We start from the raw sequence: 115,343 nt of genomic DNA, 5'->3' as shown, positions 1-115,343 counted from the left end.
TGCGCCACCGCTGTGATGTTCCTCTCCGAGCATCTGGCCATCCCGGGCTATGGCACCATGCTGCCCTTCATCATGATGCTCGGCGTCATCATGATTGCGGCGCCGGGAGCCCCCGGTGGCGGCGTCATGTCGGCGCTCGGCCTGCTCACCTCCATGCTCGGCTTCGGAGAGGCCTCCATCGCCCTGATGATCGCCCTCTACCTGGCCCAGGACAGCTTCGGCACCGCCTGCAACGTCACAGGTGACGGCGTCATCGCCCTCTGGGCCGACCGCTTCGCCCAAGTCGGGGAAACCACGCGTTCCCCCGAGCGCGACGCGGCCTGATCGCACACGCCATAAAAAAACGGGAGCCACTGGCTCCCGTTTTTGTTGATGACTGCCTGTGAAGGAAGGTTCAACCTCGGCGGCGGATAACCCCCTCCTGCGCTGTGCTCGCCACCAGCACGCCGTCGCGGGTGAAGAACTGACCGCGTACCAGACCACGGCCGCCGCTGGCGCTCGGGCTGTCCACCACATAGAGCAGCCAGTCATCCAGCCGGAACTCCCGGTGGAACCACATGGAGTGATCTATGGTCGCTACCTGCATGTCCGGCTCCCAGTAGGAGACCCCGTGGGGCTGCAGGGCGGTCAACAGGAAGTTGAAATCAGAGGCATAGGCCAGCAGGTAGTTGTGCACCCGCTGGTCATCCGGTATCTGCCCATTGGCCTTGAACCAGACGTGACGCAGGGGCGCCTCTATCGCCGGACGGATGGGGTCAACCAGGGTCACCGGGCGGATTTCGATGGGCTGCTCGCAGAGGATCTTGTCGCGCAGGGTGGCCGGGATCAGCTGCTCGTAGGGACGCACCAGCTCCAGCTCGCTCTTGAGCAGTTCAGGCGGGGTGATCCCCACCGGCATTTGGGCCTGATGTTCGAAGCCGCTGGCCTCCACCTGAAACGAGGCATTGAGGTAGAAGATGGGCTTGCCGCCCTGAATGGCCTTGACCCGGCGGGTGGAGACTGTCTGACCGTCGCGGATATTCTCTACGTCATAAACGATGGGACGAGTCACATCCCCGGGGCGCAGGAAGTAGGAGTGGAAGCTGTGGACCTGGCGATCGGCGGCCACCGTCTGCTTGGCGGCTGACAAGGCCTGCCCCATTACCTGTCCGCCAAACACGGCCCGCAGACCGAGATCCTGGCTCTGGCCCCGAAACAGGCCCTCCTCTATTTTCTCCAGCGCCAGCAGTGCCAGCAGCTCATCCAGTACCTTGCTCATTCTTATCTCCTGTATTCAGTGCGGGAAAGGCTAACAAGCCCGCCCCGCCAGGGCAACCTTGCTGACGCCCATTCTCCCGCAGCCACCCTTTTCCGACCTCCTCCTTCAAAAGGGGGAGGAGAATCGCCACAAACAAAAAGCCCGCACCAGATGGTGCGGGCTTTTGCCTGGCCCGGGCCGACCACGTCATGCCACAGGCATAGGCTTACTTGCTGCCGGTGCCGGAGTTGCGGGTCGAGGCTTGCGGCTTGCGGCGGGCAGTGGTGCTGCGAGCGCGCGGCTCCTTGCCCTGCATATCCTTGTGGCGCTTGACGGCACGACGGATCTGGGCGGCCTGCTTGTGGCGGGTGCTCTTGCCATCCTGCTGCAGGTCGACCTTGGACTCGGTCTCGTTGGGCAGGTTGACCAGGCCGCGCAGGTAGTTCACCTCGGGCAGTTTGAGCTCCTGCCAGCCACCGCGGGGGATGCCGCGATCCAGGGTGACGTCACCGTAGCGGATGCGCATCAGGCGGCTCACCTGCACTTCCTGGGATTCCCACAGGCGGCGCACTTCACGGTTGCGACCCTCGGTCAGGGTGACGTTGAACCACTGGTTCAGCCCTTCACCGCCGGCCGGCTTGATCTTGTTGAACCTGGCCATGCCGTCTTCCAGCTGCACGCCCTTGCGCAGGCGCTGCAGCATGGCTTCGGTGATCTCGCCAAAGACGCGCACCGCGTATTCCCGCTCCACTTCGTGGCTCGGGTGCATCAGCCGGTTGGCCAGCTCGCCGTCGGTGGTGAACAGCAACAGACCTGAGGTGTTGACGTCGAGGCGGCCGACCGCAATCCAGCGGGCCCCGTCCATCTTGGGCAGACGATCAAACACGGTGGGACGACCTTCCGGATCGTGACGGGTACACATCTCCCCTTCGGGCTTGTGATACGCCAGCACGCGGCAGATCTGCTCCTCGGCCGCACGGGTCTTGACCTGGTGACCATCCACCCGGATCACGGCGTTCACTTCGACGCGATCCCCCAGCATGGCGACCTTGCCATCCACGCTGACCCGACCTGCGGTGATCAGGGCCTCCATCTCACGACGGGAGCCTTGACCCGCGCGGGCCAATACTTTTTGCAGTTTTTCACTCATCGGGTTTACCTGATTGTTGATCGCTGCCCGCTGACATAGCGGACAACATTGACTCCTGTGACGCGCCCTCTGGGCATCGCCACCACGTTAATGCGCAAGACGGCCTGCCGCTTATTGACCGTCGCTCCCCTCGCCCAGCATGGCCGGCAAGGGGGAGTGCAGTTCGGGATGCAGCTCGGGAAGCTGCTCCAGACTCTGCAGATTGAAATAGTCCAGAAATTCTCGGGTGGTGGCGAGCAGCTCGGGGCGACCCACCACCTCCTTGTGACCTATGCTGCGCACCCAGCCGCGCTCTTTCAGGGTATTCACTATCTGGCTCGATACCGCCACCCCGCGGATGGCTTCTATCTCGGCCCGGGTGATGGGCTGACGATAGGCAATCAGGGTCAGCGTCTCCAACACGGCACGGGAATATCGGGGCGCCCGTTCGCTCCACAGACGCGACAGCTCCTCGGCATACTCCTGGCGGGCCTGGAAGCGCCAGCCGGAGGCAACCTCCTTGAGCTCAACTCCGCGCTCGCTGTAATCCTGCCTGAGCTCCGCCAGCAGCAACTGCACATAGCGGCTGGTCACCGGATAATCGGCCAGTACGCTGCTTTTCAGCTCGCTGACATTGAGCGGACGACCGGCCACAAACAGCGCCGCCTCGATCAGGGTTTTTAATCGTTCAGCAGGCAGCGCCATCACGCATCCCTCCCTGAATCAGGGTCTTGAATCGTTCAGTGGGCAGCGCCACGGTTGCCCTCCCCGTCCGGACTGCCCGGGGCGAACAGCCACTCAGTGTACCTGCTCATGCTCCCCCCCTTCCCCCTGGCTCGCCAGGGCAAAATGGATCGGCCCCAAGGGCTCGGCCTGCAGGATCCAGATAAGCTGCTCCTTGCACAGCTCCAGCAGGGCCAGGAAGGTCACCAGCACCCCCATGCGTCCCTCTTCGGCCCGCAGCACCTGCTCAAGGCGCAGGGTCTGGCCTAGGGAGAGCATGGCGAGGATCTCCGCCATCCGCACCCGGGTCGGGATCTGCTCGCGGCGGATCTGGTGATGTTCAAAATGAGTCGCGCGTTTTACCATACTTTGCATGTAAAGGGCGAGCTCAACCAGCGAAACATCGGGGGTCAGCGGCTTCAAGGCACCAAAATCCGGTGGCAGGGCGGTGGCGATGAAGATCTCCCGCTCCAGCCTCGGCAAGGCGTTGACCCGCTCCGCGCCCAGCTTGTAGCGCTCGTACTCCTGCAGCCGGCGGATCAGGGTGACGCGAGGGTCTTCTCCCTCCTCCTCGTCTTCCAGCTCCGGGGCCTTGGGGAGCAGCAGGCGGGATTTTATCTCCGCGAGCCAGGCCGCCATCAGCAGGTATTCCGCCGCCAGCTCCAGATTGAGCCCCTGCATCAGCTCCACGTACTCCATGTACTGGGCGGTGATCTGCAGGATAGGCAGGTTCAGGATGTCGAGCTGCTGACGCCGGATGAGGTAGAGCAGCAGATCCAGCGGCCCCTCGAAGGTGTCGAGGAACACCTCGAGCGCATCGGGCGGAATAAACAGATCCTGGGGCAGCTCATGGTAGGGCTGCCCCAGCACTTTTGCGATGGGCGAGGGGGCCATAGGCGGGGGAAGCAGGCCCTCCCCCGTCGCACCCGGCGCGATCATCGCCTCGGGTACGGGCTCGGCAGTATCACTCAAACGGCGTCGGATCCCCGGCACCGCGACGGCGCAGCACGGGCTCGTCGTCGGAGAAGTCCACCACAGTGGTGGGCTGCTCACCCAGATAGCCGCCGTTGACCACCAGATCCAGCTGCTTGCCGAGCTTGTCGGCGATCTCTTCGGGGTCGAACTCCGCCATCTCGGAGCCCGGCAGGATCAGGGTGGTGGAGAGCAGCGGCTCACCCAGGGCCTCCAGCAGGGCCAGCGCTATGTTGTTGGCGGGCACCCGGATGCCGATGGTCTTCTTCTTCTCGTTCATGAGGCGGCGCGGCACCTCCTTGGTGGCCTTGAAGATGAAGGTGTAGGGGCCTGGGGTGTTGTTCTTCACCAGCCGGAAGGCGGTGTTGTCCACCTTGGCGTAGGTGGAGATCTCGGATAGATCCCGGCACACCAGGGTGAAGTCGTGGTTCGGATCGATGCGGCGGATGCGGCAGATGCGCTCCAGCGCGTCCTTATTGCCCATCTGGCAGCCCAGGGCATAGCCGGAGTCGGTGGGATAGACGATGACGCCGCCGTTTTGCAGTATCTGCACCGCCTGACCGATGAGGCGAACCTGGGGATTGTCCGGATGTACGTAAAAATGCTGACTCATATGCTCTTCTCGCGATAGGGGCACACCGGGTGCCCGCTTCATGGTCACGGGCCGCCTGGCCCATGACACTACCTTAACCTGTTTGGCACAGACTCGCCCGTACCAAAGACGCGATCCGACCGGATCGGCCTCCTCCTGTCAGCGGCTGGCCAACAGGCTGGCATGCTGCTCCTGGCTGAGCCCGAAGTGATCGGGGTGGCCGAGCCAGAGTGGCATGCCCTCCTTGGGCAGCCACAGATGGCGGCCCAGCTCGGTCCAGTTGGAGGGGAAATGAAAATCCGATCCCACCGAGATGTAGAGATCGTGATCCTTGGCCCACTGGCCGAGATTGGCCCGCTCCTGGGGGCTCTGCTGGGGCAGGGAGACCTCCATGGCATCGCCACCGGCCGCCTTGAAGGCGACCAGCAGCCGCTTGATCCACTTGGCGGTGAGGCTGTAGCGGCTGGGGTGGGCCAGCACCGCCAGCCCGCCCGCGGCGTGAATGGCGGTGATGGCCTCGCCCATCTCGGGCCACTCGGCGGGCACATAACCCTTGTTGCCCCGGCTCAGGTACTTCTTGAATACCTTTTGCATGTTGTCGGCCACCCCGCGCGCCACCAGCACCCGGGCAAAATGGGCCCGGGTCACGGCGGCGTCACCGGCGAGCTGCTTGGCCTCTTCATAGGTGCCCGGGATCTGGCACTTCTCCAGACGGCGCCCTATTTCCAGGGCGCGCGCCTCCCGGCGGGCCCGCTGACCGGCCAGGAAGGCGACCAGCTGCGGATTTTTTTCATCCACCCCGAGCGCCACTATGTGGATCTCGTGGTGCTCCCAACCGGTGGAGATCTCGACCCCGCTCACCAGTCGCAGCGGCAACTGCTCGGCTTTGATCGTTGCACGGACTTCATCAAGCCCGTCAAGGGTGTCGTGGTCAGTGACCGCTAACACTTCCACCCCTTTCTCGGCGGCGCGGCGCACCAGATCGGCGGGGCTCAGCACGCCATCCGAGGCCGTGGTATGACAGTGAAGATCGAATCTCATCGGCTTGTTTCGCTCTCATCAGGGGGCCTGCTTGGGAAAAAGAAGGCAAAAAAGCGACTTGACTTGGCCGCGGCTTTATCGTTTTCTGTAGGCACTTCATTGCAAACATCTTTTTACAGGACTCTATCATGCAAACGACTTCCATCCTGACCATCTGGTGGTGGCACACTCCCTGACATGCGGGCGTGTGGTCGTTGCTGTACCTGTAATCTGACAGCAAATTAAGAACCCAAAGAAAAAGCCCGCTGACCCCAGCGGGCTTTTTTATTATCCGGCAAATGGACCTGTGATGAAACCGACAATTCAGACAAGTGCACTGACATGGCGATGGCGAACTCGCTGACGTGACGAAAACCCAATCCCAATTCGAGAGAAACGCCATGACCATCGGTTACACACAACACATGCAAGGGAAGGCATTATGACAGGCAACAAGACCCGGTTACCCCTGGGCGAATTCGATACCATCAGGCTCAATGCCCCTTATGTGACAGATCCCCTGGCGCTCTACACCCAGCTCTGCCAGCACAACCCCAACAACCTGCTGCTGGAATCGGTGGAGATAGACTCCAAGGCCGGCACCCAGAGCCTGCTGCTGGTGGATGCCTGCCTGCGCATCGAATGCCGTGGCCGCACGGTGCGGGTCCGTGCCCTCACCCGCAACGGCGTCCAGTTGCAGCGCCTGCTCGAGCAGCGCCTACCCGCCGTCATCACCCAGACCCGGGTGGCGGACGAGCTGCAGCTCGACTTCCCGGCCTCCGACCGCACCCTTGACGAAGACAGCCGCCTCAAGGGCAGCAGCGTGCTGGACGTGCTGCGCACCCTGCAACAAGAGCTGCAGTGCCAGCAGGGTAAAGAGGCCCTCTTCATGGGAGGCAGCTTCGCCTACGATCTCATCGCCTCCTTTGAGGATCTTCCCGAGGTGCCGGAAGGGAGCAACGACTGCCCCGACTACTGCTTCTATGTGGCCGAGACCCTGATCACCATAGATCACATCAAGCAGAGCACGGCGCTGCTGGCCTGCCTCTTTGGCGGCGAGCAGGATGAGAGCCAGCTCGATGAGCGTTACGCACAGCTGACTGCGCGCCTCGAGGCCTTCAAACAGGCCTGCCAACAGCCGCAACCGGTGGCGCAAGGTGCCAAGCCCCTCACCGGCAATCTCCATATCGACAAGAGCGACAAGCAGTTCTGCGCCGAAGTGGAGAAGCTCAAGGGCTTTATCCGCCGCGGCGACATCTTCCAGGTGGTGCCGTCCCGCAGCTTCTCCCTGCCCTGCCCCGACCCGCTGGCCGCCTATCGCCGCCTCAAGCAGACCAACCCCAGCCCCTACATGTTCTATGTGCAGGATGAGGGCTTCACCCTGTTTGGCGCCTCCCCGGAGAGCGCGGTCAAGTTCTGTGCCGCCAGCCGCCAGGTGGAGATGTACCCCATCGCCGGTACCCGCCGCCGCGGCCTCAACCCCGATGGCAGCATCAATCTGGATCTGGACGGTCGCATCGAGCTCGAACTGCGCCAGGACGAGAAAGAGGTGGCCGAGCACCTGATGCTGGTGGATCTGGGTCGCAACGACATCGCACGCATCTCCGAGCCCGGCACCCGCTACGTGAAGGATCTGCTGAAAGTGGATCGCTACAGCCACGTGATGCACCTGGTCTCCCGGGTGGTGGGCCGCCTTCGCTCGGATCTTGATGCCCTGCACGCCTATCAGGCCTGCATGAACATGGGCACCCTGACCGGCGCCCCCAAGCTGCGGGCCAGCGAGCTTATCCGCATGGTGGAAGGCAAGCGCCGCGGCAGCTACGGCGGTGCCGTGGGCTACCTCAACGGCGCGGGGGAGATGGACACCTGCATCGTCATCCGCTCCGCCTTCGTGAAAGCGGGTCTGGCCCATGTCCAGGCCGGTGCCGGCGTGGTCTATGACTCCAAGCCCCAGGCCGAAGCTGACGAGACCCGTGCCAAGGCGGCCGCCGTGCTGGCCGCCATCGCCGCCAGCCATGGCACCTCCCTGCAAGCCCTGAGCGCCCAGCAGGAGCAACATAAGGACGTGAGCCATGACTAACATCTTCCTGCTCGATAACTTCGACTCCTTTACCTACAGCGCCCCGGCCGATCAGTTCCGCACTTCGAAGGAGCAGTCCCATGACTAATATCTTCCTGCTCGATAACTTCGATTCGTTCACCTACAACCTGGTAGACCAGTTCCGCACCCTGGGCTACCCGGTGCGCATCTACCGCAACAGCCTGCCGGCGACCCGCATCATGCAGGAGATAGAAACCTGTGACGGCGATGCTGTGCTGGTGCTCTCCCCGGGACCGGGCGCCCCCCATGAGGCCGGTTGCCTCATCGATCTCATCAAGCTGGCCCGCGGCCGGGTGCCCATCCTCGGCATCTGCCTCGGTCATCAGGCCCTGTGCGAAGCCTACGGCGGCACAGTCGGAGCGGCCGGAGAGATAGTCCACGGCAAGCGCTCGCTGATTGAGCACAACGGCCACGGCGCCTTCGCGGGGCTGCAAAGCCCCTTGCCGGTGGCCCGCTACCACTCCCTGGTGGCGACCTATGTACCCGAAGAGCTGCAGGTGATTGCCCACTATCAGGGCATGCCCATGGCCATAGAGCAACGGGACGAGCGGGTGCTGGGATTCCAGTTCCACCCGGAATCCATCATGACCTCGGAAGGGGCCCGCCTGCTGACCCAGGCCCTCGCCCACATCACCCGTCCAGAAAGCCACGTGCGGTAAGGAGACCCCATGCATCATCATCTCAACACCCTCTATCAGGGGCAGTCTCTCACCCGCGACGCCGCCCGCGATGCCTTCGGTCAGGTGGTCCGTGGCGAAGTGGATCCCATCGTCCTCGCAAGTCTCTTGACCGCCCTCAAGATCAAGGGGGAGACCCCGGAGGAGATCGCCGGCGCAGCCGAGGCCCTCTTGGCCGAAGCGCGCGACTTCCCGCGTCCGGACTATGCGTTCTGCGACATCGTCGGCACAGGTGGCGATGGCCTCAACACCATCAACGTCTCCACCACCTCGGCCCTGGTCGCCGCCGCCTGCGGCCTCAAGGTGGCCAAGCACGGCAACCGCTCGGTCTCGAGCAAGTCGGGTTCCAGCGATCTGCTGGACAAGATGGGGATCAAGCTCGACATGAGCCCGGCGCAGGCCCGCCGCTGTCTGGACCAGCTCGGCATCTGCTTCCTGTTCGCCCCCCAGTACCACGCCGGGGTGCGCCACGCCATGCCGGTGCGCCAGGCCTTGAAAACCAGGACGCTATTCAACGTCTTGGGGCCGCTTATCAACCCCGCCCGCCCCAGCTATCAGCTGATGGGGGTCTATGCCCCCGAGCTGGTGCGTCCCATCGCAGAAACCCTGCTGGCACTGGGGCTGAAAACCGGTATGGTGGTACACGGCGCCGGGCTGGACGAAGTGGCCATTCACGGACCGACCCAAGTGGCCGAGATCCGTGACGGCGAAATTCGCGAGTACCTGCTCACCCCGGCAGACTTTGGCCTCGAGACCTATCCGGTCAGCGCCATTCAAGGGGGGGAGCCGGAAGAGAACCGCGCCATCACGGACGCCATACTGGCGGGTGAAGGCACAGCGGCCCACAACGCCGCCATCGCCGCCAATGTAGCGCCGCTCTTGGTGATGGCGGGCAAGGCCCCGGACTTCAAGCAGGCGGCCGCGCAGGTGCTGGCCAAGCTTGCAAGCGGTGAAACCCGCCTGCTCGCCCAGGCACTCGCCACCCTGAGCCATCAGGAGGCATGATGTCAGTCACTACTCACGGCAGCCAACAAGGCAGTACCACTCTTAGCAAGGATATCGAGATGCTCGACCCCCTCTCCTCCCCCGATGCCTTCCTGAATCGGGCTTCCATCAACCAGACCATTCTCGGCAAAATCGTGGCCGCCAAGCAGGAGTGGGTCGCGGCCCGCAAGCTGGCCCAGCCCCTGGCGAGCTTCCAGGGCACCCTGGTGCCAAGCGATCGTGACTTCGAGGGAGAGCTGCGTGCAGGCTCCACCCGCTTCATTTTGGAGTGCAAGAAGGCCTCCCCCTCCAAGGGGCTGATACGCGATGACTTCAGCCCCGAGGCCATCGCCGACATCTATGGCAACTACGCCACCGCCATCTCTGTGCTGACCGACGAGCAGTTCTTCCAGGGGGATTTCGCCTTCCTGCCCAGGGTGCGCGCCCGGGTCAAGCAGCCTGTGCTGTGCAAGGACTTCATGATTGACCCCTATCAGGTCTATCTGGCCCGCCACTATCAGGCGGACGCCATCTTGCTGATGCTCTCGGTGCTCACCGACGAGGGCTATCGCGCCCTGTTCAAGGTTGCCAAGGAGCTGGGCCTCGGGGTGCTGACCGAGGTGAGCAATGCAGAGGAGCGGGATCGCGCCCTGGCCCTCGGCGCCCCCGTGATTGGCATCAACAACCGGGATCTGCGGGATCTCAGCGTGGATCTCGCCCGCACCAAGCAGCTGGCTGCCGAGATCCCCGCCGATCGGGTAGTCATCAGCGAGTCCGGCATCAACCACCGCGCCCAGGTGGCGGATCTGCGCGCCCATGCCAAGGGCTTCCTGGTGGGATCCTCCCTGATGAGCGAGCCGGATCTGGAGGCGGCGGTACGCAAGCTTGTGCTGGGTCAGAACAAGGTGTGCGGCCTCACCCGCCCAGAAGATGCCGCCTCCGCCCATCAGGCGGGGGCCCTGTTCGGTGGCCTGATTTTTGTCGCGAAGAGCCCGCGCTATGTGGACATTCCCGCCGCCCGCGCCGTCATGGCCGGGGCGCCACTCTCTTACGTCGGAGTGTTTCGCAATGCCCAGCCCCAGACCATAGCCCTGACGGTCGAGGCCCTCGGGCTCGCCGCGGTGCAACTGCACGGGGATGAAGACGCCGCCTATATCCAGACCCTGCGGGCCCTGCTGCCCGAGGGTTGCGAGATCTGGAAGGCGGTGGGTGTCACGAGCGGCGAGCCGCTGCCCGCCCTCGACTTCCCGGCGGATCGTCTGCTGCTGGATACAAAAGTCGGCAGCCAGAGCGGCGGCACCGGTCAGGCGTTCGACTGGACCATACTGGCGGGCCTGGATAAATCTCGCCTGATGCTGGCGGGGGGGCTCAATCCCGACAACGCCCTGCAGGCCGCCCAGGTGGGTTGCCTCGGCCTTGATTTCAACTCCGGGGTGGAGAGTGCCCCGGGCCAGAAGGATGCGCACAAGATAGCGGCGGCCTTTGGCGCCCTGCGCCAACTGTAAGAGTGCCCTGCGCGCCCTCTGAACATGCACCAAATTAATGAACTGCATTTGCCTATAAGCACAAGGAATAATCTATGACTCTGCTCAACCCGTTTTTCGGTGAATTTGGTGGTATGTACGTACCCCAGATCCTGATCCCCGCCCTGCTCCAGCTGGAGAAGGCCTTCGTCGATGCCAAGGATGACCCGGCCTTCGTGGCCGAATTTCAGGAGCTGCTCACCGAGTATGCCGGTCGCCCGACCCCCCTCACCCTGACCCGCAATCTGACCAAGGGCACCAAGACCCGGCTTTACCTCAAGCGTGAAGATCTGCTGCACGGCGGCGCCCACAAGACCAACCAGGTGCTGGGTCAGGCCCTGCTCGCCAAGCGCATGGGCAAGAGCGAGATCATCGCCGAGACCGGCGCCGGTCAGCACGGCGTCGCCACTGCCCTGGCCTGCGCTCTGCTCGGCCTCAAGTGCCGGGTCTACATGGGTGCCAAGGATTGCGAGCGCCAGAAGCCGAACGTGTTTCGCATGAAGTTGATGGGGGCCACAGTGATACCTGTGCATTCGGGCTCATCCACCCTGAAAGATGCCTGCAACGAGGCGCTGCGCGACTGGGCTGCCAACTACGACAGCGCCCACTACCTGCTCGGCACCGCCGCCGGCCCTCACCCCTTCCCCACCATAGTGCGGGAGTTCCAGAAGATGATCGGCGAGGAGGCCAAGGCCCAGTGCTTCGAAAAAGAAGAGCGCTTGCCCGACGCCGTGATCGCCTGCGTCGGCGGCGGCTCCAACGCCATCGGCATGTTTGCCGACTTCATTGACAACAAGGAAGTGCGCCTTATCGGGGTCGAACCCGGTGGTCACGGCATAGAGAGCGGCGAGCACGGTGCCCCCCTGGGCCACGGCAGCAAGGGGGTCTTCTTTGGCATGCACTCCTACCTGATGCAGGACAACCAGGGTCAGATTCAGGAGTCCTACTCCGTCTCGGCGGGGCTCGACTTCCCCTCCGTCGGCCCGCAGCATGCCCACCTGGCCGCCATCGGCCGCGCCGAGTATGTCTCCATCACCGACAAGGAGGCGCTGGACGCCTTCCAGGAGCTGGCCAAATCCGAGGGGATTATCCCTGCGCTGGAGTCCTCCCACGCCCTGGCCCATGCCCTCAAGATGGCGCGCAGCGAACCCGAGAAAGAGCAGGTGCTGATCGTCAACCTCTCCGGCCGTGGCGACAAAGACATCTTCACCGTCGCCGACATTTTTGAGAAAGAAGGAACCCTGTCATGAATCGCTACGCACAACTCTTCTCCCGTCTGGATGCCGTCAATCAGGGCGCCTTTGTGCCGTTCGTGATGCTGGGTGACCCCACCCCCGAATTGTCCCTGGCCATCGTCGATGCCCTGGTCGAAGGGGGCGCCGATGCGCTCGAATTGGGCATCCCCTTCTCCGATCCGGTGGCGGACGGCCCCACCATTCAGGGCGCGGCCCTGCGTGCCTTTGCCAGCCACACCACCCCGGACGACTGCTTCACCCTGCTCGGCCGTATCCGCGCCAAGTACCCGCAGCTGCCCATTGGCCTGCTGGTGTACGCGAATCTCGTTTATGTGCGCCATATCGACGGCTTCTACGAGAAGTGCCAGCAGGCAGGGGTGGACTCGGTGCTGGTGGCCGACGTGCCGGTGCAGATGTGCGCCCCCTACAAGGCGGCGGCCGACAAGTTCGGCATCGACAGCATCTTTATCGCCCCGCCCAACGGTGACACCGAGACTCTGAAAGCCGTGGCCGAGCTCGGCAGCGGTTACACCTACCTGGTGAGCCGCGCCGGCGTGACCGGCGCCGAGACCAAGGCCGGCATGCCGGTGGATGGTCTCATCAACACCTTGCGCGAGTTCAATGCTCCCCCCGCCCTGCTCGGCTTTGGCATCAGCGAACCGGCCCAGGTACGTGAAGCCATCAAGGCCGGCGCCGCCGGTGCCATCTCGGGCTCCGCCGTGGTGAAGATCATCGAGACCCACCACAAGAACCCGGAGCATATGCTCACTCGTCTGAAGGAGTTTGTGGAAGGGATGAAGGCGGCGACCAATAAGTAGGGGCAGGTATAGGGTCAGATGCCGTTGACCCTGATCAGCCAGCCAGCATAAAGGGAGCCCACTTGGGCTCCCTTTTGTTATCCGGCGTCAGCGGTTGGCTTCTCTGTAGGTTTGATTAGCGAAGCGTAATCAGACGTTCGCGACGTTGATGTGATGGCGCGGCTTCGCCACGCAGTGGCACACCGTAGGGTGCAATAAGCGCAGCGCATTGCACCGCAAGAAATCGTCTGTTCCACGACGACAGACTCTCGCCGGATTCCCGAGCCAGCGGTTAGCCCCTTGATGCGGCTACGCCGCATGGGATGCGAGGACTCCGTCCTCGATGGGGTTTCGCCCGCCCTTCGGGCCTGGGCGAGTGACTTTTCTTTGCGTGGCCAAAGAAAAGTCACCAAAAGAAAGACCACCCCGCCAAGCCGCCCGCCTTCGGCGGATTCCCTCATCTCGCTCTCTGGGTCGGACGGAACGCCGCAGATGGTACATCCCTGTACCAACTGCGGCTGCGCCGTCATCCCTGACGGCGCCCCTGACCCATTGAGCTCGACTCGGCGCCTTGGAGGGGGAGCAAGACAAGACAGTGCCAGCCCCTAGCTCCCGCCTAACCGCAAATATGCCCCCTCTCCCCCTGGGAGAGGGCTGGGGTGAGGGGAATTCCCACTATTCTGCTCACCCAACAGCCAACTAGAACGACAGTTGCTCACTAATTGATTGAACCAGCTCAGATTTCTATCAACCAGCCCTTCCCATGCCTCGATCAGAGCCCTTAAGATAGCCAAACGACAATCCATTTCTCGGGAAAACATCATGGAAGCGATTGTTGGCATAGCGCAGGGGACAGGCAGCAAACTGGGAGCTGAAACTCAGGGGCGGTAGCGTTCCTGACATTAAATATTCGAGCCTCTAAAATAACTAAATAACCGTTCCGAAATGTAGATCACTTATCCGGGAAAGAAGGGAACTCGGCGTCGTTTGTGCGATCTGATTAATCGCCAAACCAATCAAACGACAAACGAGCCGAGCCCGAAATGATACTAACACTCCCCGACCATGATGAGCGACGCCGGATCATCAACAAGATGCACCGGACCAAAGATAAAGATCTCTGCCGGAGGCTCAACGCCATCTTGCTCCTTGCTGACGGGCACAGTGTCTCGGCTGTTTCTCGGCTCACTGCCGCCGCCCGGTCATCGATCAATCGCTGGGTGAACTGGTACACCTTGTACGGTCTGGAGGGGCTTGAAAGCGAGCCTCGGGGGCGCAAGCCGGTGCTGCCATTTGCTCACATCTCGGGTCTATTACACCTGTTGATCCAGTTGTCTCCACAGGAGCTCGGATATCAGCGCTCTCGTTGGAGTACCGAACTGATGGCGCTTGAACTCAAACGGAGTTGGCGCCTGACATTGCATGCTTCAACAATACGGCGATGGCTGCCCAGGCTAGGGATTGTCTGGCGCCGGGCCGCGCCCACTTTGCACATCCGCGATCCCCATAAAGAGCGGAAAATGGCCGCCATCAATGAGGCCTTGGGACGCTGCAGTGCGGACCATCCCGTGTTCTATGAAGATGAGGTGGATATCCACCTCAATCCCAAGCTGGGGGCGGACTGGATGATGCGAGGGAAGCAGAAGAAAGTGGCAACTCCGGGCCAGAATCGCAAACATTACCTCGCTGGCGCCCTGCATGCCGGAACAGGTAACGTGACCTATGTGGCGAGCGATAGCAAAGACACGGACTTGTTCTTGTCACTGCTCCAGACACTAAAGCGAACTTATCGGCGCGCCAAGAGCATCACGCTGATCCTGGATAACTACATCATCCACAAGAGCAAAAAAGCACAGCGATGGCTGGCAAGAAATCCGAAGTTCATCGTGCTTTTTCAGCCGGTGTATTCGCCATGGGTGAACCAGATTGAGCGGCTGTGGCATGCCCTCCATGAAACGATCACCCGGAACCACCAATGCCGCACATTGGGTGAGTTATTACGTCGCGTGTTCTACTTCCTGGATCATGCCGCCCCGTTCCCCGGTAATGGACATGGGCTTATGCAACTGGAGCGAAATTAGGATCAGCTATTTAGGCCTGTGAATATCACACAATCTCATAAAGTTTTCATCATAATTATTCTAAAACCATCTAAATTGCAGAAACCGAATATTTACACCATCCCTAACCATCTGTCATATTAAAGTTGTGATTATATTCATGGTCACTAATTAAAGCACTACTATATGCCACACTTCTTCGGATTAAGTATATGAAAGTTGATATTGAACAAGTTAGAGTAGGGACTATGCTTCCTGGAGCCAATCCCATCAACGACAATGGAAATATAAACGTAACATTCAAAGCTCATGTAAAAACTCACAAAGAAGTGATAGTTGCATATGTTAAATTAATCCCAGATAGAGAAATTTACATTGAGTGTGTTTGTGCAATTATTGGCAGAGCCCTTGGATTACCAATTCCTTCACCATTAATCGTAAGGGTAGACCATAATACATTGAATAGCATTCCACTAGGAGAATATAAATTAGCTTTTGGTTCTGAAGACTCCGTTTACCCTAGCTTGAAAAGGAGAGGGATCAACGATGAATTGATTCATAAACTTTCAGAATTCAAAAAAACACTTGATGTCGGTGTTTTTGACGAATGGATAGCGAATCCAGATAGACATGGTGGAAATATATTATTCGACGGCTCTAGTGATTTCTTTTTTATAGATCATGGGCTATCTATCCCAAAGGGATGCAAATCAAACCACATCTCTGAAAATAACATAATAATAGATAGTTTTTACAGACCAAAAAGTGAGTTTGAAAAATATAAAATTAACCGAGATGCGCAGTCTACTGTAACCCCACAATATTCAAAAATACCATTCACTATAATCTCTGAAAAAACTTATGGCACTTCATATTTAAGTGATGAGGACGTTGTCGCTGTGATAAATTTCCTTGAAGAAAGATCTTGTATGCTTAATACTCTTTTAGAACAAAGGTTATGCTTACAACAACAGGGACTAGCACTATGAGTGTTCTTGATAGTATATTTCCTGAGCTTCCCACCTATAAGGGCGTATGGCATGCTATCTATCTGGAGCCGATTGTAGGCTCTGGCGAGCGAGTAACTGTCGCAGTTGTAGCTATTGGTGCTGCGTCTGAATTCAACGTAATACAAGCGATCCGTAGCGAATTGCTTGATTGCCTATATGGTGCACAGTCAAAAAATATCAAGAATATGATTGATTGGCTTATATCCTCAGCCAAAAAACATATTATTGATAACGGTGAATTAATTGGTTGGAATGCACCATTTGAAGGTGTTGTATGTGGGGATGCGGTTAGTGCGTCAGATGATGATCTGAACGGAATTCTCAGACAGGCAATAAGACTCTCAGCAAGCTTAAGCACATTATCGCTAGAGGCAGATAGAGACAATGAGGATGGCCAAGCGAAAAAATATTCTTCACGATGGGCTACCGATATAGCTGAACAGCTTAGAATTATCAATCCAGACCTAACCGCATTTCTTAAAAGAAAAATTAAGATTGGTGATAGTGGAATATATACTACATTTGGATTTTCCAATGACATATATGCATCCAACTTTGCACTGCTAGTTCCAACAAATATATCTTCATCGCTGAATTTTGTGAAAGCAAAACTTCTTGATCTAGAGACATTTCAAAAATCTCAGATTCTTATAAAACCACAACAATTCGAGATAATTATTGGTCGACCCTCTTTTACAGACCCAACTATTCCAAAAAAATCAATCGAAAATATAAAAAGCAACTTGGAATTAGTGCAAGAGGTCGCTGAACGAGAGAATATTTCAGTTTTTAGCACTGATAGTGCAGTGAAAGCCGCTGAGCACATTCACAAATCGGCAGCATGAATATGATAAACCACCGAAACTATGGGGCCCCTATTTTCCTTCCCCCCCAAGATCCGTCTCGGTACTGACTGTTGCATGAAAGAAATCAGCCAAAAAACAAAACGATTGGCCATTCTCTGCACTTTCCTGTTTCTGATCAGACTCGGATTTCGCGCCTTTGGCTATGACCAGCTTTATCACAATCCGAATGATCCCTACGGCATATCGGATTTGATTGAAGGAGTGTTAGCCCTCATTTATCTGGTGAGCCTGGGTCTTTGCATAGTGCATGCGTTGCGGATATTGCTACGGCACTGGGATCAAGGTGCCTTGGGGGCCTCAGTCCTGCTCGCCCTCTGCGCCGTGCAGTGGCACAGTTATGACTATCTTCACCACCTGGCCGCCAGTCTCAGCATCCACTAAAGCAACAAACCAGCAACAAACCAGGACGCCCATCTATCTGAGCAAGACGCTGTATAGCCAGCACACAAAAAGGTGGGTGTTCCTGTTTTACTCCCCCACTCGGTGAAGTAAACATGAAGTTCAATGCGGCTCTGCAAGCGAGCCCCTCCCTGCCCCTCGGCCATCCCCCAGACCATCCCTCACCAAGTTTTCCGCCCTAAAAAGTGAACCTCTCTACACTTTTCTATTGCAACCAGCACCAAGACCATAAAAAGTGCACCATCGTACACTTTTGGTTGCTGTTTGCTCTTACCATGGGTTAAGGTGTAACAACCTACACTTTTTTCCGTGATCATGATGGCTGACGCATCGTTGCAAACCGGCCCGAAAGAACTGGATCCCGCCTCGCTGGGGCTGGCGATCCGCGAGAGACGCAAGGCAGCCAGGATGACCCAGGAGGTGACGGCCTCACTGTGCGGCATCTCCAAGAAGACCCTGATCAAGATTGAAAAAGGGGGGGATGTCTACCTCTCGACCCTGTTGCAGGTGATGAAGGCGCTGGGGCTGAGGTTGCAACTGGTGCAGGAAGCGGGCTCACAGGTAACGAGCTGCAACAGCCAACCCGAGGTCGGTGATGATGAGTGGTTCTGAGCACCATCGGCTGGAACTTCGGCTGGGTAATCAGCTGATCGGCCATCTCGAGTATGACTCCAGCCGGGATGCGTTTCAGCTCGGCTATACACCTGAGTGGCAAGCGCGTGGATTCCCGCTTTCACCACCGCTGGCGCTGAATAGCTCGGCCAGCAGCACCCAGATCCGGGCGTATCTCGGCAACTTGCTGCCTGAAAATCGCGGGATGGACCATCTGATTGAGGCGCTCTCCGTTTCGCGCAGCAATCTCTTTGCCCTGATCCACGGCATCGGCCGCGATGTCTCAGGGGCTGTCACCTTTACCCTGCCCGCAGAGCCCGACGTCCCCACCCATTTTCGCCCCATCACCCCGGAAGAGCTGTTGCTGCGCCTCGATCAGCCCGAGATCTGGCCGCTGGAAGTCTGGGATGGCCGCCCCCGACTCTCGGTTGCAGGTGTGCAGGCCAAGCTCAACCTGCTGCGACTCGAGGGGGCGCTGGGATTTGGCGAGGGCGAACTCTGTTCCACCCACCTCCTCAAGTTCGAGCACCATCCTCATCTGGTGATCAATGAATTTGTGACCATGCGGCTGGCCGCACTGCTGGGCATGCCGGTGGCACAGGTCGAACTGCACAGGGTCGGCCAAGGCGATAAGTCCCACCGAGGTTTGCTGGTGGAACGGTTTGATCGGCGCCTCGATGAAGATGGCTTGAGGGTACGCCGTCGCCATATGATCGATGCCTGTCAGGGACTGGGGTTTCCCGTCGCCCGAAAATATGAACGCAACTTCGGTGACGGGCGGGACGTGGCCCATATTCGGGAAGGGGTGAGCCTGCCACGGCTGTTCAGTCTCAGTGCCCTCTGTGTCAATCCGGCGCAGGCCAGACTGGACATGCTGCAATGGCTGCTCTTCAACCTCTGCGTCAACAATCACGATGCCCACGGCAAGAACTACAGCTTCTTCGTATCAAAAGCCGGGCTGATGCCCACCCCCTGGTACGATCTGGTCAATGTGGGGCTTTACCCCGAGTTCAACCAGCATCTGGCCATGGCCATAGGCGACGAGTTTGCTCCCGAGGCGGTCAACGCATGGCAGTTGCTGGAGATGGCCGAAGCATGTGATTTGCCCAAACGCCTGTTGCAGCAAACCCTGCACAAGATAGCCAGCGACATACTGCATCATCTTGATGCCGCCATCGCCATGGTTGAGACAGACAATCCCGCCGAGCTGGCTTATCTGGCAGGCTACCGAGACGACGTTGAGCGCCGTTGCCACCATTTTCAGGCGCAGGCAGCGCTGTTGCCCGAGCTGCAACTGTAGCCGGACCTTGTCCACCCGCATGGGACGCAACCCAGCCTTGAGCCCATGGCGGGCATTGCCTACAATGACCCACTTTTTATCAAACTCAGGTCTATAAAATAAGCGACAACAAACCTGCACTGCCCGACCGTCTGGCGGCCAACCCGCGCAGCCCGCACCACGTGGCAGAGTGCTTCGAGCACGAGATCGGCATTCGCCTCAACGGCAAGGAGCGCACCAATGTCGAGGAGTACTGCATCAGCGAAGGTTGGGTGAAGATCCCCTCCCCCAAGGCCAAGGATCGCTACGGCAACCCCATGCTGATCACCGTCAAGGGCACCGTCGAGGCCTTCTACGCCTAAGTCGCCCTGACTGCGACGCCTCGATGATCAGGGGCGCGACCCTGTTATTCCAGAACACCGGCCGAGCGCCGGTGTTCTGCTTTTTAGGGCTGGCCCTGCTCGCGGGTGGCTTCCCTTCGCTCCCTTTGTTCCCTTCCCTTCCTCCCTTTCCTTCATTTCTCTCCCTTCCGCCAGGGCCGTGAGCTGGATGGCCTGCGACCTTTCCGCCTAGGCCAGGGCCGCGCTCTTATCACCTAACACTGCGGGTGTCGCCACGCTATCGCCGCTCATGGCGAGGAGCGTGGCTTGCCGGCCTGCCAGCGTTGCAGTGCGGCGCCGGCCAGCACCAGCAGAGTGCCGAGCAGATCACTCGCGGCCAGCCGTCCGGCCAGGGCATCGAGCAGTGCGCCCCCCGCCAGCTGGCCCGTGACGATGAGCAGGGCGCAGGCCAGGGCACCGACCCGGCCTATGGCCCAGCTGCTGATGGCGACGAACAGCCCCCCCAGCACGCCGCCGAGCAGCAGCCAGGGATCGAGCCCGGCGAGCCGCTCCCAGGGCGCGCCCTTGAGGATGAGCAGGGCGCCGAGCAGCCCAAAGCCGAGCAGGTGGTTGGCAAGGGAGGCCGTCATGGCGCCCCGGGCGCTGGCGAGGCGGCCATTGAGGGTGCGCGACAGGCTCACCGCCACGCCGTTAAGCAGTCCCAGCAGGATCAATGTGGTCATGGTGTATCTCATAATGCAGCACGATGAGCAGGGCGCCGGCCATCACCAGCAAGGCGGCGAGCAGTCCCAGCAGGATCAGAAGGGTCATGGTGTGTCTCCTAGCCGAGTACGATGAGCAAAGCGCCGGCCATCACCAGCAAGGCGGCGAGCAGTCCCAGCAGGATCAAGAGGGTCATGGTGTGTCTCCTAGCCAAGTACGATGAGCAGGGCGCCGGTCATCACCCGCAAGGCGGCGAGCGCGTCCTTCCCCGAGGGGCGGCGGCGGGCCAGCCCGAACCAGCCTCTGGCGTCGCACAGGGCGCCAAACAGCAGCTGGCCGAGCAGCAGCAGGGCCAGGGTGCCCGCCATGCCGAGGGGCGAGTTGAGGCAGAGGGCCGCCAGCACCACGGTGAGCGCCCCCGGCAGGCCGCCGAGCCAGGCCCAGGGCGGGGCCGCCTCCGGCGTCGGAGATCGGGGGGCGAGACACCACAGGAGCGCGGCCACCAGGGTGCCGACCCCGTGGGCCAGCCAGCTCCCGAGCCAGGGGTCGGTGGCGCGGGCCAGGGCGCCGTTCTGGGCGATCATCAGCGCCAGCAGCAGGCCGGCGGCGAAGGCGGCCAGGGCACCTATGGTCTGGCCAAGTGTCTGGCCGAGGGCGAGGCGTCCGGGGCGGCGGTCAATAAGCGGGGGGATCATGGGGTCACTCCTTGGTTGAACAGAGGAGCAGGGTAAATTGTTTTCGATATGGGGATAATCTACCCTTATAGAACAACATTGTTTCCATTATGAGAACAACATGAACCAGGATGCCTTCGCCCTGCTCCCCGCCTTCGTCGCCGTGGTGGAGGCGGGCACTTTCTCCGGCGCCGCCCGCCAGCTCGGCCTCAGCAAGTCGGTGCTGAGCAAGAAGGTGAGCCAGCTCGAGCAAACCCTCGGTTGCCAGCTTATCTACCGCACCACCCGCTCCCTCGCCCTGACCGAGGCGGGGGAGCGCTACTTCGAGACGGTGCGCCATGCGGTGCGCCTGGCAAGCGAGGGGGAAGATGCCATCGGCGCCCTGCAATCGGCGCCACGCGGCCTGCTGCGGGTGACGGTGCCCATGGTCTATGGTCGGCGCCACATAGCTCCCCTTATCCCCGAATTTCTCGCCCTCTACCCCGAGCTGCAGTTGCAGCTGGAGATGAGCGACGCCCTACAGGATCTGGTGGCCGAGGGGTTCGACGTGGCGGTGCGCATCGGCGAGCTGGAAGATTCGAGCCTGGTCGCCCGCCGCCTCGCCCCCTGTCACAGCACATTGTGCGCCGCCCCCGCCTACCTGGCGCGGGCTGGCACGCCCCGCACCCCGGCGGATCTCGAGCGCCACAACTGCCTCTTCTACTCCCTGTTTCGCGGCGGCACCCAGTGGCGGCTGCAAGGCCCCAAGGGGGAGGTGGCCATCACCCCGCGGGGCAACTTCGAGGTCAACAACAGCGACGCCATCCACACGGCGCTGCTGGCGGGGCTCGGCATAGGCAACATGCCGGACTTGATCGTGGAGCGGGATCTCGCCACCGGTCGGTTGGTGCCCCTGCTGCCAGACCACGCCCTGCCCGAGCACGGCATCTGGTGCCTCTATCCGAAGCGCCGTCACCTGCCCGCCAAGGTGGAGGCCTGGCTGGGGTTTCTCCACGAGCGTCTGGGTCTGCGCTAGGAGGTGACCGGGATAACCGAAGCGGTTCACGTTTTTTTCATCGGGAAAGGAGTAGAGTAGGCAATTACCAAGCGCCTGTTTTAATTGAAAAAGGCTCCAGGGGAGCATGCCATGGCATAGCGCCCCTCCCCCTAGGTGGAACGCCATGATGAAGAAAACTGCGATTGCCCTGACCCTGGCCAGCCTGCTGGCGCTGCCGGTGGTCACCGCCTCCGATGCCTGGGCCGCCCCGGTGCGCTCCCTGCAAAAGGAGCAAAATTACGACCAGTACATCAGCAAACGCCAGGTGGTGGATCAGCTGCTGGCGGATGCCGCCCGCATCTTCCACTCCCCCGCCCGGGTCTCAGATGCCGGTTTCACCGCCAAGATGCCGAGCAACATGGAGCAGGTCACCGAGCTCCTGCTGCAGGCCCATCAGCTCGAGCCCTACCGCACCGACCTGCTCATCTCGGCGGCCAACGCCCAGATCTACAACGGCAACGTGGACAGAGCCATCGCCCTGTTCGAGCAGGCCCTCAGCACGGCGCCGGACGATCTGGATCTCAACACCTATCTGGCCACCTGGCAGCGCTTCAAGGGCAACCAGGCCAAATCCGATGGCTACGTCAAGCGGGTCGGCGAGCTCAATGCCGGTCGGGCCGCCGATCTGCAGCGGCTGTTCGATACCGTCGACCGGGTGGTTGCCACCCCCCTCAAGGAGCGCCAGGGGCGCGGCGAGAAGAAGGGGCGACAGGCCATCGTCACCCTGGGCTATGCCCTCAACCCAGATGGCTCCATGCACGAGATCCTGCTGGGGCGCCTCGAGACCACCCGCGCCCTGGCCCAGGCCAACCCGGCGGCCCTCATCATCCTCACCGGCGGCGTGCCCCAGAACCGCCAGACCGAGGGCAAGCTGATGGCGGACTGGCTGGCGAAGAAGGGCATAGACAGATCCCGCATCATCGAGGAGAACTACGCCACCAGCACGGTGGAGAACGCCCTCTACAGCGGCTATGCCCTCGCCCGCCACGAGATTGAGTACGCCACCCTGGTGAGCTCGGCGAGCCACGTGCGCCGGGGCCAGACCCTGCTGGAAATCGCCTGCTGGCAGAGCGGCCCGGCCAATATCCGCATCGACAGCGTCGCCTACCCGGACAAGCCCCTCTCGGCCCTCGCCAAGGCGAGCCCGGAGGAGCTGCTCGGCATCTACCGCGACGCCCTGCGCACCTATGGCCTCTGGAGTTACCGCTCGGCCCCCCTGCTGGAGCGCTGATCCCCTCCCCGACCCAGCAAAAAGCCCGCCGAATGGCGGGCTTTTTCATCATCTGACGGGCCTGGGCGTCGCTGGCGTGCCTCAGCTCTTGAGCTCCAGCCACAATGGTGAAGCCCTCAAAGACCAGTCGGGCTTTTGGCTCTGGCGGCCCCTCAGCCCTTGAGCTCCAGCACTGTGGTGAAGCCCCCGAAGATCATCCGGGCGCCATCGAAGGGCATGGTCTGGTGCATGGGGCTGGCCGGATCCATCCTGGGATCCTGCATCATCTTGGTCATGGCCTCATCCCGTACCGCCTTGCTCGGCCACTCCACCCAGGAGAAGACCACGCTTTCGTCCTCCTTGGCCGCCACCGCGCGGTAAAAGTCGGTCTGCTTGCCGTGGGGCACGTCATCCCCCCAACATTCCAGCACCCGGGTGGCCCCATATTCGAGAAAGATGGGGTCAAACAGCCCCGCATGATCGATCAGAGCCTGCTTGTTGACCGTGGGCACGGCGATCACGAATCCGTCCACATATGACATGAGCCTTTCCTCCTGTGATTGAGGATCTCAGCATAGCAGCCGCGCCCCTGGCTGCCCTCAGAGGGACACCAGCCGCTCCAGATCGCTGCGGGTCAGGCGCTTGCTGTCCACCTTCACGTAGAGGGAGTGCTCCTCAGGCACCAGCAGCACGTCGCTCACCCCGTCACAGGCGCGGATCTTCTGCTCCAGGGCCGGACTCGCGGCCACCCCTTCCGGCAGCACTATGCGCAGGCTGCTGACGTAGGGAGGCTCGGCCATGGTGAGGCTGACGCCAAACCAGAGCAGAGCCAGGACGGCGCAGCCGCCAAACACCAGGGGGCCGCCCCCCAGACTGTAGAGCAGGCCGCCGAGACTGCCGCCGATGGCAACCCCGAGGAACTGACTGGTGGAGTAGACCCCCATGGCGGTGCCCTTGTAGCCCGGCGGGGACTCCTTGCTGATGAGAGACGGCAGCAGCGCCTCCATCACGTTGAAGCCGATGAAGAAGAGCTGCAACCCGGCGAGCAGACCCCACAGCTGCTGGCCGCTCTGCCAGAGCACCAGCTCGGCGGCCAGCATCACCACCACGCACCCGATGAAGACCCGCTTCATCCGGCGGTGCTTCTCGGCATAGATGATGAAGGGCACCACGCTCACGAAGGCGATCAGCATGGTGACCAGATAGGCCTGCCACTGGCTGTCACGGGGCAGGCCCGCACGTTCCAGCAGGGGCGGCAGGGCCACGAAGCTCGACATCAGCAGGGTGTGGACGCAGAGGATGCCGAGGTTGAGTTTGAGCAGGCGAGGGTTGGTGAGCACGGTACGAAAGCTGCCTCGCACCATGGCGGACTCGCGATTTTGCAGGTGGGCCGCCGGGGTCGGCACCACCCAGAGCACCATGGCGATGGCGGCCAGGGCCAGCAGGGCGATGAGCCAGAAGAGGCCGGACAAGCCCAGGGCATGGGTGATGAGGGGGCCGGTCACCATGGCGATGGCGAAGGTGATGCCAAAGCTCACCCCGATGAAGGCCATGGCCTTGGTGCGATTCTGCTCCCGGGTGAGATCCGACAGGAGCGCCATGACGGCGGCGGAGATGGCGCCGCTCCCTTGCAGGGCGCGCCCGACGATGACCCCCCAGATGGCGTCGCTCAGGGCGGCGATGACGCTGCCAAGGGCAAACATCAGCAGGCCGCCGACGATGAGGGGCTTGCGCCCCACTTTGTCGGAGAGCAGGCCGAAGGGGATCTGGAACAGGGCCTGGGTCATGCCGTAGATGCCGATGGCAAGCCCGATGAGCGCCTCGGAGGCGCCCGCCAGGGACATGCCGTAGGTGGTCAGCACCGGCAGCACCATAAACATGCCGAGCATGCGCAGCGAGAAGACGGAGCCGAGCGCCCAGGTCGCGCGTCGCTCGCCCCTCGTCATGGTGAAATCATTCATGAGGGCCTCGATGAGTCAAAAAGAAGAGAGAAAGAAAGGGGTGACAGGCGCACGGCCACCCCCGAAAAATCGGTGATGCCCCTCGCAGGGCGGCGCCCATAATAGCAGAGCCGGGAAGATTCCCGGCTCTGGATTTCATGCATTTCAGGGGTGCAGTTCACACTATCAGGGCAGCATGCTCACCAGCACCGGCGCTGCGTCCGGCTGGAAGTCCACCGACATCATCACGCTCAGGCAGGTGAAGATGATGACGACGATGGAGAACATGTCAGCTCCAGCGTCAGGGCAGCATGCTCACCAATACAGGCGCTGCGTCCGGCTGGAAGTCCACCGACATCATCACGCTCAGGCAAGTAATGGTGACGATGGAGAACATGAACAGCTTGCGCGCCCAGAGGGAGTCGTCCACCGCCGCCTTGTAGCCCGACAGCGCCATCCCCAGCCACCAGACGCTCACCGCGGTGGCCACCACCAGATACTTGTAACCGGCGTAGCCGCCGAGGAACAGCATCAGGGTCGGCACCATGAACGCCAGGATGTAGAGGGTGATGTGGAGCTTGGCCACCGGGATCCCCTTCACCACCGGCAGCACCGGGATGTTGGCGGCCTGGTAGTCCTTGAAGCGGAAGATGGCGATCGCATAGGAGTGCGGCATCTGCCACAGGCTGAAGATCGCCAGCAGGATCAGGGCCCCCGAGTCGAACTGCCCGCTCACCGCGCAGTAGCCGATGACCGGCGGCGCGGCGCCGGAGAGGCTGCCGACCAGGGTGCCATAGACCGAGTGGCGCTTCATGTAGAGGCTGTAGACCCCCACATAAACCAGGAAGCCCAGCACCGCCAGCAAGGCGGCCAACGGATTGGCCGCAAAGTAGAGCAGTGCAATGCCCGCAACGCCCAGCGCCGTCGCATACCAAAGGGAGACACCGGGGGCGATGAGCCCCCGCACCAGGGCGCGGTTCTTGGTGCGCTCCATGATGCAGTCGATGTCCCGGTCGATGTAGTTGTTGAACACACAACCGGAGGCCACCACCAGTGACACCCCCACCATGGTCAGGATGAACAGGGGCACATCCAGGCTCCCCTTCGAGGCCAGCAGGAATCCCCCGATAACCGAGATGAGGTTGCCGAAGATGATGCCCGGCTTGGTCACTTGCAGGTATTGCTTCATCATCATCAACCCGCTCAGTGAACCATCATGTTGATGTTGAGGTTGTACATGATCCACAGGGAACCCACGACCACGATGGCGATGATGAGCACGGTAAAGACCAGTGCCACCAGGTTCCAGCGCTCCTCGGAGGAGGTGTTCATGTGCAGGAAGTAGACCAGGTGTACGAAGATCTGCACCACCGCCATGGCCACCACGGTGCCGAGCACCACGGCGTGGGAGGCGGAGCCGTCCATCACCATCCAGAACGGCACGGCGGTCAGGATGAGTGACAGCACGAAGCCGATCATGTAGGACTTGACGCTGCCGTGGCTGGCGCCGTGATTGTCAACGGAATGACTCATTTACATGACCCCCATCAGATAGACCACGGTGAAGACGCAGATCCATACCACGTCGAGGAAGTGCCAGAACAGGCTCAGGCACATCAGGCGAGTGCGGTTGCGCTCGGTCAGCCCCTTCTTGGTGATCGACACCATCATCACGATGATCCAGACCAGGCCGCTGGTCACGTGGATACCGTGGGTCCCCACCAGGGTGAAGAAGGCAGAGAGGAAGCCGCTGCGATCCGGGCCCGCCTCGTGCACGATCAGGTGATGGAACTCGTAGATTTCCATCGCGATGAAGCCGGCACCCAGCAGGAAGGTGACGAACAGCCAGGTGTTGACTGCCGCGACCTTGTTCTTGTTCATGGCCAGCATGCCGAACCCGAAGGTGATGGAGCTCAGCAGCAGCAGCATGGTTTCGGCGAACACGAACGGCAGTTCGAAGATGTCCTTGCCGGTGGGGCCGCCGGCAGTGCCGTTGACCAGGACCGCATAGGTCGCGAACAGGGTCGCGAACAGGATGCAGTCACTCATCAGGTAGATCCAGAAACCGAATACCTTGGTGGCGCCGGCATCATGGTGCCCATCCTCATGGGCACCGTGAGAGTGATGTAGTACGTCAGTCGCCATGGAATTAAGCCACCTTGTTGATGTTGTCGAAATGCTGACCTTCGATGCGCTCGATCTCGTCAACCTGTACGTAGTAGTCCACATCGTCGTTGAAGCTGTGGATGATCCAGGTGGCGATCATGCCGATGAAGCCGGCGATGGCCATCCACCAGATGTGCCAGATCATGGCAAAGCCGAACACCACGCTGAAGGCGGCGATGATGACACCGGCACCGGAGTTCTTCGGCATGTGGATGGGGGCATACTGGGCAGGCTTCTTGTAAGCGCTGCCGTCAGCCTTGGCTTCCCAGAAGGCGTCCAGACCGGTGACCTTCGGCTCGATGGCGAAGTTGTAGAACGGCGGCGGAGAGGAGGTGGCCCACTCCAGGGTACGGCCACCCCAGGGATCGCCGGTCAGGTCGCGGTTCTTCTCGCGGTCGCGGATGCTGACCACGATCTGGATGACCTGGCACAGCACGCCCAGGGCAATCAGACCGGCGCCGCAGGCGGCGACCACCAGCCAGCCGTGGAACTCGGGATCGATGTTCTGGCTGACACGACGGGTCATGCCCATGAAGCCCAGCACGTAGAGCGGCATGAAGGCCACGAAGAAGCCGGTGATCCAGCACCAGAAGGCACGCTTGCCCCAGACGTCATCCAGCTTGAAGCCGAACGCTTTCGGGAACCAGTAGGTGATACCGGCGAAGCAGCCGAACACCACGCCGCCGATGATGACGTTGTGGAAGTGGGCGATGAGGAACAGGCTGTTGTGCAGCACGAAGTTGGCGGCCGGCACGGAGAGCAGTACCCCGGTCATGCCACCCACGGTGAAGGTGATGATGAAGCCGACGGTCCACAGCATGGGCGAGGTGAACTCGATGCGACCCCGGTACATGGTGAACAGCCAGTTGAAGATCTTCACCCCGGTCGGGATGGAGATGATCATGGTGGTGATGCCGAAGAAGGCATTCACGTTGGCGCCGGACCCCATGGTGAAGAAGTGGTGCAGCCAGACGATGAACGACAGCACGGTGATCGCCACGGTCGCCCACACCAGGGAGGTGTAACCGAACAGCTTCTTCTTGCAGAAAGTCGCTACCACTTCGGAGAAGATCCCGAACACCGGCAGCACCAGGATGTACACCTCGGGGTGACCCCAGGCCCAGATCAGGTTGATGTACATCATCATGTTGCCACCCATGTCATTGGTAAAGAAATGGGTACCCAGGTAGCGGTCTGCGGTGAGCAGGGCGATGGTGACGGTCAGGATCGGGAAGGAGGCGATGATCAGGATGTTGGCACACAGGGCGGTCCAGGTGAAGACCGGCAGGCGCATCATGGTCATGCCAGGGGCACGCATGCGGATGATGGTGGCGAAGAAGTTCACGCCGGTCAGCAGGGTCCCCAGACCCGAAATCTGCAGACTCCATATCCAGTAATCGACCCCGACCCCGGGACTGAACTCCAGCCCCGACAAGGGCGGATAGGCCAGCCAGCCGGTCTGGGCGAATTCACCGACCCCGAGGGAGACGTTGATCAGCACCACGGCCGCGGCGGTGAACCAGAAGCTCAGGTTGTTCAGGAAGGGGAAGGCCACGTCACGGGCACCGATTTGCAGCGGCACCACGATGTTCATCAGACCGATCACCAGCGGCATGGCCACGAAGAAGATCATGATGACGCCGTGGGCGGTGAAAATCTGGTCGTAGTGGTGCGCATTCAGGTAGCCTTCGCCACCGCCGGAGGCGATGACCTGCTGGCCACGCATCAGCACGGCGTCGGCAAAGCCACGCAGCAGCATGACCATGCCCAGAATGAGATACATGATACCGAGGCGTTTGTGGTCGACCGAGGTCAGCCACTCTTTCCACAGATATTGCCACTTGCCGTAGTAAGTGATGAGACCGGCGATGGCCAGGCCCCCCAGAATGATACCGGCTATCGTGACCATGATGATGGGTTCATGGTACGGAATAGCCTCGAGTGTCAATTTTCCAAACATCGATTATTCCTCGGATCCTGCTTTCACACTCTTGTCGGCCGACATGGCCATGTGTCCGGCATGGGCGTCATGGTTCATGGCCTGGTTCTCCATGGCGTCCTCTTGCGAGGCCTCATGGTTCATCCCTTCGTGGTCCATGGCACCCGCTTTCGGGGCGGCGCCATGGTTCATGGCCTCGTGGTTCATGCCCTCGTGATCCGCGGAGCCCGCAGCCGGGGTGGCGTGACCACCATGGGACATGCCGCCCATGAACTTGTTGATGATGTTGACGAACAGCTTGGGATCGGCGCTGGCGAAGTACTCCACCGGGTGGTTTTCGCTCTTCTTGGCCAGGGCATTGAACTCATCCATGGTGCTCAGGGCCTTGGAAGAGGCCTTCACCTTGGCTACCCAGGCGTCGAAACCGGCTTGATCCTGGGTCGCGATGGCCTTGAACTTCATGCCGGAGAAACCGGCACCGCTGTAACCGCCGGAGATGCCCTTGTACTCGCCCGCCTCGTTGGCAATCAGGTGCAGCTTGGTCTGCATGCCGGCCATGGCGTAGATCTGGCCGCCCAGTTGCGGGATGAAGAAGGAGTTCATCACGGTGTCGGAGGTCACCCGGAAGTTGACCGGGGTGTTGACCGGGAAGGCCAGCTCGTTGACCGACGCAATGCCCAGCTCCGGATAGACGAACAACCACTTCCAGTCCAGGGAAATGACATCCACCTGAACCGGTTTGACGTCCGATTCCAGCGGCTTGTAGGGGTCGAGGGAGTGGGAAGTTTTCCAGGTGATCACCGCCAGGATGACGATGATGATGACGGGTACAGTCCAGACGACTGCCTCAATCTTGTTGGAGTGGGCCCAGTCCGGCGCATAGGTGGCACTGGTGTTGGACGCCCGGTATTTGTAGGCGAACGCCACCACCATGACAATCACGGGCACCACCACGATCAGCATCAAGCCGAGTGCGGTGAGTATCAGTGACTTCTGCTCCATACCGACCTGCCCCTTGGGGCTCATCAGTGCCATGTCGCAGCCACTCAGCAAGCTGGCGGTCGCGAGCAGCAGCAAAGCGCCCAAGCCCCTCTTCACATCAAAGAGTCTCATGCAATGTCCTCATCTTTTGAAGGCTTATTGGTATAAAAAAATGCAGCATTTTATTGCATCAGACCGGCATGTGAACAACATGAAAAATTAATCCCAAAAATGTTCAAAAGGTGATGGAAAGCGGTATCAGATGTTAATCCCTTGACAATGACCAATTTATTCAAGTTACACCGCGGCAATTCATCTTCCGTTAATCTCTCGTGCCACCAAAAGTGACCACCAATTAACCAAAAAGATCCATCTGGTCTGTTTTTAACCCGCCATTGCGATCAAAAAAGAGCCATACAGCCCCTTTTCGACTCACAGGTCATTTTTCCACGCCTTGATCTGGATGGGTGTTTTTCGGGGAAGATTAAAAAAATAATTAATCAAACGAATGTATGATTAACTTCCCGCCCCCCGACAACGGTCGCAACCCCTGGCGCCAGAAGGCACACTTCGTAACAAAACGGGCCCTTGTGCGGGCCCGTTGACAATCGTTTTCTCTCCCTCCCTCGGAGTCGGAGTCAGGAGTGATCGTGTTCCATCCGGGTCGCCACGGCGATCCGGTTCCAGGCGTTGATGGTAACCACCTGCACCAGACACTGGGCCAGCAGGGTTTCCCCCAGTTGGGCCAGCGCCGCCTCATAGGTCTGCGTCGTGAGCCCCTTGTCGGCGATCAGGGTCACCTCGTCGGTCAGGGCCAGCACCGCCCGCTCCCGGGCATCGAACAGCGGCGACTCCTGCCAGGCGGCCAGCGCCAGCAGACGCTGGGCGCTCTCCCCGTGCTTCATCGCCACGTCGGCGTGCATCTCGATGCAGTAGGCGCAGCCGTTGATCATGGAGGCGCGCAACTTGATGAGCTCCTTGAGCGACAGGGGAATGTCGGTGCCCCCGAGGTAGGACTCTAGGCCCATCATGGCCGAGACGGCGGCGGGCACCTGGTTGGCGAGCTGGATACGGTGTGACATGGCAAGACTCCTGTGATGGACCCCGGATGGGGCGGTGAGCTGATTGTTCACTTTTTCATTGTTGATTAGAATATCGTCATAACCTGCAACAGTTTTGCGTTTATCGCAAAGGTGAATCCATGCTGGATCGCATCCGCATCCTGGCCCAGGTGGTGGAATCGGGCAGTTTCTCCCGTGCCGCCCGCGCCCTCAACCAGGCCCCCTCCTCCGTGACCCGTGCCATCGACGCCCTGGAGCAGCAGCTCGGGATCCCGCTCTTCAAGCGCAGCACCCGCCAACTGGTGCTGACCGAGCAGGGCGCCTATTTTCTCGCCCGCTCCCTGCCCCTGCTGGAGGAGGCGGATCAGCTGGTGCAATCCCTGCAACCCCTCTCGGTGGCGCCAGAGGGGCCGCTGCGGGTCTCGGTGTTCGAGAGCTTCGGCGCGTCCTGGCTCTCTCCCCGCCTGCCCGACTTCCTCGCCCGCTACCCCGGGGTACGCCTGGAGGTTGCGCTGGACAACCGCATGGTGGATCTCGATGCCGAGAACGTGGACGTGGCGGTGCGCATCGGCAAGCCCGCCGACAGCAGCCTGCACACTCGCCATCTGCTCACCAACCGCTCGCTGCTGGTCGCCTCCCCCGCCTATCTGGCCCGCCATGGCGAACCCGCCCATCCCGCCGAGCTGGCCCACCACAACTGCCTCATTCGCGGCCATGGGCGCCAGCGCCAGCACTGGTACTTCCAGCAGGGCACGGAGCGCGAGAAGGTGGCGGTGCAGGGCAACCTTGCCTCGGTCGGGGGTACGCCCCTGCTCTGCGCCGCCCTCGCGGGATGCGGCGTGCTGCTGCTGTCGAGCTGGATGGTGCAGCAAAGCATCGACGAGGGCACCCTGCTGCCGCTGCTGCCAGAGTGGCTCGCCTCCCCCTACGAGGATCGCCAGGACGAGATCCACGCGGTGTTTCGTGGCGGCCGCTTCCTCAAACCCCAGACTCGCGCCTTCATCGACTTTCTGGTCGAGGCGATCAGGCCCTTGCAAGGGCCACGCTGACCGCAACAGGGCCTCCTGGCGAAACCCTGAAAACGCAGACGCCGGGCACAGGGCCCGGCGTCTGGAAATGAGGGTCGCCACGGCGACCGCTCAGCGTGATTTTCGCCCGTCAGGGCTCGGGGAGAGCCCCCGGTAATCCCCGTAGGGGAAGATGTTGCGCAGGCGCTGGGCCACGGGCTCGGGGATGGAGCGGGAGAAGACCAGCCTCACCCCGTTGCCGTCCCGCAGGCCCAGGATGCGCCCGCGCACCGGCTCATGGTGCAGGATCTGGGTCGCCTGGGTCACAAAGCGCGGCGGCACCGAGCCCCGCTTCACCACCACCTTACCCGGCGCGAGCCGGACCTCGAACAGGGCGCCGCGCCCCAGCGTCATCAACCACCCGATCAGGGCTATCGCCACCAACAGAGACAACCAGGCCATTGCGTCTTCCTCCCGTCAACCCGATGTTCGCCAGTATAACCGGGGGCGCCTCACCATGACCCGGCCGCCATCACGCTTTCACTCACTGCCGGGCCTTATCGGCGCCCCTTGCCCCAGGCCACCAGGGTATCCCGATAGAGGGCGAGTAGGGCCTGATCCCGCACCGCGACCCCGACCTGCTGGGCCGGGCAGTGGGCCCACTCGTCATGGGGATGGCGGGTGTCGTCAAATTTTTGCAGGGTATGGCCGATGGCGGGCCCCTCGGTGATGACCCGCACCGGCCCCTTGCGCAGGGTGAACAGCGCAGGATCGATCACATAGGCGATGGCGGAGGGATCGTGCACATGGCACCCCGCCATGCCGATGCGCTCGGAATAGAAGCGCAGGTAGAAGCGGCTGACATCCCACAGGAAGCGGCCCGGCTCCCCCGCATCGTCCCGCAGGGCATCCAGATAGTCGGCGGTGAAGATGCTCTGCTGGGTGACGTCGAGCCCGATGATCACCAGGGGCCAGGGGGCGGTGAAGACCCGGTCCGCCGCATCGGGATCGTCGTGGATATTGGCCTCGGCATAGGGGGTCACGTTGCCGCGATGGCCGTTGACGCCAAAGGCACCGCCCATCACGACCACTTCTTTCACCAGGGCGGCTACTTCGGGGGCCGCCTCGAGCGCCAGCGCCAGGTTGGTGAGGGGACCGATGGTCACCAGGGTGATCTCGCCGGGATGGGCCTTCACCGTCTCGACGATGTATTGCCAGGCCGGGCGGGGATCCGGGATGAGGGTCACCTCCCCCGCCTGAACGTCACCAAAGCCGCTCGGGCCGTGCACCACCGTCGTCGGCCCCACGGGCTCGCGCAGCAGCGGCGCGGCGGCGCCCCGGGCCACGTCCGCCTTCATGCCATATTTTTGCTTGAGCCAGAGGGCGTTGCGGGTGCCGTTTTCGATGGTGGCATTGCCAAACACCGTGGTGATGGCGAGCAATTCGATGGCAGGGTGCGCCTCGGCAAACAGAATGGCCATGGCATCGTCGATGCCGGGATCGGTATCCAGAATGATCTTGTGGGTCATGGGTCCTCCGTGAAACGAGCTGCCAGTGTAGCGGGCCCTCGCCGCTTTGACAGCACCGGGATCACAACCTCGGGGTTTCCTTTGCATCAGGCATGCTGGCGGGACCACTCGCCCCTGGGGTCAGGGCAGGGTCACTCGGAAGGGGCGACCACGGCCTCCTCTCCCCTGGCGGTGCGTTTCAGTTGCCCCATGAATTGCTTGAAATGGGGGAGAAACCCCTTGAACAGCTCCTCTTTGCGATGCTGCATCATGACTTCGCCAAACAGCTTCAACCCGACGATAAACGCCTGATGTTCCTGCTCCGACATGGCCAGCTTCCCCTTGCTGAGCGCCAGGATGGCAAAGATGTCGTCGTGATTCTGGCAGTCGAACTGCAACGGGGGCACCTCGCGGTCCAGCGCCTGGACCTGTACACGATAGGTGTGTGGCATCTTTCATCTCCTCTCGGGCTGGGCTTTTGCCCATATGGTTGATAAAATCAACTAAACCCTTTTAAGTTGACTTTATCAACCATGAAGTTGTCAAACCGCCTCTTCCGGATCCTCGATCAGTACAAAATCGCCATGACGCAGCATTTCCGGGCACAGCAGATCGCCCTTAGCCCCCTCCATTACAAGGTGCTGCAACTGATCCATGCGCTGGATCCCGCCACGCCGCAGCTCATCGCGCAGCGGTCGGGCCGCGACAAGGCGCAGGTGACGCGCCTGCTGCAGGAGATGGAGAAACAGGGGCTCATCGAGAAGCGGCCCCATCCCACTGACAGACGCAGCATCTGTCTGGCCTTGACCCCGCTGGCCTGCGAGCGGGTCAACCAGGGGAAGCAGGAGGCCGCACGGCTCGACGAACGGCTGTGTTCCCTGCTGACGCCGACGGAGATAGCGCAGTTGCAGCAACTGCTGGACAAGATAGAAAAAGGGCTTGAGTCGACCGGTTAGGGTCAGCGTCAGGGGGTCCGCTGCCTGATTTGTGGCCAACCAGCGCGGCCTGCGCTGGCGGCGCCTTGTGAGCCACTCCCGGAGATGGTATCACTGGCCCCACTCTCCCCTTCCCGCCGAGGCGCCATCGTGATCACCCTGATTAAAGAGTCCGACCAGTTGAAAATGCCCTGGAAGAACAGGCAGGGCACCACGGCCCAGATCCTGATCTCCCCCCCTGGTTCGACCCTGGACAAGCTCGACTTTGACTACCGGCTGAGCTCGGCCCCCATCAAGGAAGCGGGGAGTTTCTCACGCTTTCCCGGCTACCAGCGCATCCTGCTGCCCGTCAGCGGTGCCGGTTTCGTGCTCAACGGCCACCCCTACGCCACCTTCGAGGCAGCCCACTTCAGCGGGGATGACGAGACCCGCTGCGAGCTGCTGAAAAAAGAGGTGACGGATCTCGGGCTCATCTACCACCCGGCGCGCATCAGTGCCAACGTGCGGGTGCTGAACCTGCCCTTCCCCCTCAGCCTCACCCTGGAGGCGGACAAGTGCTACCTCTGCCACCTGCTGGAGGGCCAGCTCACCGTGCAGGGACAGCAGGTCGCACCGGGCGAGACCCTGGTGGTGCAGGGGGAGGAGAACATCCGCTTCGAGTGCGGCAAGAAGACCACCCTCGCCTTCTTTACCCTGCAGCCCAAGCAAGCCGCCGTTTAACGCCGGGGGGCACGGCCCCCGCTGTCGAGGCAGGCCTGCATGGTGTCATAGGGGGTATAGTGCCTGGTGCGGCTGTAGTAGGTGCCGCCCTTGGGGTGGCAGATGCCGCTCCGGCTCTTCTTCACCGGGGGCTCGGCGGCCAGCGCCATGGCGCACAACAGCATAAGGCAACAGCCAAGCATCCATTTCACTGCGTTCATGCTCTCTTTTCCGAAGGGGCGTAGGCGGGCCACTGGCCCATTTGCGGCCTATTCTACGCCGGTCATCTCCTTGCCACCCCAGACCAGATCATGAAAGCGCCGCGACGCAGCACAAGCGAAGACAAAAAAGCCGGGACCCTCCCGGCTTTTGCTTGTGCTGGCGGCGACACGACCCTTGGCACTACCCCACCTTGAAGCTGCCCTTCATCAGGGCGAAGTGGCCCGGGAAGGAGCAGAAGAAGGTGAGATCCTTGCCCGCCAGGCCGTCGGTCTTGAAGGTGACGCTGGTGCTCTCGCCGCCCCCCACCAGCTTGGTGTGGGCCAGGATCCTGGGGTCATCCTTGGGCAGGTAGTCGTGATCGACCCCGGCGCTCATGCCGGCGGTGGCGATGGCCTGATAGTCGGCGGTGTTGGCCAGCACCCAGTTGTGGCCCATGTTGGCCACCGGCAGCTTGCCCGTGTGATTGAGGGTCACCGTCACCTCCTTGCAGGTGGCCGGCACGCTCATCGCCGTCTGGTTGAACTGCATGGCGTCATTGCCTTCGATCACCAGTGCGCACTCGTCGGCCAGGACCGGGGTGGCGAGGGAGCCAAGAAGCAGCAGGGTTAACACCTTTTTCATCACGTTCTCCTTTGATTGACGAAGGATGACAGCACAGGCATCTCGCCCCCGTGGGTGCGACCCGCAAAGATGCTGTCAGGATCGATCTTCATTGTATTCAAATGTCGCCGAAGGACGACCGCTTTTGGGCCAGCCTGCGGGCCCGGTCACTTCTTTTATCCCGACCCCGGGCCCAAAGCGGGTTGATCACATCCCCGTCCCGCTTAATTATTTGCGGCCTTCCCGCCCACGGCCACTCGCCAACACCGCAGCCGTTGGCTAAGCTGCTCCCCCGTCGATGACTCCCGCGAGAATGAGAGATGAAGTTCCCCTTTGCGCCTGCGCTGGCGCGCACCCTGCTGCTCTCCCTGATCCTGCTGCTTGGCGCCTGCCAGCCGGCCCCGACCCAGACCCGTATCCAGGGCAATACCATGGGCACCTATTATGCGGTGACCCTGAGCGACCCCTTCCCCGGCGGACAGGGGGCACTGCATCAGGAGGTGGAGGCGCTGCTGGCACGCCTGAACAAGGAGATCTCCACCTATGATCCGGGCTCCCTCATCTCCCGCTTCAATCAGGGAACGGGGCAGCCCCCCCAGGTCATCCCGGCCACCATGGCGAAGATTGTGCAACAGGGCATTGACGCCGGGCACCTCACCCGGGGGGTTCTCGATGTCACCGTGGGCCCCCTGGTCAATCTGTGGGGATTCGGGCCGGACAAGCGCCCGGTCAGGCGGCCCAGCTCAGAGCAGATCGCCAAGGCGCGGGAGCGGGTCGGCATCGACAAGCTCACCCTGACCCCCGAGGGAGATCACTTCCTGCTCGGCAAGGCCATCCCAGACCTCTATCTGGATCTCTCCACCCTGGGCGAGGGGGCGGCCTCCGACGAGATAGCCGGGCTGCTGGAGCAAAAAGGGGTCCACAACTACCTCATCGAGGTGGCGGGGGCGGTGCGCAGCAAGGGGCACAACGACAAGGGCAATCCCTGGCGGGTGGCCATCGTCGAGCCCTCTGACAGACCGGGCGCCATCGAGGATGTGGTGACCCCGAACGGCATGGCGGTGAGCACCGCCGGCAGCTATCGCAACTATTACGAGCTCGACGGCAAGCGCTACTCCCACATCATCGATCCTGCCACCGGCGAGCCCGTGACCCACAAGCTGGTCTCCGCCACCGTCATCACCCCCACGGCCCTGGAGGCCGATGCCCTCGACACCGCCCTCATGGTGATGGGCCCCGAGCGGGCGATGGCCTTTGCCAGGGAGCACAAGCTGGCGGTCTATCTCATCGAGAAGACCGCCACGGGCTTTGCCGCCAGCCACACCCCCGAGTTTGCCCCCTATCTGGTGCGCAAGCAGCCCTGAATGACGAGGCCCCGCAGTGCGGGGCCTCGTTCACTGACCGCCTATTCGATGGGGATGCGGTGGGGCGCTGGGCTGGCCGCCTGCTTGGGCAGGCGCAGGGTGAGGATGCCGTTGTCAAAGCGGGCGCTCACCTGCTCTGGCGACACCTCCACCGGCAGCTCGACGCTGCGCGACACGCTGCCATAGTAGCGCTCGCTGCGCAGGGCCCGTTCATCCTTGCTCTGGCTGTCAAACTGGCGGATCTCCGCCTTCAGGGTCACCAGCTTGCCGTGCACGTCCACGTGGATGTCCTCCTTCGCCACCCCGGGCAATTCCGCCAGCAGCAGGTAGTCATCCCCGCTCTCCCGCAGATCCAGCTTGATCTGGCCGGGCAACGGGTCCCCGTGCAGGGGGCGGATGTAGAAGCCGGAGGCCATGTCGTGGAACAGGTCATCAAACAGGCTGGTGCGACTCGGTAGCAAACTCATCTGATCCCTCCTTGTGAGCGGGCAAGGGAGCAGACGGGCACCCTGCCCCCTGCCGCCTCCCGCATGCTGATACTCTTCAAGTCTAAAAACCGGGACAGCGCCTGCCAGTGCCAACTCGCCTTCCCTTGACCGGGATCAAAGGCAAGACACCCTTTTTTTCACCCACGGTCTGCGGGAAAAACCGGGGCCCCTCCCCATGTGCAATTGCCTGCCTGCGGACTTTGGTGGCACACTTCTCCCACCAGCCCGTAGCGCCTTGATGCCAGACAGATGCAGACACCGGACTCCGTACCCGAGAAGAAACCCCAGCCCAAGCCCAAGCGCATCCTGCTGGTCAACGAACAGCGTTCCTTCCAGATGATGATGAAGGCGATGCTGATCAACATCGGCATCAACCGCATCACCTACACCAACTCCGCCGACGAGGCGCGCCGCCGCTGCCAGAAAGAGAGCTTCGACATCTATCTGCTCGACTATGAGCTGGGGGCGGGCGAGAACGGCCGCCAGTTGCTGGAGAGCCTGCGGGATCAGCAACTCATTCCGCCCCAGAGCGTGGTGATCATGGTCAGCAGCGACGGCTCCCGCGCCATGGTGCTGAGCGCGCTGGAAGCCGAGCCCGACGAATACCTGATGAAGCCCTTCTCCCAGGAGCAGTTCTCGTTTCGCCTCAAACGCGCCCTCGCCCGTCGCCAGGCGCTGGAGAGCGTCTTCAGCGCCCTCACCCGGGACGACCTGCCCGCCCTGGTGGAGGCCTGTGCCAAACAGGCGGACGCGGTGCCCCGCTTTGCCAACTTCTGCCGCTGCCTGCAGGCCGACACCCAGCTCAAGCTGGGCCAGGCCAAGGAGGCCCGCAGCCTGATGCGCCAGCTGCTGGCGGGGCAGGAGAACAGCTGGGCTCGCCTCACTCTGGGCAAGGCGTGCCATACCCTGGGTCTGCACGAGGAGGCGGTGAGCCACCTGCAAGCCACCCTGAAACACACCCCCCTGATGGTGGAGGCTTACCTCTGGCTCGCGGAGTCCCTGCTGGCGCTGGGCAATGACGAGCAGGCCCAGCAGGAGCTGCGCCGGGCGGTGGACATCTCTCCCCAGTCGGTGCAGCTCTCCCGCCGTCTGGCGGAGGTGTGCCTGCAACGGCACGACTACGCCCAGGCCAAGGACGTGCTGCTCGCCCTCATCGACTTGTCGCGCAACTCGATCCACCGCACGCCGCATTATCTCGGGGCCTATATCCAGACCCTCACCTTGTACGCCCTCAACAGCAACGACGGCTACCACATCGCCAACCTGCAAAAGCAGGTGAACTCCGCCCTGTCGCGCATCCGCGACTCCCTGATGATGTCGGAGTTCAACTACCCGGTGTTCGAGCAGATCTGCCAGGCCCGGGTGCGCATCGCCCTGGGGGAGCTGCTCAAGGGCAAGAAGATGCTCTATCGCGCCAACCAGAACTGGCTGGACGAGCCCGCCACCATGCCTCCGGCTCTCCTTGGCGAGACCATACTCGCCCTCTATCAGCTCGGGGAGTTCGAGTACGCCGAGAGCCTGCAACCCCTGCTGGCGGAGGATGAGGATCGGCTGCTCACCACCTGCATCCAGGTGACCCGGGATGACAAGACGGTGCAGGAGCGGCGCCAGCGCTATCAGCAGCTCAACGATCTGGGCATCAAGGCCTATCAGGCCGGGGAGCTGGAGCAGGCCCTAGGCCACTTTCGCGAGGCCCTGCGCCGGGCGCCCGCCAATACCGGCGCCGCCCTCAACAAGATCCAGGTGCTGCTGCAACTCATGCAGAAGAACCGCAAGAGCCCGGAGTTTGGCGCCGAGTGCAAGGAGACCCTGGAGGTGCTGGAGGGCATCCCCCTCAACCCCGCCCAGCAGGAACGTTTTCGCAAGCTGCGCCAGGAATATCATCAGCACAGCTGATATCCCCCCTCCTCCCCTCACCTATGCTGATACTGACTCAGGGAAGGGAGGGGCAACACCATGGCAATGTGCCGATACCTGGTGGCCGATGGCCGCCACTGCACCGAAGAGGCAGGGGATCATGATCTCTGCCGCTGGCACGACCCCGCTGCGGCCCACAACACCCCTGATACCGCCGAGGCGCTGGAGCGCTATGTGCGCCAGGGAGGCCTGTGCCACGGCCTGCAACTGGCCCGCGCCGAGCTGGCGGATCTCAACCTGGTGAACAGGCAGGGTCCGGAGGGATTCTTGCTGGAGCAGTGCAACCTCTATCGCGCCAACCTGCGAGGTGCCCATCTCTACGGCATTCGCATCAAGGGCGGCAGCCTGATGAAGGCCGATCTGAGCGAAGCGAACCTCCACTGCGCCACCCTCGACGACGTCAACCTGCTCGGCATCCGCTGGAAGAACACCCGCCTCGACAACCTGGAGACGGGCAAGCGGCTGATGCAGGACAGAAAGGGGCGCCGCGAGCGGGACCCGGCGCAGGCCCGCGTCTGGTTCAAGGAGGCGGAGGAGACCTACCGGGATCTGCGCAAGGCCTCCGAGGCCCAGGGCATCTTCACCATGTCCGGTCGCTACATCCAGCAGGAGCTCACCATGCGCCGCCTGCAGATGCCGTTCTGGTCCTACCGCCGCTTCGCCTCCTGGATAGTGGATCTCTTCTGCGGCTACGGCGAGGCCCCCATGCGGGTGGTGCTTTTTTCCCTGCTGCTCATCGTCATCTGCAGCATTTTTTACTTCTTCTGCGGCCTCAACTTCGCGGGCACCCACCTCATTTATCGCCCGGACGATCCTCTGGAGCAGAACGCCATCTTCCTGATGGAGTGCCTCTACTACAGCGTGGTGACCTTCACGACGCTGGGGTATGGGGACTTCACCCCGGTGGGGTTGTCGCGGATCTTCGCCGCCTTCGAAGCCTTTACCGGCAGCTTCACGCTGGCGCTGTTCGTGGTGGTGTTTGTCAAGAAGATGACCCGCTAGAAACCTGTCCACTATCTTGCTGGGAAGCCGCTTCCAAGGCTCATATGCTGCTCGCTTATGTGTCGCCAGGCGCTCCCATGTATACATATGCACTCAGGTTCCTCTGCTGCGCGTCACCTTGTTGACAGACTCTCGCGACAGATCGTGAACAGATTCCCGAGCCGCTGCGCCAGTCACAGCCCCCGAACTTGCATCCATCGCGGATTCCTAGTCCAATAAGCGACGAACAAAAACGACATGAGCACCCCGAACATGAAGATCATCTCTTTCAATATCAATGGCCTGCGCGCCCGTCTTCATCAGTTGCAAGCCCTTATCGACAAGCATCAGCCGGACGTGATCGGCCTGCAGGAGATCAAGGTGCACGACGAAGCCTTCCCGGTCGCGGATGTGGAGGCCATGGGCTACCACGTGGTCTTCCACGGCCAGAAGGGGCACTACGGGGTCGCCATCATGAGCAAGCAGGCTCCCATCGAGGTGCAAAAGGGTTTCCCCACCGATCCGGAAGATGCCCAGCGCCGCATGATCATGGCCAGCTTCAAGCGGGAAGACGGCTCCGTCATCAAGGTGATGAACGGCTACTTCCCCCAGGGGGAGAGCCAGGATCACGAGACCAAGTTCCCGGCCAAGCAGAAGTTCTATGAAGACCTGCAGCACTACCTCGAGACCCACCACACCCCGGACGACCAGATTGCGCTGATCGGGGATATGAACATCTCCCCCACGGATCTCGACATCGGCATCGGCGAGGCGAACCGCAAGCGCTGGCTGCGGGATGGCAAGTGCTCCTTCCTGCCCATCGAGCGTGAATGGATGGAGCGGCTCAAGGGGTTCGGCCTCACCGACACCTTCCGCGCCGCCAACCCCACCGAGTGCGAGCGCTTCTCCTGGTTCGACTACCGCTCCAGGGGCTTTGACGAGAACCGGGGCCTGCGCATCGACCTCATCATGGCCTCCGACGCCCTCAAGGACAAAGTGACCGAGACCGGCATCGACTACGAGCTGCGCGGCATCGACAAGCCCTCGGATCACGCCCCCATCTGGACCTGCTTCGCCTGATCCCCACGCCAGGCTAGCCCTCGCCAAAAGACCCTGCCCCCGCCCATGCGGGGGCTTTTTCTGTTCACTGCCCCGCCCTTTCTTAATCCATGTCAATTCCCAGGCAGACGGCGCTTGCCAGGCCTTGACCTTCTCCTTTCGGCAAGGTTTAGATTCGGCCCATCCGTCACAGGGAAGCCACCCATGCTCTCATCGAGATTGCCCACCACGTTCATCGCCCGGCTGTTGCTGGGGCTGATGCTCGTCTGCAATCTCACCCTGTGCATCGGCTGGCATGGGGCGGCCACCGCCCTGCCAAGTGACGCATCCGCATCCATCCTGACTCCGGCGCAGTCCCCCCTGTCTCATGGACTGCACCAGAGCGAGCCTGTGCAGCATTCCGCCATGCACCAGGCCGACACAGCTTCCCTCTCCTGCCACGGCGGCCCCCAGAGTGAGGCGGCCCCGCCCGGGGAGGAGTGCCAGATGCAGAGCGGCGTCTTCGGCGCCACCAGTGCGCCGCCCCTGCTCGGCCTGCTGCTGCTTCCTTTGCTGTTGTTCCCTTCGTGGCGCCTCGCCCCCCTGCTGGACAACTGGTTGCGGGATCCCTTCCTCCGATCCCGCGGCACCCACCCTCCCTCCTGGCCGCGCCGACACCTGATGTTGTCGGTGCTGCGCCACTAGAAAGCGCTTCTCTTGCGGCAGCGGCAAGCCTCGGCTTGTCCGTTTTCTGCCGCCTTGCCTGACCCTGTGACGACTGGCCCCGCCAGCAACAGGGAGCCGTGCGTCCGCTGACTCGTCAGCAACGCCCCGTTTGCCGCCAGCCCCTTGGGTGATGCCTTGCACCTCACCCGACCGGCGGCCTGCAAAAGAGAAGACGTATTATGTCACCAGCCCACTTTTCACCGTCCAAGGTTGCTGCCTTCGCGGGCACCTTATCCTCCTGCACTTTCTGCATGCAGACTCGCGTCGGAGGCTTCTCATGAACAAGACACTGTTGATGTCCGCCCTGCTGCTGGCCCTCGGCGCCGGTGGCGGCTACTGGACCGCCAAGCAGACCTCCGCTGGCACTGCAGCCAAGGAGAAGACGCCCCTTTACTGGGTCAACCCCATGGATCCGCGCGACAAGCGCGACGGCCCGGCCAAGGACAACATGGGGATGGACTTCATCCCCGTCTATGAGGAAAAACAGGGCGGCTCACCCGGCACCGTCACCATCAGCCCCGAGATCCAGCAGAACCTGGGGGTGCGGCTCGCCAAGGTGGAGAAACTGCCCATCCACCAGCAGATCGAGACGGTGGGCTACGTCGGTTATGACGAGGACAAGCTGGAAGCCGTCAACGCCCGCATGGCGGGCTGGATCCGCACCCTCGCCATCAAGAGCGAGGGGCAGCAGGTGAACAAGGGGAGCCTGATTTACGAGCTCTACGCTCCGGATCTGGTCAATGCCCAGCACGAATATCTGCTGGCGATCAATACCGCCAACCCCCTGCTGCTGCGCGCCGCCGAGGGCAAGCTCAAGTCCCTGCAGGTGCCGGCGGATCAGATTGCGGCCCTCAAGGGCAGCCGACAGGTGCAGGAGACGGTGCGCATCTATGCCCCCAGCAGCGGTTATGTCTCCGAGCTGAAGGTGCGCGAGGGCCAGTATGTGGAGCCCGCCGCGGCGCTCTTCAACATCAGCACCCTCAAGCAGGTATGGGTGAGTGCCGAGGTGTTCGAGCGTCAGGCGACCCAGCTGAAGGTGGGGGACCCGGTCACCATGACCCTCGACTATGCCCCCGGCCGCCACTGGCAGGGCCGGGTCGATTACCTCTACCCGACTCTGGATGCCACCACCCGTACTCTCAAGGTACGGCTGCGCTTCGCCAACCCGGACGAGTTTCTGAAGCCCAATATGTTCGCCAAGGTGAGCATTCGCACCGGGCAGGGAGAGCCGCAACTAGTTGTGCCGAGCGAAGCGGTGATCCGCACCGGCAGTCAGGATCGGCTGGTGCTGGCGCTGGGGGATGGCAGCTTCAAATCGGTGGCCGTCACTCTGGGCCCCCAGTTTGGCGACAAGGTGGCCATCAAGGCTGGGGTAGAGGCTGGGGATAACATCGTCAGCTCGGCCCAGTTCCTGCTCGACTCGGAATCGGCCATCGATTCGGACTTCCAGCGCATGACGGCGGTGCGCCCCGCCCAGGTGTGGACCCAGGGGGAGGTTGAAAGCATCGATCTGGCCAACCGCACCCTGATGGTCTCCCACCAGCCCATCCCCGAGTGGCAGTGGCCCGCCATGGAAATGGAGTTCGCCGTCGCCGATGAGGTCGATATCAACCAGCTGGCCGAGGGACAGACCCTGCACCTGCAAGTGATGCAGGAGGGGGATGAGTACCGCATCACCACCATCCATCAAGAGCAAGCGCCCGCAACTGGCGACACCGCCAAGCCTGCGGCAGATGAGATGGGCAAGATGGAAGGCATGGATCATAGCCAGCATCAGATGGCGATGCCCGAGATGGAGAAGAAGTCATGATCCCTTCCATCATTCGCTGGTCCATCGGCAACCGCTTTCTGGTGCTGCTATTGACCCTCATGCTCACCGCCTGGGGGCTCTGGTCGGTCAAACAGACCCCGGTGGACGCCCTGCCGGATCTCTCCGACGTGCAGGTGATCATCAAGACGGCCTATCCGGGCCAGGCACCCCAGGTGGTGGAGGATCAGGTCACCTACCCGCTCACCACCGCCATGCTGGCGGTGCCGGGGGCCACCACGGTGCGCGGCTACTCCTTCTTCGGCGACTCCTTCGTCTATGTGCTGTTTGACGACAACACCGACCTCTACTGGGCCCGTGCCCGGGTGCTGGAGTACCTAAGCCAGGTTGCGCCCAACCTGCCCGCCTCCGCCCGCCCCCAGCTCGGCCCCGATGCCACCGGGGTGGGCTGGGTCTACCAGTACGCGCTGGTGGACAAAACCGGCAAGCATGATCTCAGCGAGCTCACCTCGCTGCAGAACTGGTTCCTCAAGTACGAGTTGCAGACGGTGGAGGGGGTCTCCGAGGTCGCCACCGTGGGCGGCATGGTGCGCCAGTATCAGGTGCGGGTCGACCCTGACAAGCTGCGCGCCTACGGCATCCCGCTCTCCCTAATCGAGACCGCCATCAAGCAGGGCAATCAGGAAACCGGCGCCTCCGTCATCGAGATGGCAGAAGCCGAGTACATGGTGCGCTCCAACGGCTATCTGAAAAGCGTCGAGGATCTGAAGCAGATCCCGCTCGGTACCAATGTGCGCGGCGCCCCGCTGCTGCTGGGGGATGTGGCAGATGTGGTCACCGGCCCCCAGAGCCGGCGCGGTCTGGCCGAGCTCAACGGTGAAGGGGAAGTGGTGGGCGGCATTATCGTCATGCGCTATGGCGAGAATGCCCAGCACACCATAGACGGGGTCAAGGCGCGGCTCGCCCAGCTGAAGAGCAGCCTGCCAGAGGGGGTGGAGGTGGTCACCGTCTACGATCGCTCCGACCTTATCCAGCGCGCCATCGACAACCTCTCCGGCAAGCTGGTGGAGGAGTTCGCGGTGGTGGTGCTGGTCTGCCTCGCCTTCCTGTTCCACCTGCGCTCGTCGCTGGTGGTGGTCATCTCCTTGCCCATCGCCATCCTGACCGCCTTTATCGTGATGCACCTGCAGGGGATCAACGCCAACATCATGTCGCTGGGGGGCATCGCCATCGCCATCGGCGCCATGGTGGATGGCGCCATCGTGATGATCGAGAACGTCCATAAACACATGGAGCGGGAGGCGCTCACCGACAAGAACCGCTGGCGCATCATCACCGAGGCGAGCATAGAGGTGGGGCCCGCCATCTTCTTCTCCCTGCTCATCATCACCATCAGCTTCCTGCCGGTGTTTGCGCTGGAGGCGCAGGAGGGGCGGATGTTCCATCCGCTGGCCTACACCAAGACCTACGCCATGGCCGCCGCTGCCGCGCTCGCCATCACGCTGGTGCCGGTGATCATGGGTTACTTCATCCGTGGCAAGGTGCTGGCGGAGCAGGCCAACCCGCTGAACCGTGGCTTAAGCCAGGGCTATGTGCCACTGCTCAAGGCCGTCTTGGCCCGCCCGAAAACCACCCTGGCCATCGCCGCCGTGGTGACGGTGGCGGGCTTCTGGCCGCTCAAGTACCTGGGCTCCGAGTTCATACCGCCGCTCGATGAGGGGGACATCATGTATATGCCCACCACAGCGGCCAATATCTCGGTGGGCAAGGCGCGGGAGATTTTGCAGCAGACCGACAAGCTCATTCGTACCGTGCCCGAGGTGCAAAACGTGTTCGGCAAGGCGGGGCGCGCCGAATCGGCCACCGACCCCGCCGATCTGGTGATGATGGAGACCAGCATCCAGCTCAAGCCACGCGATCAATGGCGCCCCGGCATGACCCCGGAGAAGCTCAAAGAGGAGCTCGACTCCCTCATCCGCTTCCCCGGCCTCACCAACGCCTGGGTGCCCCCCATCAAGACCCGCATCGACATGCTGGCCACCGGTATCAAGACCCCGGTCGGCATCAAGATAGCGGGGCCCGATCTCAAGGTGATCCAGCAGCTCGGCCAACAGCTTGAGCAGATCGTTGGCAAGGTGGAGGGCGCCTCATCGGTCTACGCCGAGCGGGTGGCGGGTGGGCGTTACGTCAAGGTGGACATCGACCGGCTAAAAGCGGCCCGTTACGGCCTCAATATCGCCGACGTGCAGGCGGTGCTCGCCACCGCGGTGGGCGGCATGGAAGTGGGCCAGACCATCGAGGGGCGCGAGCGTTACCCCATCAACCTGCGCTATCCCCAGAGCTATCGCGATTCGGTGGCGAGCCTGGAGCTGCTGCCCGTGGTGACCCCGAGCGGCGCGCGCATCGCGCTGGCAGACGTGGCCCGGGTTTACATCAGCGATGAGGCCCCCATGCTGCGCAGTGAAAATGCGCGCCTCAACGGTTGGGTCTACGTCGATATTCGCGGCCGCGACATCGGCTCTTTTGTAGATGAGGCCAAGGCAGAGGTAGGCAAGCAGCTGGTACTGCCGGCGGGCTACGCCCTCACCTGGTCCGGCCAATACGAGTACATGGAGCGGGCCAAGGCGCGCCTCGCCTACGTGGTGCCATTGACCGTCGCCATTATCGTGCTGCTGCTCTATCTGGCGTTTCGCCGCGTTCAGGAGGTGTTGCTCATTCTCACCACCTTGCCGCTGGCGGTAGTGGGCGGGATCTGGACCCTCTGGCTGCTCGACTTCAACCTCTCGGTGGCGGTGGGAGTGGGCTTTATCGCCCTGGCCGGGGTGGCGGTGGAAACCGGCGTCCTGATGCTGGTCTACCTCAACCACGCCTGGGATGACATCGTGGCCTGCGGCAAGCCGGACCAGGCGGGCCTGCACCGGGCGGTGATCCACGGCGCCGCCCTGCGCCTGCGCCCCAAGATGATGACGGTGGTCACCATCATCGCGGGCCTGCTGCCCATCATGTGGAGCCACGGCACCGGCTCCGAGGTGATGCAGCGCATCGCCGCGCCGATGATTGGCGGCATGGTGAGTGCGTTAGGTCTGACTCTCCTGGTGTTGCCCGCCGCCTACTACCTGTGGCGCAGCCGCAGCCTTGGCAAGGCCGACCCCCGGCAAGCCGACTGACCCGACTTCACCACCGACTTTGAATAAACGACGAGGAAAAGATCATGAATTACAAGACGTTGACCCTGACATTGCTGCTCGGCCTTGCCACCCACACCAGCCTGCAGGCCGAGGAGACGATGAACCACCAGGGGCACGACATGGCGCAAATGGAGGGGATGAACCATGAGGGCCACGGCATGGCCGCCATGCAAACCGAGCAGACCCTGATCAAGGGGACCATCACCCGCCTCGATGCCGCGAACGGCAAGCTCGAGATCAGGCACGAGGCGATCACCAACCTCAAGATGCCCCCCATGACCATGGTCTTTCGGGTGGCTGATCCAGCCCTGCTCAAGGATCTGAAGGTGGAGGATGCGGTGCGCTTTCACGCCGAGAACCCGGCCGGCAAGCTCACCGTGACCGCCATCCAGAAACAGTAAGCGGAGTCATTTCAATAAAGACGGCGGGATCATCCCGCCGTCTTTATTTATGACATCACAAGATGTGGCTCTTTCAGCCACGAATATGCGCGATAAAGGCGTCGATCTGTTCGCGGCCGCAGGCGGGGTTCATGAAGACCGCCTTCTCCCCGGCGATATAGGAGTACTTGCCACGCTCGTCGTATTCCGAGTGTGCCACCGCCTCCACCCAGTTGGTGTAGAGCCCTACCTTGCCGCGTCCCTTGAACAGGCTGCGGTGGTAGTCGGTGTTGCGCTGCAGGCGCGCCTTGTAGGCGGGATCGCTGGAGCGGGCCAGCTCGAAGGCGAACTCGGCCTCGGGGTCCTGTACCCACTCTGGGTTGTAGATCTTGAAGCCGACACTGGGCCCCTGGTTCTCCTGGGCCACCAGCTTGACGTTGCCGAGCTGGCTTAACCGGAAGCGGAAGTAGTTGGCGTTTTGCAGGCAGTGGGCAAGCACGGTGCGATACCCCTCCACCCCCAGGTAGTTGAGGGCCGCATAGGCACCGAACAGGCCGCTCGCCCCGCGGGAGCACTCGATGGTGGATTGCAGGTGGGTCTGACCCTGGATGTCCCGCTCGAAGTAGGAGAAGTTCTCCGGATCGTTCTCCATCGCCTTGAGATCGTCCTGCTCTTTTATCATCACCAAGCTGGAGGTGTAGGGCACATAGCCCCACTTCTGGAAGTCCACGGTGAAGGAGTCGGCGTATCTGAGCTCGGCGAAGCGGCTCACGTTGCGCTCGATCCCCGCCAGGGTGGCGCTGTTGATGGCGAGCGGGTTGGCGGCAAAGTCGTAGTCCAGGAAGAAGATCATCGACCAGCCGATGGCGGCGTCGACGTGGATGTGGGGCCTGACCGCCACCTCGAACCGCTCGCAGAGGCGATCCCGCAGCTCGACCACGGGTTTGACCCTATCCACCCCGAAGGTGTCGGTGGTGCCCATAGTGAGCATGATGGTGGGTACCACGTGATGAAGGGCGAAGCAGGCGGTCAGGGTACGCTCGAGGTGGTCGAGATCGATGTCGTTGTTCTCGCCGACCTGGATGCGGATGGTCTTGTTCTCGATGTCCACCCCGAGCAGGGAGAGGTTGGTGATGTTGGAGTAGTGACCGCCCTGGGAGTTGATGATGCGGTAGTCCTGATAATGACCGAGCCCCTTGTGCTTGGCCTGTGGCAGGCTCTTGCGGATGCCGAGCAGGTAGCCGTAGAGGTTACAAAACGTCCCCCCCTGGGTGAAGATGCCGGTGGCGCGAGCTGGGTCATAACCCGCCAGCAGCGCTATCTGGCGCACCACCTTCTTCTCGAGCTCCTCGGCCACCCCGGCATACTCGGAGTAGACCAGGTTGGGATTGGCCAGAATGCCCATCTGGGCGCCATAGATGGCGGGATCCGCCGACATGGTGATGACGTTCTCGACGCTGGAGGGGTTCTCCCAATCCTTTGACAGGGCGCCGGCAAACAGCAGCTCCGCCATGGGCTCCCCCGGCGTGCGCATGGTGGCCGGCACCGGCATGGTTTCGCAGAGATCGGCCAGACGGGCGCGACCATCGGGCCAGGCATTGAGCCGCGCATCCGGCGCCAGTCCACGGGCGCGAAACTCGTTGAGGGTGGCAAAGCCGGGCTCGCGAAAGACCGGCCAGAGGTCGGGGTTGCGTGAGAAAAAGTGGGCTTTGACGGTGGCAAAACGGCGGGCGAATTCGGGGGAGACGGCGTTGACGCCCTCATCTTTCAGATAGACCAAGTGATTCATTTTTATACCATTGATACTGCTGAGGTGCGGTTTTTATACTCCAGTGACACCTCTATCAACAGAGACAATAACTAATGGTCTGCCCTACTTTTTGTCATGTTAGCGCCCTGACGGGCGCCGCGCCCCCTCTTCCCTCTTTTCCCCTGTTCATCTTGTGATCCTGGTCATGGGCAAGGTCAGCGCAGGGCGGTCAGCAGCCATGCCGAAAACCCTTCCAGCTCGGGGTTGGCCGAAAACGTCGCCCGCCACTGACGCAGCAACTCGTCGATGGCCTCGGGACGATAGGCCACCCCGGGCAGGCGTGCGGCCAGGTCATCCAGAGGCGCAGGATCCAGGGTGTCGCTGAAGATCTGTGCCCGTCCTATCACCCCCTTCTCCACGTCGAAATGAAGCTCGACCCCGCCCCAGGGGAAGCGCTCCTCCAGCAGGTGGCTGAAGGCGGGAGCATGGCCGAAGTTCCACTCCCAGCTGCGTTGGCGGGCAAAGGTCTCGGCAAAGCCGGGCAGGTCGGGCATCCGCTCGGGGGAGATATGCTCGGGCTGCACCACCTCACCGTGATGGGCAAAGAAGGCGTTGCACAGGGCCTGCACCACCTGCTCATGATCCAGACCAGGCAGCAGCTCGCCAAGGTTCGCCACCCGGCTTCTCACCGAGCTGATGCCCTTGGCCGCCAGCTTCTTGGGGTCGGGATTGAGGTAGTGGGCGAGGCGGCCGAGATCGGCATCCAGCAGCAGGGTACCGTGGTGAAAGCCGCGATCATGGGTCTCCCGGTAGGCCGAACCCGACACCTTGCGATCCCCGTCCGGGGTCGCCACCAGCAGGTCGTTGCGCCCGGAGGCGAAAGCACTCACGCCGAGTCTGGCGAGGGCATCAATGACGATGGCGGTGGAGACGCTCTTGTCATAGCCGGGCTTGCCCGCCATGAAGGTGAAACAGCTGTTGCCAAGGTCGTGGAACACGGCGCCGCCCCCGCTGCTGCGCCGGGCCAGGGTCACCCCGTCCTCTTCCATGCGGCGGGTGTTGCACTCCTTCCAGGGGTTCTGGGCCCGGCCTATCACCACCGTATTGTCGTTGCGCCACAGGAACAGCACCCGCTGGGCCGGGTCCATCTGGCGAAAGATGCACTCCTCCACCGCGAGGTTGAACAGGGGATCGTGGGAGTCGGAGAGCAGCAGGCGCAAGGAAGACATGACAGGACCTTCTCGGGAAACAGAAAACGGATGACTACCATACCACCCTGAACGGAGGAAGGCGTCCCCCGACCGCCACAGGTCGACACCCGATCGGGGAAAGAGCATCAACTTCTGATACGACAGGAGAAGACAAGAGGGAGTCGCCGAAAACATGCAGTTTGTCATTAACAGGCGAGAAGAGAGGCGGCAGCCACCCCTCCTGGAATGACACCTTATGCCCTTGTCACCGGGCCGGTGACGGGTTGACAAGGTTTCAAAATGAGCCGTAACGCCCATTGACGTGATGAATGACACAAAAATGACTTTTACTGCCTCCCGCGCCCCATCTTATTGGGGCCTGCTCCCCTTGCGAATGGCAGGAAATTGTTTGACTCTAGCCAGAAGAGCACCTCCCGAGAGAACAGCGGTATGACGGAGTCCGATGCATCTCGCCAGCCTGTACGCTGGCTTCTGCCCTTCTGGGTGATGATTGCCACCCTGACCACGGCTCCCCTCAGGGCGGATGAGCGCGTCATCCTGCAACTTCCCTGGCAGCACCAGTTCCAGTTTGCCGGTTACTACGCCGCCATCGCCAAGGGGTTCTACCAGGAGGCCGGCCTGCAGGTCACCCTGCGGGAGGCGGGGCCGGGCACCGACGTCATCAATGAAGTCACCACGGGTCGCGCCCAGTTTGGCATCCGCGGCAGCGATCTGCTGCTGGCCCGGGCAGCAGGCCGCCCAGTGGTGGTGCTCGCCGCCATGTTGCAGCACTCCCCCCTGATGCTCATCACCCTGGAGCGGCCGGATATCCAGACCCCGGGCGATCTGGCCAACAAGCGGCTGATGCTCGAACCCGGCTCCAACGAGCTGCTCACCTACCTGCATCGCTACACCCGCAGCCGGCAGTGGGATACCCTGCCCTACGAGCGGGGGATACAGACACTGCTGAGGGGCCAGGCGGACGCCATCAGCGCCTACAGCACAACCGAGCCCTTCACCCTGCAGCAACAGGGCATTCCCTTCCGGGTGTTCAGTCCCCGCGACATCGGGTACGACTTCTACGGTGACAACCTCTTCACCTCGGAGAGTGAGGTCATCAACCAGCAGGAGCGGGTCCAGCGCTTCTTGCAGGCCAGCCTCAAGGGGTGGCGCTATGCCATGGATCATTCCGAGGAGATGATCAACCTGATCCTGGAGCACTACCCCAGCGGGGCCGGGCGCGAGGCGCTCGCCTTCGAGGCCCGTGAAACCCGGGCCCTGATGCAGCCCGACATCATCGAGCCCGGTTACATGCAGCAGGATCGCTGGCAGCAGATCGCCCGCACCTACCAGGAGGCCGGGATGATCAAGGCGGTGCCCAATCTCACCCCCTTCCTCTACAACAGTACCCAGGCGAGCCTTCGCCAGCAGCGCCAACTGCTCGACAGGAGCGTGGCCATCGCCATGCTGATCTCTTTCTCCCTGCTGGCCCTGCTCGGCGTCTTCCTGCACCTCTATCTGCGTCTGCGGGAAGAGGCCAGTGACCGACAGCGGCTCACCCGGGAACTGGCCCAGCGAGAGCAGCACTACCGTTTCGTGGCGGAGAACAGCGGCGACGTGATCTGGACCATGGAAACCGACAGCCTGCGTTTTCGTTACATCAGCCCCGCCATCGCGTCCCTGAGCGGCTATGAGCCCGCCGAACTCTTTGCCCTCTCCCTGCGCCAGCTGCTCCCCGATGAGTCCTGGAAACAGCTTCGCGACGGCATCACCGCCTCCCTCGAGGCCTGGCAACGGGGGGATCATGGGCAGACCCGGTGCGTCATCCACTCCCAGCTGCGCCACAAGCAGGGTCATCTGGTGGCCATCGAGACGGTCACCACCTTGCATGGCAGCGCCAGCACAAGACCGGACGCCATTTTGGGGGTGACCCGGGATGTCACCGAACGTTCGGCCCGGGAGGAGATGATGCGCCGCCTCGCCTTCTATGACCCCCTCACCGGCCTGGCCAACCGCCGCCTGCTGCAACAGCGGCTCAAGGAGACCCTGGAGCAGGCTCCCCAGCAGACCCTGGCCCTGGTCTTCATCGATCTCGACCACTTCAAGCCCATCAATGACACCTTCGGCCACGAAACCGGCGACCTGCTGCTCAAGCTGGTGGCCGAGCGCATGGGGGAGTGCGTCAGGGAAGAAGATCTGGTGGCACGCCTTGGGGGGGACGAATTCGTCATCATGCTGCCCGATACGGATGCCTCGGCCCTCTCGGTCGCCGACAAGCTGCACCACTGCCTGCATCACCCCTTCCAGCTTGAGCAGCAGGCGCTGCGCATCTCCGGCAGCATAGGGGTCGCCCTCTATCCGGATCACGGCACCGACCCCAAGACCCTGATGCACCACGCCGATCAGGCCATGTATCAAGCCAAGCACCATGGCCGGGGCAGGGTCTGCCTGTTTTCCACCGGGCAGGATCCCCTCCCCGGCACCCTGCAATGGCAGCCCGCCCACGCATGCGGCCACCCCAGCATCGATGCAGACCACCGCCAGCTCTACCTGCTGGCCAACCGCTTGCTCGAGCACATGCAGGATCCCGGCATCCATCCGGATGCCTTGCTGGCAGACATGGCGCAGATATTCGAGATGGCGCGCCAGCACTTCCTCCTCGAAGAGCAAGTCCTCGCGCAATATGGCTATGAGGAGCTGGCGGCCCATCGCCAGGAGCACCAACATCTGCTGAAAAAAGCCGGTCAGCTGATGGCGGCCGCACAGGCGGGCCCCCTTGGCAACGACGCCCTGCTCAACTTCATCATTCAGGAGCTGGTCGTGGGTCACATGAGCCAGGCGGATCGCCGTTATTTCCCCCTGATGAAAACCTGCGATGCCCGCGAGGCGGTGTGATACCCGAAAACAGGGGGCACGTGCCCCCTGTGTTTACCTCTGACTTCGGCGAACGAGCAGGCTGTAGTAGAGCAGCGGGATCACCACCAGGGTGAGCAGGGTGGAAACCAGGATCCCGAAGATCAGGCTGATGGCGAGGCCATTGAAGATGGGGTCATCCAGGATGAAAAGCGCCCCTATCATGGCCGCCAGCGCCGTCAGCATGATGGGTTTGGCCCGCACCTGCGCCGCCTCGATCACCGCCTGCTCGAACGCCATGCCACTCGCCCGCTGCTGCTCGATGAAATCCACCAGCAGGATGCTGTTGCGCACGATGATCCCGGCCAGCGCAATCATCCCTATCATCGATGTGGCGGTGAACTGGGCCCCCAGCAGGGCGTGACCCGGCATCACCCCGATGAGGGTGAGCGGAATGGGGGCCATGATGATGAGCGGCACCAGATAGGAGCGGAACTGGGCCACCACCAGCAGGTAGATGAGGATCATCCCCACCCCATAGGCCAGCCCCATGTCGCGGAAGGTCTCGTAGGTTATCTTCCACTCCCCGTCCCACAAGAGGGCCACCTCCCCCAGCTTGTCGGGCTGATGCACGTAATACTGTGGCAGCGAGATGTCGGCACCGGCGGCAAACATGCCGTAGAGCGGGCTGTCGGCATGGCCGCCCATGTCAGCCACCACCATCACCATGGGCTGCATGTTCTTGTGCATGAGGTAGCTGGGGGCCACCTCGTCACGACGGCTCACCAGCTCGGAGACCCGCACCAGCTGGCCGCTCTGGCTGCGCACCTTGAGAGCCAGGATGCCGGTCAAATCCCGCTTGTCACCGGGGGCGAGCTCGATGCGGATCGGCACCGGATACTTGGCGCCTTGCCCCTGCAGCCAGCTGGCATCCTGATAACCCACGCCCCCGTTGAGGGTCGCCACCAGATCCCCGAGATCGACCCCGAGCAGGGCCGCCTGGGCGCGATCCACCACCAGCCGCCACTTGGGCTGGGGGTCGGTCAGATAGATATCCACGTCCACCAGATCCGCCGTGGCCACAAAGCGGGCCTGTACGGCGCGGGCAGCGGCTTCACGGGCGGCCTGCGTCGGGCCATACACTTCCGCGACGATGGGTGACCAGACAGGCGGTCCCGGGGGCACCTCCACCACCTTGAGATTGCCCCCTGCCGCTCTGGCGATGGCCTGCAAGGGCGCACGCACCGACCGGGCAATCTCGTGACTGCTGCGATCCCGTTCATGCTTGTCCACCAGATTGACCTGAATATCACCCACGTTGGCGCCGCTGCGGATGAAGTAGTGGCGCACCAGCCCGTTGAAGTTGATGGGGGCGGCGCTGCCGGCGTAAATCTGGTAATCCTTCACCTCGGGCACCCTGGCAAGCTCCCGACCCACCGCCAGCAGGGTGCGCTCGGTCTGTTCCAGGGTCGCCCCCTCCGGCATGTCGAGCACCAGCTGGAATTCCGACTTGTTGTCGAAGGGGAGCATCTTGAGCACCACCCACTGCACCATGGGCATGGCGGCGGCGCCCGCCACCAGCAGCAGGATGACCAGCCAGAGCTTGCGTCTCGCGCTCCTGGCGCCAGCGCCAATCAGGAAGGGGGTCATCAGACGGTGAAAGAGGCCGGCCCTGGCCTCCCCGTGGGCGACATGCCCCTCGCTCTTGAGCAGATGGCCCGCCAGCCAGGGGGAGAAGATAAAGGCCACCAGCAGGGAGATGAGCATCCCCATGCTGGCATTGATGGGGATGGGGCTCATGTAGGGACCCATCAGGCCGCTGACGAAGGCCATGGGCAGCAGGGCCGCGATGACGGTCAGGGTCGCCAGAATGGTCGGCCCCCCCACCTCGTCCACCGCGCCCGGAATGAGATCCTTGAGGGACCCCTTGCCCAAACCGCGATGACGGTGGATGTTCTCCACCACGACGATGGCGTCATCCACCAGAATGCCGATGGAGAAGATCAGCGCAAAGAGGGACACCCGGTTGAGGGTAAAGCCCCACGCCCAGCTGGCAAACAGGGTCAGTGCCAGGGTGATGACGATGGCAACGCCCACCACCAGCGCCTCGCGCCACCCCATGCTCACCAGCACCAGCAATACCACCGCCGTGGTGGCAAAGATGAGCTTGCCGATGAGGGTGTTGGATTTGGTCTCGGCGGTGACGCCGTAGTCACGGGTCACCGTCACCTCGACGCCAGCCGGGATGAGCCGGTTCCTGAGGCTCTCGACCCGTGCCTCCACCCGCTTGGCCACCTCCACCGCGTTCTGCCCCGGCTGCTTGCCGATGGCCAGGGTCACCGCCGGGTAGCTGGCTTGCCCCTGCCCCATCCAGCTTCGCTGGACCGGGGTCTCTTCCCCAAGCCCCACCCGGGCCACCTCACCGAGATAGACGGGCTTGCCGTCGTGCAACCCTACCACCAGCTCGCGGGCCTCCTGCTCGCTTTGCAGGAACTGCCCCACCTGCACCTTGATCTCCCGGTTATCCTGCACCACGGCCTGTTCGCTGCCTACCCGGTTAGCGGCAGAGAGACGCTGGCTCAGTTCGCCCCAGCTGATGCCATGGGCGCTGAGGGCTGCCGGGTCCGGCATCACCCGCAGCACGGCGCGCTGGCTGCCCAGCGTGTAGATGTCCCGGGTACCGGGAATGCGCTTGAGTTCGGTCTCCAGCTCGTGGGCGACCCGGGTCAGATCGGAGGCCCCCAGCTGCTTGCTCCCCTCTTTGCTCCCCTCTTTGCTCCATAAGGTCAGACTGACGATGGGCACATCATCGATCCCCCGGGGTTTTACCAGTGGCTGACCGACTCCGATCCCCTGTGGCAACCAGTCGCGGTGGGAGTCGAGCTGGTTGTTGAGATCCACGATGGCCTGCTCCCGGCTCACTCCTACCTTGAACACCACCACCAGCAGGGCACCATCGGGTTGGGAGAAGGAGTAGAGGGTATCTATCCCCTTTATCTGGGAAACCACCTGCTCGGCAGGGGTGGTGACGAGGGATTCCACCTCTGCCGGGCTGGCCCCCGGGAAGGGAATGTAGACGTCTGCGAAGGTGACATCGATCTGGGGCTCCTCCTCCTTGGGGGTCACCAGCACGGCAAAGAGGCCGAGCAAGAGCCCCACCAGCGCCAGCAACGGGGTGATGGCCGAGCCCTGAAACAGGGCCGCCAGCCGACCCGCCGGCCCCAGGTGGCCATGGTTGTCGTTCAGATCGCTACTCATGGGGCACCTCCTGTTGACGGGTCCAGGCATCGGGGGCCAGGGTGTCACCGCCCTTGAGACCCGCCAGGACCTCGCACAGCCCAGCCTCGCAGTGGCCGACCCGCACCGGGGTCAGGGCCCAGCCCTCCCCCTCTTTGAGGTAGACGCCGTTGAACTCCCCCTGCCGCAGCAGGGCGGGCTCCGGCACTTGCAACACCTGACGCTCACCCTGTTTGAGCTGCACCTTGAGCCACATGCCAGGCAGCACCCCTGCCGTGTTCGGCGGCAGATCGAGGCGCAGCCGGAAACTGTGGCTCTGGCTGTCGGCGTAGTTGAAGCGGGTCAGCTTGACGGGAGTCACGGCCTTGCCACCGGGCAGCAGCACCTGCACATCCGACGGCTGGCCGGCGAGAGCCAGTGCGGACTGGGGCAGATCCAGCTCCACCCTCAGCTCGCCAAGGGAGAAACCGGATAGCAGCGGCGTACCGGGGGCCACCGTCTCCCCCAGCTCCACCAGCCGCTTGGTCACCACCCCGGCGTAGGGGGCGAGGATACGGGTATAGCCGTAGGCTTCCCGGGCCTGGATGAGGGCGGCCTCGGCGGCATTGACCTCGGCGCGGGCGGCCCGATCCGTTGCCTGGGCGTTGTCGAGCTGGGCCCGGGTGATCACCCCCTTGGCGATGAGGGCCTGATAACGGGTGAGCTGGCGCTCGGCCTCCACCTGCTGGGCCTGGGCCCTGGCCACCCGCGCCTCGGCGCCGGTCACGGCGGCAGACTGCTCCTTGCCGCTTATCTCGAGCAGGGGCTGCCCGGCCTGTACCTCGTCATTCACATCCACCAGCATGCGGGAGACGCGGCCACTGGTCTGGGCCGCGACCGTCCCCTGATGAATGGCGCTCACGGTACCGCTCAGGGTGAGCCAGTCGGTGACGCGCTGCGGGGTCAGCGTCAGCGACCCCTTGGCCTCCTCGGCCGCCACCTGGGTGGATGTCATGACCAGCAGGGTGGTCACCAGCAACCGGATTGTGTTCATCATGATTCTCCTTCCCTGGCTCATGGGCACCTTGAAAACTCAGGCAATACGGTGCTGGCGAGCCTTCTCCAGCACCCTGTTCCAGACCTTGTCCACCAGCAGGATCCCGGCCGCCATGGCCCCGATGAACAACAATATCATGGGCTGTCCGCTGGAAATGAGACTCAAGGCAGGCCCTGGACAGATGCCGACCAGGCCCCAACCGATCCCGAACAGTGCGGCCCCGCCAATCAGGCGGCGATCCAGCACGGGAGCGGGAACCCGGGCCATGGGCTCCCCCAGCAGGCTCAGACGACGGGGTTTCACCAGCAGGAAGTAGCCCGGCATGAAGACAGCCAGGGCCCCTCCCATCACGAAGGCCAGGCTGGGATCCCAGGCACCGGCCAGATCGAGAAACCCGGTGACCCGCGCCGGATCCATCATCCCGGAGAGGGCCATTCCCAGCCCGAACAACAGACCCGCAAACACACTTGTCAGCAATTTCATGGCAATCAACCCGTCAAAACATGTGGTGAGTAAAGAACACGGTCGCCACGCCCATCCCCATAAAGGTGAGCGTCGCCACCACGGAGCGCGTCGACAGCCTCCCCATGCCGCAGATGCCGTGACCGCTGGTGCAGCCATTGCCAAGACGGGTGCCGATGCCCACCAGCAGGCCGGCCAGCAGCACCACGGGCCAGCCGGGCAAGGCATCAAAGGCGGGCATGGTGGCCCAACCCAGGGTCAGCGCCAGCCAAGCCCCCAGTCCCAATCCCAGCAGAAACAGCACCCGCCAGGGGGTTTTGTACTGCATTGCACCGGCCAGAATGCCGCTGATCCCGGCCACCCGGCCGTTGAACAACATCAGGATCAGGGCCGAGAGCCCCGCCAGCATGCCGCCCCCCAACGAGAGCAGCCATTGGCTTTCCATCATCGAATTTCCTCATCTGAGTGACAAAAATGGGTTTGCAGCGCCGCCAGCACATCGGCCGCCGCCTCGCTCACCAGGGAGTAGTAGATCTGCTGGGAGACTTTGCGCGAGCGGATAAGGCCCTGGCGCTTCAATACCGACAGTTGCTGGGAGAAGGCCGACTGCCCGAGCTGGCTGTGGGCCAGCAGCTCCCCGACCCCCTTCTCCCCTTCCACCAGCTGGCAGAGCACCATCAGGCGTTCGGGATGAGCCAGCGCCTTGAGCAGGCCGGCGGCGGCTGTCGCATGTCGGTTCATCTCGTCGAAGTGGCTCATAAGATTAAATTAGCAATTGCTGATATTTGTTCTATTGTATAAAACAACTCTAAATTAGCAATCACTAAACAAAAGGAGACGAGAAATGACCGTCGATAACGGAGTCAGAGTGGTCGCGGGTGGCATGTTGCTGCTGTCGCTGCTGCTCACGGCCTGGGTCCACCCGGGCTTTGTCTGGTTGAGCGTCTTTGTCGGGGTCAACCTGATCCAGAGTGCGTTCACCGGGGTCTGTCCCGCCGCCGCCGTGCTCAGGCGAATGGGGCTCAAATAGGCAGGCGGACATATTGGCTCACAGGAGCCGTGTAATAGAGCGGAGGCTCATTATGGCAACCATCATCATCATCGGGGCAGGGTTGGGGGGCATGTCGGCCGCCTACGAGCTCAAAGCCGAACTCGGCAAGCAGCACGACGTCATCCTGGTGAACGACAAACCCGACTTTGAATTCAACCCTTCGAACCCGTGGATTGCGGTCCGGTGGCGAGAGCGCAAGGATATCTCCCTCCCCATAGAGCCTCATGTGAAGAAGAAGGGGATCCGCTTCATCCACGCCGCCCTGACCGGGTTGCAGCCCCTCGAACAGCAGATCCGCCTCTCCGATGGCCAGCACCTGCACTACGACTTTCTGGTGCTCTGCACCGGCCCCGCACTCGCCTTTGAAGAAGTGCAGGGAGCAGGCCCGACGGCGGGCGGCACCGCCAGCGTCTGCACCCTCTCCCACGCAGAGGAGTGCCTGCACAGTGTCAACGGGCTGCTCGACGAACCGGGGCCGGTGATCGTCGGTGCCATGCCCGGCGCCTCCTGCTTCGGCCCGGCCTACGAATACGCCTTCATCCTCGATCGCCACCTGCGCGACAAGAAGGTGAGAAAGGACGTGCCCATGACCTTCGTCACCAGCGAACCCTACATCGGTCACCTCGGCCTCAACGGCGTGGGGGATTCCAAGGGCATGCTGGAGAGCGAGCTGCGCATGCGCGACATGCAATGGATCTGCAATGCCCGCACCGTGGCGGCCAGGGATGGGGTGATGACGGTGGAGGAGCTGGATGAAGATGGCAACGTCAAGCGCACCCACAGCCTCCCCTACAAGCATGCCATGATGCTGCCCGCCTTCGCCGGCATCAGCCCCCTGCGGGGTCTCGAGGGGCTGGTCAATCCCCGCGGGTTCGTCATCGTCGACGAACACCAGCGCAACCCTGTCTTCCCGCAGATTTACGCCGCCGGGGTCTGCATCGCCATCCCGCCCCAGCACAAGACGCCGGTACCGACCGGGGTGCCCAAGACCGGCTACATGATCGAGGCCATGGTGCGCACCCTGAGCCACAACATCAAGGCGGAGCTGGACGGCCAGCCCCCGGTCACCCGGGCGGTGTGGAATGCCATCTGTCTGGCGGACATGGGGGACACAGGGGCCGCCTTCGTGGCCATGCCGCAGATCCCGCCGCGCAACGTCGCCTGGTTCAAGAAAGGGAAGTGGGTCCACCTGGCCAAGATAGCGTTCGAGAAGTATTTCCTGCACAAGATGCAGGTGGGCGACACCGAACCCATCTATGAAAAACTGATGCTCAAATACCTGGGCATCGACAAGACCCGGTAACCCCCCAAGGGCCCGCCGGTGAAGGGAAGAGGGCTCCCTTCACCGGCGCTTTCATCTCTTTTTTATTATGTTTCAATATGTTGCTATCAAGGGCTCGGGGTTTACCCAGGCCGCCGTATCGGCTACCATGTCGCCTCTTTATCACTAGCGGAGACCATCGGTGGGCAACTCATCAAGTGACAGACGCACGCCGACCCTCGTCGTCGGCACCCTGGTCGCGAGCTAGCCGCAGGTTATTCTCTGCCGCGACTCGCCCCCCTGCGAGAAGTGGATCCCTCTTTTCCCCGCTTTTCACACTTGACGTCAGGTGACGCGGACTCATCCCCCGACACCTTGCCTGCATAGTTTCTGCTTCCCAAAAGGAGGCTGCTATGCGCTTGATTTCAAACAACTCTGTCGCTGACAAATCCCCTTCCCTGCTGAGCAGACTGGGACGGGGCCTGCGACCACTCTGGCAACGTGGCAGACGGCGTCAGCACCTCTATCGGCTGCACATCCGCTGCGAAGACAGAGCCGACATGGAGCAGGTGCTGGCGGCGGTGAGCCACACCCTGCAACCGGCCGGACTCAGTCCTCTGCAGTCCATGAAGCCCGGGCGCGGTGAAGGCCGCGTGCTGGTGCTGAGCCTCTACTGCACGCCGCCCCAGCGCCGCTATCTGGTGCAGTTCATCCACCAGGTCGGGGCTGTCCACCCGGTACGCTGGGAACTGCGCCCCCGCGCCGGGGACGACGCCACCAGGCATTGACCCTCGAATGAGGCGAGGTCCTTCCCGGGCAACCGTGAAGGGCCTGTACCCTGTTCTGCGCCATCCCGCCCCGTCAGGAGGCGGGTCGCGCCCTTGCATTCACCACGATGTCGACCTTGCCACCCGTCTCTCACACAACCCGGGGGAGCAGGCTGGTCGGCATCCCCAGGAGGAGACCCTTCATGAGAATGTGGCAACAACTCGATTTTCTCGCCCTGCTCGACACCCTGGCCAGCCTGCTGCTCGCCTTCGTGCTGGGCAGCCTGGTCGGCCTGGAGCGCCAGTACCGCCAGCGCACCGCCGGCCTTCGCACCAACGTGCTGGTCGCCGTGGGGGCGGCCCTGTTCGTCAACCTGGCCCAGCGCATCTATGACCTGCATGGTGGCAGTTACGGGGTCGTCCACGTGGTGGCCTACATCGTCTCCGGCATCGGTTTTCTCGGCGCCGGCGTCATCATGCGGGAATCCGGCAACATCCGGGGCATCAACACAGCTGCCACCCTGTGGGGCGTGGCCGCTGTCGGGGCCGCCTGCGGCGCCGGGTTCGCCCTGGAGGCCATCCTCGGCGCCCTCTTCGTGCTGGCCGCCAACACCCTGCTGCGCCCCCTGGTCAACCAGATAAACCGTGACCCGGTGGACAACATGGACACCGAAGTGACCTATCACGTGACCGCTCTCATCGGCCGCGCTCACCAGAAGGAGGTACTGCCCTGGCTCGAGCAGATGCTGGAGCAGGCCCACTACCCCCTGAGCGAGCTCGACATCACCCCCTTCGGCGATCAGGATCTCGAGATCTCGGCGGCGCTGCTCGCCACTGCCATCGATGGCACCAAGCTCGATGCCCTGATGAACACGCTCGGGGAGCACCCTCACATCAAGCAGATCTTCTGGCGGGCCAGCATCACCGATTGACGCCCTCATACCAGACGCAGCACAAAAAGCCCCGCCGGATCCGGCGGGGCTTTTCACAGGAAAGGGAAGCAGTGTGCCTAACGGCGGCTGCGCCAGCGCACCCTGGGGTTAATGACCTGGGCGGTCTGGGCAGGAGGATTGCCCGCGATGAGTTGCTTCATCATCTCGAAGGCGGCCCGGGCCAGGGCCGGGCAATCCTGGGCCACGGAATCGATGCGCATGGGGATGCAGTCGAGCAGATCGTGATCGTCGAAGGTACAGAGGCGCATGCCGGTCTCCATCAGTCCCGCCTCGTTGAGGTAGCGCAGCACCCCCTCCAGCAGGGTGAAAGAGGCGGTAAAAAGCCCCTTCGGCGGTGCCCCGAGTTCGTCCACCAGCTCAGACATCAGCTGATAACCCGAGCTCGGCTGGTAGTCACGGTGGCGGACCCGGTCTGAAGTGGCCTCCAGCCCGGCCCGGTGCAATCCGAGCTCGTAACCCGCCAGCCGGTGGCGGCTGGGGGAGAGATCCAGCAGACCGCCGAAGTAGTAGATCTCCTCCCCGCAATCCTCGGCCATATCCTGCACCAGCTCGGCGGTAGCCTTGCAGGCGTCCGAGATCACCATGGGCAGGCGCGACTCACCGATGTGGCGGTCGAGCTGCACCACCGGCAAGCGGTCGTGGATGCGGGCATAGATATCGTCACTGTGGCCGCTGGAGGCGACGATGAGGCCATCCACCTGACGGCTGATGAGGTTGTCCACCACCCGCTGCTCCAGGGTGGGATCATCCTCGGAGCAGGCGATGAGCAGCTGGATCCCCGCCTCCCGACAGCGGGCCTCCAGGGCACGGGCGATGCTGGCGAAGCCGAAGTTGGTGAGGTCGGGGATCACCAGCCCCCAGGTGTAGCTGCGCACCTCCCGCAGGGAGCGGGCATGGATGCTCGGCTGATAATGGCACTCGTCCGCCACCGCCTGGATCCGCTTGCGGGTATCGTCGGCGATGCGGTATTCCGCACTCTTGCCGTTGAGCACCAGACTGGCGGTGGCCTTGGAGACCCCCGCAAGCGTGGCTATCTGGGCAATCGTGATCCGTTTCTTCTTCTCCACCTGACCTCCCGGCACACTGAGACCGGGCTATTGTACTAGGCAGGTCGCCAGCGGCCAGTGATCGAGACAAATTTTGCTGCCATCATCACCGCAACGTGCGGAAAGTACTGGGTTTTCGCCGGGGAAGTAACGGGTCGACAAGCTCTGGCGACCGCCATCGACGAAGCACTCCAGGCTGGAGCGGTCACACAAGACGGTGATCTTGCCCCCAAGCCAGGGGGCGCTTCGCTCCTCCCACTCCTCGCTCTGCCAGTTCTGGCGACGCAGGACAAGACGCCCAGGCTGCCACACCAGCTCGACCACGGCCCCGAACCTGAGGCGCCCTTCACCGCACAGCGCCACATCGAGCCAGGCCGAGTCGATGGTCAGGGCAGGCAGCTCGTCCGGCGCCCCCTCGAAGCGGGTCTGCTCCCCTTTCAGGGCGCCCAGCTCAGCCACCGGCCGCTGGCAGAGCCACTCATCCTGCCAGAACAGCTCCCGCGGGCAGCTCATCTGGTGGATCCAGCCATGCTCGAGAGTGGGCTGGCTCATCTCGTTCTCCTCCGGCAAGCCCAGCCAGCCGAACAGCAGGCGCCGCCCCTGACTGTCCTGGGTAGTCTGGGGGGCATAGAACTCGAATCCCCGGTCCAGCTCGTGGAAAGCCCCGTGCTCGAAGCGCTCGCCGTCCAAGTCACCCGCCAGCCAGCCGCACTGGTAGAGGTTGCGATAATCCTCTCCCTGCGGGGCAATCCCCTGCGGGCAGCTGATCAGCACATGGCGATCTCCCAGGGGGAAGAGGTCCGGACACTCCCACATGTAGCCAAACTCCCCGAGACCGCCGCGCCCGCTGCCGGCGATGGGGCCCACCAGCGTCCAGGCATCCAGGGTGTCACCGCGATAGAGCAGCACCTCACCCCGATCGTCCAGGGTACGAGCCCCCAGCACCATCAACCACTGCCGACCGTCGTGCCACACCTTGGGGTCGCGCACATGGCCGCTGTAGCCTGCGGGCAGGTCCAGCACGGGTCCCAGCTTCTCGAAGCCCCCCTCACCGCCGGCACGGGCCAGACACTGGTAGGCGGTGCGGCTACCGTCCGGGTATTTGACGTTGCCGGTATAGATGAGGGTCAGACGCCCCTGCTCGTCGCTCACCGCCGAGCCCGAATAGCAGCCGTGGCTCTCATAGGCCTCGGTGGGCAGCAGCGCCACCGGCTCGTGCTGCCAGTGCAGCAGATCGGTGGAGGTGACATGCCCCCAGCCCTTGTTGCGGTGCTCGCAACCGAGCGGGTTCCACTGGTAGAAAAGATGGTAGCGCCCGTCGTGCTCGATGAAGCCGTTGGGATCGTTGAGCAGCCCCACCGGGGCTGCCAGATGCCAGCGGGGCCGATGGGGATCGGCCGCCGCCTTGAGCTGTCCGGCCAGCAGGGACCGGACAACCAGGTTCAGGAGATGGCTTTCCTTCATCACTCCACCTTGTACTTGAGCAGGTAGGAGGCGGCGAAAGCGGCGCCAAAGGCGATCACCAGACCGATGACGTAGTGGATGAGGCTCATGGGCTGGACGATGGCCATGCCCGGGATGCCGGTCAGGCCCACCGCCGTCATGCCGACCTTGGCCGCCACCACGTAGGCACCGCCGCAGGCCCCGCCGAACAGACCGGCCAGGAAGGGCTTGATGTAGCGCAGGTTGACCCCGAAGATCGCCGCCTCGGTGATGCCGAGCAGGCAGGACATGGCCGCCGGCACCGTGATGGCCTTGATCTTCACGTCCCGGGTCTTGAAGTAGACCGCGAGGCAAGCCCCGCCCTGGGCCACGTTGGCCATGGCCCAGATGGGCAGCAGGAAGTTGACGCCAATTTGCGGATTGGCCAGCAGCCCCGCCTCGATGGCGTGGAAGCTGTGGTGAATGCCGGTGATGACGATAAGGGAATAGGTGCCGCCAAACACCAGACCCGCCAGCCAGCCCGCCTGCTCATAAAGCGCGCTCAGACCGAACGAGATGCCATCCCCCAGCACCCGCCCGGCGGGGCCGATGAAGAGCAGCGCCACGAAGCCGGTGATGATGACGGTCAAAAACGGGGTGAGGATGAGATCCAGGGCGTCAGGGATGCGCTTGCGCAGCTGCTTCTCCAGGTGGGACATGAACCAGACCGCCAGGAGCACCGGGAAGACGGTGCCCTGGTAGCCGATCATGGCGACATCCAGGCCGAAGAAGTCCATGGTCTTGAAGCCCCCGGCCACGCCCCAGGCGTTGGTCAGGGCCGGGTGGGTGAGGATGCCGCCAAGGGTCGCCCCGAGGTACGGATTGCCGCCAAACTCCCGCGCCGCCGTAAAGCCGATGAGGATCGGCAGGATGATGAAGGCTGCCGAGCTGAACATGTCGAGCATGACGAACAGGGCGCTGTCGGCGTTGACCCAGCCGTAGGTGCGCACCATGCCGAGCAGCCCCATCAGCAGACCGGAGGCGACGATGGCCGGAATGATGGGCACGAAGATGTTGGAGAGGGTCCGCGCCAGACGCTGGGCCACGTTGAGCTTGGCCGTCGCCATGTCGGTCAGCTCCGCCTTGCTGGCGGTGCCGGTCCCGGTCAGGGTGACGAACTCCGCATAGACCTTGTTGACCAGGCCGGTGCCGAAAATGACCTGGATCTGGCCAGCGTTGCTGAAGCACCCCTTGACCCCCTCCAGCTTGTCGATGGCGGCCTTGTTCACCTTGCTGTCGTCCGCCAGCACCAGCCGCAGCCGGGTGGCGCAGTGGGCGGCGCTGACGATGTTCTCCTTGCCCCCGAGCAGGGGCACCAGATCCTGGGCTATCGCACTGATATTCATATTCTTCCTCTTATGACCCGCCACGCTGGCGGGCCCTTGTCACATGAGAGTAGGGGCTGTCGAGCCGGGCTTCTAGCCGCAGATCAACAGCCGTCTGCGCCTGATCGCAAAAATTCATCCAGCCGGGTGCGGGTGGGCAGTGCCGTCATCGCCCCCTTGGCGGTGGTGGCGAGCGCCCCGCAGCCGTGGGCCTCGGCCAGAATGGCGGGCAGCTCGGCCAGCGTCGGCAGCGAGGTCCGTTCGGCCAAGGCCGCCAGCAGCCCGGCGACGAAGGCGTCCCCCGCCCCCGTGGTATCGAGTGGCGTCACTTTGGGCCCCACCCACTCCAGCAACTCGCCACCCAGACGGGCCACCACGCCCCCCGCCCCCCGGGTCACCAGCACCAGTGCCGGGCCTGAAAGAGTGGCAAGCCCCGCCGCCAGATCGTCCAGACCGCTCAGCAGTTGCAGCTCCTCCACCGAGAGCTTGACCACGTCTGCGAGGGCCATGGCCTCGCGCACCACGGGCAGCATCTCGGCAGGGTTGCCCCACACCTCTGGCCTCAGGTTGGGGTCGAAGCAGACCCGCCCCCCGACGGCACGGATGGTCGCCATGGCTTGCAGACAACTGCTGCGCACCGGCTCGTTGGCAAGCGCAATGGAGCAGGTCAGCAGCCACTGCCCGGCCTGGAAGACCGGCAGATCGGCGTGGCTCAGGAATTGATCGGCGCTCGGGCGCACCATGAAGGTGAAGCTGCGCTCCCCCGCTTCATCGAGATCCACCAGCACCGTGCTGGTGCGATGGGCCGGATCCAGGATCAGGTGGCGAATGTCGACCCCCTCCCTGGCCAGGGTCTCCCCCATGAAGCGGCCGAAGGGATCCGCGCCGACCCGGCCAATGAAAGCCGACTCCCCGCCGAGCCGAGCAACGCCCACCGCCACGTTGGCCGGTGCGCCACCCGGACACTTGAGGTAGTGCTGCTCCCCTTCCGGGATCAAGTCCACTACCGCATCCCCCATTACCCACACACGATTCGTCACCTTGTTGCTACTCCACTGCTGCACAGGATTTGCCGGGGTCAGCCCCGGGTTCTGGGTCCGCATTATCAGCTAAACCGTTTTAGCTAACCAACAGATCCCGGGGCCGCCTGCCATTTTTGTGATCGGGATAACGAACTAGAACCAGGTTTCCATCTGCACGCCAAAGTTCCACTCGCCCCCGGCGGTGAAGTTGCTCTGGCCCATGGCATCGGAGCTGGCGTAGTTGTCGAGCTCGGAGGACCAGTCCATCCAGGTGGCGAACACCCGAAGCTCGGGCCGCTCGAAGAAGCCGGCGGTCTGCGCCTTGAAGGTCGGCGCGAAGGTGAGCTTGGTGAAATCGCCGCTCACCGCCTGACGACCCTTGTAGCCCTTGGGATCGAGGTCCATGTACTGCCAGGTCGCCTCGTAAACCAGCTCGACGTTCTGGCTCAGCACCTGGGCCAGGCGGCCATTGAGGGTCACCCAGCGGTACTCGTCCCCTTTCACGTAACGATCCTGGCTGTGCTCGGCCAGCAGGGCCGGGGCCACACGCCAGCGGGGCGCAAGATCGGTGGCGCCAAACACGGCGACCCGCACCGCATCGGCATCCGGCAGCAGCTCGCTGTCGGAGCCCAGCCCCTTGAGCTCGGCACCCAGACCGTGGCCATACAGCACCGCCGCCTTGGAGAAACCGGGGTTGATGCCAAAGAAGCTGTCGGCGTGGTAGGCCACCAGGGTGTGGGCACCCTTGTTCGCCGCTTCGCTGCCCGCGCCGCCGTCGTTGATGCGCGCCTCGTTGTCCTTGGCGGAGAGGCCGTTCAGCATCCACTGCCAGTTGCCAACGCGGTTGTTCATGGTGAGGATGTAGCTCTCGATGTCGGAGAGACCGCTCGCGCTGATGTCGCCGTAGTCGCGCCCGTAGAGGGAGAAGTTCGCCTTCCAGCTGTCGGCCAGCTGCACGTCGTAGACGCCGCCGCCGGTACCGGCCAGGAAGACCACGTCCGAGTCGAGCCAGTGGATGTCGAAGTTGTCCCGGTCAAAGCGCTTGCCCGCCCAGAGCACCGAGTGCTGGAAAGGACCGCTGAAGCTCGCCAGATCGCCGATTTCGGCAAACACCTGGCGGGTGTTGAGGCTGGAATCGCTGGCGGTCCAGTCGTTGCTGGTCTCCACCCCGTCCGCCAGCATCAGCTTGTAGCGGGCCCAGCTGCCATCGTCGAAGGTCTGGGTCTTCAGCAGGTTGGCCTCCATGTAGGTGTCATCCTCGTTGCCAAGGCGACCCACGGCGCCGCCCACCGAGCCCGCCGGGGTGATGTAGGGGCCGCCGCGGCCACCATTGCCGTTGCCGTTCACCAGCAGGCCCGAGCGGGCATAGCCGTGGAACTCGAAGCCCTGGGCCCCGGCGGTCTGCTTGTCCACCTTCTCGCTCTGGGCCTTGGCCACCACGGCCGTCTCGCGGGCTTCGTTTGCCTTGCTCTGGGCCTCATCGGCCCGCGCTTCGGCAGCGGTGGCACGCGTCTCGGCCGCCTGCACCCGCGCCTCCAGCGCCGCCAGACGAGCCTCGATACCACCATCCGCCGCCCACAGCGGGCTGCTCATTCCCAATCCCAGCGCCACGGCCAGCGCCAACTTGCTCTTGAACATCGTCATCGTCCTCACCTGTCTTCTGTCGCCCGTCCGGGCTCTGTTGTTGTTGACGAGCCGAGGATAGCTAAACCGCTTTAGCTGACTCAATACGCCAGCTAAACCGTTTCAGCAGGAGTGTGAGCGGGATAACATTTGTACAGGGGGAATTGGTGGAAGTTGTGAGGAGGATCCCTCATCGGGATCCACTCAATAAGGGGGGATCCAGGCCAGATGGCGGGCAAAAAAAAAGCCGGCACATCCGTGCCGGCTTGGGTAACGCGGGTCGCGTTTATTTGGTCAGGTCGTCGAAGAAGCGTTTCACCCCTTCGAAGAAGCCTTCGGATTTCGGCTTGTGGGTCTTGGCAGCGGCGCCGCTGAAGGAGTCGTCCAGCTGGCGCAGCAGATCTTTCTGGGTCTCGGTCAGCTTGACCGGAGTCTCGATCACCACCTTGCACATCAGATCCCCTACCTGGCCGGAGCGCACGGACTTGACGCCCTTGCCCCGCAGGCGGAACAGCTTGCCGGTCTGGGTCTCCGGGGTCACCTTGAGCTTGACCCGACCATCCAGGGTCGGCACTTCAATCTCGCCGCCGAGCGCTGCGGTGGTGAAGCTGATGGGCACTTCGCAGTAGAGGTCGTTGCCGTCACGCACGAAGATCTCGTGCTCGCGCACGTGAACCTGTACGTACAGATCCCCCGCCGATGCGCCGGTTTCCCCCGCTTCCCCTTCGCCGGAGAGACGGATGCGATCCCCGGTATCGACCCCGGCCGGGATCTTGACCGACAGGGTCTTGGTCTTCTGGTAGCGCCCTTCCCCATGGCACTTGCGGCACGGATCCTTGATGATCTTGCCGCGACCGTGACAGTGGGGGCAAGGCTGCTGCACCGCGAAGAAGCCCTGGCGCATCTGCACCTGGCCGGAGCCGTGGCAGGTGGGGCAGGTCTGGGCGGAGCTGCCGGTATGGGCACCGGAGCCGTTGCACACTTCGCAGTGGACCTGGGTCGGGATCTTGATCTCCTTGGAGACCCCGCGCACCGCCTCTTCCAGCGTCAGCTCCATGTTGTAGCGCAGATCGGCGCCACGGGCCGGGCCGCGACGACCGCCCCCGCGACCACCGAAGATGTCGCCAAACACGTCGCCGAAGATGTCGCCGAAATCGGCACCACCGCCAAAGCCGCCGTGGCCGCCACCCTGGCTCGGATCCACCCCGGCATGACCGTACTGGTCATAACGGGCACGCAGGTTCTCGTCGGTCAGGACCTCGTAGGCTTCCTTGACCTCTTTGAACTTCTCTTCAGCCCCGGCATCACCCTGGTTGCGATCCGGGTGATACTTCATGGCCAGACGCTTGTACGCCTTCTTGATCTCGCGCTCGTCGGCACCTTTCGATACCCCGAGCACTTCGTAGAAATCGCGCTTCGACATACTCATCCTGTTGCTATATCAGCAGTTACGCAGACGGGCGTTGGTTACCCAACGCCCGTAAATTCATTGACGAATCTGCTCACACTCTTACTACGAAGCCGTGATCAAGGCTCATGTGCAGCTCGCTTGTTTGTAACCAAGAGTGCTCATGTATTCACATACACTCCGGTTCTTGCGCTGCTCTTTACCTTGCTGACGGCCTCTCGCGACAGACCGTGAACAGATTCTGAGCCGATGGGCGAAGCGGACTTCGCCCATCCGGGTCGGGCTTACTTCTTGTCGTCTTTCACTTCTTCGAACTCGGCGTCGACCACGTCGTCGTCAGCCTTGGCAGAAGAGGAGGACTGACCGGCGTCAGCACCGGCGGCGCCTTGCGCCTGAGCCTGCTGCTGGGCAATTTCCATCAGCTTCTGGGACGCTTCCAGCAGAGCCTGCTGCTTGGCTTCGATGGCAGCCTTGTCGTCACCCTTGATGGCGGATTCCAGCTCGCTCAGGGCAGTCTCGATCTTGGTCTTCTCGTCGGCAGGCAGGGCTTCACCGGCTTCGGTGACCTGCTTGCGCACGGAGTGGACCAGACCGTCAGCCTGGTTGCGGGCCTGCACCAGCTCTTCGAACTTCTTGTCCTCGGCCGCGTTGGCTTCGGCTTCGCGTACCATGCGTTCGATCTCGTCATCAGACAGACCGGAAGAGGCCTGGATGGTGATCTTCTGCTCCTTGTTGGTCTCCTTGTCTTTGGCGGAGACGTGCAGGATGCCGTTGGCGTCGATGTCGAAGGTCACTTCGATCTGCGGCAGACCGCGCGGTGCCGGGCGGATGCCTTCCAGGTTGAACTGGCCCAGGGACTTGTTGTCGCTGGCGCGCTTGCGCTCACCTTGCAGCACGTGAATGGTCACGGCAGACTGGTTGTCTTCGGCGGTGGAGAACACCTGGGACTTCTTGGTCGGAATGGTGGTGTTCTTCTCGATGAGCGCGGTCATCACGCTGCCCATGGTTTCGATCCCCAGGGAGAGCGGGGTCACGTCCAGCAGCAGTACGTCGGTCTTGTCACCGGACAGTACGGCACCCTGGATGGCAGCACCCATGGCCACGGCTTCGTCCGGGTTGACGTCTTTGCGCGGCTCTTTGCCGAAGAAGTCGGCCACGGTCTTCTGAACCAGCGGCATACGGGTCTGACCGCCCACCAGGATGACGTCGTCGATCTCGCCAACCGCCAGACCGGAGTCTTTCAGGGCGACACGAACCGGCTCCAGGGAGTCTTTCACCATGTCTTCCACCAGGGATTCCAGCTTGGCGCGGGTCACCTTGATGTTCATGTGCTTCGGACCGGTGGCATCCGCTGTGATGTACGGCAGGTTCACGTCGGTCTGCTGGGCAGAAGAGAGCTCGATCTTGGCTTTTTCGGCGGCATCTTTCAGACGCTGCAGAGCCAGCTGGTCGTTGCGCAGGTCGATGCCCTGCTCGCGCTTGAACTCGTCAACCAGGTAGTTGATGACGCGGTTGTCGAAGTCTTCACCACCCAGGTGGGTGTTACCGTTGGTTGCCAGCACTTCGAAGGTGGTTTCCCCTTCGACTTCGTCGATCTCGATGATGGAGATATCGAAGGTACCGCCACCCAGGTCGTATACGGCAACCTTGCGCTCACCCTTGACCTTGTTGACGCCGTAGGCGAAAGCCGCGGCAGTCGGTTCGTTGATGATGCGTTTTACATCCAGACCGGCGATGCGACCGGCATCCTTGGTGGCCTGACGCTGGGCGTCGTTGAAGTAGGCCGGTACGGTGATGACGGCTTCGGTCACCGGCTCGCCCAGGTAGTCCTCGGCGGTCTTCTTCATCTTTTTCAGCACTTCGGCAGAGATCTGCGGCGGTGCCATCTTCTTGCCTTTCACTTCAACCCAGGCGTCACCGTTGTCGGCCTTGGCGATGGCGTACGGCATGATTTTCAGGTCACGTTGTACTTCGTCATCTTCGAAACGACGGCCGATCAGACGCTTGATGGCGAACAGCGTGTTCTTCGGGTTGGTGATGGCTTGGCGCTTGGCCGGCTGACCAACCAGGATTTCGCCGTCATCGGCATAGGCAATGATGGACGGAGTAGTACGGTCGCCTTCCGCGTTCTCGATCACGCGAGCATGGTCGCCATCCAGAATAGCGACGCAGGAGTTGGTAGTACCCAGGTCAATACCGATGATTTTACCCATTTGACGAATCTCCAAATACTTTGAATAAACTGGCGAGGGGCTCGCCTTGATACGTTAACGGCTAGGTGGGGCCTGCCACTGTGGCTTTCAAGCTCCCGGCATCAAATTTTTTGTGCCGCCGTGGCCTTGCAACCTATATGGGGTCTCAAGTCGGCGCTTCAAGTCCGGCCCTGAAAAAACCTGCATACAGGCCACCTGACAGCCAAATGACGCCAGACACGTCTTTTGGCGCCACATCCAACAAAAAGCCCGCCAAGCGGCGGGCTTGGTGAGAACAGCGTGATCAGTCAGCGGACTTGGAGACCATCACCATGGCCGGGCGGATGACGCGGCCATTGAGCTCGTAGCCCTTCTGCATCACGGCGATCACTGTGTTCGGCGCCACGTCGGCACTGGGCACCATGCTCATGGCCTGGTGGGCATTCGGGTCGAACGGCTGGTTGGTCGGGTCCAGCGCCACCAGGCCAAACTTGGCCACGCCGCTCTGCATGGATTTCAGGGTCAGCTCGACCCCTTCAATCATCGGCTTGAGGGTGTCGTTCTCCTTGTCCGCCAGCTCGATGGCGCGCTCCAGGTTGTCCAGCACCGGCAAGAGCTCTGCGGCGAACTTCTCCAGTGCAAACTTGTGGGCTTTCTCCACGTCCTGAGCGGCACGGCGACGCAGGTTCTCCATCTCGGCGACGGCGCGAATGGCGCGCTCGCGCTCTTCCAGGGAGGCCTGCTGGGCCGCCTCCAGCTGGGCCTCCAGCTCGGCGATGCGGGCCTGTTCGGCTGTCACTTCACTGTCTACATCGGTCGGCTCGACTGGCTGGGCTTCCACTTGCTCCATCGCTTCAACCTTTTGTTCTTCGTGGCTCATGACATCTCCAATATTCAGGGGTTGCGTGTGAGGGTGGCTGGCGTTCAGACAAGCGACACGCGCCAGCAGACCCTGTGTTGGCGCTATTATGGGGACACAGCCTCGGCTTTCAAGGGGAAAAGGGCAGATCGGGCACAATGGCGCCCATCCGCGTGCCAGGCAGCCCCTTTTCGGGGCCGATTGCACCAACCGCCACGGAGGCAGACAAATCCCCGGCAAAGCGCGGTATACTCCCCCCAAGACTCTCCCAGACCCGATAACCTATGGATTCTCCGTTCAAAACCGTTGCCCTCATCGGCAAGCCCCATCACGAGGGGGCCAACCAGACCCTGACCGGCCTGTACCAGTACCTGACCAGCCGCGGCTTTCGCGTGCTGCTGGAGAGCCGGGTGGCCCATACCCTGGGGCTGCTCGGGGAGAACGTGATGGATCTGGTGCAGCTCGGCGAGCAGGCGGATCTCGCCATTGTTGTCGGCGGTGACGGCAACATGCTGGGGGCCGCCCGGGTGCTGTCACGGTTCGATGTGGCGGTGATCGGGGTGAACCGGGGCAACCTCGGCTTCCTGACCGATCTCTCGCCCCAGGATTATCTGCTGCCCCTGGAGCAGGTGCTCTCGGGTCACTTCAAAAGCGAGCATCGCTTCCTGCTGGAGGCCGCCGTCTATCGCCACGGGGAGCGCAAGTCGAGCAACCTCGCGGTCAACGAGGCGGTGCTTCACCCGGGCAAGATCGCCCACATGATCGAATTCGAGGTCTACATCGACGGCAGCTTCATGTACAGCCAGCGCTCGGACGGCATCATAGTGGCGACACCCACCGGCTCCACCGCCTACTCCCTGTCGGCAGGGGGCGCCATCCTCACCCCCAAACTCAACGCCATCACGCTGGTGCCCATGTTCCCGCACACCCTGAGCAGCCGCCCCATCGTGCTGGATGCGGACAGCGAAGTGCGGCTGCTGGTCTCGCCGGACAATCAGGACGACGCCATGCAGGTGAGCTGCGACGGCCAGGTCACCCTGGCGGTCCACCCGGGGGACGAGATCCTCATCAAGAAGAGCAGCCACAAGCTGCATCTGGTGCATCCGCTGGATTACAGCTACTTCCACGTGCTGCGCAACAAGCTCGGTTGGGGCAGCAAGCTCTTCTAGCCAGGCAACACCGGTGGCGAGGGTCTACCCCTCGCTGCTTTCGATCAGCCGAGGCGGTGCCGGCTCGAATGCCAGATGCACCCCGTTTCTCCCCGCTTCCTTCACCCGGTACATGGCAGCATCGGCTTTGGTCAGTATCAGTGCCAGGTCAGCCTCGGCACTGGCGCACACGACCCCCATGCTCACCGTAACCCCCTCGCACGGCAGGCAGGCCCCCTGCCGGGAGCCCGTCTCTATCTGGCGGCGGATCCGGTCACAGATGTCGTGGGCCATCTGGCCGCTCACGCCCCCCATGATGATGGCGAACTCCTCGCCACCGATGCGCCCCACCAGATCATCCTTGCGTACCTCGGCCACCAGCACCCCGGCCACATAGCGAATGACTTCATCCCCGCAGCCGTGACCAAACTGGTCGTTGACCCGCTTGAAGTGATCGATGTCCAGGACCACCACGCAGCGCGTCTGGCCAGGCGTAGTACCCTCTCCGTGCCTGAAGAGGCCGCGCCGATTGAGCACCCCGGTGAGGGAATCCCGCTCCGAGAGCGCCAGCAATGCCTCCTCCGTCTCCACATAGGCCACCAGAGGCAGCAACAACACCGAGCCGATGGTCAGCACCATGTGCATGAAGAAGATGAGATCGAGCCAGCCTCCGTCTCCCATCCGCCCTTCGGCTCCCAGCAAGAGCAGCCCCCCCTGACTCAGCAGGATGGTGAAATGCAGCAGGTAAATGAGCGCCACCACATGGAGCACCCGCTTCTGTTGCCGGCCGAGAGAGACGATGAGGCAGGCGCACCACAGGTACAACATCGACTCCATCAGAGCCAGCACAATGCGCACGGGGGCGAGGCTGGACAGTCCCAGATAGAGCAGCAGCAACACCGCCACGCCTCCCCTCACGGCACGGGGATGCCATGCGCGCTCGTAAAGCGCACAAAAACCAGCGAGCAACAGCAGGATGCTCATGAGCGAGACCAGGCCGCCGACCCGGATGCCCAGCGCCGGATGGCCGCCCAACACCCCCAGACTGAGCAGCAGGATAGAGAGGGAGAAGAGAAAAGCGGAGAGGGACCAGTACAGAAAGTTGCCTCGACCCGGCTTCAGGGAGTGGATGAACAGCATGATCAGCCCCGACATCAGGTTGATTGCCAGGGAGATCAGCAGCAGGGTTGGGGTATGGATCATCTTGACGCATCCTTGCGAAGAGGTCTGTACACAGCCCAGGCTCAACCAGGACTGTTTCGAGTGTGTCTCAGCCAGCCACTCACCACAAGAGAGCCCCTCAAGGTGGCTTCTCGCATCGCCTCAGCCCATGCCAGGTACGCAGGTTGATTTTGCAGGCCATCTGATCGGCGTCACACTCATGCCGCGGCCTTGACATCCTTGCCCTCCCCCTGTTTCGCAAAAATCCTCCCTGCCCACTTTACTGTATATAAGACCAGTATATACTGGATGCATACACAGTAATGTTGACCCATACAGGATGAGACCATGCTGACCCAGCTGACCGTCAACAACTTCGCCATCGTCAAGTTTCTCGAGCTCGATCTGCAACCGGGGATGACCTGCATCACCGGGGAGACCGGGGCGGGCAAATCCATCGCCATTGATGCTCTGGGGCTGTGCCTGGGGGAGCGCGCCGAAGCCAGCATGGTGCGCCCGGGCAGCGACAAGACAGAGGTGAGTGCCCGCTTCCTGCTGGAGGGTAATCCTGCCGCCCGGGCCTGGCTCGCCACCAACGAGCTTGAAAATGACGGTGAGTGCATCGTCCGGCGGGTACTGTCCGCCGAGGGGCGCTCTCGCAGCTATATCAACGGGGTTCCCGTCCCCCTCGCCCAGCTCAGGAACCTGGGTCAACTGCTGGTCAACGTCCACGGTCAGCACGCTCACCAGATGCTGCTCAAACCCGATTACCAGCTCGCCCTGCTGGACGGCTACGCCGGTCATCATCTGCTCCTCGACGATGTGCGCCGCCACTACCAGCAGTGGCGCCAGTTGCAAAACGAGCTCAACCGGCTCAAGGCCGAGCAGCAGCAGCGGGAAGCTCGCCGTCAACTCATCGAATACCAGGTGCAGGAGCTGGACGAATTTGCCCTTCAGCCGGGAGAGTTTGAAGAGATTGAAGAGGAGCATCAGCGGCTCGCCAATGGCACCGAGCTGATGCAGGAGTGCGGGTATTGCCTCGATCTGCTCTATGACAATGAAGAGACCACCATCGCCGGTCTGCTGCAGACGGCCGTGGACAGGGCCGAGACCCTGGTCGGCATGGACAGCCGGCTTGGCAACGTGCTCGGCATGCTCAACGAAGCCCTGATCGGCGTACAGGAGAGCCACAGCGAGCTGCGCAGCTACCTCGACCGGCTGGAACTGGATCCAGAGCGCTTCAACGAGCTGGAGAGCCGCCTCTCCAAGGCCATCAACCTGGCACGCAAGCACCATGTCAAACCGGCGGAGCTGGCCCTGCACCATCAGGAGCTGGCCGCCGATCTGGCCCGCCTGCACTCCGACGAGGAGCGCCTGGAGGGGATGGAAGACGAGCTGGCCTCGGCCCGCCAGGCCTTCGTGCAGGCCGCCGAGGCCCTGAGCCAGAGCCGCCAGCGCTATGCCGAGGAGCTGGGCGCGAAGGTAAGCGCCAGCATGCACGAACTGGCGATGCCAGATGGCCGCTTCGCCATCGAGGTGCGACCCGATGCCCAGAGCAGCCTCTCGCCCCTTGGCATCGATCGGGTGGAGTTCATGGTCACCACCAACCCGGGTCAGCCCATCCAACCCCTTGGCAAGGTGGCTTCCGGCGGCGAGCTGTCGCGTATCAGCCTCGCCATCGTGGTGATCAGTGCACGCAAGATCTCCACCCCGACCCTTATCTTCGACGAAGTGGATGTGGGGATCAGCGGCCCGACCGCCGCCGTGGTGGGCCGCCTGTTGCGCCAGCTCGGCGAATCCACCCAGGTGATGGTGGTCACCCACCTGCCCCAGGTGGCAGGCAAGGGTCACCAGCACATGGTGGTGAGCAAACACACCGACGGCAAGACAACGGAAACCCAGATGCAGGCGCTCACCCCGGGCGCCCGGCTCAACGAACTGGCCCGCCTGTTGGGGGGCGATCAGATCACCGACAACACCCTGGCCAACGCCCGTGAGTTGCTCGCAAGCTGACCACGGGGCGGACGGGATGCCCTCCAGTCCATGTCGGCCCTTTCAGATTGACCGTGCCATCATCGCGCTGGCCAGTTGAAACCTCTTGCCGACGGCGCCAGCCTGGTTGACCCATGCCGTGAGCCGCAAGAAAGAACGAGGGGCTGCCCTGGCTAATCCGCGGCACGTGTCTTGATGCTCAGTCTGAACCTGCCAGCCTGGTCATCACCCAGTCGGGTTTCCATCGCCATGGTCAGGACGCCACTCATCTTCGTTGCACTCATTCATATATCGAACGGCCCCACTCCTTCATTTTCCATTCAACTCAGTCTGTTATGATGATGTAAACGGACTCGGTACCTTCAGTTGCCATCGACAGAAGGTGACGCTTGATGCAAACACACCGGGTTCGTTTGAGCTGACATTTCGCGGGAAGGGAGGATGGGAGCGCGCTTCCGCCGTCTGACCCGCACCTGCCAAGGAGAACTGCTTATGAGCCCGACCAATATTGTGCTGTTGCTGGAAGGCAAGGATTACGAGCAGGAGACACTGGCCAAGGCGAGCCGTCTGGCACAAGGGCTGGGCGCCAACCTGACCTTGTTGCACCTGACCCACAGCAGCAAGACCCGTCGCAATAGTCTGTCCCTGTCACAAGAGGAGCGCAGCGCCCAGGGCACCCTGGATGCCAAGGCGATCATCAGTGAACTCATCACCCAGCTGTCTCATCCAGTGGATTACCAGTGTCTGGTGGTGGATGACGTGGTGCCGGATCTCCAGCACTGGCTGGCCGCCCACCCCGCCGACCTCTTGCTGGTCGGCAGCCGTCATCACTGGATGGAGGGCTCGCTGGCCCGCCTGCTCCTCTACAAACTGCCCCTCGATATCCAGATCTGCCACGAGCCTCACGCCGCCTTGCTCAAAGCCGTCGGTTGACACCACAAGACCCGCTCCCTGAGCGGGTCTTCTTGTTTCTGACGCCCCGCCGTCATCCTCCCCCAGCTTGACCTCCTCCACTGCGTCACCGCCAGAACCACACGATTTCTTACACATTGCTCGCTTCTTTTTGAGGGCCATTTGCTGCACGATATGGCCCTTGCACGCCTTCGCTCGTTTCGTTCAGGTGATAAATGAAAGCTCTTCGAAAACCCGGCAAGCTCGCCCTGCTCGCCCTTGTGCTGATCCCTCTCGTCACCTGGCTGGCCTGGCCAGGCAACACACCGGACCCGGTACTGACCGCAACGGTTACCCGACAGGATGTGGAGCAGACGGTGCTCGCCAGTGGCGTACTGCAGGCCATCGAGCAGGTGGATGTGGGGGCCCAGGTCTCGGGTCAGGTCACCTATCTCGCGGTGGAAGCGGGTCAACAGGTCAAACAAGGAGAGCTGCTGGCGGAGATCGATCCCCTGATCGCCCAGAACAACCTCAAGACCGCCGAAGCGGAGCTGGCCAGCCGCCGCGCCCAGCTCAAGATCAAGCAGGCACAGCTCAAACAGAACGAGCTTGCCTGGCGCCGCCAGCAGCAGATGTTTCGGCAGGAAGCGAGCTCTCGTGCGGATCTGGAGAGCGCCGAAGCCCAGCTTGCCGTCACCCGGGCCGAGCTGCAAAGCGCCCAGGCCGACATCGACAACGCCATCATCAAGGTGGAGCGCGCCAAGACGGAGCTCGGCTACAACCGCATTCAGGCCCCCATGGATGGTACCGTCGTCTCCATCGTCACCCGGCAGGGGCAGACCCTGGCCGCCAGCCAGACGGTACCGACCCTGCTCAAGCTCGCCAATCTCGACACCATGACGGTCAAGGCCCAGATCTCCGAAGCGGACGTCACTCGTGTCAAGGCGGGCATGCCGGTCTATTTCACCCTGATAGGGGATCCGGATACTCGCTACCACGGTACCCTTCGCACGGTCGAGCTGGCCCCCACCAACATCAATGAGCAGACGGCCAGCACCACGGCCACCAGCAATGCGGCCATCTACTACTATGCCCTGTTCGATGTGCCCAACCCCGGCCATCAGTTGAGGGTCGCCATGACGACCCAGGTCACCATCGTGCTCGGCGAGCGCAAGCAGGTACTGGCCATTCCCCAGACCGCCCTCGGCAAGAAGACTGGCGACAACGAGTACGAGGTCAGCCTGCTCAAGGCGGGGGACCAGAGAGAGAGCCGCCGCATCAAGACCGGCATGAAGGATGACATCAAGATTGAGGTGGTGAGTGGCCTGACCGAGCAGGAGAAGGTGATCCTGGAGCAGGGCAAGCCGGCCCTGCACGATGAAGGGGAGATGGAGCCGTGAGCGAGCCCCTGATCCGTCTCAAGGGCATCGAGCGGCGCTACCAGAGCGGAGAGCACGAAGTGACCGTGCTGCACCCGCTGGATCTCGCCATCGATGCCGGGGAGATGGTGGCCATCGTCGGCGCCTCCGGCTCCGGCAAATCGACCCTGATGAACCTGCTGGGCTGCCTCGATCACCCGAGCGGCGGCCAGTATCTGTTTCGCGGCCAGGATACCGCGACCCTGGATGCCCTCTCCCTGGCACGGCTGCGCTGCCACCACTTCGGCTTCATCTTCCAGCGCTATCACCTGCTGCCCCATCTGGATGCGGCCGCCAACGTGGAGATCCCCGCCATCTATGCCGGCACTGCCCGCCTTGATCGCCAGGCCCGAGCCCGCACCTTGCTGACCCGCCTGGGACTGCAGGATCGCAGCCACCACAGACCCGGCCAGCTCTCCGGCGGTCAGCAGCAGCGGGTCAGTATTGCCCGGGCGCTCGCCAACGGCGGCGAGGTGATCCTGGCGGACGAACCCACCGGCGCTCTCGACAGCCAGAGCGGCAAAGAGGTGATGGCCATCCTCAAGGAGCTGCACGCCCAGGGCCACACCATCATTCTGGTGACCCACGACATGGCGGTGGCAAGCCATGCGGATCGCATCATCACCCTGCGTGACGGGCGGGTAGTGGAGGACAGCGGCCATCGAGCGGCCGATGACAACGCAGCCTCCCCATCCGGGGCGCCGGCCCACCCGCTGCCAGGTGATGGCAGCCAGCTGGCCCCTCCCCCTGTCGGGCAAGATGCACAGGGCACAGGCGCCGCCGTCCGCACCGCAAGCCGGGGCTGGGATCGCTACCGGGAGGCGGGGCGCATGGCCCTGCACGCCATGCTGGCCCATCGCATGCGCACCTTCCTCACCATGCTCGGCATCATCATCGGCATCGCCGCCGTGGTCAGCGTGGTGGCGCTGGGTCAGGGGGCGCGCGCCAAGGTGATCGACGACATCAACGCCATGGGCACCAACACCATCGACATCTTCCCCGGCAAGGACTGGGGAGACGAGAAGGCCGCCAGCATCCAGACCCTGAACGAGCGGGATCTCGACGCGCTGCTCGGCCAGCCCTATCTGGAGGGGGCCAGCCCCCAGATAGCGACATCCGGCCAGCTTCGCTATCGCAACAAAACCAGCAGCGGCAGCGTGATCGGGGTCGGCAACGACTTTTTCCGGGTCAAGGGGATGACGCTCACCCAGGGGCGCCTGCTTGATGAGCGGGACATCCGAAACCGGACGGCAGTCGCCGTGGTGGATGGCAAGACCATAGAGAGCCTGCTCGGCAAGGTGGACCCGGTCGGCCAGGTGGTGCTGGTCGGCACCCTGCCGGTGCGCATCGTGGGGGTGGTCACCCAGGAGACCGGCTTTGGCCGCAGCAGCCAGTCGGTCAATGTCTGGCTCCCCTACAGCGCCGTCATGAGCCGTCTCCTCTCCCAGCAGCACTTCACCCAGATCACCATCCGGGTCAAGGACGGCGTCCAGCCCGCCCTGGCCGAGCAGGCGGCAGTCGCCCTGCTGACCCAGCGCCACGGCGTGAAGGACTTCTTCACCTTCAGCAGCGACAGCATCGTCAAATCGGTGGAGAAGACCACCGCCACCCTGACACTGCTGGTCTCCGCCATCGCGGTGATCTCCCTCATCGTCGGCGGCGTCGGAGTGATGAACATCATGCTGGTCTCGGTGGTGGAGCGCACCCGGGAGATAGGGATCCGCATCGCCGTCGGCGCCCGCCAGTCCGACATATTGCAGCAGTTCCTCATCGAGGCGGTGATGGTCAGCCTGCTGGGGGGGCTGCTCGGTATCGGCCTCGCCCTGCTCATCGGCGCTCTCTTCTCCCTGCTCGTGGAAAGCTTCCAGATGCGCTTCTCGCTCTTCTCCATCCTGATGGCCTTCGGGTGCTCCTCCCTCATCGGGATCCTGTTTGGTTACCTGCCCGCCCGCAATGCGGCCAGGCTCGATCCGGTGGAGGCACTGGCGAGGGAATGACGATGCACAACCTATCAAGGCTCGGGCTAAGCCTGATGCTCACCGCCAGCCTCGGTGCCTGCAGCCAGCAGAGCACCTATCACAGACCCGATCTCGACGTGGCGCCAGCATGGCAGCAGGAGAGCCGGGGTCTCACCGCGCAGCAGGCTGGCCCCTGGTGGCAGGGATTCCAGGATCCCGCGCTCGATCGCCTGGTCGAGGCGGTGCTGGCCGCCAACCCGGACATGCGGGTGGCCGGGCTCAAGCTCAAGAACGCCCTGCTCGGCGCCGATCTGGCTGACACCAACCTCACCCCCTCTGTCAGCGCCAATCTCGGGGCCAGCGGCACCAAGAACATGAAAGATGGCAGCGCCAGCAGCAACCTGGGCCCCTCTCTCAACCTCAGCTACGAAGTGGATCTCTGGGGCAGACTGGCCGCGACAAGGGATCAGGCGAGCTGGGAAGCACAAGCCAGCGAACAGGATCTGGCCGCCACCCGGTTGCTGCTCATCGGCAAGACCCTGGAGCAATACTGGCAACTGGCCTACCTCGGCTCGGCCATGACCCTGGGCACCCAGCAACTGGGCAATCTGGAGCGCATTGAACGCCTGACCCGCGCCAAATACGAGGCGGGCGCCGTGACCCGACTCGATCTGGTACAGGCCAGCCAGCAGAAGGCAGGCAAGCAGGCGGAGCTCGCCACCCTCACCCAGCAGCGGGCACAGGCGGGCAATGCTCTTCGCCTGCTGCTGGGCCGCAGCAGCGGGCCGCTCGCTGACGCTCCCGATGCCCTGATCATGGGCCCGATCCCGTCCGTGGCAGCTGGCATCCCCGCCGATGTGCTGGCCCGGCGGCCAGATGTGCGCGCCGCCGAACTCAGGCTGCGCAAGACCCTTGCGAGGGGAGACGAGATCCGCACCGGCTTTTATCCCACCCTGAGCCTGACCGGCGGTGCCAGCACCACCTCGGATACCCTGACCCAGGTGCTGCAAAATCCAGTCGGCACCCTGGGCGCCACGCTGGCGCTCCCTTTCCTCGAGTACAACAAGACCCGGCTCTCCATCGCCAGCGCCGACATCGACTACCAGATTGCCGAAACCGAGTTTCGCAAGCAGCTCTATACCGCGCTGCTGGAAGTGGAGGATGGCCTGGCCGCCCGTCAGCAAGGGGATCAGCGGCTGCGCTATCTGGAGCAGCAGAGGGCCTATGCCCGGGAGGCCGAGAGGCTGGCAGGCGCCCGTTTCCTGGCCGGAGCCACCGGGGTGCAACCCTGGCTGGATGAGCAGAACCGCCTGTGGGATGCCGAGCTCGCTCTGCTGGCACAGCAGCAGGCCCAGCTCAACAACATGGCAGGCATCTATCGGGCGCTGGGGGGAAGCGATCGAACCTGACCCAGGCGGAGAGTGTGGGATCGCGATGGACATCCAGAGGAGGTCAATCGCGACCCATGCTGCCCACAAACCAATTGATAATAGTTTTCATTTCATCAAGAATGGGCACCATCATCAGCCAGGAGTATGCCCATGTCTCAACCCGCCCCGGCCAATCGCCCCCGCCTGCTCACCGTCAAGCATGTTCAGGATGTGAGCCCGCACCTGCGCCGAATCTGCCTGACCAGCCCCGAGCTTGTGGACTACCCCTTCAGCTGTGGCGGTGCTCATGTCAAGATCATGCTGCCCCGACCGGATCAGCGCGAGATAGTGTTGCCCACCCCCACCGACAAGGGGCCTCGCTGGCTCGATCCCGCCCAGAAACCCGTCATTCGCACCTTCACCATACGCGCGTTTCGCCGGGAGGCGCTGGAGCTCGACATCGACTTCGCCCTGCACGGCGAGGTCGGCCCCGCCAGTCGTTTCGCCCTGCACGCCAAACCGGGTGACAAGCTCGCCATCTCGGGCCCGGGCGGTCCCGACCCCATGCTGCAAACGGCCGAGCACTATTACATGGCGGGGGATCTCACCGCCCTGCCCGCCATCAGCGCCATGGTGGAGGTGATGCCATCCCATGCCCTCGGCCATATCGCCCTGCTGGTCCCCCATCAGGACGACGTGCAGGATCTGTCGCTGCCGGCCGGCGTCGACCTGCGCTGGTTCGTGGGCAATCCGGAACAGGCCACGACCCTGGTGGCGCATTTCACCGCCCAGCCCATGGTCGCTGAGGGGAGCTATTACTGGTTTGGCGGGGAAGAGAGCCTGGTCGTGCCGCTGCGCCGCCACGTCAGACGCACCCTGGATGCCGAGCGCCAGCGGGTCTACGCAGTCCCCTACTGGCGCTGCGGCAAGGATGAAGACGCCTACCACCAGGACAGGCACGCCGTGATGGACAGCTGACCCCCTCTTTATCTTGTGACTGGCGGGCTTCTTCCCTCGGGGAGCGGCCTGCTTTTGCTGCGGTTCCCCCGCCATCGTTCTCTCTCCCCCCATCTTCGCCTGGCGATTTCATTGCACTTGCATTTGAGACAAACACCAAGATAATGACAATCATTCTCAATAACTGCGATGAGCCGTGAACCTGTCTGCTCCCAACAGGATGCCGCATACGGGTTCCCCATCGCACACATGCACAGCAAGGTAACTCCAGATGGCAGTTTTGAATTCGGTCATGCGCGCCTTCGCCATAGAGGCGCTCCCCACCCCTGCCGAGCTGCTGGCGCAGCACCCCTGTCCGGCCGACATGGCCCGGCACATCGACAACCAGCGCCATCAGGCACGCCGGATCCTGGCAGGTGAAGACGATCGCCTGCTGGTCGTGATTGGCCCCTGCTCCATCCATGATCCCGTCGCGGCCCTGGACTATGCCGGACGGCTGGCACGACTCGCCACCGCCTATGAAGACAGCCTTCAGATAGTCATGCGCGCCTATTTTGAAAAGCCGCGCACCACGGTGGGCTGGAAGGGGCTGGTCTTCGATCCGCACCTGGACGGCAGCAACGACATCAATAGGGGATTGCATCTGGCACGCCAGGTGCTGCTCGACATCAATGGGCTGGGGCTCGCCACCGCCACCGAATTCCTCGACACCACCAGCTTTCTCTATCTCGCCGATCTCGTCAGCTGGGGCGCCATCGGGGCACGCACCACGGAGTCTCAAGTCCACCGGCAATTGGCCTCCGCACTGCCCTGCCCCGTGGGATTCAAGAACGGTACGGACGGCAATATCCGGGTCGCCATCGATGCCATCCAGGCCAGTACCGCCTCCCATCTCTTCACCGCCCCCGGCAGCCAGGGCGGCATGGTGGTGATCAAGAGCGAAGGCAATCCCGACGGTCATATCATCCTGCGTGGCGGCACCCTGCCCAACTACCACCAGAGCGATGTGGCGGAGGCAGCAGACCGCCTCACCCGTCAGGGACTCCCCCCTCGCCTGATGGTGGATTGCAGCCATGGCAACAGCCAGAAGCTGCACACGAACCAGCTGAAGGTCGCCAAAGAGCTCTGTCGCCAGCTGAGCGAAGGGAGCCAAGCCATCGCCGCCGTCATGGTCGAGAGCTTCTTGCTGGGAGGAAACCAGAAACCGGCACCTCTGGGTGAGCTGCAATACGGTCTGTCAGTGACCGATGCCTGCCTCTGCTGGGAAGAGAGTAAACACCTGCTTGCCATGCTGGCAGAGGCGGTCCAGGCCCGTCGCCGCACCCGGAGAAAATACACACACGCCGTTCAGTCTGAACTCGGACAACCCGTCATCTAGCATTCGGTTTATTTGTTTGCCACCAATCCGTGTCTGCCTCATCCGCACGTTGTCCGGCATCGTGCGGATATATTGCAGAAGAGCGGTGTCAAACAGACCATAAATAGGGGGGATAAATTAATAGGCGGTGGGCGTCATGCATCAGCAAGAAAAAGTGACGGGCCGCTCAGGCGTACAGATGAGGATCCACCGCCGCTATTTCATTCTGTCACAGCAGGTATCCATGATCGCTTCTCACAAGGGACGAAGAAAAACGGGCTGTATGAGTCCTCAATGCGTATAAGTGGCGAGGTGGCGTGGAAGATGATGCGCCACCTTTATTGGGCACATGATGATTATGGCTATTCCAGACGAGGCTCTCCAATTAACCGGAGTAACCTGCGCAATTGGGTTTTACTGCGACATCATCTGAACCCTGAAAATAATAATGCCGCCCTGCAGGCGGCATTATCGAGAATCGGATCCGGCGATCAGATCAGGAAATCGTTCAGATCCTTGCCCAGCGCAACTTGCTCGGCGATGGCCTTGGGCATACGACCCTGACCGGTCCAGGTCTTCTCCTGACCGTCTTCCTGGTATTTGTATTTCGCAGGACGGGGAGCACGCTTGCTCTTGGTGGTGCCCGCCGCAGCCGGAGCCGCCACGCTGCCGATCAGCTCACGGGGATCGATACCAGCCTGTTGCAGCATTTCGGTGAATTCATTCAGTTTGCGCTGACGCTCTTCCTGTTCGGCGCGTTCCTGTTCAACGGACTCGGCACGCTCGTTATATACCAGGTCAAACTTTTCTTTCGCTTCTTGCAGTTGCTCAAACGGCAGTTCACGAATGGCAGCGCGCAAGCTGCGAATGTTCAGCAGAACCTTCAGAAACTCGTTCATTACTTCCTCACAGAATTATTTTTGTATGTCACAGGGATAACACGATTTGAGAATAGCATGCCCATTGGATAACAACATAATGTTTTTATACCATCCGGCAGCGCGCTGACACCATATGGACATTATTTACCGTGGTTAATTCCCTGCCTGATACTTATTGGAAATACCCTCACGGACTTTATTTTCTATTTTCCCCGGTTAATCTCTGGTTCACCTCATCCGTTGCACACGCTGTTATCTCTTACCCGCGTCGCTCTGCGCCAGGTCATTTAGCAGCAGTGTCGGCACTTATTGTACAAATAGTGCGCTCATGGCCATGACCTTCGCGGACAATAAACCAGGTCCCGTGTCAGGATGCCCCTTGCGCCTGATCCTGTATCCAGCGGATGAATGCCTGGATCTTGGGACACTGGCGGTGAGGGAGGGTCGCCAGGTAATAACGCGGCTCGCAGCGCACCGCCATGTCCGGGAAGGGCATCACCAGCGCTCCGCTCGCCAGCGCCTGGCTTGCCAGTTGCCTGCGCCCCATGGCGACACCGGCGTGGTGGGTGGCGGCAAGGATCGCCAGATCCGCTCGATCAAATCCCATGTGTGACGAGCAGGCCTCCAGGGAGAGATGCCAGTGACTCCCCCAGGTGCGCCACTCGTCGCTGTCGGTGTCCAGGCCCCAGGCTTGCCTGTCATGGAGCAGGCGGCACTGCTGCAGATTCCCCACCTCCCCCATCAGACCGTGGTCGCTGGCGTATTGAGGGCTGCACACCGGCACCATGAATTCATCCATCAGGGGGTGAATGGCCAGGCCCGTCGGGGTTCTGGCGTCGAAGTTGAGGGTCAGATCGATGCCGTAGCCGTGCAGGTTTATATGCTCGTTGCCCGTCAGCAGGTTGAGCTCGATGTGAGGATGCAGACGGGAAAAATCGGCGAGCCTTGGCACCAGCCAGCACTGGGCGATGGAGGGGCGCGAGTGCAGCGTCAGGGAGCCCGACAGCGCCTGCTCCCTGATCTCCAGCACCTCCTGATTGATGAACTCCAGGGAAGAGGTGAGCGCCCAGAAGATGCGCTGCCCCTCCGTGGTCAAGGCCACCTTGCGCTGAAAGCGCTGGAACAGCAAAAACCCGAGCGCCTCTTCCAGGGCCGAGATGCGGTGGCTCACCGCGCTTGGGCTCAAGGAAAGCTCGTCGGCGGCGAGCGCAAAGGAGCCGTGGCGGGCCGCTGCCTCGAAGGTGTGGAGCCTGGCGAGCTGATGGCTGCTGAGCAGCTTGCTCCTCACCCCCGGGTGCTCATCGCGTTGCATGGTTGGGCCTCCCTCTCTTTTATCTGGCAGATAATACCAGAAGGGCGAGGTTTGCATTCACCAGGAAGATTCAACTCACCCGTATGCGAAGACACAGCAGGGTAGATGACCATTTGCATCAACTGGGCTCATCCAAGCGACGCGTTTTATCATTTGTCACGGCAACGCTGGTGCCATTCAATGGGATGATTCCGTCACCACCCCGAGAGGCTTTCATGACACACACCGACATTGCCGGGCTCATCGCCCGCTTCCCCCTGCTCGAACCGCTGATCGCCCTCACCCCTGTGACCTGGTTCAATCCGGGGGCCACCTCCCTCGCGGAAGGATTGCCCCATGTGGGGCTCACCCGGCACGATGTGGCCGCCGCCTCCGCCCGGCTCGCCCGCTTCGCCCCCTACCTGTGCGAGGCCTTCCCCGAAACCCGCGCCAGCCACGGCATCATCGAGTCCGGGATCGCCGCCATCCCGACCCTGCTGGGGACCCTCAATGGGCGCTACGGTGTCGAACTCACCGGCAGGTTGCTGCTCAAACAAGACAGCCATCTGCCCATCTCCGGCTCCATCAAGGCGCGCGGCGGCATCCACGAGGTGCTGGCCCATGCCGAACATCTGGCCATCCAGGCTGGGCTGCTGCGCGAGACGGATGACTATCGCACGCTATTTTCGGACGAGTTCCGCCACTTCTTCGGCCAGTACAGCATCGCGGTGGGGTCGACCGGCAACCTCGGCCTCTCCATCGGCATCATGAGCGCCCGCCTCGGCTTTCGCGTCACCGTCCACATGTCGGCTGATGCGCGGGAGTGGAAGAAGCAAAAGTTGCGCCAACATGGCGCCATCGTCGTGGAATATGCCGACGATTACGGGGTGGCGGTGGAGCAGGGACGCAAGGAAGCCGAACGCGACCCCAACTGTTTCTTTATCGATGACGAGCACTCCCGCACCCTGTTCCTCGGCTATGCGGTGGCGGGCGAGCGGGTGAAAAAGCAGTTCGACGAAATGGGCATCAGGGTGGACGCCGACCATCCGCTCTTCGTCTACCTGCCTTGCGGCGTCGGCGGTGGCCCCGGCGGGGTGGCCTTTGGTCTCAAGCTGGCGTTTGGGGACAACGTGCACTGCTTCTTCGCCGAACCTACCCACTCCCCCTGCATGCTGCTCGGGGTCCACACCGGGTTGCACGATGCCATTGCGGTGCAAGACCTTGGCATCGACAACCTCACCGCCGCCGACGGCCTCGCGGTGGGACGCGCCTCCGGTTTTGTCGGCCGCGCCATGGAACGCCTGCTTGCGGGCTTCTACACCCTGAGCGATCAGGAGATGTACGACCTGCTGGGGCTCCTGGCCCGGGATGAAGAGATCCGGCTCGAGCCCTCGGCACTGGCGGGCATGGCAGGCCCCTGGCGAGTGGCCACCAACCTTGAGTGGCAGAGTGGGCAGGGACTGGATGCTGCCAAGATGGCCGGGGCCACCCACCTGGTGTGGGCCACCGGCGGCGGCATGGTGCCCGCCGAGGAGATGGAAAAATACCTGGCCTGCGCCCGGATCTGATCTTTTTTTCGCCCCCGTGACCCGCCGACCTGGCGGGTTTTTCTGCTGCGAGATCAGCAATATGGCACCTCAGTCCTCGCCACCATGACACAGACGGCCAGACTGCTGGACAGCCTGATTTGTCATCCAGCCCCACTGACTGGTTATTTTGTGATACGATAGAGACCGTTTTTTGACATCTGCGCCCCGTTGTCCCCTTTTTCCGGTGAGATAACCACCGGATCCGGCGACCAACACCTGCCGGGCGCAGCACAACATGTGCCCAGTTCGAATCGCTCCTGCGCGACCTTGACGCCAGGAGCACTCCCCTCTGGGCACCTTAGATAAGGAGATCGGGCGATGAAACAATATCAAAGCTGGTTGGGACAATATCTGATGAGCCGCCGTGACGGAGACCACGCCATGGCATCCGAGCTCGCCAACTCCATCTGCGAATTCTGGCAGGCCCGTGGAGATGAGGCCGAGACCAGCAAATGGCAGCAGATCTACGAGCAGCACGTGGAAAAAACCACCTGACGACCTGCTCTCCTCCATAAAAAAACCGGCGCTCATGGCGCCGGTTTTGCATTTCAACGACCCGGATCACATCTGGTCGATCATGTCCTGGGCGAACTGGGAGCAGGAACGCAGGGTGGCTCCTTCCATCAGACGCTCGAAGTCATAGGTGACGGTCTTGTTGGCGATGGCCGCTTCCATCCCCTTGACGATGAGGTCAGCCGCCTCGGTCCAGCCCAAGTGGCGCAGCATCATCTCGGCAGAGAGGATGAGGGAGCCCGGGTTGACCTTGTCCTGGCCAGCGTATTTCGGCGCGGTGCCGTGGGTGGCTTCGAACAGGGCAACGCCATCGCCGATGTTGGCGCCCGGCGCGATGCCGATGCCGCCGACCTGGGCCGCCAGCGCGTCGGAGATGTAGTCACCGTTGAGGTTCATACAGGCGATGACGTCATACTCGGCCGGGCGCAGCAGGATCTGTTGCAGGAAGGCATCGGCGATGACGTCCTTGACGACGATGGTCTTGCCGGTTTTCGGGTTCTTGAAGGAGCACCAGGGGCCGCCGTCGATGAGCTGGGCATCGTACTCTTTCTGGGCCAGGGCATAGCCCCAATCCTTGAAGGCACCTTCGGTGAACTTCATGATGTTGCCCTTGTGCACCAGGGTCACGGAGTCGCGATCGTTGTCGATGGCGTACTCGATGGCGGCACGGACCAGACGCTCGGTACCGGCCTTGGACATGGGCTTGATGCCGATGCCGCAGGACTCGGGGAAGCGAATTTTCTTCACGCCCATCTCGTTTTGCAGGAAAGCAATCACCTTCTTGGCTTCATCGCTGTCCGCTTTCCACTCGATGCCGGCGTAGATGTCTTCGGCGTTCTCGCGGAAGATCACCATGTCGGTCAGCTCGGGGTGCTTGACCGGGCTCGGGGTCCCTTCGTAGTAACGGACCGGGCGCAGGCAGACGTAGAGATCCAGCTCCTGGCGCAGGGCCACGTTGAGGGAGCGAATACCGCCGCCGACCGGGGTGGTCAGCGGGCCCTTGATGGCCACGCAGTATTCACGAATGAAATCCAGGGTTTCGGCCGGCAGCCAGGCACCTTCGCCATAGACATGAGTCGACTTCTCGCCGGTATAGATCTCCATCCAGGCGATCTTGCGCTCGCCTTTGTAGGCTTTCTCGACCGCAGCATTCACCACATTCAACATGGCCGGGGTCACGTCCACACCGATACCATCCCCTTCGATAAACGGAATGATGGGGTTGTGGGGAACCTGCAGCTTGCCGCTGGCATCGACTGTGATTTTCTGGCCCTGGGTCGGGATAACTACTTTGCTTTCCATCGGCATCTCCTAACTTCCGTTTGTTATCAATCTGATCGTTGCGCGCGGCCATCTTAAGCCCATCCATTTGCATAATCAAATAGCGGGCGTGCATGTCAGACCATAGTCGGGGAGTGGATCACAGTGCGCCTGAGGATCCCCTACTCCCTCGCTGCCCTCTGGTCCTGACGAGGCGCAGGCCCCGTCCATCCGGACCTCTTCCTCTAGTGATGACAGCGTCTTCCTGCCCTCGCCGCCCCGAAGGCGCCATTCCCCCAAATCCCGTTCGCCTTTACATCGTCGTAACCCCTTTGGCGAGGCAAGGCGCGCCGGGGGACAGGCAGCCGGATCCGGACTAGGCTCTTTGCCAGTGATCGGGGCGCCCGGGGCGTGGCCGGTCATGAAGAGAGCACGACAACAAGGAGAACACCATGTTTATCGTCACCAACCGGATGGTCAACGAGCAGGGCAAGACCCCCAGCGAGATCTTTGGCGAAAAACCCGCAGAGGGCCCCAACGAACTGCGCCTCGCCGAGGCCCGGCGTCAGGGCAAGCAGTGGCAGCTGGACCTGCTGCCGGATCAGATCACCGCCGAGATGGCCGCCAGCGTCGGCCTTGACCCCGACCTCCCCCACCCGGCCAGCGCCTATGTGGCGCGCAAGCTGCTGGAGCGCTGCGCCGGGACCGGCAGCACGGCCAAGCAGAAGCTCAAGACCGGCAAACACCTGCTGCTGTTCGTACACGGCTTCAACAACGATCTTGACGATGTGCTGGAGCGAGCCGCGGGGCTCGAGGCCCGGTACGGCGTCGAGGTGCTCTGCTTCAGCTGGCCCGCCAATGGCGGCGGCGCCCGGGGCGTGCTGAGCTACAAGAGCGACAAGCGCGATGCCCTGGCCTCGGCCGGTGCCCTTGACCGGGTGCTGGAGAAGATGAAGGGGCTGCTCGACGAGTTCAACGGCCAGTATGTGACGCAGCTGGAAGAGAAGGCCCAGAAGAAGTTCGCCGACAACGGCGAGGCCTGGGATCGCTACTTTGCCAAGGAGGTGAACAAGCGCTGCCCCTTCACCATCAATCTGCTGCTGCACAGCATGGGCAACTACCTGTTCAAGCACCTGCTGGGCAGCACCACCTACCACGCCAACCAGCTGCTGTTCGACAACATCATCATGGCCGCGGCCGACACCAACAACGAGCTTCACGCCCAGTGGGTCGATCGCATCCAGTGTCGCAACCGCCTCTACATCACCATCAATGAGCGCGATGGTGCCCTGATGGCATCACGCATGAAGATGGGGGAGCAGCAAAAGGCGAGGCTCGGCCACTACACCCGGCGGCTGGATGCCAGAACGGCCACCTACGTGGACGTGACCAATCAGCCCCATGTGGGGGACTCTCACGCCTACTTCGAAGGGGATGCCCTCGCCAACGAGAAGGTGCTGCGCTTCTTCCACACCGTCTTCAACGGCGGCATCGGCGAGAGCGCGGAGCTGTTCGATGCGGCCCAGAACCTCTATCGCCTCTAGCCACTGCGCAAAAAAAACCACCGCCCCGAACAGGGCGGTGGTTTTTCATTATGCGCTCACTTGGTGGCTACAAGGCCGCCAGGGGCTAGTGTTCTGCCGCTTCCGGCTGGGGCGCTTCGCTGCGCTCCCGTTGCAGTTCATCGACCCTGGCCTGCCATCTGTCCTGGGCCTGTTTTTGCCCCTGGGACTCGAATTCCTGGCGCATGGTGTCGATTTTTTGGTCAAGTTTTTCCATCAGGATGTCTCCTTACATCTCGGGTTACACACTGGCTGACGGCACTGTTTGGCCAACCTGCTCACCCGATTGGACACCAGGTTTTCCCCAATTGTCCAACAAAATAAACGATTGATTATGCAAAAACCAATCTAGAAAATGGGTTGAAGCTCCTTATGAAACCTCATCACCCACCCTGAAAACGCCTGATAAAAACACTGTTTTTGCCATTTATATCAATATCTTGATATTTATCACTCGCTCAATGACGCCCTTGAGATCGGCATGACGAATGTATGCACATTTTTTTTCACAAAAACGCCCCGCTCTCCGGATTCTGCGACCGGAAAGGCCCCCTTTTCCATCCAAAAATACGATGGGTTATGACACAACCCATCTCTTTAATGGATAGATAATCCCCAATCCCGGCCCTGCGGCTTGCCAACCCGACCACCAGCAGGTTCGCTTGTTACCCATCCGGGCATATCCCGCCCCACTCCCGCCCCGATAAAATGAAGCCGCACCACGCCTGCTGAGCGGGTTGTTGCCGCCCTCATCCCCTCTCGTCGGAGTCATGACATGGATCTCTTCTGGTGGTTTGCCCTGCCCGTCGCCGCAGGCACCTTCTATGGGTGCTATTTCTGGAACCAGCGCCATGCCCAGCCCGACTGGCTGCGCCTGCCTACCCGCGCCGACTACCTGCACCAGCATCCCGAATGCGCCATCGACGATGAACTGGGGGCGCGCTGCTGCGCCTGCGGCTCCGACAAGGTGCTGGGCCACCCCCAGACCGGCTGGCCTGATCATCGCTTTCGCCACACCTGCCTCGCCTGCGGCAAGGCGCTCTTTCGCACCGAAGAGCCCCCGATATAAGTATCCACATTCGCCCTTTTTGTATGGCGATGTATGGCGATGGCAGATGCTGACACCCGCGAAGCAGCAAAGAGCACGCGCTCGGGACAGGGAGACATCTCAGATGGAAAAGGATTTAACCGCACTGAAGCGCAAGTGGCTCAAGAAGCATCTGCAAGCGCTACGGGCAGCAAAAGACGAGGAAAAAAAAGTAGGTATGCCAGGGTTTGTCGGCATCCTGTGCGCCCTGCTCCCCTTGCTGACAGCGGCTATCTATTTGGTCGGGATGCGATATTACCACGGCTACCTTGACCGCTTCGGCCTTGAATACACCGAGTTCTCCCAACCTGCGGATGTCACTCTTTTTCACGGATTCCTTCTGCTGCTACAACTGCTCTTGCCTTACGTGTTCCCTCTCGTCATGACAGTTGGAGTGCTCTTTACCATGCTCTCATGCCTGTTTTTCAAGGTGAGGTGGCGCTTGACTCTCTCATGGTGGGTGATCCGCTTTTTTGTTCTGCTTCCCATCGTGATGAAGGGTGGGAAAATTGCCCGCACCTATCCCGCTCCATTTACATTTAGCTGTCTGATTTGGTTAAAGAATACCTATTTGAAATTTGCACTTTTCATGCTTCCTATCCTGTTGGTCATCTGGGCATCTGAATACACCAGACCCATGGGGGAGAAAGAGGCTAACAAGCAGATCACCCACCTCGAACAAGGTAACTGGCCAGAGAGTAAGGCCCATAGCCAGTCCCCTCTGCTGGGGGATGAACCCCATATCCGCATCGGCTGCAACACCTCCCACTGCGCCTATCGCCTCAAGGGGGGTGACACCCTGATCCTGCGCCTCGACCAGATAACCGAAACCCGCTACCAGCCTGACAAGGCCGCCCCGAAATAGACGGCATGGCGCAGGCGTCCTGACAGGGAGAGCGCCGACCAGGTCAGAATGGGTTGTCGTTTGTGACCCTCTTTCGTACTATTGCCCGCCACTGCGAACCCCCTTTTCCGGCCCGGGCGTCACGCACGGCGCGGGCCCACAAACGGATAGCGATCCCATGACATCTCTGACCCACTGCTCGGTGCTGGCGATGACGCTGGTTGCACTGCCCGCTCTCGCCTCCGGTGACGGTGACGGGTGCGGCTTCTGGCTCACCGACTGCCCTCTCCCCACCTATCCGCTCTATCTCAACGAGAACGACACCCGGGGCAACCTGCTGATGCTGCTGGGGGATGCCCAGCATCACCCCCTCCCCTTCACCCTGCCGGCGGATCCGCTGAACGAGCGCAGCCAGCCGCTGTTCTACCTCACCCGCCTCCCCCAGCCGGAGGAGGTGGAGGACCCGGCGCTGCGCGAGCAGCTCGGCAGCCGGCTGGCCGCCTACGACCCGTCCCTCCCCCCGCTGCTCGAGCACTACGCGGGCCACGACTCCCTCTACGGCCACGCCATCTCCAACTCCCTCTCCTCGGTCAGCGCGTTTCTGGACGCCCTCGAGCAGAGCGAGGTGCCCGCCCCGGAGCGCACGTCGCTGCTGCGAAGCCGTCTGCTGATCCTAGGACAACAGGAGAGCCCGGCCCCCGCTACCGAAATGAGCGATGCTGCCCTTGAGTGGCAGGGGTATCTGCAGGCCGCCCGGCACTTCTACGAGAGCCGCTTCGAGGAGGCCCGCGCAGGCTTTGCCGCCTTGCAGCAGGCCAAGGCCCCCTGGGTGGCCGAGAGCGCGACCTACATGGTGATGCGCACGGAGATCAACCTCGCGATGAAGGAGGCGAAGGACGAATACGGCGATCAGGACGTGACCAGGAGCGACAAGGAGGCCCTTCGCCGCGCCATGGCCCAGGGTCAGGCCTATCTGGCGGCCTACCCGCAAGGGCGCTACGCCAGCTCGACCAGAGGACTGTTCAGACGCATCCAGTGGATGGCCGGCGATCTCGGCGCCCTGCGGGATGCCTATGACGAGGCCATGGCAACCCGCCAGCCCTTGCCGGCGCTGGAGGCCCTGGTCAACGAGATCGATCTCACCCTGCTCAGTGGCGATGCCTATCGCCATCAGGCGGCCTATCAGGACTCGGCCCAGCCGGCGCTGCTGTTCGTCAATGCCCTGCGGGGTCTCAGACCGACCTATGAGCGGCCGCGGGACTGGCAAGATGCCCAGCTGGACGACGCCATCGCGCACCTGCAAAAAACCGGTCACCAGGCGCAGGCGGCCTATCTCAAGGCCTACGCCCTCTTTTTGGACAAGCAGTTCGAGCAGGTGCTGGCCCTGCCCTCCCCGGGGCAGGAGGACGCCACCCTGGCATTCAGCCACCAGATGCTGCGCATCTGGGCCTGGCAGGGAATGAAGGCCTTCGACAAGGCCGAGCAGGCCCTGATGGCGCTGGTGGCCTCCCCCCTGGGTCAGGCCCAGCAGGCGTTCGTGGAGAACGTGCTGGCGGATCACTGGGTGCGCACCGGCAACACGGCCGCCATCTTCCAGCCGGGCAGCCCCATCACCCAGCTGCGCATCCGCGCGGCCGTGCTCAAGCAGGAGGCCGAACCCGCCCTGTTGCGCCAGCAAGCCAGTCAGGGCCCGAGCGCGGCGGAGCGGCAGATTGCGCTCCATACCCTGCTGGTGCGGGATCTCATCGCCAGCGACCCGGCCACCTTCTTGCAGGATGTGGCCCTCATCCCCGCCGATTACAAGGAGGCGACCCCTCCCGCCGACGCGCCCTGGGAGCCCGTGCCCAACGGGGATGTGCGCCTCTCGGCGTTCCAGTGGCGCGGAGAGGGGACGCCCCAGGGCTACCACTGCCGGGATCTGGCCCAGACCCTTGGCACCCTGGTGCAGCGCCCCGACGATGGTCATGCCCTCAACTGCTTCGGGGAGTACCTGCGCAGCCGGGATCCCCATATCGACCTGTGGCAGGATCGCGAGATGATCTGGGGGCTGGCGCAAGACGAGCGCCCCACGTTCCCGAGTCGCCTCGCCCTCTATCAGGCCGTGATGGCCAACCCCAAGGCAGAGCCCGAAGACAAGAGCTATGCCCTCTATCGCGCCATCCAGTGCTATGCCCCCTCCGGCTACAACAGCTGCGACAGCCAGGAGATCCCCAAACGCACCCGGCAGGCCTGGTTCAACACCCTCAAGCAACGCTATGGCAACTCGGTGTGGGCCAGATCCCTCAAATACTACTGGTGAGCCATGAGCAGACCCCCTGAGCGCGCACTGTTGGCGCTGCTGCTGACGGCCCTGGCCACCCCCCTTGAGGCCAGTGTCGATGCCAGCGCCTATCACGGGTTCTGGCTCTGGTCCGCCACCCGCCACCAGCCGGTACTGGAACAGGCCAGCACCCTCTATCTGCATCAGGGGGAGATCCTGGACAGGCCCGGCGGCCCCCGCTTCGTCAAGCTGGGGCGGGTTCCCTCCCCCCTCAAGGCCGGGCAGGTCTGGCTGGTGGTGCGTGTCAACGCCCTCCCCCTCTCCCCCGCCCACGAGCAGGTGCTGGTGCGCCTCTACGAGGGGTGGCGCGCGGCCGGGGCCAGGGTGGCGGGCATCCAGATCGACTTCGATGCGGCGACCCGCCAGCTAGATCGCTATGGCAACGCCCTGCAACAACTGCGGCGTGCCCTGCCTCCCGGGTGCAAGCTCAGCGTGACGGGGCTGCTCGACTGGGCGAAAACGGGGGACGTGGCAGAGCTCAATCGCCTGCCCGTGGACGAGCTGGTGATCCAGACCTATCAGGGCACGCACACGGTGCCGGGCTATCAGGCCTATTTGCCCGCCATGGCGCACCTGACCATCCCGTTCAAGGTCGGGCTGGTGCAGGATGGGGAGTGGGATCCCGCCTGGCAGACAACACTGGCCGCCTCCCCCCATTACCGGGGCGAGGTGGTCTTCCTGCTCAACCGCCCGGTGCCGATCCCGGAGACCAGCGCCCCTGTTCCCCGGCATGACGCCCCCTGAGACGCGGGTGAACCCTATCGGGACACAGGGGCAAGGGCGTGCCCACGGCAAGCAGCTGTGGCCGACCCAGATCCGGCTGGTGGCATCCACACCGGGCGAGATGCCGTGCGAGAGGAACACCGCCCGAGCCACCACATCGGTCAAGCCCGCCATCGTGCTGCGCGGCGCGCGCCGTCACAAACAGGAAGAGAAACAAGGATGACGTATGTCGAGATGAACCCCGCCCACCTGCCGCTGGCCCTGCTGCTGGAGGCCGATCCCGCCGCGTCGCGCATCGCCGCCTACCTGCCCGGGGCCTGGGGCTTTGCCGCCCTGGCGGACAACGAGGTCGTGGGGGCCTGCGTGGCGGGCCTGGTGGGGGAGCAAACCGCCGAGATCTTCAACATCGCCGTTGCCCCCAACCGCCAGCAGCAGGGCATCGGCTCCGGCCTGCTGCGCTTCGTGCTGGAGACCCTGGCCGGGAAGGGGATAGGCCGCGTCGAGCTCGGTACCGGCAGCTTCGGCCACCAGCTCACCTATTACCATCGCCACGGCTTTCGCGTCCATGCCGTCGTGAAGGATCACTTCCTCATCCACTATCCCGAGCCCCTGATGGAGCACGGCATCCAGCACAAGGACATGCTGCGCCTCTCCCTCGCACTGGCGCCGGACATCGCCTCCCCCTGACCCGAGAGGGAAGCCCCGCTCTCCCCCTGATGGCCGCCCCCTGTGGTACACTCCGCCATCCCCTGTTTTTGGTAGGCATGCGATGAAATCAGCCCGTCCCCGTCTCTCCCTCTCCGCCCGCCCTGACGCAGGCCGCACGGCCAGCGGGCCCACCACGGTGCACCCATCCCAACGCCGGGAGGCCCGGCACGCAGGGAGAGTCAACGAGCGCAAACCGGCCCCCGCCCCGGCGGATCGCAAGCTGCTGCTCCTGAACAAGCCCTACATGGTGCTCTGCCAGTTCACCGACGAGGCGGGCCGCGAGACCCTCAAGGATTACATCAAAGAGCCCGGCATCTATGCCGCGGGCAGGCTGGATCGAGACAGCGAAGGGCTCTTGCTGCTCACCAACGACGGCAAGTTGCAGGCACGCCTCACCCAGCCGGGAGAGAAGACCCCCAAGACCTACTGGGTGCAGGTGGAAGGCATCCCGAGCGAGGAGAAACTGGCGGCCCTTCGCGCCGGTGTGGAACTCAACGACGGCATGACCCTGCCCGCCGGGGCGCGCATCATGGATGAGCCTGCCGTGTGGCCACGCAACCCGCCCATACGCGAGCGCAAGGAGATCCCCACCTGCTGGCTCGAGATAACAATCGTGGAGGGGCGCAACCGCCAGGTGCGGCGCATGACCGCCCATATCGGTCACCCCACCTTGCGCCTCATCCGCTATGCCATCGGGGAGTGGACCCTCGATGGGCTGGCGCCGGGAGAGAGCCGCGCCCTGCCCGCTCCCGATCTGGCACCCGCGCCACGACCAGCCGCCACGCAAGGCAAACCACGGGCATCCGCCGCAGCCGGGGACACTGGCCGCAGCGCCCCCCGCACCGCCCGGCCAACAGATCAGGATCCAGCCCAGGGGCGGGAGCGCCGCGGGGCAGACCCGCGCCCCGGCAATCGCAGCGGCGGGCGCACCACCGCCCGCCGTCCGGCTCGCACCAAGCCCTCTGAATGAAGGCGACTGCGGATCTGCATCGAGCGCCCCCGCCGGGGCACAGCCAACAAGACAAGGAGTCCTTATGAGCGATCACCCACCGCTGCCCACCCGCCTCACCGTGGCCGCTCTGGTGCACTGGCAAGGGCGTTTCTTGCTGGTGGAAGAGGAGATTGCGGGCAAGCGCCGCTTCAACCAGCCCGCCGGCCACGTGGAGCCGGGAGAAGATCTCATCCAGGCGGCCTGCCGCGAGCTGAAGGAGGAGACCGGACTCACCGCCGCGCCCACCGGCTGGCTCGGGGTCTACCTCTTCAAACCGGCGGACAGCGAGGCCACCTTTGTGCGCACCGCCGTCATCTTCGACCTTGAAAAGTCGCCCGGTCAGCACCATCCAGAGGATCCCGACGGTGACGTACTGGCCTGTCACTGGCTCAGCCTGGCGGAGATTGCCGAGTGCAAGCCCGCCCTGCGAAGCCCCCTGGTGTGGCAGTGTATCCAGGACTATCTGGCAGGCACCCGCCTGCCGCTGTCGGCCCTCAAGGCCTTCATCTAAGCGCCATTGGACGCTCTTTTTGACGCTATGGGGCCGAGACAAGAAAAACGATTTCCCGCCGCCGGGCTTCCAAGGGGAACGGCGGCAGGGAGATGTGACCGGGGGCGCAAAACTCTGGTAGAATACGCCCCGTTTAAACGAACTGGTAACTTCGACTAATGACAGACAACAGCCAAATCAAGGTGATCGTCGGCATGTCCGGCGGCGTGGATTCTTCCGTCTCGGCCTACCTGCTCCAGCAGCAGGGCTACCAGGTCGAAGGCTTGTTCATGAAGAACTGGGAAGAAGACGACACGGACGAGTACTGCTCTGCCGCCCAGGATTTGGCTGATGCCAAGGCCGTCTGCGACAAGCTGGGGATGAAACTCCACACCATCAACTTCGCCGCCGAATACTGGGACAACGTGTTCGAGCACTTCCTGGAAGAGTACAAGGCGGGTCGCACCCCGAACCCGGACATCCTGTGCAACAAGGAGATCAAGTTCAAGGCGTTCCTGGAATTCGCCGCCGAAGAGCTGGGGGCCACCTACATCGCCACCGGCCACTATGTGCGCCGTGACGACAGCACCGGCCGCCCGCGCCTGCTGCGCGGCCTCGATACCAACAAGGATCAGAGCTACTTCCTCTATACCCTGAGCGAAGCCCAGGTGGGTCAGAGCCTGTTCCCGGTCGGGGATCTGGAAAAACCCGAGGTGCGCCGCATCGCCGAGCAGCTGGATCTCATCACCGCCAAGAAGAAAGACTCCACCGGCATCTGCTTCATCGGTGAGCGCAAGTTCAAGGACTTCCTGGCCAAGTTCCTGCCCGCCCAGCCCGGTCCCATCGAAACCGTGGACGGCAAGATCATCGGCGAGCATCAGGGGCTGATGTACCACACCCTGGGCCAGCGCAAGGGGCTTGGCATTGGCGGTCGCAAAGATGCCACCGAAGAGGCCTGGTACGTGGTGGACAAAGAGGTGGAGCGCAACACGCTCGTGGTGGCGCAAGGGGAACACCCCCGCCTCTACTCCGACGGCCTGGTCGCAAGCCAGCTGCACTGGGTGGATCGCACCCCCATTCGCGCGCCGCGCCGCTGCACCGTCAAGACCCGCTATCGGCAGGAAGACATCCCCTGCCTGATCCAGCCCATCGACGACGAGACCATCCGGGTCATCTTCGACGAGAAGCAGGCTGCGGTGACCCCGGGCCAGTCCGCCGTCTTCTACGACGGGGAAGTGTGTCTGGGCGGCGGCATCATCGAACAACGTTTCAGCCATCCGGTTTGAGCCAATAGCAGAAGGCAGCCTACGTGAGCGATACATTCCAAGGCCGGATCATGACCTGCTGCGGGCATCTGCCAGTGAATGAACAGAACAGGGCCGTGAAGATATGAGCGACAAATTCCAAGACAGAACCATGGCCTTCGCAGGCATCTGCCAGGCCGCCTATCTGGTGCAGAAAGTGGCCCGTGACGGCTCCTGCGACGAAGCCTCCCTGCGCGAGAGCCTGCAAAGCATTCTGGTCACCAACCCCACGCAGCCGCTGGAAGTGTTCGGCAGCCACCTGGCCATTCGCGACGGCTATCGCGCCCTGGTGGAACAGCTGGGGGCCGACGGCAGCCAGAAGAATGCCGAGCTGACCCGCTACGTGGTGAGCCTGATCGCGCTGGAGCGCAAGCTCGCCAAGCGCAAGGACATCCTCAACATGCTGGGGGAGCGGATCAGCCAGATCGGCCGCCAGCAACAGCATTTCGATCTGCTCGACGAGCAGATCCTGGCCAACATGGCGAGCATCTACAGCGACCTTATCAGCCCCATCGGGCCGCGCATCCAGGTGGCGGGCACCCCGCTGTTCCTGCAGCAGCCCCTGGTGCAGCACAAGGTGCGCGCCCTGCTGCTCGCAGGCATCCGCGCCGTGGTGCTGTGGCGCCAGCTCGGCGGCAGCCGTACCCAGATCATCTTCGCCCGCAAGAAGATGGTGGAACTGGCCAAACGATTTTAACCCCCACACCAATCATCAGGAGTTCACCCCATGGAGCTGTCCGCGCTGACTGCCGTTTCCCCGATTGACGGTCGTTATGGCGACAAGGCCGATGCCCTGCGCCCTATCTTCTCCGAATTCGGTCTGCTGCGTTTTCGCGTCGAAGTCGAGGTGCGCTGGTTGCAAAAACTGGCCAGCCACGCCGGGATCCCGGAAGTCCCTGCCCTGAGCGAGGCAGCCAATGCCGTGCTTGACGGCATCGTCAGCAACTTCAACGAGCAGGATGCCGCCCGCATCAAACAGATCGAGCGCACCACCAACCATGATGTGAAAGCGGTGGAGTACTTCCTGAAAGAGAAGGTGGAAGTGAACCCGGAGCTGGCCGCCGTCAGCGAATTCATTCACTTCGCCTGCACCTCGGAAGACATCAACAACAACTCCCACGGCCTGATGCTGAAGACCGCCCGGGAAGAGGTGATCAAGCCTTATTGCGAAAAGCTCATCAGCGAGATCAAGCGCCTGGCCGTCGAGTACCGCGACATGCCGCTGCTCTCCCGTACCCACGGTCAGCCGGCGACCCCGAGCACCATGGGCAAGGAGATGGCCAACGTCGCCTACCGTCTGGAGCGCCAGCTCAAGCAGATCATGGCGGTGGAGCTGCTGGGCAAGATCAACGGTGCCGTGGGCAACTACAACGCTCACATCAGCGCCTACCCGGATGTGGACTGGCACCAGTTCTCCGAGGAGTTCGTCACCTCCCTGGGCCTGACCTGGAACCCCTACACCACCCAGATCGAGCCCCACGACTATATCGCCGAGCTGTTCGATGCCCTGGCCCGCTTCAACACCATCCTGATCGACTTTGACCGTGACGTCTGGGGTTACATCTCCCTGGGTCACTTCAAGCAGCGCACCATCGCCGGCGAAATCGGCTCCTCCACCATGCCCCACAAGGTCAACCCCATCGACTTCGAGAACTCCGAAGGCAATCTGGGTCTGGCCAACGCCGTGTTCCAGCACCTGGCGAGCAAACTGCCCATCTCCCGCTGGCAGCGTGATCTCACCGACTCGACCGTGCTGCGCAACCTGGGTGTGGCGGTGGGTTACTCCCTGATTGCCTATCAGGCGACCCTGAAGGGCATCTCCAAGCTGGAAGCCAACGCGGACGCCATGGCCGCCGATCTGGACGCCAACTGGGAAGTGCTGGCGGAGCCCATCCAGACCGTGATGCGCCGCTACGGCATCGAGAAGCCCTACGAGAAGCTCAAAGAGCTGACCCGTGGTCGCCGCGTCGACGCCGAAGGGATGCGCACCTTCATCGACACCCTGGAGTTGCCGGAAGCGGTCAAGGTCGAGCTCAAGAAGCTGACCCCGGCCAACTACATCGGCGACGCCCAGCGTCTGGTCGATCTGCTGAAATAAGTGATGTAACCGAACCGGCGGGGGCTCTGTCATGACGGCAGGGCCCCCGTTGATTTTGGCCCATTTGATATGATCACCCTCTATCGGGCCATTTCAGAGCCCTTGCCCAAGCCCGCCTTGGGCAAGCCCTCTCACAAGATACGAGAAGCACCATGTACCAACTCAATCTGGATATCGCTCACTTCCTCGAGCACTACTGGCAGAAGCGCCCGCTCCTCATCAAGGGCGGTTTCACCGACTTTCAGGATCCCATCAGCCCGGACGAACTGGCGGGTCTGGCCATGGAGGAGGTGATCGAATCGCGCCTGGTCACCCGCTTCAACAACCAGTGGGAGGCGGCCCACGGCCCCTTCGAATCCTACGATCACCTGGGGGAAGAGAACTGGACCGTGCTGGTGCAGGCGTGCAACCACTGGGTACCCGAGGTGCACGAGCTGGCGGTGCCCTTCCAGTTCATCCCGGGCTGGCGCTTTGACGATGTGATGGTGAGCTTCTCCACCCCTCACGGCGGTGTCGGCCCCCACATCGACAACTACGACGTCTTCATCACCCAGGGTCAGGGCAAGCGTCACTGGCGGGTCGGCGATGCCAAGCCCTTGAACGAGTTCGCCGCCCACGCGGCCCTGCTGCACTGCGAGCCGTTCGAGGCGATCATCGACGTCATCATGGAGCCGGGCGATATCCTCTACATCCCGCCTGGATTCCCCCACGAGGGCTACGCCATCGAGCCCTCCCTGAACTTCTCGGTGGGTTTCCGCGCACCGGACGCCAAGGCCCTTGTCTCCTCCTTTGCCGATCACCTGATCGACAACGAGATCCGCACCGAACGTTACGGCGACCCGGACCTCCAGCCCCGCGCCCGCCACGGGGAGATCCAGCCCCACGAGCTGCACCGCCTGCGGGAGCTGATGCAACAGGCCCTCGACGACGAGACCCTGTTCAAGGAGTGGTTCGGCACCATGATCTCCGAGGCCAAGCACGATCTGGACGTCAATCCGGTGGAGCCGGACTACAGCGCCGACGAGGTGGCCGACCTGCTGAGCCAGGGGGAGCCCGCCATCAAGGTGCCGGGGTTGCGCAGCGTCTGGTTCAGCGGCGAGAGCCGCACCTGCTACATCGACGGCGAAGCCTGGACCCTGCCAAGCGAGGATCCGGCCGCCATCGCGCTCCTGTGCGACAAGGACATCATCACCCAGGACGCGCTGGTGGAACTGGCCGATCAGGCGGGCTTCCTGCAACTGCTGACCCGGCTGGTCAACCGCGGCTACTGGTTCTTCGGCTGATCCAGAGGGCTGCCGCCCCTCCCGGCGTGCCGGGAGGGGCGCGTTTTTTTCCGCTGTAGGCCAACCGGCTCCTGCCTTGCGCTGCTTCGCCCTGACGCCACGGGAGGGAGTGACTACACTGGATGACGGCCAACGGCATCGGGCCGGATCGCCCCGGCAAGGGGGCCCTGTTGTTTGTCATTTAACAACATGGGATCGGGCAGGATGCGGGGCCAGAAATGGGAACCAAATGGCCTCAGTTGCGGAAAATCAATTATTTTAGCCCCTAAAATGAGCTGTGAGCGAAAACGTTATCTTTCAAATTGAGGCCGTTTTCGCTCAAAACGTTGTTTCTGGATCATAAAAAGTATCCAAAAACTGGTGTATATTGCACGGCGGAAATTCCTTAACCATGAAGACTGACATGAAAAAGACCAAAATCGTCTGCACCATCGGTCCCAAGACCGAATCCAAAGAAATGCTGGGCAAGATGCTGGATGCCGGCATGAACGTCATGCGCCTGAACTTCTCCCACGGCGACTACGCCGAACACGGTGGTCGCATCAGCAACCTGCGCGCTGTCATGGCCGAAACCGGCAAGCACGCAGCCATCCTGCTGGACACCAAGGGTCCGGAAATCCGCACCATCAAGCTCGAAGGCGGCAACGACGTCTCCCTGGTCGCCGGCCAGACCTTCACCTTCACCACCGACCAGACCGTGGTGGGCAACAAAGACAAAGTCGCCGTCACCTATGCCGGTTTTGCCAGCGACCTGCGCGTCGGCAACCGCATCCTGGTTGACGACGGCCTGATTGGCCTGGACGTCATCGAAATCACCGAGCGCGAAGTGATCTGTAAAGTGCTCAACAACGGTGACCTGGGCGAGAACAAGGGCATCAACCTGCCGGGCGTCTCCATCAAGCTGCCGGCCCTGGCCGAAAAAGACAAGCGCGACCTCATCTTCGGTTGCGAGCAAGGCGTTGATTTCGTTGCTGCCTCCTTCATTCGCAAGAAAGAAGACGTGCTGGAAATCCGTGAGCACCTGAAAGCCCACGGCGGCGAGAACATCCAGATCATCTCCAAGATCGAAAACCAGGAAGGCCTGGACAACTTCGACGAGATCCTGGCTGTCTCCGACGGCATCATGGTTGCCCGTGGCGACATGGGTGTCGAGATCCCGGTGGAAGAAGTGATCTTCGCCCAGAAGATGATCATCGAGAAGTGCAACAAAGCGCGCAAAGTGGTCATCACCGCCACCCAGATGCTGGACTCCATGATCAAGAACCCGCGTCCGACCCGCGCCGAAGCCGGCGACGTGGCCAACGCAATCCTGGACGGTACCGACGCAGTCATGCTGTCCGGTGAGTCCGCCAAGGGCAAGTACCCGCTGGAAGCCGTGACCATCATGGCCACCATCTGCGAGCGTACCGATGCCGTGATGCCGTCCAACCTGTCTGCTGCCAACGACAGCAACAAGCTGCGCATCACCGAAGCGGTCTGCAAAGGCGCGGTAGAGACCTCCGAGAAGCTGGACGCCCCGCTGATCGTGGTTGCCACCGAAGGCGGCAAGTCTGCCAAGGCCATTCGCAAATACTTCCCGAAAGCCTGGATCCTGGCCATCACCACCAACAAGAAGACCGCTGCCCAGCTGGTGCTGACCAAGGGTGTGGTTGCTCACGTGGTTGACTCCATCGCCTCCACCGACGACTTCTATCGCATCGGCAAAGAAGCCGCGCTGGAAATCGGCATGGGCGTGAAGGGTGACGTGGTTGTCATGGTCTCCGGTGCCCTGGTACCGAGCGGTACCACCAACACCGCCTCCGTTCACGTACTGTAATCAGTCCTGAACCGATGAAAGCGGCGCCTGCGGGCGCCGTTTTTTTTTATCTCTCCCCCTGCTGCCCCTCTTGCGCCGGTGCTAGAATCCACGCGGATTTTACCCTGGTGGAAAATCCCCCGAACATCGCATAATCACCCGGACGCTTTATGCTCTCAACACGCTTCAAAAGAGCCTCGGCCACCCTGCTGCCGCTGCTCTGTTTACTCATCACCTTCTGGACCCCGAGCACCCTGGCGCAGGATCTGCCCCAGCGCGCCACCGTGCAGCGGGCGCTCGACGCCCTCGGCAAATCGGACACCCCCACGGCCAGCCAGCAGGCGGACCAGAAGTTCCTGACTGACACCCTCTCCCTCCTCGACAGCATCGACAAGGAGAAGAGCAAGGCCAAAACCCAGAGCGAACGCCTGCGCACCCTGCCGGCAGAGCTCAAGGAGATCGGCGCCAAGCTCGACGCCCTGACCCAGGGCAAGAGCCCGGAGCAGCTCAAGAGCGAATACGCCACCATGAGCCTGGCGGAGCTCGATGCCCGCCAACCCGAGATCATGGCCAACATGCAGGCGGCCCAGGAGGCCCTTGGCACCATCGGCAGCCAGATCACCAACCTGCAGACCCTGCCGGAGCGGGCCCAGGCCAGCATGAGCCGCGCCTATCAGCGCAGCCAGGAGATCCGCACCCGCCTCAACGCCGGGGACGGGGTGAGCAGCGCCGAGAAGATGAAGCTTAATGCCGAGCTGGCCCTGCTGGATCTGCAACTGGCCAACCTGCAAAAGGAGCTGGACAACCGCACCAGCATGCAGGATCTGGTGGTCAAGCAACGGGACTACCAGAGTGCCCGTCTCGCCAGTGAAGAGCAGAAACTGCAGGCATTGCAGGAGCAGAGCAGCGCCAAGCGCCTGGGGGACACCGAGAAGACCGCCGAAGAGACCGGCGAACTGGTGGCCGCCGAGGACAACCCCCTGGTGCAAAAAGAGCAGGAGCTCAACTACCAGCTCAGCCAGCAACTCATCAGCTCCACCAACAGCCTCAACACCCTGGCCCAGAAGAACCTGCAGGCGAAGAGCATGCTGGAGCGCGGCACCCAGACCGAGCGCAACCTCAATGAACAGGTGCAGATGCTCAAGGGCAACCTGCTGCTCTCGCGCATCCTCTATCAGCTCTACCAGCAACTGGAAGCGGCCCCCTCCACCCTGGTGAAGAACCTGGAGGAGCAGATCGCCGACCTGCACCTGGCCCAGTTCGAACTGAGCCAGCAGCGTGACCAGCTGTTCCAGAAGAACCAGTATCTGGACAACCTCATCGCCAGCAGCGGCGAGACGGTGAGCGACGAAGACAGGGCCAGCCTTGCCAAGCTCATCGACACCCGCATCGGCCTGCTGGATCAGCTCAACCGCCAGATGGATGCCCAGCTCACCAACGCCATCAGCCTGCAACTGACCCAGCAGCAGCTGACCCGGGTCTATGCCTCCATCGAGTTCACCCTGCAGCAGCACATCTTCTGGGTGAGCAGCAACAAGCCCATCGATGCCAAGTGGTTCATCACCTGGCCGGCCCAGGCCTTCAAGCAGGCCTCCGACTGGGTGCTGAAACCGGACTGGAGCGGCTGGGGCGACATGCTACTGGCGGTCTCCCTGCTCTCCCTGCCGCTGCTGCTGGTGGGTGGCCTGCTGCTGTGGAAGCGCGGCACCCTGCTCGAGCGCCAGAAGAAGATCGTCAAGGATCTGGGACGTTTTCGTCAGGACAGCCAGTGGCACACCCCCCGTGCGCTGCTGTTCACCGTGCTGCAACGCCTGCCGGGCACCCTCTTCATCCTGGCCGCCGGCCTGCTGCTCGCCTATTGCGGTCTGCTGAGCCCGAGACTCATCTTCCAGATCACCCTGAACCTGGCCCTCGGCTACCTGGTGTTCAGCGTCTACCTGTCGGTGATGCGACCGGGGGGCATCGGCGAGACCCACTTCCGCATGCCGCGGGACGAGCTGCAGGCCAAGCGCAACAGCATGCGCTACCTCTGGCTGCCCCTGCTGCCCCTCATCATGCTGTCGACCAAGGCGGTGGTGGAGCCCTCCTCCCTTGGCAACGACGTCATCGGCCAGGGCATGACCATGCTGCTGCTGGGGCTGACCGCCTACCTGGTGCTGCCCATCTCCCGCGCCCGCATCAAGGGCGAGGCGAGCATGTTGCAGACCCTGACCGCCGTCGCCCTGGCGCTGGCGCCGGTGGCCCTGATGGTGCTGGCAGCCCTTGGCTACTACTACACGGCCCTGAAACTCACCGGCAGGCTCATCGAGTCCTTCTACCTCATCATCATCTGGGGTCTGGTCTATCGCACCGCCCTGCGTGGTCTTGAGCTAGCGGCCCGTCGTCTGGCCTATCGCCGCGCGGTCGCCAAGCGGGAACACAAGACCCAGGAGGATGCGGAAGGGGGCGAAGCCATCGAAGAGCAGCCCATGGATCTGGAAGAGGTCAGCCAGCAGTCCCTGCGTCTGACCCGCATCATGCTGCTGCTGGTGTTCGGCGTCGCCTTCTACTGGCTCTGGTCTGATCTGGTGGCGGTCTTCACCTACCTCGACAGCGTGGTGCTGTGGCACAAGAGCGAGGGGACCGGAGCCAACGCCGTGCTCTATCCCATCAGCCTGAGCGACGTGCTGACCGGCCTGTTCGTGTTTGGTGCGGCTCTGTCGCTGGCCCGCAACCTGCCGGGCCTGCTGGAGGTGCTGGTGCTCTCCAAGCTGCGCCTCGCCCAGGGCACGGCCTACGCCTTCACCACCATGCTCAACTACGCCCTGATCGGGGTGGGCAGCCTGACGGCGCTGGCCATGCTGGGGGTCCAGTGGGAGAAGCTGCAGTGGCTGGCCGCCGGTCTCTCGGTCGGTATCGGTTTCGGCATGCAGCAGATCGTCTCCAACTTCATCTCGGGCATCATCATCCTGTTCGAGCGCCCGGTGCGGATCGGCGACACCGTCACCATCGGCACCATCTCGGGCACGGTCAACAAGATCAGGATCCGCTCCACCACCCTCACCGACTTCGACCGCAAGGAGGTGATCATCCCGAACCAGCAGCTGATGATAGAGCGGCTCATCAACTGGTCCCTGTCCGACACCGTCACCCGGGTCATCGCACGGGTCGGGGTGGCCTATGGCTCGGATCTGGATCTGACCCGCAAGCTGTTGATGCAGGCCGCCATGGAGAACAGCCGGGTGCTGAAAGACCCGGCCCCCATCGTCTACTTCCTCACCTTCGGGCCCAGCACCCTGGATCACGAGCTGCGCTTCTTCGTGAGCGAGCTGGGGGATCGCAACCCGGCCATCGACGAGCTGAACCGCCGCATCGACGTGCTGTTCCGCGAGCATGGCATCGAGATCGCGTTCAACCAGATGGACGTCTACATCAAGAACATGCAGGGAGACGAACAGAAGGTGGAATCCCGCCCGGCGCTGCCGCCGGCAGGGAACCAGCCCGTCTGATCCCGCCCACTTCACAGGCCCCGTCACGGGGCCTGTTTTTTTCTGCCCGCCCCCCGCCTTGGAAAGCGCAGATCGCCCCCAATATAGGGAAGACAACGGACTGTCTGCACGAGGAACCCAATGGACTCTCTCTACGCCGTGGTGCTCTTTGCCATCTCGGCATCGGTCACCCCCGGCCCCAACAACATCATGGTGATGAGCGCCGGCGCCAGCGTCGGGATACGCAAGAGCCTGCCCCTGCTCATGGGGATCTGCGTCGGCTTTACCCTGATGCTGTTGCTGGTGGGGCTGGGCTTTGGCCAGCTCTTTACCCGCTTCCCCGAACTCCACATGTTCATCAAGTGCGCGGGCACCCTCTATCTGCTCTATCTTGCCTGGCTCATCGCCCGCCCGACGGACGGGATGGCTGACAGCAACGGGACCCACCCGTTCGGCTTTTTCAAGGGTGCCCTGTTCCAGTGGGTCAATGCCAAGGCCTGGGTGGTCGCCACCGGCGCCATCGCCGCCTTCACCAGCGCGGGGAGCGACCCCTTTGAGCAGCACCTCGTCATCGCCCTGACCTTCTTCATCGTCTCTTTCCCCTGCGTCGGACTCTGGCTCCTGTGCGGTTCCCTGCTCAAGCGCTGGCTGGCAAACGATCTTGCCCGTCGCCGCTTCAACCAGGTGATGGCGGCCCTGCTGGTACTGTCAGTGGTGCCCGTCATTCGCGAGATCCTGATCCCCGCCTGAGACGCCGGGACTCCCCTTTCCCTTGACCCGACGGATGGCCGTCGCAAAGGAGATGCAATGCAACAAGTGGTCTATGTGGCCAACCCGGTGAGCGGGTTGATCCATGTGTTTCGCCTCGAAGCAGGCACCCTCGCCCCGCTGCAGGAAGTGCAGACCGGCGGCGAGGTGCAGCCCCTGGTCATCAGCCCCGACCGGCGCTGGCTCCATGCGGGGGTGCGCCCCGATTTTCGGGTGCTGAGTTTCCCCATCGCCGCCGATGGGCGGCTCGGGGCCCCGACCTCGGCGCCGCTGCTCGGCAGCGCCTCCCACACCTGCACGGACGACAGCGGCCGCCTCTTCTTTGCCGCCTCCTACGCCTTCAACCACGTCACCGTCTCCCGCCAGGATCAGGCGGGCCGGATGCAGCCCCCTCACCAGCGTCTCGACCACCTGATGGCGGCCCACTCGGTCACCTGGCTTGCGGGGCAAAACGGGGAGCAGGAGCTGCTGGTGGCCTGCCTGAAGGAGGACAGGGTGCGCCGCTATGCCCTGGTGGACGAGAAGCTGGTTCCCCATCCCTTGGGGGACATTCACACCGCCCCCGGCGCCGGGCCCCGCCATCTGGCCCTGCACCCGGACAACGGCGATCTCTATTGCCTCAACGAACTCGATGCCACCCTCAATCGCTACCACAGGGAGGCGGACGGACAGATAGTGGCGCGCGAGAGCCTGGACATGCTGCCCCCAGGCTATGAGGGGGAGCGCTGGGGCGCCGACCTGCACCTGACCCCGGATGGACGTTTTCTCTACACCAGCGAACGGGCCAGCAGCCTGCTCACCCTGTTCGGCGTCTCCCCCCAAGATGGCGCCCTCACCCCCCTCGGCCACTTCCCGACCGAGGCCTGTCCCCGGGGCTTTGCCATCGACCACAGCGGCCACTGGCTCATCGCGACCGGGCAGCAATCCCATGAGGTGGCACTGCATGCCATCGACCCCGAAAGCGGCCAGCTCACCCCGAGCCCACGGAGCGAGGTGGGCAAGGGGGCCATGTGGGTGAGGGTGCTCGCCCTCCCCTGAGATGGCGAAAAACGGGCATAAAAAGAGCCATGGCACTGCCATGGCCTGCGTGAGCCGGCCCCCTCAGGAGCCGGTCACCTCCTTCAGGAAACCGGTGAAACGCTGCCAGGACTTGGCATCGGCATCGGCGCGGTAGTTGTCCGAGCCAAAGACGCTGAACGCGTGGGGGGCACCGCTGTAGCTGGTCGCCTCGTGCTTCACCCCGGCGCTCTCCAGCTCGGCCACCAGCGCCGCAAATTGACCCAGAGAGACCGCCTCGTCGGCGCTGCCGTGCTGGACAAGCAACTGTCCCTTCACCTCTTTGTAGTCCTGCCCGGCCGGGGTCTCCAGCCCGCCGTGTACGCTCACCACCCCCTTGAGATCCGCCCCGCTGCGGGCCAGCTCCAGTACGGCGGCGCCGCCGAAGCAGTAACCGAGGGCCACCGCATTGTCGAGCCGCCCCCCCTGCCTGCCCGCCTCCGCCAATCCCCCTTGCAGCAGGGTGCGCATCCTGGTCCTGTCCTGATAGAGGGCCCCGGTGAGGCGCTTCTTGTCTTCCACCGTGCTCGGCCTGACCCCGGCACCGAACAAATCTACGGCAAAGACACTGTAGCCCAGGGCCACCAGCATCTCGGCCCGCTTGATCTCGTAACCGTTGAGCCCGTCCCAGTCGTGCACCAGCACCACCAGAGGGGCCTGCTTGTCGGCACCCGCCAGGTAATAGCCCTCGAACGGCTTGCCTTCGACCTCGTAGCGCACCGCACCGGCCTCGGCCGCACCGCTCCCCATCAGCCCCAGCAGGGCCAGGATCCATGCCCTCTTCATCCTTTCGTCCTCTCCCGTCAATGGTGCCCCTGAGTGTAGCCGCTTCACATGGGAGCCCGGGTTCAGTGGTAGGCAGGCAAAAAAAGAGAGGCCACCCGAAGGTGGCCTCTTTTTCATCATCTCAACGTACAGCAAGCCAGGCGCTTAATCCTTGGCGCTCTCCATGGCACCCGTTTCAGAGTGCTGGGGCAGGATGAGGTTCAGCAGGATGGCCGCCACCGAGGCCAGCCCCACACCCGCCAGGGCGAAGTCACCGATCTTCATCTCCAGGGCACCGACACCCACGGTCAGGGTCACCGCCACGATGGCGATGTTGCGGGACAGCCCCAGATCCACCTTGGACTCCACCAGGGTCTTGAGACCGATGGCGGCGATGGATCCGAACAGCAGCAGCATGATGCCGCCCATCACCGGCATGGGGATGGAGGTGAGCAGGGCGTTGAACTTCCCGAAGAAGGCCAGAATGATGGCGAACACCGCCGCCCAGGTCATGGTGACCGGGTTGAAGTTGCGGGTGATCATCACGGCACCGGTCACTTCCGCATAGGTGGTGACGGGGGGACCACCGATGAAACCGGCGAAGCAGACGCCGATGCCGTCACCGGCCAGGGTGCGGTGCAGGCCCGGATCCTTGGTGTAGTCCTTGCCGGTCACCCCGCCGATGGCCAGCACGCCGCCGATGTGCTCGATGCAGGGGGCGATGGCCACCGGCAGCATGAAGAGGGCCGCGGCCCAGTTGATCTCCGGGGTTTCGAAGTGGGGCAGCGCCAGCCAGGGGGCGTTGACCATGCCGTCGAAACTCACCTGGCCCATCAGCACGGCAGAGACATAACCGGCGATGACACCGCACAGGATGGGGATGAGCTTGATCCAGCCCTTGCAGAACACGGCGGCAATCAGGGTGACCGCCAGCGAGATCCCCGCCAAAGTCAGCGCCGTGGTGGCAGGCACAACCTGCTCACCGCCGGCACGGCCCATGGCCATGTTGCAGGCTACCTGAGCCACCGACAGGCCGATCACCATGATGACGGGACCGATGACCACGGGGGGCAGCAGCTTGTGCACGAAGCCCATGCCACGAGCGCGGATGATGGCCGCCAGGATGAAATACATGAAGCCCGCGGCAAACAGACCGAACATGGTGGAGGGCAGGCCCCAGGTCTGGGTGGCATAGATGATGGGGGCGATGAAGGCGAAGCTGGAGCCGAGGAAGATCGGCACCTGACGACGGGTGCAGAGCTGGAACAGCAGGGTGCCTACACCGGCGCCAAGCAGGGCCATGGAGGGGTTCAGACCGGTGAGCAGGGGCACCAGCACCATGGCACCGAAGGCGACAAACAGAATTTGCAGCCCGGCGACGCTTTGCTTGACCAAGGAAAACATGGGTATCCTTAATTTTTTGATAACTGACAGGGATATTTGACACTTTTCAGTCATCACAAGACGTTTTCAAGGCAGCCAACGGACCAAATGGCGTCATTTGTTGCCTTTCACTGCTTGGGGAGGGCATGAAACTGGCTTTTTAGGCGGGATTCGCTGCTACAAGCATCGAGGATGCGATTTTACGCACTTTTATGGCCAACGCCAATCGTTTTTCCGGCGAGTTGACATGACAAGGCTTTCAACTGGTCGACGCAGATATCGCCCCAACCCCCTCTCTATACTCGAAGGCGTGACCCCACACCGACAAGGAGTTCCCCATGTCACTGCCCTCGTTCAAACCCAGCCAGCGCCGGCTGCTGCTGGGCTCGGCCATCGCCCTGGCCCTGTTCGCCACCCCGCTGAGCTATGACTTCGACCACCACCAGTGGCAGGTAAACCAGGCCCATGCCAAATCCTGTTTCATTGCCGGTACCCGCATCCTGATGGCCGATGGCTGCGAACGCCCCATCGAGACCCTGCGGGTCGGCGATCGGGTGCGGGACAGGCACGGGCAGAGCAACCGAATCCAGGCCATCGAGCGGGTGGCGCTGGGGGCGCGCAGGCTCTACGGGCTCAATCATCTGCCCCCCTTCTTTACCGCCGAGCACCCCTTCCTCACCACCCGGGGCTGGGCGGCCATCGCACCGGCCATGACCCGCACCGAAAACCCGGCCCTCGCCGTGCTGCCGCTCTTTACCGGCATGCACCTGCTGGGTTGGTCAGAGAGGGGCAGCGCGGGCAACCTGGCGCTGGCGCCGCACCCTGTCGAACTGCCGGTGGCCTCCCTCTCCTGGGTTGATGCCCCGCCCGCCACGGCGCTGTTCAACCTGATCCTCGATGGCAGCCACAGCTATGTGGCCAATGGGCTGATCGTGCACAACAAAGGGGGGGATGGCGGCGGCAACAGTGGTAGCGGAGGCGGCAACAGCGGCGGCGGAGGCAGCAACAGCAGCGGCGGAGGCAGCAACAGCAGCGGTGGGGGCAATAGTAGCCACAGTGGAAACAATAGCGGAAATGGAGGCGATAGTAGCCATAACGGAAACAATGGCGGGGACGACAGCGGCCACGGCGGCGATGACCGTGGTCAGGGCGAACATGCCGGTGGCGACCAGCACGCTGGCGGCGATCGCCACGGCGGTGGCGACAAGCATGCAGGCGGGGAGCGTCATGCCGGTGGCCGGGTGGACGGCAACGGTGTGGACGCCGTCGACGCCAATGGCAACAAGCTTCGAGGCGATGGCAGCGTGGA

The 115,343-nt window shown here is 62.7% G+C and carries 104 protein-coding genes (2 of these 104 only partly in view); 60 read left to right on the top strand and 44 right to left on the bottom strand.

All coding sequences use genetic code 11. The features are described from left to right. On the top strand, positions 1 to 324 hold the 3' end of the coding sequence (locus tag C2U30_RS22005; RefSeq protein WP_059168628.1) for a dicarboxylate/amino acid:cation symporter. 855 nt of this gene lie to the left of the window's left edge; only the last 324 of its 1,179 coding nucleotides appear in the window; the start codon falls outside the window, past its left edge; its stop codon occupies positions 322 to 324. A gap of 70 nt (positions 325 to 394) precedes the next feature. Here the strand turns inward: C2U30_RS22005 and tesB are convergent, their stop codons facing one another. From tesB to rnm, 6 genes are all read right to left on the bottom strand, one after another. Beyond that, the gene (tesB, locus tag C2U30_RS22000) at positions 395 to 1,258 is read right to left on the bottom strand and encodes an acyl-CoA thioesterase II (protein ID WP_103244559.1); all 864 of its coding nucleotides are present in this window, start codon (positions 1,256 to 1,258) and stop codon (positions 395 to 397) included. A 205-nt stretch (positions 1,259 to 1,463) separates the two neighbouring features. Continuing rightward, positions 1,464 to 2,387, bottom strand: coding sequence for a 23S rRNA pseudouridine(2605) synthase RluB (rluB, locus tag C2U30_RS21995; RefSeq protein ID WP_103244558.1), 924 nt, complete (start codon positions 2,385 to 2,387; stop codon positions 1,464 to 1,466). A 111-nt stretch (positions 2,388 to 2,498) separates the two neighbouring features. Then, positions 2,499 to 3,071 (bottom strand): SMC-Scp complex subunit ScpB, encoded by a 573-nt coding sequence (gene scpB, locus C2U30_RS21990; protein WP_103244557.1) that lies wholly within the window; start codon positions 3,069 to 3,071, stop codon positions 2,499 to 2,501. 93 nt (positions 3,072 to 3,164) lie between these two features. Then, complete coding sequence (locus C2U30_RS21985) at positions 3,165 to 4,061, bottom strand: segregation and condensation protein A (protein WP_199767308.1); 897 nt, start codon at positions 4,059 to 4,061, stop codon at positions 3,165 to 3,167. Further along, positions 4,054 to 4,674: an L-threonylcarbamoyladenylate synthase gene (locus C2U30_RS21980; RefSeq protein ID WP_103244556.1), complete on the bottom strand. Its 621-nt coding sequence runs from the start codon at positions 4,672 to 4,674 to the stop codon at positions 4,054 to 4,056. Before C2U30_RS21980 ends, C2U30_RS21985 begins: the two co-directional genes overlap by 8 nt. A 138-nt stretch (positions 4,675 to 4,812) precedes the next feature. Then, positions 4,813 to 5,694, bottom strand: coding sequence for an RNase RNM (gene rnm / locus C2U30_RS21975; protein WP_103244555.1), 882 nt, complete (start codon positions 5,692 to 5,694; stop codon positions 4,813 to 4,815). Positions 5,695 to 6,115: 421 nt separating this feature from the next. Here rnm and C2U30_RS21965 point away from each other — a divergent pair, with 421 nt between their 5' ends. The 13 genes from C2U30_RS21965 (at position 6,116) to C2U30_RS21905 (ending at position 19,578) form a co-directional block, all read left to right on the top strand. Next, on the top strand, positions 6,116 to 7,753 hold the full coding sequence (locus C2U30_RS21965; RefSeq protein ID WP_103244553.1) for an anthranilate synthase component 1: 1,638 nt from the start codon (positions 6,116 to 6,118) through the stop codon (positions 7,751 to 7,753). An 80-nt stretch (positions 7,754 to 7,833) separates the two neighbouring features. Beyond that, positions 7,834 to 8,433 carry an aminodeoxychorismate/anthranilate synthase component II gene (locus C2U30_RS21960; protein WP_103244552.1) on the top strand — a complete coding sequence of 200 codons (600 nt, stop codon included), beginning with the start codon at positions 7,834 to 7,836 and terminating at the stop codon, positions 8,431 to 8,433. 9 nt (positions 8,434 to 8,442) lie between these two features. After that, positions 8,443 to 9,456 (top strand): anthranilate phosphoribosyltransferase, encoded by a 1,014-nt coding sequence (gene trpD / locus C2U30_RS21955; RefSeq protein WP_103244551.1) that lies wholly within the window; start codon positions 8,443 to 8,445, stop codon positions 9,454 to 9,456. Then, complete coding sequence (gene trpCF / locus C2U30_RS21950) at positions 9,453 to 10,940, top strand: bifunctional indole-3-glycerol-phosphate synthase TrpC/phosphoribosylanthranilate isomerase TrpF (RefSeq protein WP_233721012.1); 1,488 nt, start codon at positions 9,453 to 9,455, stop codon at positions 10,938 to 10,940. Before trpD ends, trpCF begins: the two co-directional genes overlap by 4 nt. A 74-nt stretch (positions 10,941 to 11,014) precedes the next feature. After that, a complete protein-coding gene (gene trpB, locus C2U30_RS21945) occupies positions 11,015 to 12,208 on the top strand; it encodes a tryptophan synthase subunit beta (protein ID WP_103244549.1) in 1,194 nt (397 codons plus the stop codon). Continuing rightward, positions 12,205 to 13,011 carry a tryptophan synthase subunit alpha gene (trpA, locus tag C2U30_RS21940; protein ID WP_103244548.1) on the top strand — a complete coding sequence of 269 codons (807 nt, stop codon included), beginning with the start codon at positions 12,205 to 12,207 and terminating at the stop codon, positions 13,009 to 13,011. The genes trpB and trpA overlap by 4 nt, the downstream gene beginning before the upstream one ends. A gap of 1,022 nt (positions 13,012 to 14,033) precedes the next feature. Continuing rightward, positions 14,034 to 15,071: an IS630-like element ISAeme16 family transposase gene (locus tag C2U30_RS21935; protein ID WP_103244016.1), complete on the top strand. Its 1,038-nt coding sequence runs from the start codon at positions 14,034 to 14,036 to the stop codon at positions 15,069 to 15,071. A 191-nt stretch (positions 15,072 to 15,262) separates the two neighbouring features. Further along, positions 15,263 to 16,039, top strand: a complete 777-nt coding sequence (locus tag C2U30_RS21930; RefSeq protein ID WP_103244547.1) for a HipA family kinase — start codon at positions 15,263 to 15,265, stop codon at positions 16,037 to 16,039. Further along, a complete protein-coding gene (locus C2U30_RS21925; RefSeq protein WP_103244546.1) occupies positions 16,036 to 16,905 on the top strand; it encodes a hypothetical protein in 870 nt (289 codons plus the stop codon). The genes C2U30_RS21930 and C2U30_RS21925 overlap by 4 nt, the downstream gene beginning before the upstream one ends. 75 nt (positions 16,906 to 16,980) lie before the next feature. Beyond that, positions 16,981 to 17,307 (top strand): hypothetical protein, encoded by a 327-nt coding sequence (locus tag C2U30_RS21920; protein WP_103244751.1) that lies wholly within the window; start codon positions 16,981 to 16,983, stop codon positions 17,305 to 17,307. Positions 17,308 to 17,640: 333 nt separating this feature from the next. Beyond that, entirely contained in the window at positions 17,641 to 17,937 is a 297-nt protein-coding gene (locus tag C2U30_RS21915) for a helix-turn-helix domain-containing protein (protein ID WP_103244545.1), read from the top strand. Continuing rightward, complete coding sequence (locus tag C2U30_RS21910) at positions 17,921 to 19,237, top strand: HipA domain-containing protein (RefSeq protein WP_103244544.1); 1,317 nt, start codon at positions 17,921 to 17,923, stop codon at positions 19,235 to 19,237. The genes C2U30_RS21915 and C2U30_RS21910 overlap by 17 nt, the downstream gene beginning before the upstream one ends. 98 nt (positions 19,238 to 19,335) lie before the next feature. Beyond that, positions 19,336 to 19,578, top strand: coding sequence for a DUF3297 family protein (locus C2U30_RS21905; protein ID WP_042040288.1), 243 nt, complete (start codon positions 19,336 to 19,338; stop codon positions 19,576 to 19,578). Between the two features lie 266 nt (positions 19,579 to 19,844). On the opposite strand, the gene C2U30_RS21900 is transcribed toward C2U30_RS21905, so the two are convergent. Continuing rightward, positions 19,845 to 20,279, bottom strand: coding sequence for a DMT family transporter (locus tag C2U30_RS21900; RefSeq protein WP_103244543.1), 435 nt, complete (start codon positions 20,277 to 20,279; stop codon positions 19,845 to 19,847). A 186-nt stretch (positions 20,280 to 20,465) separates the two neighbouring features. Continuing rightward, the gene (locus tag C2U30_RS21895) at positions 20,466 to 20,954 is read right to left on the bottom strand and encodes a DMT family transporter (protein WP_103244542.1); all 489 of its coding nucleotides are present in this window, start codon (positions 20,952 to 20,954) and stop codon (positions 20,466 to 20,468) included. A 100-nt stretch (positions 20,955 to 21,054) separates the two neighbouring features. Here C2U30_RS21895 and C2U30_RS21890 point away from each other — a divergent pair, with 100 nt between their 5' ends. After that, positions 21,055 to 21,948: a LysR family transcriptional regulator gene (locus C2U30_RS21890; RefSeq protein WP_103244541.1), complete on the top strand. Its 894-nt coding sequence runs from the start codon at positions 21,055 to 21,057 to the stop codon at positions 21,946 to 21,948. Between the two features lie 148 nt (positions 21,949 to 22,096). Further along, complete coding sequence (locus C2U30_RS21885; RefSeq protein ID WP_103244540.1) at positions 22,097 to 23,200, top strand: ElyC/SanA/YdcF family protein; 1,104 nt, start codon at positions 22,097 to 22,099, stop codon at positions 23,198 to 23,200. A 152-nt stretch (positions 23,201 to 23,352) separates the two neighbouring features. Here the strand turns inward: C2U30_RS21885 and C2U30_RS21880 are convergent, their stop codons facing one another. From C2U30_RS21880 to C2U30_RS21840, 8 genes are all read right to left on the bottom strand, one after another. Then, positions 23,353 to 23,721, bottom strand: coding sequence for a DUF1428 domain-containing protein (locus tag C2U30_RS21880; protein ID WP_103244539.1), 369 nt, complete (start codon positions 23,719 to 23,721; stop codon positions 23,353 to 23,355). Positions 23,722 to 23,778: 57 nt separating this feature from the next. Then, positions 23,779 to 25,140: an MFS transporter gene (locus C2U30_RS21875; protein WP_103244538.1), complete on the bottom strand. Its 1,362-nt coding sequence runs from the start codon at positions 25,138 to 25,140 to the stop codon at positions 23,779 to 23,781. A gap of 280 nt (positions 25,141 to 25,420) precedes the next feature. Further along, complete coding sequence (cyoE, locus tag C2U30_RS21865; protein ID WP_010673685.1) at positions 25,421 to 26,314, bottom strand: heme o synthase; 894 nt, start codon at positions 26,312 to 26,314, stop codon at positions 25,421 to 25,423. 8 nt (positions 26,315 to 26,322) lie between these two features. Then, positions 26,323 to 26,652, bottom strand: coding sequence for a cytochrome o ubiquinol oxidase subunit IV (locus C2U30_RS21860; RefSeq protein ID WP_010673684.1), 330 nt, complete (start codon positions 26,650 to 26,652; stop codon positions 26,323 to 26,325). Further along, positions 26,653 to 27,348 carry a cytochrome o ubiquinol oxidase subunit III gene (locus C2U30_RS21855; RefSeq protein WP_080560441.1) on the bottom strand — a complete coding sequence of 232 codons (696 nt, stop codon included), beginning with the start codon at positions 27,346 to 27,348 and terminating at the stop codon, positions 26,653 to 26,655. It lies immediately after the preceding gene. Continuing rightward, on the bottom strand, positions 27,269 to 29,245 hold the full coding sequence (gene cyoB, locus C2U30_RS21850) for a cytochrome o ubiquinol oxidase subunit I (protein ID WP_041211612.1): 1,977 nt from the start codon (positions 29,243 to 29,245) through the stop codon (positions 27,269 to 27,271). The genes C2U30_RS21855 and cyoB overlap by 80 nt, the downstream gene beginning before the upstream one ends. A gap of 3 nt (positions 29,246 to 29,248) precedes the next feature. Then, positions 29,249 to 30,337, bottom strand: a complete 1,089-nt coding sequence (cyoA, locus tag C2U30_RS21845) for a cytochrome o ubiquinol oxidase subunit II (RefSeq protein ID WP_103244537.1) — start codon at positions 30,335 to 30,337, stop codon at positions 29,249 to 29,251. 506 nt (positions 30,338 to 30,843) lie between these two features. Next, positions 30,844 to 31,287 (bottom strand): carboxymuconolactone decarboxylase family protein, encoded by a 444-nt coding sequence (locus C2U30_RS21840; RefSeq protein WP_010673680.1) that lies wholly within the window; start codon positions 31,285 to 31,287, stop codon positions 30,844 to 30,846. 119 nt (positions 31,288 to 31,406) lie between these two features. Between C2U30_RS21840 and C2U30_RS21835 the strand changes: the two genes are divergently transcribed. Further along, the gene (locus C2U30_RS21835; protein WP_039039206.1) at positions 31,407 to 32,315 is read left to right on the top strand and encodes a LysR family transcriptional regulator; all 909 of its coding nucleotides are present in this window, start codon (positions 31,407 to 31,409) and stop codon (positions 32,313 to 32,315) included. Positions 32,316 to 32,405: 90 nt separating this feature from the next. Here C2U30_RS21835 and C2U30_RS21830 read toward each other — a convergent pair whose 3' ends face one another. From C2U30_RS21830 to C2U30_RS21820, 3 genes are all read right to left on the bottom strand, one after another. Next, a complete protein-coding gene (locus C2U30_RS21830) occupies positions 32,406 to 32,735 on the bottom strand; it encodes a DUF3634 family protein (protein ID WP_039039207.1) in 330 nt (109 codons plus the stop codon). A gap of 95 nt (positions 32,736 to 32,830) precedes the next feature. Next, entirely contained in the window at positions 32,831 to 33,802 is a 972-nt protein-coding gene (locus C2U30_RS21825; RefSeq protein ID WP_039039208.1) for a nucleoside hydrolase, read from the bottom strand. Positions 33,803 to 33,933: 131 nt separating this feature from the next. Further along, positions 33,934 to 34,233, bottom strand: coding sequence for a DUF3861 domain-containing protein (locus C2U30_RS21820; RefSeq protein WP_042014216.1), 300 nt, complete (start codon positions 34,231 to 34,233; stop codon positions 33,934 to 33,936). Positions 34,234 to 34,314: 81 nt separating this feature from the next. On the opposite strand from C2U30_RS21820, the gene C2U30_RS21815 reads away from it, so the two are divergent. Then, the gene (locus C2U30_RS21815) at positions 34,315 to 34,737 is read left to right on the top strand and encodes a MarR family winged helix-turn-helix transcriptional regulator (protein ID WP_103244536.1); all 423 of its coding nucleotides are present in this window, start codon (positions 34,315 to 34,317) and stop codon (positions 34,735 to 34,737) included. A 129-nt stretch (positions 34,738 to 34,866) separates the two neighbouring features. Next, positions 34,867 to 35,436 (top strand): HutD family protein, encoded by a 570-nt coding sequence (locus C2U30_RS21810; protein WP_103244535.1) that lies wholly within the window; start codon positions 34,867 to 34,869, stop codon positions 35,434 to 35,436. Here the strand turns inward: C2U30_RS21810 and C2U30_RS21805 are convergent. Both C2U30_RS21805 and azu read right to left on the bottom strand, forming a co-directional pair. After that, positions 35,433 to 35,636 carry a hypothetical protein gene (locus tag C2U30_RS21805; RefSeq protein ID WP_103244534.1) on the bottom strand — a complete coding sequence of 68 codons (204 nt, stop codon included), beginning with the start codon at positions 35,634 to 35,636 and terminating at the stop codon, positions 35,433 to 35,435. The two genes, C2U30_RS21810 and C2U30_RS21805, sit on opposite strands and share 4 nt — an antisense overlap. 181 nt (positions 35,637 to 35,817) lie before the next feature. Continuing rightward, positions 35,818 to 36,258, bottom strand: a complete 441-nt coding sequence (azu, locus tag C2U30_RS21800) for an azurin (RefSeq protein ID WP_043155526.1) — start codon at positions 36,256 to 36,258, stop codon at positions 35,818 to 35,820. 299 nt (positions 36,259 to 36,557) lie between these two features. On the opposite strand from azu, the gene C2U30_RS21795 reads away from it, so the two are divergent. Then, positions 36,558 to 37,601, top strand: a complete 1,044-nt coding sequence (locus tag C2U30_RS21795) for an FAD:protein FMN transferase ApbE (protein WP_010673671.1) — start codon at positions 36,558 to 36,560, stop codon at positions 37,599 to 37,601. Positions 37,602 to 37,642: 41 nt separating this feature from the next. On the opposite strand, the gene C2U30_RS21790 is transcribed toward C2U30_RS21795, so the two are convergent. Then, complete coding sequence (locus C2U30_RS21790) at positions 37,643 to 38,068, bottom strand: Hsp20/alpha crystallin family protein (RefSeq protein ID WP_010673670.1); 426 nt, start codon at positions 38,066 to 38,068, stop codon at positions 37,643 to 37,645. A 270-nt stretch (positions 38,069 to 38,338) separates the two neighbouring features. On the opposite strand from C2U30_RS21790, the gene C2U30_RS21785 reads away from it, so the two are divergent. The 7 genes from C2U30_RS21785 to C2U30_RS21755 all read left to right on the top strand — a co-directional run bounded on the left by C2U30_RS21785 (position 38,339) and on the right by C2U30_RS21755 (position 48,108). Next, a complete protein-coding gene (locus tag C2U30_RS21785) occupies positions 38,339 to 39,985 on the top strand; it encodes a response regulator (protein ID WP_010673669.1) in 1,647 nt (548 codons plus the stop codon). 60 nt (positions 39,986 to 40,045) lie between these two features. After that, a complete protein-coding gene (locus C2U30_RS21780) occupies positions 40,046 to 41,008 on the top strand; it encodes an ion channel (protein WP_103244533.1) in 963 nt (320 codons plus the stop codon). A gap of 252 nt (positions 41,009 to 41,260) precedes the next feature. After that, positions 41,261 to 42,067, top strand: coding sequence for an exodeoxyribonuclease III (xthA, locus tag C2U30_RS21775; protein WP_010673667.1), 807 nt, complete (start codon positions 41,261 to 41,263; stop codon positions 42,065 to 42,067). Positions 42,068 to 42,250: 183 nt separating this feature from the next. Next, positions 42,251 to 42,730, top strand: coding sequence for a hypothetical protein (locus C2U30_RS21770; protein ID WP_103244532.1), 480 nt, complete (start codon positions 42,251 to 42,253; stop codon positions 42,728 to 42,730). Positions 42,731 to 43,028: 298 nt separating this feature from the next. Further along, on the top strand, positions 43,029 to 44,561 hold the full coding sequence (locus C2U30_RS21765; RefSeq protein ID WP_199767307.1) for an efflux RND transporter periplasmic adaptor subunit: 1,533 nt from the start codon (positions 43,029 to 43,031) through the stop codon (positions 44,559 to 44,561). Beyond that, positions 44,558 to 47,686 (top strand): efflux RND transporter permease subunit, encoded by a 3,129-nt coding sequence (locus C2U30_RS21760; RefSeq protein WP_103244531.1) that lies wholly within the window; start codon positions 44,558 to 44,560, stop codon positions 47,684 to 47,686. Before C2U30_RS21765 ends, C2U30_RS21760 begins: the two co-directional genes overlap by 4 nt. Before the next feature lie 44 nt (positions 47,687 to 47,730). Further along, a complete protein-coding gene (locus C2U30_RS21755; RefSeq protein ID WP_103244530.1) occupies positions 47,731 to 48,108 on the top strand; it encodes a copper-binding protein in 378 nt (125 codons plus the stop codon). 73 nt (positions 48,109 to 48,181) lie between these two features. On the opposite strand, the gene C2U30_RS21750 is transcribed toward C2U30_RS21755, so the two are convergent. Together C2U30_RS21750 and C2U30_RS21745 are read right to left on the bottom strand one after the other, a co-directional pair. Next, positions 48,182 to 49,876 carry a pyridoxal phosphate-dependent decarboxylase family protein gene (locus tag C2U30_RS21750; protein ID WP_103244529.1) on the bottom strand — a complete coding sequence of 565 codons (1,695 nt, stop codon included), beginning with the start codon at positions 49,874 to 49,876 and terminating at the stop codon, positions 48,182 to 48,184. A gap of 176 nt (positions 49,877 to 50,052) precedes the next feature. Continuing rightward, positions 50,053 to 51,066: a lipoate--protein ligase gene (locus C2U30_RS21745; RefSeq protein WP_103244528.1), complete on the bottom strand. Its 1,014-nt coding sequence runs from the start codon at positions 51,064 to 51,066 to the stop codon at positions 50,053 to 50,055. Between the two features lie 411 nt (positions 51,067 to 51,477). Here C2U30_RS21745 and C2U30_RS21740 point away from each other — a divergent pair, with 411 nt between their 5' ends. Next, a complete protein-coding gene (locus C2U30_RS21740; protein ID WP_103244527.1) occupies positions 51,478 to 53,922 on the top strand; it encodes a diguanylate cyclase domain-containing protein in 2,445 nt (814 codons plus the stop codon). Between the two features lie 33 nt (positions 53,923 to 53,955). Here C2U30_RS21740 and C2U30_RS21735 read toward each other — a convergent pair whose 3' ends face one another. From C2U30_RS21735 to C2U30_RS21715, 5 genes are read right to left on the bottom strand one after another with little or no spacing between them, the layout of a single operon-like run. Beyond that, entirely contained in the window at positions 53,956 to 57,138 is a 3,183-nt protein-coding gene (locus tag C2U30_RS21735) for an efflux RND transporter permease subunit (RefSeq protein WP_103244526.1), read from the bottom strand. Next, a complete protein-coding gene (locus tag C2U30_RS21730; protein ID WP_103244525.1) occupies positions 57,131 to 58,150 on the bottom strand; it encodes an efflux RND transporter periplasmic adaptor subunit in 1,020 nt (339 codons plus the stop codon). Before C2U30_RS21730 ends, C2U30_RS21735 begins: the two co-directional genes overlap by 8 nt. 39 nt (positions 58,151 to 58,189) lie before the next feature. After that, positions 58,190 to 58,636 carry a YeeE/YedE family protein gene (locus tag C2U30_RS21725; RefSeq protein ID WP_039039223.1) on the bottom strand — a complete coding sequence of 149 codons (447 nt, stop codon included), beginning with the start codon at positions 58,634 to 58,636 and terminating at the stop codon, positions 58,190 to 58,192. A 13-nt stretch (positions 58,637 to 58,649) separates the two neighbouring features. Beyond that, entirely contained in the window at positions 58,650 to 59,063 is a 414-nt protein-coding gene (locus tag C2U30_RS21720; RefSeq protein ID WP_042881673.1) for a YeeE/YedE family protein, read from the bottom strand. Further along, entirely contained in the window at positions 59,060 to 59,374 is a 315-nt protein-coding gene (locus C2U30_RS21715) for an ArsR/SmtB family transcription factor (protein WP_039039225.1), read from the bottom strand. The genes C2U30_RS21720 and C2U30_RS21715 overlap by 4 nt, the downstream gene beginning before the upstream one ends. An 85-nt stretch (positions 59,375 to 59,459) precedes the next feature. On the opposite strand from C2U30_RS21715, the gene C2U30_RS21710 reads away from it, so the two are divergent. The 4 genes from C2U30_RS21710 to C2U30_RS21695 all read left to right on the top strand — a co-directional run bounded on the left by C2U30_RS21710 (position 59,460) and on the right by C2U30_RS21695 (position 62,626). Then, complete coding sequence (locus tag C2U30_RS21710) at positions 59,460 to 59,645, top strand: YgaP family membrane protein (protein ID WP_041213243.1); 186 nt, start codon at positions 59,460 to 59,462, stop codon at positions 59,643 to 59,645. Between the two features lie 52 nt (positions 59,646 to 59,697). Further along, positions 59,698 to 60,969: an NAD(P)/FAD-dependent oxidoreductase gene (locus tag C2U30_RS21705; RefSeq protein WP_039039227.1), complete on the top strand. Its 1,272-nt coding sequence runs from the start codon at positions 59,698 to 59,700 to the stop codon at positions 60,967 to 60,969. Positions 60,970 to 61,340: 371 nt separating this feature from the next. Continuing rightward, entirely contained in the window at positions 61,341 to 61,715 is a 375-nt protein-coding gene (locus C2U30_RS21700) for a hypothetical protein (protein ID WP_041213245.1), read from the top strand. A 182-nt stretch (positions 61,716 to 61,897) separates the two neighbouring features. Continuing rightward, the gene (locus tag C2U30_RS21695; protein ID WP_041213246.1) at positions 61,898 to 62,626 is read left to right on the top strand and encodes an MgtC/SapB family protein; all 729 of its coding nucleotides are present in this window, start codon (positions 61,898 to 61,900) and stop codon (positions 62,624 to 62,626) included. Between the two features lie 77 nt (positions 62,627 to 62,703). Here the strand turns inward: C2U30_RS21695 and C2U30_RS21690 are convergent, their stop codons facing one another. From C2U30_RS21690 to grpE, 8 genes are all read right to left on the bottom strand, one after another. After that, positions 62,704 to 63,714, bottom strand: a complete 1,011-nt coding sequence (locus C2U30_RS21690; protein WP_103244524.1) for a substrate-binding domain-containing protein — start codon at positions 63,712 to 63,714, stop codon at positions 62,704 to 62,706. A gap of 27 nt (positions 63,715 to 63,741) precedes the next feature. Beyond that, entirely contained in the window at positions 63,742 to 65,157 is a 1,416-nt protein-coding gene (locus C2U30_RS21685; protein WP_103244523.1) for a glycoside hydrolase family 32 protein, read from the bottom strand. Next, a complete protein-coding gene (locus C2U30_RS21680; protein WP_103244522.1) occupies positions 65,157 to 66,521 on the bottom strand; it encodes a sucrose-specific PTS transporter subunit IIBC in 1,365 nt (454 codons plus the stop codon). The genes C2U30_RS21685 and C2U30_RS21680 overlap by 1 nt, the downstream gene beginning before the upstream one ends. An 83-nt stretch (positions 66,522 to 66,604) precedes the next feature. Next, positions 66,605 to 67,519: an aminoimidazole riboside kinase gene (locus C2U30_RS21675; RefSeq protein WP_442752134.1), complete on the bottom strand. Its 915-nt coding sequence runs from the start codon at positions 67,517 to 67,519 to the stop codon at positions 66,605 to 66,607. Between the two features lie 156 nt (positions 67,520 to 67,675). Further along, entirely contained in the window at positions 67,676 to 69,166 is a 1,491-nt protein-coding gene (locus C2U30_RS21670) for a carbohydrate porin (protein ID WP_103244521.1), read from the bottom strand. 265 nt (positions 69,167 to 69,431) lie between these two features. Further along, entirely contained in the window at positions 69,432 to 70,568 is a 1,137-nt protein-coding gene (dnaJ, locus tag C2U30_RS21665) for a molecular chaperone DnaJ (protein ID WP_045524008.1), read from the bottom strand. 269 nt (positions 70,569 to 70,837) lie between these two features. Then, complete coding sequence (gene dnaK / locus C2U30_RS21660; RefSeq protein ID WP_010673646.1) at positions 70,838 to 72,766, bottom strand: molecular chaperone DnaK; 1,929 nt, start codon at positions 72,764 to 72,766, stop codon at positions 70,838 to 70,840. Positions 72,767 to 73,049: 283 nt separating this feature from the next. Then, the gene (grpE, locus tag C2U30_RS21655; RefSeq protein ID WP_029314044.1) at positions 73,050 to 73,625 is read right to left on the bottom strand and encodes a nucleotide exchange factor GrpE; all 576 of its coding nucleotides are present in this window, start codon (positions 73,623 to 73,625) and stop codon (positions 73,050 to 73,052) included. A gap of 263 nt (positions 73,626 to 73,888) precedes the next feature. On the opposite strand from grpE, the gene nadK reads away from it, so the two are divergent. Further along, positions 73,889 to 74,773: an NAD(+) kinase gene (gene nadK, locus C2U30_RS21650; protein ID WP_010673644.1), complete on the top strand. Its 885-nt coding sequence runs from the start codon at positions 73,889 to 73,891 to the stop codon at positions 74,771 to 74,773. Between the two features lie 24 nt (positions 74,774 to 74,797). Here nadK and C2U30_RS21645 read toward each other — a convergent pair whose 3' ends face one another. Next, positions 74,798 to 75,955, bottom strand: coding sequence for a GGDEF domain-containing protein (locus C2U30_RS21645; RefSeq protein WP_103244520.1), 1,158 nt, complete (start codon positions 75,953 to 75,955; stop codon positions 74,798 to 74,800). A gap of 306 nt (positions 75,956 to 76,261) precedes the next feature. On the opposite strand from C2U30_RS21645, the gene recN reads away from it, so the two are divergent. The 7 genes from recN (at position 76,262) to C2U30_RS21610 (ending at position 85,877) form a co-directional block, all read left to right on the top strand. After that, positions 76,262 to 77,926, top strand: coding sequence for a DNA repair protein RecN (recN, locus tag C2U30_RS21640; RefSeq protein WP_103244519.1), 1,665 nt, complete (start codon positions 76,262 to 76,264; stop codon positions 77,924 to 77,926). 471 nt (positions 77,927 to 78,397) lie between these two features. Continuing rightward, a complete protein-coding gene (locus tag C2U30_RS21635) occupies positions 78,398 to 78,838 on the top strand; it encodes a universal stress protein (RefSeq protein WP_010673640.1) in 441 nt (146 codons plus the stop codon). Positions 78,839 to 79,032: 194 nt separating this feature from the next. After that, positions 79,033 to 80,196 (top strand): efflux RND transporter periplasmic adaptor subunit, encoded by a 1,164-nt coding sequence (locus C2U30_RS21630; protein ID WP_048208048.1) that lies wholly within the window; start codon positions 79,033 to 79,035, stop codon positions 80,194 to 80,196. Beyond that, positions 80,193 to 82,211 (top strand): MacB family efflux pump subunit, encoded by a 2,019-nt coding sequence (locus tag C2U30_RS21625; RefSeq protein WP_103244518.1) that lies wholly within the window; start codon positions 80,193 to 80,195, stop codon positions 82,209 to 82,211. Before C2U30_RS21630 ends, C2U30_RS21625 begins: the two co-directional genes overlap by 4 nt. After that, positions 82,208 to 83,581, top strand: coding sequence for an efflux transporter outer membrane subunit (locus C2U30_RS21620; RefSeq protein ID WP_103244517.1), 1,374 nt, complete (start codon positions 82,208 to 82,210; stop codon positions 83,579 to 83,581). The genes C2U30_RS21625 and C2U30_RS21620 overlap by 4 nt, the downstream gene beginning before the upstream one ends. Before the next feature lie 132 nt (positions 83,582 to 83,713). Next, entirely contained in the window at positions 83,714 to 84,520 is an 807-nt protein-coding gene (locus C2U30_RS21615; protein ID WP_103244516.1) for a siderophore-interacting protein, read from the top strand. 250 nt (positions 84,521 to 84,770) lie between these two features. Then, positions 84,771 to 85,877 (top strand): 3-deoxy-7-phosphoheptulonate synthase, encoded by a 1,107-nt coding sequence (locus C2U30_RS21610; protein ID WP_042879339.1) that lies wholly within the window; start codon positions 84,771 to 84,773, stop codon positions 85,875 to 85,877. 470 nt (positions 85,878 to 86,347) lie between these two features. Here C2U30_RS21610 and C2U30_RS21605 read toward each other — a convergent pair whose 3' ends face one another. Together C2U30_RS21605 and dsdC are read right to left on the bottom strand one after the other, a co-directional pair. After that, on the bottom strand, positions 86,348 to 86,755 hold the full coding sequence (locus tag C2U30_RS21605) for an H-NS family histone-like protein (RefSeq protein ID WP_010673634.1): 408 nt from the start codon (positions 86,753 to 86,755) through the stop codon (positions 86,348 to 86,350). Between the two features lie 349 nt (positions 86,756 to 87,104). Next, a complete protein-coding gene (gene dsdC, locus C2U30_RS21600) occupies positions 87,105 to 88,049 on the bottom strand; it encodes a DNA-binding transcriptional regulator DsdC (RefSeq protein WP_103244515.1) in 945 nt (314 codons plus the stop codon). 215 nt (positions 88,050 to 88,264) lie between these two features. On the opposite strand from dsdC, the gene dsdA reads away from it, so the two are divergent. Continuing rightward, on the top strand, positions 88,265 to 89,596 hold the full coding sequence (dsdA, locus tag C2U30_RS21595; protein WP_103244514.1) for a D-serine ammonia-lyase: 1,332 nt from the start codon (positions 88,265 to 88,267) through the stop codon (positions 89,594 to 89,596). A 339-nt stretch (positions 89,597 to 89,935) separates the two neighbouring features. Further along, complete coding sequence (locus C2U30_RS21590; protein ID WP_080944224.1) at positions 89,936 to 90,112, top strand: hypothetical protein; 177 nt, start codon at positions 89,936 to 89,938, stop codon at positions 90,110 to 90,112. A gap of 66 nt (positions 90,113 to 90,178) precedes the next feature. Here C2U30_RS21590 and icd read toward each other — a convergent pair whose 3' ends face one another. Beyond that, positions 90,179 to 91,432 (bottom strand): NADP-dependent isocitrate dehydrogenase, encoded by a 1,254-nt coding sequence (gene icd / locus C2U30_RS21585; RefSeq protein ID WP_010673630.1) that lies wholly within the window; start codon positions 91,430 to 91,432, stop codon positions 90,179 to 90,181. Positions 91,433 to 91,842: 410 nt separating this feature from the next. Between icd and C2U30_RS21580 the strand changes: the two genes are divergently transcribed. After that, a complete protein-coding gene (locus C2U30_RS21580; protein ID WP_103244513.1) occupies positions 91,843 to 92,934 on the top strand; it encodes an alpha/beta hydrolase in 1,092 nt (363 codons plus the stop codon). A gap of 85 nt (positions 92,935 to 93,019) precedes the next feature. Here C2U30_RS21580 and C2U30_RS22835 read toward each other — a convergent pair whose 3' ends face one another. Continuing rightward, a complete protein-coding gene (locus C2U30_RS22835; protein ID WP_010673628.1) occupies positions 93,020 to 93,169 on the bottom strand; it encodes a hypothetical protein in 150 nt (49 codons plus the stop codon). 558 nt (positions 93,170 to 93,727) lie between these two features. On the opposite strand from C2U30_RS22835, the gene C2U30_RS21575 reads away from it, so the two are divergent. From C2U30_RS21575 to pgl, 16 genes are all read left to right on the top strand, one after another. Further along, positions 93,728 to 94,021 (top strand): hypothetical protein, encoded by a 294-nt coding sequence (locus C2U30_RS21575; RefSeq protein ID WP_042879347.1) that lies wholly within the window; start codon positions 93,728 to 93,730, stop codon positions 94,019 to 94,021. A gap of 103 nt (positions 94,022 to 94,124) precedes the next feature. Beyond that, the gene (locus C2U30_RS21570; protein ID WP_103244748.1) at positions 94,125 to 94,904 is read left to right on the top strand and encodes a hypothetical protein; all 780 of its coding nucleotides are present in this window, start codon (positions 94,125 to 94,127) and stop codon (positions 94,902 to 94,904) included. Between the two features lie 157 nt (positions 94,905 to 95,061). Further along, positions 95,062 to 97,182, top strand: coding sequence for a hypothetical protein (locus C2U30_RS21565; RefSeq protein WP_103244512.1), 2,121 nt, complete (start codon positions 95,062 to 95,064; stop codon positions 97,180 to 97,182). 3 nt (positions 97,183 to 97,185) lie between these two features. Beyond that, a complete protein-coding gene (locus tag C2U30_RS21560) occupies positions 97,186 to 97,947 on the top strand; it encodes a DUF3142 domain-containing protein (RefSeq protein ID WP_103244511.1) in 762 nt (253 codons plus the stop codon). Positions 97,948 to 97,954: 7 nt separating this feature from the next. Next, entirely contained in the window at positions 97,955 to 98,149 is a 195-nt protein-coding gene (locus tag C2U30_RS21555) for a hypothetical protein (protein ID WP_199767306.1), read from the top strand. Continuing rightward, positions 98,146 to 98,613: a GNAT family N-acetyltransferase gene (locus tag C2U30_RS21550; RefSeq protein WP_103244510.1), complete on the top strand. Its 468-nt coding sequence runs from the start codon at positions 98,146 to 98,148 to the stop codon at positions 98,611 to 98,613. The genes C2U30_RS21555 and C2U30_RS21550 overlap by 4 nt, the downstream gene beginning before the upstream one ends. Positions 98,614 to 98,695: 82 nt before the next feature. After that, positions 98,696 to 99,604: a 23S rRNA pseudouridine(2457) synthase RluE gene (rluE, locus tag C2U30_RS21545; protein WP_103244509.1), complete on the top strand. Its 909-nt coding sequence runs from the start codon at positions 98,696 to 98,698 to the stop codon at positions 99,602 to 99,604. A gap of 64 nt (positions 99,605 to 99,668) precedes the next feature. After that, a complete protein-coding gene (locus C2U30_RS21540) occupies positions 99,669 to 100,136 on the top strand; it encodes an NUDIX hydrolase (RefSeq protein WP_103244508.1) in 468 nt (155 codons plus the stop codon). Positions 100,137 to 100,294: 158 nt separating this feature from the next. After that, complete coding sequence (gene mnmA, locus C2U30_RS21535) at positions 100,295 to 101,401, top strand: tRNA 2-thiouridine(34) synthase MnmA (RefSeq protein ID WP_010673619.1); 1,107 nt, start codon at positions 100,295 to 100,297, stop codon at positions 101,399 to 101,401. A 103-nt stretch (positions 101,402 to 101,504) separates the two neighbouring features. Beyond that, entirely contained in the window at positions 101,505 to 102,116 is a 612-nt protein-coding gene (gene hflD, locus C2U30_RS21530; protein ID WP_010673618.1) for a high frequency lysogenization protein HflD, read from the top strand. Between the two features lie 30 nt (positions 102,117 to 102,146). Further along, positions 102,147 to 103,517 carry an adenylosuccinate lyase gene (gene purB / locus C2U30_RS21525; RefSeq protein WP_010673617.1) on the top strand — a complete coding sequence of 457 codons (1,371 nt, stop codon included), beginning with the start codon at positions 102,147 to 102,149 and terminating at the stop codon, positions 103,515 to 103,517. A 152-nt stretch (positions 103,518 to 103,669) separates the two neighbouring features. Further along, positions 103,670 to 104,800 (top strand): ribosomal protein uL16 3-hydroxylase, encoded by a 1,131-nt coding sequence (locus tag C2U30_RS21520; RefSeq protein WP_049636809.1) that lies wholly within the window; start codon positions 103,670 to 103,672, stop codon positions 104,798 to 104,800. Between the two features lie 403 nt (positions 104,801 to 105,203). Further along, positions 105,204 to 106,616, top strand: coding sequence for a pyruvate kinase PykF (gene pykF / locus C2U30_RS21515; RefSeq protein WP_010673615.1), 1,413 nt, complete (start codon positions 105,204 to 105,206; stop codon positions 106,614 to 106,616). Positions 106,617 to 106,765: 149 nt separating this feature from the next. After that, complete coding sequence (gene mscK, locus C2U30_RS21510) at positions 106,766 to 110,083, top strand: mechanosensitive channel MscK (RefSeq protein WP_053288265.1); 3,318 nt, start codon at positions 106,766 to 106,768, stop codon at positions 110,081 to 110,083. A gap of 120 nt (positions 110,084 to 110,203) precedes the next feature. Continuing rightward, on the top strand, positions 110,204 to 110,812 hold the full coding sequence (locus C2U30_RS21505; RefSeq protein WP_053288264.1) for a LysE family translocator: 609 nt from the start codon (positions 110,204 to 110,206) through the stop codon (positions 110,810 to 110,812). Between the two features lie 57 nt (positions 110,813 to 110,869). After that, positions 110,870 to 111,868, top strand: coding sequence for a 6-phosphogluconolactonase (pgl, locus tag C2U30_RS21500; RefSeq protein WP_053288263.1), 999 nt, complete (start codon positions 110,870 to 110,872; stop codon positions 111,866 to 111,868). A gap of 63 nt (positions 111,869 to 111,931) precedes the next feature. Here pgl and C2U30_RS21495 read toward each other — a convergent pair whose 3' ends face one another. After that, positions 111,932 to 112,672 (bottom strand): dienelactone hydrolase family protein, encoded by a 741-nt coding sequence (locus tag C2U30_RS21495; protein ID WP_103244507.1) that lies wholly within the window; start codon positions 112,670 to 112,672, stop codon positions 111,932 to 111,934. Between the two features lie 144 nt (positions 112,673 to 112,816). Then, positions 112,817 to 114,055: a uracil-xanthine permease family protein gene (locus C2U30_RS21490; protein ID WP_041213272.1), complete on the bottom strand. Its 1,239-nt coding sequence runs from the start codon at positions 114,053 to 114,055 to the stop codon at positions 112,817 to 112,819. Positions 114,056 to 114,372: 317 nt separating this feature from the next. Here C2U30_RS21490 and C2U30_RS21485 point away from each other — a divergent pair, with 317 nt between their 5' ends. After that, on the top strand, positions 114,373 to 115,343 hold the 5' portion of the coding sequence (locus C2U30_RS21485) for a Hint domain-containing protein (RefSeq protein WP_233721011.1). The gene runs 283 nt beyond the window's last position; only the first 971 of its 1,254 coding nucleotides appear in the window; the start codon lies at positions 114,373 to 114,375; its stop codon lies beyond the right edge, outside the window.

This window comes from Aeromonas sp. ASNIH5 (assembly GCF_002902865.1).
GTDB classification, from domain to species: domain Bacteria; phylum Pseudomonadota; class Gammaproteobacteria; order Enterobacterales; family Aeromonadaceae; genus Aeromonas; species Aeromonas caviae.
This window is presented reverse-complemented; position numbering and strand designations above follow the sequence as displayed.

Bases quoted from the DNA above. Each gene is read 5' to 3' on its own strand.
- trpCF (WP_233721012.1), top strand. From the start codon at position 9,453: ATGATGTCAGTCACTACTCACGGCAGCCAACAAGGCAGTACCACTCTT.
- C2U30_RS21925 (WP_103244546.1), top strand. From the start codon at position 16,036: ATGAGTGTTCTTGATAGTATATTTCCTGAGCTTCCCACCTATAAGGGC.
- trpB (WP_103244549.1), top strand. From the start codon at position 11,015: ATGACTCTGCTCAACCCGTTTTTCGGTGAATTTGGTGGTATGTACGTA.
- C2U30_RS21915 (WP_103244545.1), top strand. From the start codon at position 17,641: ATGATGGCTGACGCATCGTTGCAAACCGGCCCGAAAGAACTGGATCCC.
- dsdA (WP_103244514.1), top strand. From the start codon at position 88,265: ATGACACACACCGACATTGCCGGGCTCATCGCCCGCTTCCCCCTGCTC.
- trpD (WP_103244551.1), top strand. From the start codon at position 8,443: ATGCATCATCATCTCAACACCCTCTATCAGGGGCAGTCTCTCACCCGC.
- C2U30_RS21590 (WP_080944224.1), top strand. From the start codon at position 89,936: ATGAAACAATATCAAAGCTGGTTGGGACAATATCTGATGAGCCGCCGT.
- pgl (WP_053288263.1), top strand. From the start codon at position 110,870: ATGCAACAAGTGGTCTATGTGGCCAACCCGGTGAGCGGGTTGATCCAT.
- C2U30_RS21565 (WP_103244512.1), top strand. From the start codon at position 95,062: ATGACATCTCTGACCCACTGCTCGGTGCTGGCGATGACGCTGGTTGCA.
- C2U30_RS21890 (WP_103244541.1), top strand. From the start codon at position 21,055: ATGAACCAGGATGCCTTCGCCCTGCTCCCCGCCTTCGTCGCCGTGGTG.
- C2U30_RS21785 (WP_010673669.1), top strand. From the start codon at position 38,339: ATGCAGACACCGGACTCCGTACCCGAGAAGAAACCCCAGCCCAAGCCC.
- C2U30_RS21715 (WP_039039225.1), bottom strand. From the start codon at position 59,374: ATGAGCCACTTCGACGAGATGAACCGACATGCGACAGCCGCCGCCGGC.
- C2U30_RS21770 (WP_103244532.1), top strand. From the start codon at position 42,251: ATGCTCTCATCGAGATTGCCCACCACGTTCATCGCCCGGCTGTTGCTG.
- C2U30_RS21795 (WP_010673671.1), top strand. From the start codon at position 36,558: ATGAAGTTCCCCTTTGCGCCTGCGCTGGCGCGCACCCTGCTGCTCTCC.
- C2U30_RS21675 (WP_442752134.1), bottom strand. From the start codon at position 67,519: ATGGGGGATGCGGTAGTGGACTTGATCCCGGAAGGGGAGCAGCACTAC.
- C2U30_RS21670 (WP_103244521.1), bottom strand. From the start codon at position 69,166: ATGACGATGTTCAAGAGCAAGTTGGCGCTGGCCGTGGCGCTGGGATTG.
- cyoA (WP_103244537.1), bottom strand. From the start codon at position 30,337: ATGAGACTCTTTGATGTGAAGAGGGGCTTGGGCGCTTTGCTGCTGCTC.
- hflD (WP_010673618.1), top strand. From the start codon at position 101,505: ATGAGCGACAAATTCCAAGACAGAACCATGGCCTTCGCAGGCATCTGC.
- C2U30_RS21575 (WP_042879347.1), top strand. From the start codon at position 93,728: ATGGATCTCTTCTGGTGGTTTGCCCTGCCCGTCGCCGCAGGCACCTTC.
- C2U30_RS21580 (WP_103244513.1), top strand. From the start codon at position 91,843: ATGTTTATCGTCACCAACCGGATGGTCAACGAGCAGGGCAAGACCCCC.
- mscK (WP_053288265.1), top strand. From the start codon at position 106,766: ATGCTCTCAACACGCTTCAAAAGAGCCTCGGCCACCCTGCTGCCGCTG.
- scpB (WP_103244557.1), bottom strand. From the start codon at position 3,071: ATGGCGCTGCCTGCTGAACGATTAAAAACCCTGATCGAGGCGGCGCTG.
- C2U30_RS21815 (WP_103244536.1), top strand. From the start codon at position 34,315: ATGAAGTTGTCAAACCGCCTCTTCCGGATCCTCGATCAGTACAAAATC.
- purB (WP_010673617.1), top strand. From the start codon at position 102,147: ATGGAGCTGTCCGCGCTGACTGCCGTTTCCCCGATTGACGGTCGTTAT.
- C2U30_RS21780 (WP_103244533.1), top strand. From the start codon at position 40,046: ATGGCAATGTGCCGATACCTGGTGGCCGATGGCCGCCACTGCACCGAA.
- C2U30_RS21935 (WP_103244016.1), top strand. From the start codon at position 14,034: ATGATACTAACACTCCCCGACCATGATGAGCGACGCCGGATCATCAAC.
- rluB (WP_103244558.1), bottom strand. From the start codon at position 2,387: ATGAGTGAAAAACTGCAAAAAGTATTGGCCCGCGCGGGTCAAGGCTCC.
- C2U30_RS21895 (WP_103244542.1), bottom strand. From the start codon at position 20,954: ATGATCCCCCCGCTTATTGACCGCCGCCCCGGACGCCTCGCCCTCGGC.
- C2U30_RS21685 (WP_103244523.1), bottom strand. From the start codon at position 65,157: ATGAAGGAAAGCCATCTCCTGAACCTGGTTGTCCGGTCCCTGCTGGCC.
- C2U30_RS21825 (WP_039039208.1), bottom strand. From the start codon at position 33,802: ATGACCCACAAGATCATTCTGGATACCGATCCCGGCATCGACGATGCC.
- C2U30_RS21920 (WP_103244751.1), top strand. From the start codon at position 16,981: ATGAAAGAAATCAGCCAAAAAACAAAACGATTGGCCATTCTCTGCACT.
- C2U30_RS21960 (WP_103244552.1), top strand. From the start codon at position 7,834: ATGACTAATATCTTCCTGCTCGATAACTTCGATTCGTTCACCTACAAC.
- icd (WP_010673630.1), bottom strand. From the start codon at position 91,432: ATGGAAAGCAAAGTAGTTATCCCGACCCAGGGCCAGAAAATCACAGTC.
- C2U30_RS21930 (WP_103244547.1), top strand. From the start codon at position 15,263: ATGAAAGTTGATATTGAACAAGTTAGAGTAGGGACTATGCTTCCTGGA.
- C2U30_RS21645 (WP_103244520.1), bottom strand. From the start codon at position 75,955: ATGATCCATACCCCAACCCTGCTGCTGATCTCCCTGGCAATCAACCTG.
- cyoE (WP_010673685.1), bottom strand. From the start codon at position 26,314: ATGATGATGAAGCAATACCTGCAAGTGACCAAGCCGGGCATCATCTTC.
- C2U30_RS21820 (WP_042014216.1), bottom strand. From the start codon at position 34,233: ATGCCACACACCTATCGTGTACAGGTCCAGGCGCTGGACCGCGAGGTG.
- C2U30_RS21740 (WP_103244527.1), top strand. From the start codon at position 51,478: ATGACGGAGTCCGATGCATCTCGCCAGCCTGTACGCTGGCTTCTGCCC.
- C2U30_RS21720 (WP_042881673.1), bottom strand. From the start codon at position 59,063: ATGATGGAAAGCCAATGGCTGCTCTCGTTGGGGGGCGGCATGCTGGCG.
- C2U30_RS21965 (WP_103244553.1), top strand. From the start codon at position 6,116: ATGACAGGCAACAAGACCCGGTTACCCCTGGGCGAATTCGATACCATC.
- C2U30_RS21570 (WP_103244748.1), top strand. From the start codon at position 94,125: ATGGAAAAGGATTTAACCGCACTGAAGCGCAAGTGGCTCAAGAAGCAT.
- C2U30_RS21505 (WP_053288264.1), top strand. From the start codon at position 110,204: ATGGACTCTCTCTACGCCGTGGTGCTCTTTGCCATCTCGGCATCGGTC.
- C2U30_RS21560 (WP_103244511.1), top strand. From the start codon at position 97,186: ATGAGCAGACCCCCTGAGCGCGCACTGTTGGCGCTGCTGCTGACGGCC.
- C2U30_RS21805 (WP_103244534.1), bottom strand. From the start codon at position 35,636: ATGAACGCAGTGAAATGGATGCTTGGCTGTTGCCTTATGCTGTTGTGC.
- xthA (WP_010673667.1), top strand. From the start codon at position 41,261: ATGAAGATCATCTCTTTCAATATCAATGGCCTGCGCGCCCGTCTTCAT.
- C2U30_RS21620 (WP_103244517.1), top strand. From the start codon at position 82,208: ATGACGATGCACAACCTATCAAGGCTCGGGCTAAGCCTGATGCTCACC.
- C2U30_RS21610 (WP_042879339.1), top strand. From the start codon at position 84,771: ATGGCAGTTTTGAATTCGGTCATGCGCGCCTTCGCCATAGAGGCGCTC.
- grpE (WP_029314044.1), bottom strand. From the start codon at position 73,625: ATGAGCCACGAAGAACAAAAGGTTGAAGCGATGGAGCAAGTGGAAGCC.
- C2U30_RS21745 (WP_103244528.1), bottom strand. From the start codon at position 51,066: ATGTCTTCCTTGCGCCTGCTGCTCTCCGACTCCCACGATCCCCTGTTC.
- C2U30_RS21750 (WP_103244529.1), bottom strand. From the start codon at position 49,876: ATGAATCACTTGGTCTATCTGAAAGATGAGGGCGTCAACGCCGTCTCC.
- C2U30_RS21885 (WP_103244540.1), top strand. From the start codon at position 22,097: ATGAAGAAAACTGCGATTGCCCTGACCCTGGCCAGCCTGCTGGCGCTG.
- C2U30_RS21730 (WP_103244525.1), bottom strand. From the start codon at position 58,150: ATGAACACAATCCGGTTGCTGGTGACCACCCTGCTGGTCATGACATCC.
- C2U30_RS21705 (WP_039039227.1), top strand. From the start codon at position 59,698: ATGGCAACCATCATCATCATCGGGGCAGGGTTGGGGGGCATGTCGGCC.
- C2U30_RS22835 (WP_010673628.1), bottom strand. From the start codon at position 93,169: ATGGAAAAACTTGACCAAAAAATCGACACCATGCGCCAGGAATTCGAG.
- trpA (WP_103244548.1), top strand. From the start codon at position 12,205: ATGAATCGCTACGCACAACTCTTCTCCCGTCTGGATGCCGTCAATCAG.
- pykF (WP_010673615.1), top strand. From the start codon at position 105,204: ATGAAAAAGACCAAAATCGTCTGCACCATCGGTCCCAAGACCGAATCC.
- C2U30_RS21830 (WP_039039207.1), bottom strand. From the start codon at position 32,735: ATGGCCTGGTTGTCTCTGTTGGTGGCGATAGCCCTGATCGGGTGGTTG.
- C2U30_RS21520 (WP_049636809.1), top strand. From the start codon at position 103,670: ATGTACCAACTCAATCTGGATATCGCTCACTTCCTCGAGCACTACTGG.
- dnaJ (WP_045524008.1), bottom strand. From the start codon at position 70,568: ATGTCGAAGCGCGATTTCTACGAAGTGCTCGGGGTATCGAAAGGTGCC.
- C2U30_RS21680 (WP_103244522.1), bottom strand. From the start codon at position 66,521: ATGAATATCAGTGCGATAGCCCAGGATCTGGTGCCCCTGCTCGGGGGC.
- recN (WP_103244519.1), top strand. From the start codon at position 76,262: ATGCTGACCCAGCTGACCGTCAACAACTTCGCCATCGTCAAGTTTCTC.
- nadK (WP_010673644.1), top strand. From the start codon at position 73,889: ATGGATTCTCCGTTCAAAACCGTTGCCCTCATCGGCAAGCCCCATCAC.
- tesB (WP_103244559.1), bottom strand. From the start codon at position 1,258: ATGAGCAAGGTACTGGATGAGCTGCTGGCACTGCTGGCGCTGGAGAAA.
- C2U30_RS21910 (WP_103244544.1), top strand. From the start codon at position 17,921: ATGATGAGTGGTTCTGAGCACCATCGGCTGGAACTTCGGCTGGGTAAT.
- C2U30_RS21550 (WP_103244510.1), top strand. From the start codon at position 98,146: ATGACGTATGTCGAGATGAACCCCGCCCACCTGCCGCTGGCCCTGCTG.
- mnmA (WP_010673619.1), top strand. From the start codon at position 100,295: ATGACAGACAACAGCCAAATCAAGGTGATCGTCGGCATGTCCGGCGGC.
- C2U30_RS21710 (WP_041213243.1), top strand. From the start codon at position 59,460: ATGACCGTCGATAACGGAGTCAGAGTGGTCGCGGGTGGCATGTTGCTG.
- C2U30_RS21860 (WP_010673684.1), bottom strand. From the start codon at position 26,652: ATGAGTCATTCCGTTGACAATCACGGCGCCAGCCACGGCAGCGTCAAG.
- C2U30_RS21735 (WP_103244526.1), bottom strand. From the start codon at position 57,138: ATGAGTAGCGATCTGAACGACAACCATGGCCACCTGGGGCCGGCGGGT.
- C2U30_RS21540 (WP_103244508.1), top strand. From the start codon at position 99,669: ATGAGCGATCACCCACCGCTGCCCACCCGCCTCACCGTGGCCGCTCTG.
- C2U30_RS21635 (WP_010673640.1), top strand. From the start codon at position 78,398: ATGAGCCCGACCAATATTGTGCTGTTGCTGGAAGGCAAGGATTACGAG.
- rluE (WP_103244509.1), top strand. From the start codon at position 98,696: ATGAAATCAGCCCGTCCCCGTCTCTCCCTCTCCGCCCGCCCTGACGCA.
- C2U30_RS21490 (WP_041213272.1), bottom strand. From the start codon at position 114,055: ATGTTTTCCTTGGTCAAGCAAAGCGTCGCCGGGCTGCAAATTCTGTTT.
- C2U30_RS21725 (WP_039039223.1), bottom strand. From the start codon at position 58,636: ATGAAATTGCTGACAAGTGTGTTTGCGGGTCTGTTGTTCGGGCTGGGA.
- dnaK (WP_010673646.1), bottom strand. From the start codon at position 72,766: ATGGGTAAAATCATCGGTATTGACCTGGGTACTACCAACTCCTGCGTC.
- dsdC (WP_103244515.1), bottom strand. From the start codon at position 88,049: ATGCAACGCGATGAGCACCCGGGGGTGAGGAGCAAGCTGCTCAGCAGC.
- C2U30_RS21980 (WP_103244556.1), bottom strand. From the start codon at position 4,674: ATGAGTCAGCATTTTTACGTACATCCGGACAATCCCCAGGTTCGCCTC.
- C2U30_RS21765 (WP_199767307.1), top strand. From the start codon at position 43,029: ATGAACAAGACACTGTTGATGTCCGCCCTGCTGCTGGCCCTCGGCGCC.
- C2U30_RS21615 (WP_103244516.1), top strand. From the start codon at position 83,714: ATGTCTCAACCCGCCCCGGCCAATCGCCCCCGCCTGCTCACCGTCAAG.
- C2U30_RS21855 (WP_080560441.1), bottom strand. From the start codon at position 27,348: ATGTGGACTACTACGTACAGGTTGACGAGATCGAGCGCATCGAAGGTC.
- C2U30_RS21495 (WP_103244507.1), bottom strand. From the start codon at position 112,672: ATGAAGAGGGCATGGATCCTGGCCCTGCTGGGGCTGATGGGGAGCGGT.
- C2U30_RS21880 (WP_103244539.1), bottom strand. From the start codon at position 23,721: ATGTCATATGTGGACGGATTCGTGATCGCCGTGCCCACGGTCAACAAG.
- C2U30_RS21755 (WP_103244530.1), top strand. From the start codon at position 47,731: ATGAATTACAAGACGTTGACCCTGACATTGCTGCTCGGCCTTGCCACC.
- C2U30_RS21900 (WP_103244543.1), bottom strand. From the start codon at position 20,279: ATGACCACATTGATCCTGCTGGGACTGCTTAACGGCGTGGCGGTGAGC.
- C2U30_RS21695 (WP_041213246.1), top strand. From the start codon at position 61,898: ATGAGAATGTGGCAACAACTCGATTTTCTCGCCCTGCTCGACACCCTG.
- C2U30_RS21875 (WP_103244538.1), bottom strand. From the start codon at position 25,140: ATGAATGATTTCACCATGACGAGGGGCGAGCGACGCGCGACCTGGGCG.
- azu (WP_043155526.1), bottom strand. From the start codon at position 36,258: ATGAAAAAGGTGTTAACCCTGCTGCTTCTTGGCTCCCTCGCCACCCCG.
- C2U30_RS21605 (WP_010673634.1), bottom strand. From the start codon at position 86,755: ATGAACGAGTTTCTGAAGGTTCTGCTGAACATTCGCAGCTTGCGCGCT.
- rnm (WP_103244555.1), bottom strand. From the start codon at position 5,694: ATGAGATTCGATCTTCACTGTCATACCACGGCCTCGGATGGCGTGCTG.
- cyoB (WP_041211612.1), bottom strand. From the start codon at position 29,245: ATGTTTGGAAAATTGACACTCGAGGCTATTCCGTACCATGAACCCATC.
- C2U30_RS21840 (WP_010673680.1), bottom strand. From the start codon at position 31,287: ATGTCACACCGTATCCAGCTCGCCAACCAGGTGCCCGCCGCCGTCTCG.
- C2U30_RS21700 (WP_041213245.1), top strand. From the start codon at position 61,341: ATGCGCTTGATTTCAAACAACTCTGTCGCTGACAAATCCCCTTCCCTG.
- C2U30_RS21630 (WP_048208048.1), top strand. From the start codon at position 79,033: ATGAAAGCTCTTCGAAAACCCGGCAAGCTCGCCCTGCTCGCCCTTGTG.
- C2U30_RS21835 (WP_039039206.1), top strand. From the start codon at position 31,407: ATGCTGGATCGCATCCGCATCCTGGCCCAGGTGGTGGAATCGGGCAGT.
- C2U30_RS21760 (WP_103244531.1), top strand. From the start codon at position 44,558: ATGATCCCTTCCATCATTCGCTGGTCCATCGGCAACCGCTTTCTGGTG.
- C2U30_RS21790 (WP_010673670.1), bottom strand. From the start codon at position 38,068: ATGAGTTTGCTACCGAGTCGCACCAGCCTGTTTGATGACCTGTTCCAC.